Origin of the sequence: Paenibacillus sp. MDMC362 (assembly GCF_003269305.1) — a bacterium.
Taxonomy (GTDB): Bacteria; Bacillota; Bacilli; order Paenibacillales; family Paenibacillaceae; genus Paenibacillus_AQ.
Window position 1 is genome coordinate 1 of the sequence record NZ_QLYT01000045.1, and the last position, 92,308, is coordinate 92,308.

At 51.8% G+C, this 92,308-nt stretch carries 87 protein-coding genes, 1 other RNA gene and 1 riboswitch; of the genes, 29 read left to right on the forward strand and 59 right to left on the reverse strand.

Annotated elements, in window-relative coordinates; all coding sequences use genetic code 11:
* Positions 1-237 precede the first annotated feature (237 nt).
* A complete protein-coding gene (locus tag DP091_RS22165) occupies positions 238-657 on the forward strand; it encodes a YhjD family protein (RefSeq protein ID WP_113060310.1) in 420 nt (139 codons plus the stop codon).
* Between the two features lie 81 nt (positions 658-738).
* On the opposite strand, the gene DP091_RS22170 is transcribed toward DP091_RS22165, so the two are convergent.
* The 4 genes from DP091_RS22170 to DP091_RS22185 form a co-directional block, all read right to left on the reverse strand.
* Positions 739-1,068, reverse strand: a complete 330-nt coding sequence (locus tag DP091_RS22170; protein ID WP_071221734.1) for a carboxymuconolactone decarboxylase family protein — start codon at positions 1,066-1,068, stop codon at positions 739-741.
* Positions 1,069-1,137: 69 nt separating this feature from the next.
* Positions 1,138-1,356: a hypothetical protein gene (locus tag DP091_RS22175; RefSeq protein WP_076325776.1), complete on the reverse strand. Its 219-nt coding sequence runs from the start codon at positions 1,354-1,356 to the stop codon at positions 1,138-1,140.
* Between the two features lie 117 nt (positions 1,357-1,473).
* Positions 1,474-1,803 (reverse strand): hypothetical protein, encoded by a 330-nt coding sequence (locus DP091_RS22180; protein ID WP_071221736.1) that lies wholly within the window; start codon positions 1,801-1,803, stop codon positions 1,474-1,476.
* Positions 1,804-2,021: 218 nt separating this feature from the next.
* Positions 2,022-2,591 (reverse strand): xanthine phosphoribosyltransferase, encoded by a 570-nt coding sequence (locus DP091_RS22185; RefSeq protein WP_071221737.1) that lies wholly within the window; start codon positions 2,589-2,591, stop codon positions 2,022-2,024.
* A gap of 250 nt (positions 2,592-2,841) precedes the next feature.
* Between DP091_RS22185 and DP091_RS22190 the strand changes: the two genes are divergently transcribed.
* A complete protein-coding gene (locus DP091_RS22190) occupies positions 2,842-3,888 on the forward strand; it encodes a YkvI family membrane protein (protein WP_113060311.1) in 1,047 nt (348 codons plus the stop codon).
* Positions 3,889-3,937: 49 nt separating this feature from the next.
* Here the strand turns inward: DP091_RS22190 and DP091_RS22195 are convergent, their stop codons facing one another.
* Genes DP091_RS22195 through DP091_RS22205 form a run of 3 tightly spaced genes read right to left on the reverse strand, consistent with a single transcriptional unit; the run spans position 3,938 to position 9,591 of the window.
* Entirely contained in the window at positions 3,938-7,141 is a 3,204-nt protein-coding gene (locus tag DP091_RS22195) for an AAA family ATPase (RefSeq protein WP_113060312.1), read from the reverse strand.
* The gene (locus DP091_RS22200) at positions 7,138-8,445 is read right to left on the reverse strand and encodes a metallophosphoesterase family protein (RefSeq protein WP_113060313.1); all 1,308 of its coding nucleotides are present in this window, start codon (positions 8,443-8,445) and stop codon (positions 7,138-7,140) included. The genes DP091_RS22195 and DP091_RS22200 overlap by 4 nt, the downstream gene beginning before the upstream one ends.
* Before the next feature lie 9 nt (positions 8,446-8,454).
* Positions 8,455-9,591 (reverse strand): glycosyltransferase family 4 protein, encoded by a 1,137-nt coding sequence (locus DP091_RS22205; protein ID WP_113060314.1) that lies wholly within the window; start codon positions 9,589-9,591, stop codon positions 8,455-8,457.
* 110 nt (positions 9,592-9,701) lie between these two features.
* Here DP091_RS22205 and DP091_RS22210 point away from each other — a divergent pair, with 110 nt between their 5' ends.
* Both DP091_RS22210 and DP091_RS22215 read left to right on the forward strand, forming a co-directional pair.
* The gene (locus tag DP091_RS22210) at positions 9,702-10,853 is read left to right on the forward strand and encodes a GGDEF domain-containing protein (RefSeq protein ID WP_113060315.1); all 1,152 of its coding nucleotides are present in this window, start codon (positions 9,702-9,704) and stop codon (positions 10,851-10,853) included.
* Positions 10,854-11,044: 191 nt separating this feature from the next.
* Positions 11,045-12,433, forward strand: coding sequence for an RsmB/NOP family class I SAM-dependent RNA methyltransferase (locus DP091_RS22215; RefSeq protein WP_113060316.1), 1,389 nt, complete (start codon positions 11,045-11,047; stop codon positions 12,431-12,433).
* Between the two features lie 401 nt (positions 12,434-12,834).
* On the opposite strand, the gene DP091_RS22220 is transcribed toward DP091_RS22215, so the two are convergent.
* The 12 genes from DP091_RS22220 to DP091_RS22275 form a co-directional block, all read right to left on the reverse strand.
* Positions 12,835-13,065 carry an MbtH family protein gene (locus tag DP091_RS22220; RefSeq protein WP_113060317.1) on the reverse strand — a complete coding sequence of 77 codons (231 nt, stop codon included), beginning with the start codon at positions 13,063-13,065 and terminating at the stop codon, positions 12,835-12,837.
* Positions 13,049-20,281 carry an amino acid adenylation domain-containing protein gene (locus tag DP091_RS22225; RefSeq protein WP_113060318.1) on the reverse strand — a complete coding sequence of 2,411 codons (7,233 nt, stop codon included), beginning with the start codon at positions 20,279-20,281 and terminating at the stop codon, positions 13,049-13,051. Before DP091_RS22225 ends, DP091_RS22220 begins: the two co-directional genes overlap by 17 nt.
* A 12-nt stretch (positions 20,282-20,293) precedes the next feature.
* Entirely contained in the window at positions 20,294-21,271 is a 978-nt protein-coding gene (locus DP091_RS22230; protein ID WP_113060319.1) for an isochorismatase, read from the reverse strand.
* A gap of 20 nt (positions 21,272-21,291) precedes the next feature.
* Positions 21,292-22,944 (reverse strand): (2,3-dihydroxybenzoyl)adenylate synthase, encoded by a 1,653-nt coding sequence (locus DP091_RS22235; protein WP_113060320.1) that lies wholly within the window; start codon positions 22,942-22,944, stop codon positions 21,292-21,294.
* Between the two features lie 3 nt (positions 22,945-22,947).
* Positions 22,948-24,192 carry an isochorismate synthase DhbC gene (gene dhbC / locus DP091_RS22240; protein WP_113060321.1) on the reverse strand — a complete coding sequence of 415 codons (1,245 nt, stop codon included), beginning with the start codon at positions 24,190-24,192 and terminating at the stop codon, positions 22,948-22,950.
* A 69-nt stretch (positions 24,193-24,261) separates the two neighbouring features.
* The gene (locus DP091_RS22245; RefSeq protein ID WP_113060322.1) at positions 24,262-25,047 is read right to left on the reverse strand and encodes a 2,3-dihydro-2,3-dihydroxybenzoate dehydrogenase; all 786 of its coding nucleotides are present in this window, start codon (positions 25,045-25,047) and stop codon (positions 24,262-24,264) included.
* On the reverse strand, positions 25,028-25,903 hold the full coding sequence (locus tag DP091_RS22250; RefSeq protein ID WP_113060323.1) for an alpha/beta hydrolase: 876 nt from the start codon (positions 25,901-25,903) through the stop codon (positions 25,028-25,030). The genes DP091_RS22245 and DP091_RS22250 overlap by 20 nt, the downstream gene beginning before the upstream one ends.
* Before the next feature lie 13 nt (positions 25,904-25,916).
* Positions 25,917-26,987: an ABC transporter substrate-binding protein gene (locus DP091_RS22255; RefSeq protein WP_113060324.1), complete on the reverse strand. Its 1,071-nt coding sequence runs from the start codon at positions 26,985-26,987 to the stop codon at positions 25,917-25,919.
* A gap of 48 nt (positions 26,988-27,035) precedes the next feature.
* A complete protein-coding gene (locus DP091_RS22260; RefSeq protein WP_113060325.1) occupies positions 27,036-28,250 on the reverse strand; it encodes a helix-turn-helix domain-containing protein in 1,215 nt (404 codons plus the stop codon).
* Positions 28,251-28,508: 258 nt separating this feature from the next.
* The gene (locus DP091_RS22265; protein WP_113060326.1) at positions 28,509-29,309 is read right to left on the reverse strand and encodes a Cof-type HAD-IIB family hydrolase; all 801 of its coding nucleotides are present in this window, start codon (positions 29,307-29,309) and stop codon (positions 28,509-28,511) included.
* Between the two features lie 38 nt (positions 29,310-29,347).
* A complete protein-coding gene (locus tag DP091_RS22270; RefSeq protein WP_113060327.1) occupies positions 29,348-30,097 on the reverse strand; it encodes a pseudouridine synthase in 750 nt (249 codons plus the stop codon).
* Positions 30,094-31,698 carry an RsmB/NOP family class I SAM-dependent RNA methyltransferase gene (locus DP091_RS22275; protein WP_113060328.1) on the reverse strand — a complete coding sequence of 535 codons (1,605 nt, stop codon included), beginning with the start codon at positions 31,696-31,698 and terminating at the stop codon, positions 30,094-30,096. The genes DP091_RS22270 and DP091_RS22275 overlap by 4 nt, the downstream gene beginning before the upstream one ends.
* 159 nt (positions 31,699-31,857) lie before the next feature.
* Between DP091_RS22275 and DP091_RS22280 the strand changes: the two genes are divergently transcribed.
* Complete coding sequence (locus DP091_RS22280; protein WP_071223091.1) at positions 31,858-32,385, forward strand: thioredoxin family protein; 528 nt, start codon at positions 31,858-31,860, stop codon at positions 32,383-32,385.
* Positions 32,382-32,837 carry a PCYCGC motif-containing (lipo)protein gene (locus DP091_RS22285; RefSeq protein ID WP_071223092.1) on the forward strand — a complete coding sequence of 152 codons (456 nt, stop codon included), beginning with the start codon at positions 32,382-32,384 and terminating at the stop codon, positions 32,835-32,837. The genes DP091_RS22280 and DP091_RS22285 overlap by 4 nt, the downstream gene beginning before the upstream one ends.
* A gap of 140 nt (positions 32,838-32,977) precedes the next feature.
* Here the strand turns inward: DP091_RS22285 and DP091_RS22290 are convergent, their stop codons facing one another.
* Genes DP091_RS22290 through DP091_RS22300 form a run of 3 tightly spaced genes read right to left on the reverse strand, consistent with a single transcriptional unit; the run spans position 32,978 to position 35,343 of the window.
* On the reverse strand, positions 32,978-33,421 hold the full coding sequence (locus DP091_RS22290) for a DUF309 domain-containing protein (protein ID WP_113060329.1): 444 nt from the start codon (positions 33,419-33,421) through the stop codon (positions 32,978-32,980).
* The gene (gene yjbM / locus DP091_RS22295) at positions 33,411-34,223 is read right to left on the reverse strand and encodes a GTP diphosphokinase (RefSeq protein WP_113060330.1); all 813 of its coding nucleotides are present in this window, start codon (positions 34,221-34,223) and stop codon (positions 33,411-33,413) included. The genes DP091_RS22290 and yjbM overlap by 11 nt, the downstream gene beginning before the upstream one ends.
* 25 nt (positions 34,224-34,248) lie before the next feature.
* A complete protein-coding gene (locus tag DP091_RS22300) occupies positions 34,249-35,343 on the reverse strand; it encodes a quinone-dependent dihydroorotate dehydrogenase (protein ID WP_181469898.1) in 1,095 nt (364 codons plus the stop codon).
* A 196-nt stretch (positions 35,344-35,539) separates the two neighbouring features.
* Here DP091_RS22300 and DP091_RS31455 point away from each other — a divergent pair, with 196 nt between their 5' ends.
* Positions 35,540-35,677, forward strand: a complete 138-nt coding sequence (locus DP091_RS31455; protein ID WP_015736685.1) for a hypothetical protein — start codon at positions 35,540-35,542, stop codon at positions 35,675-35,677.
* Here DP091_RS31455 and DP091_RS22305 read toward each other — a convergent pair.
* The 3 genes from DP091_RS22305 to DP091_RS22315 all read right to left on the reverse strand — a co-directional run bounded on the left by DP091_RS22305 (position 35,674) and on the right by DP091_RS22315 (position 39,042).
* Positions 35,674-37,086, reverse strand: coding sequence for a L,D-transpeptidase (locus DP091_RS22305; protein WP_113060332.1), 1,413 nt, complete (start codon positions 37,084-37,086; stop codon positions 35,674-35,676). The two genes, DP091_RS31455 and DP091_RS22305, sit on opposite strands and share 4 nt — an antisense overlap.
* 164 nt (positions 37,087-37,250) lie before the next feature.
* The gene (locus DP091_RS22310; protein WP_009594795.1) at positions 37,251-37,490 is read right to left on the reverse strand and encodes a ferredoxin; all 240 of its coding nucleotides are present in this window, start codon (positions 37,488-37,490) and stop codon (positions 37,251-37,253) included.
* Positions 37,491-37,677: 187 nt separating this feature from the next.
* Entirely contained in the window at positions 37,678-39,042 is a 1,365-nt protein-coding gene (locus tag DP091_RS22315) for a DNA polymerase IV (protein ID WP_113060333.1), read from the reverse strand.
* A 293-nt stretch (positions 39,043-39,335) separates the two neighbouring features.
* Between DP091_RS22315 and cimA the strand changes: the two genes are divergently transcribed.
* Positions 39,336-40,952 carry a citramalate synthase gene (cimA, locus tag DP091_RS22320; RefSeq protein WP_113060334.1) on the forward strand — a complete coding sequence of 539 codons (1,617 nt, stop codon included), beginning with the start codon at positions 39,336-39,338 and terminating at the stop codon, positions 40,950-40,952.
* 91 nt (positions 40,953-41,043) lie between these two features.
* On the opposite strand, the gene DP091_RS22325 is transcribed toward cimA, so the two are convergent.
* Positions 41,044-41,595, reverse strand: coding sequence for a TlpA family protein disulfide reductase (locus DP091_RS22325; RefSeq protein WP_113060335.1), 552 nt, complete (start codon positions 41,593-41,595; stop codon positions 41,044-41,046).
* 291 nt (positions 41,596-41,886) lie between these two features.
* On the opposite strand from DP091_RS22325, the gene DP091_RS22330 reads away from it, so the two are divergent.
* A complete protein-coding gene (locus DP091_RS22330; RefSeq protein WP_113060336.1) occupies positions 41,887-42,423 on the forward strand; it encodes a M67 family metallopeptidase in 537 nt (178 codons plus the stop codon).
* A gap of 28 nt (positions 42,424-42,451) precedes the next feature.
* Here DP091_RS22330 and DP091_RS22335 read toward each other — a convergent pair whose 3' ends face one another.
* The 3 genes from DP091_RS22335 to DP091_RS22345 are packed head-to-tail and all read right to left on the reverse strand — an operon-like array spanning position 42,452 to position 45,754.
* Positions 42,452-43,192, reverse strand: coding sequence for a 3'-5' exonuclease (locus DP091_RS22335; RefSeq protein ID WP_113060337.1), 741 nt, complete (start codon positions 43,190-43,192; stop codon positions 42,452-42,454).
* Positions 43,189-44,268 carry a DUF294 nucleotidyltransferase-like domain-containing protein gene (locus tag DP091_RS22340; protein ID WP_113060338.1) on the reverse strand — a complete coding sequence of 360 codons (1,080 nt, stop codon included), beginning with the start codon at positions 44,266-44,268 and terminating at the stop codon, positions 43,189-43,191. The genes DP091_RS22335 and DP091_RS22340 overlap by 4 nt, the downstream gene beginning before the upstream one ends.
* A 46-nt stretch (positions 44,269-44,314) precedes the next feature.
* Positions 44,315-45,754 (reverse strand): ammonium transporter, encoded by a 1,440-nt coding sequence (locus tag DP091_RS22345; RefSeq protein WP_113060339.1) that lies wholly within the window; start codon positions 45,752-45,754, stop codon positions 44,315-44,317.
* Between the two features lie 304 nt (positions 45,755-46,058).
* On the opposite strand from DP091_RS22345, the gene DP091_RS22350 reads away from it, so the two are divergent.
* Together DP091_RS22350 and DP091_RS22355 are read left to right on the forward strand one after the other, a co-directional pair.
* Positions 46,059-46,508 carry a MerR family transcriptional regulator gene (locus tag DP091_RS22350; protein WP_071223103.1) on the forward strand — a complete coding sequence of 150 codons (450 nt, stop codon included), beginning with the start codon at positions 46,059-46,061 and terminating at the stop codon, positions 46,506-46,508.
* A gap of 42 nt (positions 46,509-46,550) precedes the next feature.
* Positions 46,551-47,231: a zinc metallopeptidase gene (locus DP091_RS22355; protein ID WP_113060340.1), complete on the forward strand. Its 681-nt coding sequence runs from the start codon at positions 46,551-46,553 to the stop codon at positions 47,229-47,231.
* Between the two features lie 118 nt (positions 47,232-47,349).
* Here DP091_RS22355 and gltC read toward each other — a convergent pair whose 3' ends face one another.
* Positions 47,350-48,270 (reverse strand): glutamate biosynthesis transcriptional regulator GltC, encoded by a 921-nt coding sequence (gltC, locus tag DP091_RS22360; protein ID WP_071223104.1) that lies wholly within the window; start codon positions 48,268-48,270, stop codon positions 47,350-47,352.
* 90 nt (positions 48,271-48,360) lie between these two features.
* Positions 48,361-48,975, reverse strand: coding sequence for a rhomboid family intramembrane serine protease (locus DP091_RS22365; RefSeq protein WP_113060341.1), 615 nt, complete (start codon positions 48,973-48,975; stop codon positions 48,361-48,363).
* 121 nt (positions 48,976-49,096) lie between these two features.
* Here DP091_RS22365 and tpx point away from each other — a divergent pair, with 121 nt between their 5' ends.
* On the forward strand, positions 49,097-49,615 hold the full coding sequence (gene tpx, locus DP091_RS22370) for a thiol peroxidase (RefSeq protein WP_071223106.1): 519 nt from the start codon (positions 49,097-49,099) through the stop codon (positions 49,613-49,615).
* Positions 49,616-49,687: 72 nt separating this feature from the next.
* Here tpx and DP091_RS22375 read toward each other — a convergent pair whose 3' ends face one another.
* The 3 genes from DP091_RS22375 to DP091_RS22385 all read right to left on the reverse strand — a co-directional run bounded on the left by DP091_RS22375 (position 49,688) and on the right by DP091_RS22385 (position 51,261).
* Positions 49,688-50,080: a DUF1499 domain-containing protein gene (locus DP091_RS22375; RefSeq protein ID WP_006211699.1), complete on the reverse strand. Its 393-nt coding sequence runs from the start codon at positions 50,078-50,080 to the stop codon at positions 49,688-49,690.
* A 141-nt stretch (positions 50,081-50,221) separates the two neighbouring features.
* Positions 50,222-50,413: non-coding RNA, 6S RNA (ssrS, locus tag DP091_RS22380), on the reverse strand.
* Positions 50,414-50,457: 44 nt separating this feature from the next.
* The gene (locus DP091_RS22385) at positions 50,458-51,261 is read right to left on the reverse strand and encodes a YesL family protein (protein WP_113060342.1); all 804 of its coding nucleotides are present in this window, start codon (positions 51,259-51,261) and stop codon (positions 50,458-50,460) included.
* Positions 51,262-51,448: 187 nt separating this feature from the next.
* Here DP091_RS22385 and DP091_RS31635 point away from each other — a divergent pair, with 187 nt between their 5' ends.
* Positions 51,449-51,550 carry a sporulation protein YjcZ gene (locus tag DP091_RS31635; RefSeq protein WP_194543886.1) on the forward strand — a complete coding sequence of 34 codons (102 nt, stop codon included), beginning with the start codon at positions 51,449-51,451 and terminating at the stop codon, positions 51,548-51,550.
* A 194-nt stretch (positions 51,551-51,744) separates the two neighbouring features.
* On the opposite strand, the gene cshA is transcribed toward DP091_RS31635, so the two are convergent.
* Positions 51,745-53,352 (reverse strand): degradosome RNA helicase CshA, encoded by a 1,608-nt coding sequence (cshA, locus tag DP091_RS22390; RefSeq protein ID WP_083397743.1) that lies wholly within the window; start codon positions 53,350-53,352, stop codon positions 51,745-51,747.
* Between the two features lie 286 nt (positions 53,353-53,638).
* Here cshA and DP091_RS22395 point away from each other — a divergent pair, with 286 nt between their 5' ends.
* The 4 genes from DP091_RS22395 to DP091_RS22410 all read left to right on the forward strand — a co-directional run bounded on the left by DP091_RS22395 (position 53,639) and on the right by DP091_RS22410 (position 58,041).
* The gene (locus DP091_RS22395) at positions 53,639-54,460 is read left to right on the forward strand and encodes a YitT family protein (protein WP_113060343.1); all 822 of its coding nucleotides are present in this window, start codon (positions 53,639-53,641) and stop codon (positions 54,458-54,460) included.
* Between the two features lie 172 nt (positions 54,461-54,632).
* Positions 54,633-54,827 (forward strand): hypothetical protein, encoded by a 195-nt coding sequence (locus DP091_RS22400; RefSeq protein WP_071223110.1) that lies wholly within the window; start codon positions 54,633-54,635, stop codon positions 54,825-54,827.
* 388 nt (positions 54,828-55,215) lie between these two features.
* The gene (locus DP091_RS22405) at positions 55,216-56,403 is read left to right on the forward strand and encodes a putative glycoside hydrolase (RefSeq protein ID WP_113060344.1); all 1,188 of its coding nucleotides are present in this window, start codon (positions 55,216-55,218) and stop codon (positions 56,401-56,403) included.
* A gap of 261 nt (positions 56,404-56,664) precedes the next feature.
* Positions 56,665-58,041: an MATE family efflux transporter gene (locus tag DP091_RS22410; RefSeq protein WP_113060345.1), complete on the forward strand. Its 1,377-nt coding sequence runs from the start codon at positions 56,665-56,667 to the stop codon at positions 58,039-58,041.
* A 190-nt stretch (positions 58,042-58,231) separates the two neighbouring features.
* On the opposite strand, the gene pfkA is transcribed toward DP091_RS22410, so the two are convergent.
* Complete coding sequence (pfkA, locus tag DP091_RS22415) at positions 58,232-59,203, reverse strand: 6-phosphofructokinase (protein ID WP_113060346.1); 972 nt, start codon at positions 59,201-59,203, stop codon at positions 58,232-58,234.
* A 21-nt stretch (positions 59,204-59,224) separates the two neighbouring features.
* Positions 59,225-60,307, reverse strand: coding sequence for a tetraprenyl-beta-curcumene synthase family protein (locus DP091_RS22420; protein ID WP_071223113.1), 1,083 nt, complete (start codon positions 60,305-60,307; stop codon positions 59,225-59,227).
* A gap of 242 nt (positions 60,308-60,549) precedes the next feature.
* Between DP091_RS22420 and DP091_RS22425 the strand changes: the two genes are divergently transcribed.
* Positions 60,550-61,740 (forward strand): MFS transporter, encoded by a 1,191-nt coding sequence (locus tag DP091_RS22425; protein WP_113060370.1) that lies wholly within the window; start codon positions 60,550-60,552, stop codon positions 61,738-61,740.
* Between the two features lie 92 nt (positions 61,741-61,832).
* Here the strand turns inward: DP091_RS22425 and DP091_RS22430 are convergent, their stop codons facing one another.
* Entirely contained in the window at positions 61,833-62,030 is a 198-nt protein-coding gene (locus DP091_RS22430; RefSeq protein WP_006211711.1) for a cold shock domain-containing protein, read from the reverse strand.
* Positions 62,031-62,225: 195 nt separating this feature from the next.
* Here DP091_RS22430 and DP091_RS22435 point away from each other — a divergent pair, with 195 nt between their 5' ends.
* The 5 genes from DP091_RS22435 to DP091_RS22455 all read left to right on the forward strand — a co-directional run bounded on the left by DP091_RS22435 (position 62,226) and on the right by DP091_RS22455 (position 66,147).
* Complete coding sequence (locus DP091_RS22435) at positions 62,226-62,459, forward strand: hypothetical protein (protein WP_071223114.1); 234 nt, start codon at positions 62,226-62,228, stop codon at positions 62,457-62,459.
* A 3-nt stretch (positions 62,460-62,462) separates the two neighbouring features.
* A complete protein-coding gene (locus DP091_RS22440; RefSeq protein WP_113060347.1) occupies positions 62,463-62,645 on the forward strand; it encodes a hypothetical protein in 183 nt (60 codons plus the stop codon).
* Positions 62,646-62,847: 202 nt separating this feature from the next.
* Positions 62,848-64,638, forward strand: a complete 1,791-nt coding sequence (pepF, locus tag DP091_RS22445; protein WP_113060348.1) for an oligoendopeptidase F — start codon at positions 62,848-62,850, stop codon at positions 64,636-64,638.
* Positions 64,639-64,746: 108 nt separating this feature from the next.
* On the forward strand, positions 64,747-65,073 hold the full coding sequence (locus tag DP091_RS22450; RefSeq protein ID WP_113060349.1) for a LapA family protein: 327 nt from the start codon (positions 64,747-64,749) through the stop codon (positions 65,071-65,073).
* Between the two features lie 39 nt (positions 65,074-65,112).
* Positions 65,113-66,147, forward strand: coding sequence for a M42 family metallopeptidase (locus DP091_RS22455; protein ID WP_113060350.1), 1,035 nt, complete (start codon positions 65,113-65,115; stop codon positions 66,145-66,147).
* Positions 66,148-66,324: 177 nt separating this feature from the next.
* On the opposite strand, the gene taeA is transcribed toward DP091_RS22455, so the two are convergent.
* The 7 genes from taeA to hemE all read right to left on the reverse strand — a co-directional run bounded on the left by taeA (position 66,325) and on the right by hemE (position 74,105).
* Positions 66,325-68,271 (reverse strand): ABC-F type ribosomal protection protein TaeA, encoded by a 1,947-nt coding sequence (gene taeA, locus DP091_RS22460; protein WP_113060351.1) that lies wholly within the window; start codon positions 68,269-68,271, stop codon positions 66,325-66,327.
* A 66-nt stretch (positions 68,272-68,337) separates the two neighbouring features.
* The gene (locus DP091_RS22465) at positions 68,338-69,144 is read right to left on the reverse strand and encodes a DUF92 domain-containing protein (protein WP_113060352.1); all 807 of its coding nucleotides are present in this window, start codon (positions 69,142-69,144) and stop codon (positions 68,338-68,340) included.
* Between the two features lie 36 nt (positions 69,145-69,180).
* The gene (locus DP091_RS22470; RefSeq protein ID WP_113060353.1) at positions 69,181-69,804 is read right to left on the reverse strand and encodes a fumarylacetoacetate hydrolase family protein; all 624 of its coding nucleotides are present in this window, start codon (positions 69,802-69,804) and stop codon (positions 69,181-69,183) included.
* A gap of 4 nt (positions 69,805-69,808) precedes the next feature.
* The gene (locus DP091_RS22475) at positions 69,809-70,582 is read right to left on the reverse strand and encodes a glycerophosphodiester phosphodiesterase (RefSeq protein WP_113060354.1); all 774 of its coding nucleotides are present in this window, start codon (positions 70,580-70,582) and stop codon (positions 69,809-69,811) included.
* Positions 70,583-70,614: 32 nt separating this feature from the next.
* Positions 70,615-71,931: a CapA family protein gene (locus DP091_RS22480; protein ID WP_113060355.1), complete on the reverse strand. Its 1,317-nt coding sequence runs from the start codon at positions 71,929-71,931 to the stop codon at positions 70,615-70,617.
* A gap of 138 nt (positions 71,932-72,069) precedes the next feature.
* Entirely contained in the window at positions 72,070-73,011 is a 942-nt protein-coding gene (gene hemH, locus DP091_RS22485) for a ferrochelatase (RefSeq protein ID WP_113060356.1), read from the reverse strand.
* A 35-nt stretch (positions 73,012-73,046) separates the two neighbouring features.
* On the reverse strand, positions 73,047-74,105 hold the full coding sequence (gene hemE, locus DP091_RS22490; RefSeq protein ID WP_113060357.1) for a uroporphyrinogen decarboxylase: 1,059 nt from the start codon (positions 74,103-74,105) through the stop codon (positions 73,047-73,049).
* A 238-nt stretch (positions 74,106-74,343) separates the two neighbouring features.
* Between hemE and DP091_RS22495 the strand changes: the two genes are divergently transcribed.
* Positions 74,344-75,555 carry an MFS transporter gene (locus DP091_RS22495; RefSeq protein ID WP_113060358.1) on the forward strand — a complete coding sequence of 404 codons (1,212 nt, stop codon included), beginning with the start codon at positions 74,344-74,346 and terminating at the stop codon, positions 75,553-75,555.
* A 205-nt stretch (positions 75,556-75,760) separates the two neighbouring features.
* Here DP091_RS22495 and DP091_RS22500 read toward each other — a convergent pair whose 3' ends face one another.
* Positions 75,761-76,396 carry an O-methyltransferase gene (locus DP091_RS22500; RefSeq protein WP_113060359.1) on the reverse strand — a complete coding sequence of 212 codons (636 nt, stop codon included), beginning with the start codon at positions 76,394-76,396 and terminating at the stop codon, positions 75,761-75,763.
* Positions 76,397-76,558: 162 nt separating this feature from the next.
* On the opposite strand from DP091_RS22500, the gene DP091_RS22505 reads away from it, so the two are divergent.
* Both DP091_RS22505 and DP091_RS22510 read left to right on the forward strand, forming a co-directional pair.
* On the forward strand, positions 76,559-77,707 hold the full coding sequence (locus tag DP091_RS22505) for a THUMP domain-containing class I SAM-dependent RNA methyltransferase (RefSeq protein ID WP_113060360.1): 1,149 nt from the start codon (positions 76,559-76,561) through the stop codon (positions 77,705-77,707).
* Between the two features lie 122 nt (positions 77,708-77,829).
* Positions 77,830-79,815 carry an LTA synthase family protein gene (locus DP091_RS22510; RefSeq protein ID WP_113060361.1) on the forward strand — a complete coding sequence of 662 codons (1,986 nt, stop codon included), beginning with the start codon at positions 77,830-77,832 and terminating at the stop codon, positions 79,813-79,815.
* Between the two features lie 191 nt (positions 79,816-80,006).
* On the opposite strand, the gene DP091_RS22515 is transcribed toward DP091_RS22510, so the two are convergent.
* The 7 genes from DP091_RS22515 to racE all read right to left on the reverse strand — a co-directional run bounded on the left by DP091_RS22515 (position 80,007) and on the right by racE (position 84,866).
* The gene (locus DP091_RS22515) at positions 80,007-81,020 is read right to left on the reverse strand and encodes a serine hydrolase domain-containing protein (protein WP_181469897.1); all 1,014 of its coding nucleotides are present in this window, start codon (positions 81,018-81,020) and stop codon (positions 80,007-80,009) included.
* An 85-nt stretch (positions 81,021-81,105) separates the two neighbouring features.
* The gene (locus DP091_RS22520; protein WP_113060363.1) at positions 81,106-81,372 is read right to left on the reverse strand and encodes a hypothetical protein; all 267 of its coding nucleotides are present in this window, start codon (positions 81,370-81,372) and stop codon (positions 81,106-81,108) included.
* A 132-nt stretch (positions 81,373-81,504) separates the two neighbouring features.
* Positions 81,505-81,726 (reverse strand): YuzB family protein, encoded by a 222-nt coding sequence (locus tag DP091_RS22525; RefSeq protein ID WP_076325704.1) that lies wholly within the window; start codon positions 81,724-81,726, stop codon positions 81,505-81,507.
* A gap of 30 nt (positions 81,727-81,756) precedes the next feature.
* Complete coding sequence (locus tag DP091_RS22530) at positions 81,757-82,059, reverse strand: heme biosynthesis protein HemY (protein ID WP_071223134.1); 303 nt, start codon at positions 82,057-82,059, stop codon at positions 81,757-81,759.
* Positions 82,060-82,163: 104 nt separating this feature from the next.
* Positions 82,164-82,439, reverse strand: a complete 276-nt coding sequence (locus DP091_RS22535) for a hypothetical protein (RefSeq protein WP_071223135.1) — start codon at positions 82,437-82,439, stop codon at positions 82,164-82,166.
* 187 nt (positions 82,440-82,626) lie between these two features.
* Positions 82,627-83,829: a M14 family metallopeptidase gene (locus DP091_RS22540; protein ID WP_113060371.1), complete on the reverse strand. Its 1,203-nt coding sequence runs from the start codon at positions 83,827-83,829 to the stop codon at positions 82,627-82,629.
* Positions 83,830-84,059: 230 nt separating this feature from the next.
* Entirely contained in the window at positions 84,060-84,866 is an 807-nt protein-coding gene (gene racE, locus DP091_RS22545) for a glutamate racemase (protein WP_113060364.1), read from the reverse strand.
* A gap of 260 nt (positions 84,867-85,126) precedes the next feature.
* Between racE and DP091_RS22550 the strand changes: the two genes are divergently transcribed.
* A complete protein-coding gene (locus DP091_RS22550) occupies positions 85,127-86,194 on the forward strand; it encodes a nitric oxide synthase oxygenase (RefSeq protein WP_113060372.1) in 1,068 nt (355 codons plus the stop codon).
* 128 nt (positions 86,195-86,322) lie between these two features.
* Here DP091_RS22550 and DP091_RS22555 read toward each other — a convergent pair whose 3' ends face one another.
* From DP091_RS22555 to DP091_RS22575, 5 genes are all read right to left on the reverse strand, one after another.
* A complete protein-coding gene (locus DP091_RS22555; RefSeq protein WP_113060365.1) occupies positions 86,323-86,685 on the reverse strand; it encodes a YtxH domain-containing protein in 363 nt (120 codons plus the stop codon).
* Between the two features lie 15 nt (positions 86,686-86,700).
* A complete protein-coding gene (locus DP091_RS22560; protein WP_113060366.1) occupies positions 86,701-87,153 on the reverse strand; it encodes a DUF948 domain-containing protein in 453 nt (150 codons plus the stop codon).
* A gap of 270 nt (positions 87,154-87,423) precedes the next feature.
* Positions 87,424-87,846, reverse strand: a complete 423-nt coding sequence (locus DP091_RS22565) for a DUF86 domain-containing protein (protein WP_113060367.1) — start codon at positions 87,844-87,846, stop codon at positions 87,424-87,426.
* Positions 87,847-87,889: 43 nt separating this feature from the next.
* Entirely contained in the window at positions 87,890-88,177 is a 288-nt protein-coding gene (locus DP091_RS22570) for a Dabb family protein (RefSeq protein WP_113060373.1), read from the reverse strand.
* Positions 88,178-88,373: 196 nt separating this feature from the next.
* Positions 88,374-89,810, reverse strand: coding sequence for an NAD(P)/FAD-dependent oxidoreductase (locus DP091_RS22575; protein WP_113060374.1), 1,437 nt, complete (start codon positions 89,808-89,810; stop codon positions 88,374-88,376).
* A gap of 78 nt (positions 89,811-89,888) precedes the next feature.
* Positions 89,889-89,988: riboswitch (purine riboswitch) on the reverse strand.
* A gap of 287 nt (positions 89,989-90,275) precedes the next feature.
* Here DP091_RS22575 and DP091_RS22580 point away from each other — a divergent pair.
* Together DP091_RS22580 and DP091_RS22585 are read left to right on the forward strand one after the other, a co-directional pair.
* A complete protein-coding gene (locus DP091_RS22580) occupies positions 90,276-90,872 on the forward strand; it encodes a helix-turn-helix domain-containing protein (protein ID WP_113060368.1) in 597 nt (198 codons plus the stop codon).
* 168 nt (positions 90,873-91,040) lie between these two features.
* Complete coding sequence (locus DP091_RS22585) at positions 91,041-91,232, forward strand: hypothetical protein (RefSeq protein WP_113060369.1); 192 nt, start codon at positions 91,041-91,043, stop codon at positions 91,230-91,232.
* A 96-nt stretch (positions 91,233-91,328) separates the two neighbouring features.
* Here the strand turns inward: DP091_RS22585 and DP091_RS22590 are convergent, their stop codons facing one another.
* Positions 91,329-92,054, reverse strand: a complete 726-nt coding sequence (locus DP091_RS22590; protein WP_258394655.1) for a WD40/YVTN/BNR-like repeat-containing protein — start codon at positions 92,052-92,054, stop codon at positions 91,329-91,331.
* Between the last annotated feature and the right edge of the window lie 254 nt (positions 92,055-92,308).

Sequence of the window (92,308 nt, forward strand, 5' to 3'; positions counted from 1 at the left end):
GGGGTTAGCCCACACGGACCTGAACCGTGCGCGTCTGCCAATTCCGCCACGACCGCGTATCATGTTCATCGCTATTAGGAGACAAGTCCTTATCAGCGGCGACAAGATATATAATATCACGCTACGCGAATTGAGTCAACACTTTTTTTAAACTTGATTAAAAACCTGTTTATCGGTTAAAATAGGAACACAGGTTCCCATTAAATGACCATTTTCTATATAAAGGCGGTGATGTTGATGGCCATACCGGCTGTTACGACGGAAGAACGTGCATTGATCAAGAGTTACCTGCTGCTGATGTTCATTCATAAGGTGTTTGAAAGGGATTGCCGAATCATTCAGGAGAGCGGTGTCTTCAAGAGCCCTCAATTGTATGTAGAGGTTGTGGGGAACGGCGCCAAGCGTGCTGCTGTGCTTCTTCGTGAGGTGAAGCAGGAATTCACCAAGCGGGCGATCAAGGTGTATGATATTGGACAAAACCAGGATGGAATCCATGCACGATATGCATGTCGGGGTTACATTGGTTCGGTGAACATTCTATGGCCATCCTTCCGAGAGGAGATGCTGGACCGCATGCGAGCCTATCTTGGGCTGGTTTCGCTCGAGACCGATTCCTCTGAGCAAGCCCATCCTCCTGCCGCTGTTTCCGCACGCTAATCGCTGCCCTTAAACAGAGAATAACCGTCCCCCCACTGAGCATGAATGCTCCGGTTGAGACGGTTATCGGTGACACGTGAATCAATGAAGATTATGCTGCACGCGGGTCAATCCCTGCGAGAGGGCATGTCCCGCACTGGCGGCAGACGCCACGGCTACAGCCTCCATAATCTGAGCATCCGAGGCTCCCTTTGCGCGGGCTTCTTCCATATGATAGAACGTACACAGCTCATTATTGGCAAACAGTCCGATTCCAAGCGCAATCAGCTGCTTCGTTCGCTCATCCAGTTCGCCATCCTGAAAGCAGACGCCGGTGAACTGATGATACGCTTCTGCCATTTCCGGCATGCTCTGCTTCAAATTCAGAATTTCATTCTTATAAGCCGAGACCTTGTCATTGGACATTTCCATAACCTAAAGCACCTCTTCCACAAAAATTTGATGCGAGGTTAAGTTGTCCGACGAGTGCAAGATCTATGCCTACTCTTCGATCGGGCTTACTCTTGGATCCTTTTTAAGCTGGTAGCTGTAACGGCGATCCAGTTTAACGACCCGCCGGTTTCTCCGGCGGATAATGACCTGCTCCGGGTCCCAGGCTACGACAAAGCCTATAATATCATTGGTCTCCAATCCATCCCGGACAACCCGGACCAATTCGCCGGAGAGCCGCAGTTCATCGAGTCTTTCATCGCTAATCATCACCATACCCCCTTCATAAACTTTGTGCAAAAAAAGACCTAAATGAGATCATTTAGGTCTTTTGAATGCGTTGCGATATCGACAAACATCCCGACTAAGAGATGTTCTATATACCCATTAACGCTGTGCCGGCTCGATACTGTCATTCTTCTCGTACCAAAAATCCAGAACGGTTGAAGACATGACGCGCTTCTCGATATATTCTACCTGCTGAGGCGTAAACTGTTCCTTCCATTCGAAGGAAACCTCCTCACACAATCCGGCAATCGTCAGCAGTTCTGACCAGGCAACATAACGTTTGTACCAGAAAAACTGAGGATGTTCAATCATATAGGGATATAGATCATCAAACTCCGTATGTTTACAATCCAAAGCACGTTCAAAATGTACCTTTGCTTCATTCAGCTTTTCAATCAAAAACGGCTCGGTTACAGGTTGTTTCCCCATGGTGCTGCCTCCTCTCTCTTGCCTACCTCTTTATTATAAGCGAAAATCATGGAGGCGAAAAGATTTTGTTGTGATTTTAGGCTGAAATCCACTTAAAATTGACTACGAATTTACACTATTACGCACTGTAGAGGCTAGGGTACAAACGTTCATGACGGAAGTCCTGCCTTTCGGCTCTACTCCTGACATGCCATTAGGCGTTTGGTATATTCCTAACCCTAGCTGAACGTAATCTTGCCGTCCTCTAGCGATGATATGGTGACTAACGATTCCACATGAACATTCTGTTCACGCAGCGTTCTCGCTCCGGCTTGGAAGCTCTTTTCAATCACAACGCCAAGCCCGATTAATTCCGCCCCTGCCCGTTCAATAATCTTGATCAGGCCTCTTGCAGCGTCACCGTTCGCGATGATGTCATCAATGAAGAGCAATTTATCCTCTTCACCGATAAACTGGCGCGATACCATAATGTCCGTGACAATGCCCTTGGTGAAAGACGGAACTCGCTCACACAAGGCGTCTGGATCGGCGAGCAGCGTTTTTTTGCGCCGGGCGAATACCATGGGAACTCCCAATTCAAGCGCCGCGGCAAATGCAACAGAAATGCCGGAGGATTCCAGCGTAACGACCTTGGTCACGCCGCTCTCTTTAAATCTAGCCGCAAATTCCCGGCCCATATCCATAATTAATGCCGGGTCTACTTGATGCGTCAGCAGAGCATCAAGCTTCAGCACTTGATCCGACAACACGACACCTTCTTTAATGATCCGCTCTTTCAACCAATCCATCCAAAAGACCTCCCACGATTCCTTTGTCGTAAAAGTAACATATTCCTCCCTGTACGGCAAGTACAAACGGTGACTCCGTCATTTAACTGTACGGTTCCCGTCAGAATTCCTAACATTGATCTCCTTGCCTGGCAATCATCATGTACATGCCCCCGGTAATGGACCTGGACAGGTAGGAGTCATGTCCCAGCTGAGCCAAGCATACCTTGTACTATGCAGAACGTATTAACTTTCAAGGGGGATGCGGGGCTTGCGTAATTCTATTCGTGTTTTACAGATCGCCTTTACATATATCGGAACCATCGTCGGCGCTGGCTTTGCAACCGGACGTGAAATCCTTCAGTTTTTCACCCAATATGGACACTGGGCTACGCTTACCATTCTGCTTTCGACAGGAATATTCATTTGGCTCGGCACAAAAATCATGACGATATCCAGGCGGATCGGGGCCAAATCCTTTGAGGACCTGAACAAATTTCTGTTTGGAGAAAAAGCCGGCGTCTGGATCAGCCTCTTTATGTTTGTCATTCTGCTCGGGGTGAACAGCATCATGCTTGCCGGCGCAGGCTCTGTTTTTGTGGAGCATCTGAATTTGAGCTATCAAACCGGATTGTTTGTCACGATGATCGGAACTTATTTCATTCTCAGAAAAGGCATCCAGTCCATCATGACGATGAACAGTCTTGTTGTGCCCATGATGCTGACCTTATCGCTTGCAATTATTTCTCAGACGATTCAAACACCGGGTGCCACCCGATTCTTAACCTTGACTACGGACCATACCCTGCCTTCGGTTTGGCTGGCGCCCCTTCTCTACACTTCCTTTAACCTGGTAATGGCAATGCCGGTGCTGGTCCCGCTCGGCAGCCAGACCAAAAGCGCGCGTACCGTAACCTGGGGAGGCATCATTGGAGGTACGGGCGTAGGATTTATGCTGATGGCGGCGCACTTTGCGATGTCCGCGCATATGCCCGGCATTAGCCAATACGAGATCCCGATGGGCAGCATCGCCAACCAGTTGGGCTGGCTCGTGCAGATCATCTATCTCATTCTGATCTTCCTTGAAATTTTCAGCACCTTCGTGGCCAATATCTACGGGATTACCCTGCAGGTGCAGCAGCGAACCTCCCTCTCGCCCAGAGTGATTACCCTTGGCATCATGGTATTCTGTTATTTCTTCAGCCAGTTCGGCTTCAGTTCTTTGCTCTCTCTCCTCTACCCGATGTTCGGGGGATTGTGTCTGCTTTGGGTGCTCCGATTGACTTTGTTCGGAACCCCCGAAATCAAGGGGAAATAAAGGGGCTATCCCAAAGGTAGAGTAAACCTGCCTTTGGGAAACCCCCTTTTTACGGCTGCATCGTGATGAATCGCGCACCCGGTATGAGTTTCATGGTTTGCTCCGCTACATGCCGATGACACGTCATCATCACGATTTGCCGGTCCTGCGATAATTCCGAGAGCAGTTCGAGCGCATGTCCGAGCCGTTCGCCGTCAAAATTAACAAACAGATCATCAAGCAATAACGGCAACCCCGATGCATGCGGCATCGATTGAATCAAACCGAGCCGCATCGCCAGATATAACTGCTCCGCCGTACCCCGGCTTAACCGGCTGCTCTCCACCAATTCACCACTCGGGCGCTCTGCCAGCAGGCTCTGATCTCCCATCCGCATGACAATCCGGCTGTACATGCCGCCGGTCAGCATGGAGAAATAGCGGGAAGCCAGCTGCAGCACCTGCGGCTGTTTCTCTTCCTCGTACATGCGGCGCGTACGTTTGATAAATTCGGAAGCCATCGAACGTACCGCATATTGCGAGACGAATTCCCGCAGGGCGGTGCGCTGCTCCTCCAGCTGCTGCAGGGCGGAATCCCGGTTCCCCGCTGCTTCCAGCGACTCTCTCTCCTGAAGCAGCCGCCCCCGCCGTTCCTGGAGCTCGTCCCGCAGCTGGAGCGCAGCGGATACGGCTTCCTCCTTCATCATGCATTGAGCATCAAGTTCCGCTGCATCCGTCTGCTCCAGCAGCTGTTCAAGCTGCCGGCGACCCGCCGCATCCCATCCGCTGAACATCGTAATTTCGTGATGGCGAATCGTGCGAATAAGCTCCTCACGACGCTTCGCAGCTGCTCCCATACGAAGAAAGGTTTCTTCGTCTGCCGATTGGGATGATGCAATCAGAGCCGCTTTGCGCAGCTGCAGCCCTTCCCGCTCCTCTGCAATCGCAGCCCCCTCCTTGCGCAGCTCTGAAATACGCTCGGCAAGGACCTTCCTCTGTCTCGATTCCTCTTGATAGGACTTCCATCTGGAATAAACGTTACCCAGCTCGGCAACGGCTGGAATTCGGCTGCCGTTAAGGTCACCTTGGGGATCCGCCGCAAAAATTTCGTGGCATTGGATGATATAATCCTCCGCCTCTTTTAACAGCACGTCCATTTTCAGTCCAAGCGATTTCTGCTGCCGGATCAGCTCCTGCCCCTGCTCCACTTTGACGAACACGTCCAGCATGACGTCAGGCGACAGACGCTGCGGGAGTGATCGGGACATAAGCCAATCCTCCCAATGCCGCTCCAGTTCCAAATATCGCTTCTCTTCCTGATCAATAGCGCCCTGAACCGTTTGTAATTCAGCCGCTTGCAGCGCGGCTTTCTCCTCGGCCGCCGCACAATCGGACGTCAATCGATCCAGCCGCTGCCGCCATGCTTGCCAGCCTTCCATCACGGATCGAAGCTCGCGCATTTGGGCCTCCACCATGAAGGGGTCTCGGGCCAAGGCAGCGTTTTTGTCCCTTCGACTGCCCGGAACCGTACTCGCTGCTGCCGCCGCATAAGGATCAGAGACGAGCCTGGAATAGAGATGATCTATATGCTCCGTTCCCTGCACGTCTTGAACATGGGTCACATTCGAAGCCGCACCATGAACCTCCCGACCTCGTTGACCACTCCAGAATACATAACCCATACCGAGCAGCATCACGATCCCTGAGACCACGGCAGCTTCCGTGGTTGACGTCCATAACAATACGGCCACCAACAGGAATGTCATAACAGCCATTCCCGCCAGCAGACCCGCGTGCATCCCAGGAAATCTGCCTGGGCGCGTGGAAGCAGGCTCAGGCTGAGTCCGGGTCAACCTCCGTTCGCGCCAGCGCTCGATCTCCAGCTGCAGCTGATTCCACAGCACAGCGGTCTCCTGAGGCGCAGCCGGCTTTAACATGGCAAATGCCTCTTGTCCCCGCCCCATCTCCTCGCGCAGCTGCCGCCTGGCTTCCCGCAGCGCCGATTCGGCTGCCGCCGCAGAACGCTGGGCCCCGCGCTGTTCAATGAACAGCGCCTCCATCCGGCGATCATACCCGGCAAAGGCCGCACTGATTCGCCGTACCTCCTCGCGCTCCGAGGCGGATAAAGACAGAGCCAGCAGCTCCTGCCGGGTCCATGCCGGGTCGATCTCCCGAAGCAGCTGTCCCAGCCGGACCTCCTGAGATTTGTATTCGGTCGTAAGCTCGGCAAGCTCCCGGTTTGCGGCTTCGTGCAGGCTTCGTTTCGCCCAGAGCTCCTCAATCTGTTCGCCATACTGTTCCATGAACTTGTTCAGGGGGAGAGCTCTCAGCTTATCCTCCGCATCCTCGATCGCCCGCTCGGCCCGAATCGACTGGGTGATGAGATGGCGTTCTTCCTCCTGCATCTTTTCGTATCGGGGGAGTCCATCCGGAGGAAAGTTGTCACTGTCCATCAGATCCTTTAATTCCAAACTGGCCTCACGCCATTCCAGCCAGGCCGGACGAATGTCCTGCGCTTTTCGAAGCAGCGACAGATCCTCGGCGTCCCTGATGCGATCCTGTTCCAGAAGATTCAACCGTTCCTGTATTTCCAGAATGGATGTAACGGTTTCGTTATAGCGGGAAACGTACATCTTGCTCTCCGAAACCCGGGTTCTTAAATGCTCGATGGCTTGCAGAAGCTTGGCGGTATGCTGAACCTTTCCGCGCGGCTTATACAGCTTGTCCATCTCCTGGGATAACTTGCGCTCGGCTTCCAGTATATTGGCCCCGCCGCCGATTCCGGCATGGAACAGGTAACCGCTCATCTCGGCAGACTGCAAACTGCGGATTTCCTGCAGCTCGCTTAACGAGATGGCAAACAGCTGACGAAACATATCCTTGGACACACCGCCCAAAGCATATTGCTCCAGCTCCTGTTGTCCAAGCTCAATTACAATTCCATTATCCGCTAGTTTATGAATATGTACGCGCTCGCCCCTGCCGGTGGCAGAATTTCCTTCTCTGGACCGGTTGTAGCGCCGAACCACCCAAGGCACTCCCTCCCTATCCAGAAACCGCAGCTCGCCGCCGTGAATGCCTTCCTCCGAAGGCTCTCCGCGTTCTGCAGGCGAGCTCTTGCCAGGGAATCCGTACAGCATGGCTCGGATAAAATACAGGACGCTGCTCTTTCCCGCTTCATTCGGCCCATACAGCACGGTCACAGGCGCGTCTATGTCAAGACTCTTGTCCCGGACAGCTCCAAAGCCTTGAACGTTTATCCGCTTTAGTCTCATGTTCCGACACCTTCCCCTTGCGACCGTTCGCGCAGCAACAACCCTAAGGTCAGTTCCTCCGCTCTGCGAACCCATTCCAGCAGCTCCTCCGGACTGATCTCGTCCAGCAGGGAGCGGATTTCCGCATGCTCAAGCAGAGGCTCCAAACTTTTGGCAACAACCCCGTCAGGATCTTGAACCCGTTCCTGTTCCCCTCGAACCAGACGAAGCAAGTCCCCTGCAAAGCTGTCTTCCGCCAGCAGCCTCTGCCTATCGATCGTATCTCCGGAATGAAGCGAGAAACTCTCGATCCAGACGCATCCCCGATAGCCGCATGTCTGTCCCCTCGCGGCTTCTCTTCTCCGCAGATCGGTCAGCAGCTCATCGAGCACATATCCGCCTTCAAGCTGACGATGAACCGGACCCCGTCCCGTAATCCGAACGCGGATCATGCTCAGCCCATCCGCGTTCTCTCTGCTTATCTCGGTGAGAATAGATTCCAGTGAGCGTCTCCATTCATCGACGTCCTGACAAGAATCCAGAGGCGCCTCAACGATGTGCCAGCGCATGGAATCGAGCTCATGGAAGCACAGCTTCGTGTTGGAGCTCTCATCCACATCAACGATATAACATCCCTTGGGTCCCGTCTCCCGGACATGACGTCCCTGGATATTGCCCGGATACACAATATAAGGAGATTCCTGCAAGGTTCGACGTGAGTGAATATGCCCGAGCGCCCAGTAATGGAATCCGGACTGGATTAAATCCCTTTTTGTACAAGGTGCATAGGTTTCGTGTTGGGGATCCCCGTCCACGTTTGCGTGCAGAAGTCCGATATGGTAGAGCCTGGATGACGGTGCAGGATAACGTATTGCAATATTATCGGTTACCTTCGAGGTCGGATACGACATCCCGGTAATGACCGCCACTTCTTGATGGTCCGAGCGGCGAACGGCCGTTACGCTTGCAGGCTCCCCCCCAAACACATGGACATGGGGAGGGAGCGCCATGCTAAGCTTGGTGCTGTCGAGCGGATCATGATTGCCATGGATCACATATACCGCTATCCCTTCCATTCCCAGACGGTTAAGGGAATCCAAGAAGCGAAGCTGCGCGCGCAGCGAGATATTGGAACTGTCGTATATATCCCCGCTGATGACAATAAAATCAACCCGCTCGTCGATGGCGAGCTGCACGAGCCGCTCCAGCGCACGGAAGGTCGATTCCTGAACGTACGACCGCAGAGTGTCATCGAGTCCGCTTATCCCGATAAACGGACTGTCCAGATGTAAATCCGCAGCATGCATAAATCGAAAAGAAGCCATAACCGACCCCTAACTCTCTATCTTAGGTTGAAATTTCAAATACATTTTTTTCAGTTCATTCACGGACCTGGACAGGGAATATTGATTCTTCGCCTTATCCGAAGCGGTCCGGGCAAGCTCGTAACGATAGAGCGGATCACTGATGACCTTCTCGAGCGCAACGCTGAGCGCCATCGGATCCTCCGGCGGTACAAGCAAGCCGTTTACCCCGTTCTCGATCTGCTCCGCGATGCCGCCGACATCGGTGCCCACCAGCGCAAGACTGCTAAGCGCCGCTTCCGCGAACACCGAGCCGAACGCCTCCGCTCTCGATGGCAGGACAAAGATATCAAAGAACGGCATGAACTCCTCGGGATGCAGCGTGTATCCGTAAAAAATCGTCTCCTGGTAGATGCCGAGTGTTTTGGCCATCTCCTCAAGCTCCTGACGGGAAGGTCCGTCGCCGATAATATGAAGGACGTAATCATATCCTTTGCGCTTCAGTTCCGCGCAGGCTTGGAGCAGAATGTCCAACCCTTTTGCAGGGACCAGACGGCATACCGTAATCAACTGCGGCACTGCATTTTCATGGGGCACCGGCTTAAATCGTTTATCGTCAAATCCGTTATGGATAACGCCGATCGATTCGGGTGTATTCACGTACGGAGCCATGTAAGCCTTGAAGGAGTTCGACACCGTCAACAGACGGTCGCTGATATGCTCAAGCTCCTTATATAAAGAGACCAGGAATCTGTGCTCCAGCCCACCTTCTTTGATTCTTCCGTTCAGGATGAGCTCGCGCTCGTAACTGGAATGCACGGTTTGGATGAGCGGAACCTCAGGGAATGCGGCTTTCATCGACATGCCTGCAATCGGATGATGGCTATGGATAAGATCATAAGGCTTTTGAAGTCGCAGACGTGTCCACCACAGGTAATCCCGGTAGGTTTGAAGGTATTTGGCCACGATGGCACTCCCTTCGAACTCTTTCCAATCAAAGGTGTGGAATATCGGATCCTCCTGGCCTTTGTTGCGGATCCGCTTGGGCAGCCAGAACATCTCCATCTCCCAACGGGATGAATGAAAACGCTCCTGCAAATAAGGAATCATGGACGAGACGCCGCCTGGCTGTTCAGGAGGGAAGAATAATGCTTGAAGAAGTTTCATGGGGATCCCCCTTTCTCTAAATCTCTTTTCAGATTCTTTTTCGATATGATATATTAGAACATATGTTTCATGCAACGAAAAAACCTATCCCTACTCAGGAGTGAATCAATTTGTCCTATGAATTGAGCTACTGGTCCACTTCTTCACTACCCACCTTATTTGCTGTGTGCGGAGCTTATATCGCGCTCATGATGCTGATCATGTGTCTCTTTATGTACAGCAAGCAGCGCAAGAATGCTTACATATATATGGCGGCAGCCTTCTTCTTCATTATGACATACGAGGGTTTGAACATCCATTCGACTTGGACGGGAAAATCTGTTTTTACGCCGGAATCGGACATCCTCCGTTTCATTCAGCTTTTTTCGTTTGTCCTGCTGAACATCTCGGTTGTCATGCTGTACCGTAAGATCAAGACCATGCATTATTGGCTTCCCTTGTTGTCCGCCGCACTTCTCATTCTTCCCTCATTGCTTCCTTACACCCTGGACCCGATATGGCAAAGCATATATTTTGATGGTTTTCAGCTCGCTGCCCTCTACCTGGCATATACCCAAGTCACTCCTCGGATCGGACAACCGATCAAATATGCGATTGGACTTGCCGTCTACGCCTTCTCGGCTGTTCTGCAATCCATACATACCTATTCCGGCGGCCTTTCACCTGCGTTTCAGGGACTCGCTCTCGCCCTGCCGGTACTCTTCTACAGCATCGTGTTCTTCATCCTGTTCAGACGCATTGTGGAGCTGATGCAGTCCATCTACCAGTCTGCCATTACGGACGGATTAACAGGACTATACAACCGCAGGCATTTTATGAAGTATCTGGACCATTACGCTTCTCAAGAATTAAAAATATCCGCTATCTTCTGCGACATCGACAATTTCAAGAAGCTGAATGATACCCAAGGCCATGCCAGAGCCGATGAAGTGCTCAAACAGGTCGCCGCCATTATGGAGGAGGAACTTGACGGTATCGGGATTACCGGCCGGTATGGCGGCGAGGAATTGGTGGCCCTGGTGGTTGACCGCAAAATCAAACCCGAACAGGTCGCCGAGAACATCCGGGCCAGGGTGGCAAGCGAGAGCATCGTCACCATCAGTATCGGCTACAGCGTACTGCGCAAAGGCGTTCGCGGCGATGAACTCATGAAACAGGCCGACAAAGCGATGTACCATTCCAAAACGACCGGCAAAAACAAGGTATCTGATTACCGGTCTTTAAAAGCCTCATCAACCGAACCAACGGAATCCGCCGGATAACTCTGGCGCAGGCTGCCCACTATATGAAGTGGGCGGTCTTTTTTTGCTTGACATTTCTTTACTACGCCTGCGGCAACGTGATAAACTAATGACCGATTCCTTAAACCAGAGAAGAAATGACGCTGAATCAGGATTTTTTTGCCTTTACACTTCAGCATGTACCTTATTCTAAAGAAGGAGCAATACAACGAATGCGAAAGGAACTATTGCCTGTTGGCTTTGTCGCCAGCATGAATGATATTCTCGGGGATGCCTCGTGCGATTTTTGGGACAGCTACGATCTGCCCCGCACTCACGGGCTGCGTCTTAACCGGCTGAAAGCGGTTCATGCCGCAGACAGCGTAAAAAAACTCATCCGGCAATTCGAGCTAACGCCAGTGCCCTGGTGTGATTCCGGATACTATTATGATGAAAGCCTGCGTCCAGGCAAACACCCCTATCATGCCGCTGGACTATATTATATTCAGGAGCCCTCGGCTATGTCCGCAGTCGAGCTGTTGAATCCTCAACCCGGAGAAACCATCCTGGATCTTGCGGCTGCCCCCGGCGGCAAGACAAGCCATATTGCCTCCAAGATGGCGGGACGGGGACTGCTAGTCTCCAATGAGATCCATCCCGAACGGGCACGGATTCTGGCAGAGAACGTGGAACGTATGGGAATAATGAATACCGTCGTTACGAGTGCGGCACCGGATCAGCTATCCCGCCGTTTCGTTGCCTGCTTTGACCGGATCATGCTTGATGCGCCATGCTCCGGTGAAGGCATGTTTCGAAAGGATGCCGCAGCGATTGAGGAATGGTCCCCTGAACATGTGGATCTGTGCGTTGCCCGGCAGTGGGACATTGTTCAAGAGGCGTACCGGATGCTTAAACCGGGAGGAACCTTGGCTTACTCCACCTGTACGTTCAACACGGCTGAGAACGAAGAGATGATTAGGCGTATTCTTTCGCAGTATCCCGATATGGAGCTTCGTGAGATGAAGCGCTTGTGGCCGCACTTGGAACGGGGCGAGGGGCATTTTGTTGCCATCTTGGTCAAATCGGCGGCTGCCGAAGTTTGTAATGAAGACCTCGGTTACTCTTCGGTTAGCAGCAAATCCCCGGCCAAATCCAGCCGGGGCGGCAAACAAGGGCCTGCGCTCTCGGCCCTGGCCGACTTTCAAGACTGGGCGAGGCAGGAACTCCCCGGCTTTGAGCCTGACTGCGGTACTCCGTTATTGTTCGGTGAGGAACTGTACTGGCTTCCGGTCAGCGAGAGCATGGCATGGAATGACAAGCAGCTGAAAGGCTTGAAGATGCCGCGCGCAGGTCTGCATCTGGCTCATCTGAAGAAGAATCGAATCGAACCGGCCCATGCTCTTGCCATGTCCTTGCATCCTGGCCAAGCTGCCCGCAGCTGGGATCTGCCTTCAGATTCAGCCGAGACGGCTGCTTATTTGCGGGGAGAGGTGCTCTCCATTCCTTCCGAATACCGGGGCTGGACGTTGGTAACCACGGATGGATTACCTCTGGGATGGGGCAAGGCCAGCGGCGGACAGCTCAAGAATCACCTGCCCAAAGGCTTGCGTAACCCAAAGTAACGCTTCTCTTCGCAGTTTTATAATGAATGATAAGCCGTAGTGTTTACGGATTGTGGTGCGTATTAGACTTTACGTCGCAGGTGAGTACATCCGACCGATTACTGTATAACATACGTTTAAAAAGCGTCATAAAAATGGGCGTCTCTCTGCAATTACAAACAGAGAGACGCCCATTTCTTTATCCAACTAAAACCGGATGTCGTCTGTCCTCATCTTAGGCTGCATCCTTATCTATAAAACGGCGGCAGTTATTTCCTACAGTTCCGAAGCCGCAGGAGGCACTCCAAGTTCGAAGCCGATGGTCTGAAGCGCAGCATTCAGCAGGGTGGCGTCCATAGCAACAACAAACATCGCTGCCACATACACGATGCACAATACCTTATTCGGGCTCAGCTAGGTGCTCATGGTCTATGCTCTGCTGACGACGGCCCGGTGTTGGCATACAAACTTCGCGGCCGCAGATCAACCCAGTTCTCGTTGATAAAGGCTGTGCATTCCTCCCGCGTGCTAAGTCCAAAAGCCTGTGTCCAGCCGTTCGGAACAGCAGCGAAACCCGGCCAAAGCGAATATTGCTCCTCATGGTTCACCAGTACAAGAAACTTGCCGTCGACTTGCTCAAAAGGATTGGTCATGGATTAGTTCCCTCCTCTCCGATGTGGTCAGCCCACCGGTTATAGCTGCCCCTAGCTTGCTTAGAATGCACTTTCCGATATAATCCAGTGGACCCGGCTGGCATAAATCCTTATGCCGGCATTCGATATCATGCCGCTCGATCTTGCCTCCCACGTAAGGCTCCCACATCTCCGGTTCAATGGGATCGAACCAATCGGGGATGATCGTCGAATGGAAGAATAACATATCTCCCTCAAACCGTTTCGGAACGTAAGCCTTCAACAGCTGAACCGAATTCTCATAGGTCGTCTTCAGATTCATGATCGTTTCAACCTCAAGGGACGAGAGCGCACTGCTCTCATTCCGCAGCAATTCAAGGGCTGCCGCTATGGTTAACGGCGCGTCTCCAAGACCCGCTTCAATGCTCTCTCTGTCGAAGCCTCCCAGCGCTAACAGCGCGGTTAAAGCCTCGTCTTCATCGGGGGTTTCCTTGATCGGCAAATAATGACTTGGGTAAGCATCCAGTATGGCTAGCAATTCAATGTCTTCACCCGCCTCCTGCAGCTGCACCGCAATGGACTGCGCGACATTGCCGCCCAGAGACCATCCGAGCAGCCGGTATGGCCCTTGCGGTTGAAGAGAACGAATATGGTCGATATAGTCTTTTGTCATCTCTTCCAGTGATTTCGGCAGCTCCTCTGCTTGCGCAATTCCTCTCGCCTGTAACCCATAAATCGGATAATCCATGCCGAGATGCTTCATTAAACCGGCGTAACACCAGCTTAATCCTCCTGCCGGATGCACGCAGAACAGCGGTATTTGATCTCCATGCGCCCGAAGCGGCAGCACGACCTGGAGCGCACTTTGTCCGCCGCCCATCTCAAGCTTGTCGATAAGCCCCGCCACCGTAGGCGCTTCGAATAAAGCTGCTATGCTTAATTCTTTGCCGAGCGCTTCGCGAACCCGGCTGATAAGCCGGACAGCCAGTAGCGAATGGCCGCCGAGCTCGAAGAAGCTGTCATCGATACCCACCCGTTTGACTCCCAATATCTCCGCAAATAACTCGCATAACACTTCTTCCTGCGGAGTTCGTGGATGGCGTCCATCGGCATCGGGCCCCATATCTGGAGCCGGCAGCGCTTTGCGATCGAGCTTCCCGTTAGGCGTAAGCGGCAGCTTGTCCATAAATACGAACGACCCGGGAACCATGTAATCAGGAAGCATGGAGGCGGCATATCGACGCAGCTCAGCGACTGAAGACAACTCGCCGCCGGGCTTGCTCACGACATAAGCGGCAAGCCGGCGGTCTCCGGGCTGATCCTCGCGCACGATGACTGCCGCCTGACTGATATTGGCATGATGTGTGAGGACCGATTCGATCTCGCCGAGTTCGATCCGGAAGCCGCGTATTTTCACCTGATGGTCGGACCGCCCCAAATAATCCAGTGTACCATCGGCCAGCCGCTTCGCCAGATCTCCGGTTCGGTACATTCTCGTCCCCGGCGGACCATACGGATCGGCCACAAACCGATCGGCGGTCAGATCTGGACGACTCCAATACCCCAGCGCAAGTCCTGCACCGGCGACATACATCTCTCCGATTACGCCATACGGAACCGGCCGAAGCTTGGAGTCCAGGACATATACCCTAAGATCCGGAATGGCTTCTCCGATCGGACTGCCGGCTCCCGGCAGCGCAAGGTTGCGGTTCAATTCCATATAACTGACATGCACGGTCGTCTCCGTAATGCCATACATATTAATCAGACGCGGGGCATCGTCGGCATGACGCTCATACCAATCCGTTAACCGTCCGAGTTCCAAGGCTTCACCGCCGAACACAACGTATCTCAGCGATAGTTTCTGCCCCAGTTCCGCCTGCTCTCGATCCGCCTGAATCAGCGGGTAGAACGCCGAGGGAGTCTGATTCAGCACGGTCACGCCTTCCCGGACCAGCAAGCTCAACATGTCGCCCGGCGATCTGCTGGTCGTATGCGGAACAATAACGAGGCGGCCGCCGTACAAGAGAGGCCCCCATAATTCCCACACCGAGAAATCAAAGGCATACGAGTGGAATAATGTCCACACATCAGTCTCATCAAATTGAAACCAATGCGCGGTAGATTCAAACAACCGGATGACATTCTGATGCGGTACAAGCACGCCCTTCGGTTTGCCGGTAGACCCGGAAGTATAGATGATATACGCGGCACTCAGCGGCGTAAGGGGCCTGTGACGTTCATGGTCGCTTGGATTCTCATTAGAATAGCGCTGCACCCGTAAAGCTTGTTCAGGTTCATCCATGACAACATGCTTAATGCGTGCAAAGCTCGTCAGCTGATCCATCACCTGAACGCTCGTAATGACGCATACCGGACAAGCATTCTCCATCATGTAAGCCAGCCGATCCTCCGGATATTCCGGATCCAGGGGCAGGTAAGCAGCCCCTGCCTTCAGTACAGCCAATATGCCGATGACCATGTCCAACGAACGCGGCAAGGCGAGCGCTACGATCTGATCCGTCCCGATGCCGGAGGCAATTAACAAGTGAGCAAGCCGATTGGCACGCTCGTTCAGCTCCCCATAAGTAAGCGATAAACCATTATGGACAATCGCGTTCCTATGAGGCGTGCGGATGACCTGCTCCTCAAACCGTTGAGGCAAGGTTGCCTGCTTGGTAAGAGGCAGCGGAGCGCTCCACTGTCGACGGGTTTCCTCACACTCCTGAACGGTTAATATATCGAGTTGACTGATGGCTTTACTTGGTTCATTGGCAGCACTCTCCAATACGCGCACATATCGTTCCGCCATCGCCTCCGCCGTTCTGCGCTCGAACAAATCCGTACTAAATTCGATCATTCCGTCGACTCCGTCAGGTTCGCCGTGATTATCCCGCCGCTCCGTCAGCTCGAAGGTTAAGTCAAACTTCGCCGTACCTACGCTTTGCAGCTGCAGTTTCGAGCTGACACCCGGCAGTTCAAGCGAAGTTTCCGGCGTATTTTGCAGCACGAGCATCACTTGGAAGAGCGGATGTCTAGACCGGGAACGCGGCGGGTTCAATGTCTCGACAAGCCGCTCGAACGGCACATCCTGATGCTCGAAGGCCGCCAGGCTACTCTCCCGCACCCGCTGCAACAGCTCGTCGAACGACGGGTCATCCGACGTGTCGACACGAAACACAAGCGTATTGATGAAGAAGCCAATCAATTGATCCAGACTGTCGTCGTTCCTGCCCGAGACCGGGCTGCCGATCGGAATGTCCGTACCTGCACCCAGCTTCGTAAACAGCGCAGCCATCGCAGACTGAAACACCATGAATAAAGTCGCCCGATTGCTCTGCGCGAGTGTATTCAGCCGCCGATGCAGGTCACGCGAAATCGGAAACGGCACGCTTCCGCCCTGATAGCTGGCAACAGCCGGCCTCGGATAATCGGTGGGCAGCTCCAATTGCTCCGGTAAATCGCAAAGTGCCTCGGTCCAATAGTCCAGCTGGCGGGCGATCAGACTGCCCTTATCGCCTGTGCTGCCTAGAAGCTTCTCCTGCCAAACGGCATAGTCTGCATATTGGACCGGCAACGGAGACCATTCCGGCTCACTCCCCAGGCGCCGAGCCATATAGGCATCCGATAGGTCGCGTGTCAGGGGGGTAAGCGACCAGCCGTCTCCAGCTATATGATGCAGCAGCAGCAGCAGGACAAACTCTCCATTACCCAGTTTGAACAACTCTGCCCGCAGCGAGGTTTCCGCGGCAAGCTCGAATGGGTGCCTGACGGCTTCCGCCAATCGATCGGGCAGCGCCGAGCCGCTGATTTCGGTCACGATCAGTTCCGGTCGTGCCTCCTCGGCATCCAGGATGCGCTGATAGGAAATCCCGTCATGATCCGGGTAAACCGTGCGCAGCGATTCATGACGGGCGGCCACATCACCCAGCGCCATCCGCAGTGCTGCCAGATCAAGCTCACCTGACAAGCGAGCCACGAGCGGAATGTTATAGGTCGGGCTCGGACCCTCCAGGCGATATAAAAACCATAACCGCTGCTGGGCAAAAGATAACGGTGGATACTCCGTCCTTATGACGGGACGTACAGCCACTCTGGCCCCTTGCGCATGATCAAGCCGTTTGGCAAGACCCGCGGCCGTCGTTGTTTCAAATAGACTTCCTATGCTAAGCTCCACGCCGAAGGCCTCCCTGACTCTTACCATCACCCTGCCGGCAAGCAGGGAATGGCCGCCGAGGGCAAAGAAATCATCATCAATGGTAACCCGCGATAAACCAAGCACCTCGGCAAAAATCGTACACAGCATTTCCTCCTGCGGTGTCCGCGGCATGCGGCCGCCCGTTAACGGATGATCCGGTGCAGGCAGCGCCTTGCGATCCACCTTCTTGTTCGGCGTTAACGGCAGCGCGTCGAGTGCCACGATGACAGACGGGACCATGTACTCGGCCAGCTTCTCTGCGGCATAATCCCGTATTCCTGCTGCATTGATGATATTTGAAGCAGATCGCGATGCTACGATATAAGCAACAAGACGGCGATCACCGGCCCGATCCTCGCGGATGATGACGCAGGCCTGCTCCACCTCCGGATGATCCACAAGCACGGACTCAATCTCTCCCGTCTCGATCCGGAAGCCGCGCAGCTTGATCTGATGATCGGCACGCCCCAAATAATCAATCCAGCCGTTCTCCAGCCAGCGGGCAAGATCGCCTGTACGATACATCCGGGATCCGGGAGGACCGAAGGGATCCGCTACAAACCGTTCCGCTGTCAAATCGGGGCTTCCCAGATACCCCCGGCCAAGACCCGAGCCTGTAATGTACAGCTCGCCCGTTACGCCTGGCGGAACCGGGGACAGTGACGAATCAAGCACATATAACCTCGTATTCCAGACGGGCCCCCCAATGGACGGCTTGTCCCGTTCATAATCGAGCTTGGCCGCTGTCGAATAAATCGTTGTCTCCGTCGGTCCATATTGGTTATTCACTTCGCAGTTCAGATCTTGAAGCGCAAGCTTAAGTCCCACCGGGAGCGCCTCACCCCCGGTTATGACTTTGAGACGCTCAAACTTTCCTGGACGGCAAGCGACAATGGACTGCCACAACGTCGGGGTCGCCTGCATGATGGTCGCCCCCGTTTCCCGAATTCGGCCTATGAGAGCCGCTGCGTCGAGAATGGTATCCCGCATCACGATGTCGAGCGTCGAGCCGCAGACCAACGGCAGCAGCACTTCCATGACCGAGATGTCGAATGACATCGTGGTAACCGACAGCCAGCAATCCCGCTCCCCTATCTCCAATCGCTCACGCATATCCGACAGCAGATTGGCAAGTCCTTCGAACGTAAGCAGGACGCCCTTGGGCCGGCCCGTTGATCCGGAGGTATAGATAACGTAGGACGGGTGAAGCGGAAGCAGCGGACTTATGCGATCAGCATCGACAGGGTTATGAAGCGCCTGCTGCTCCAAGCGCTGGAGGGTAGCCGGAGCATCCAGCATAACCACATCCTTGTCTTTCATGACAGCTGCGAAGCTTCCAGCCAGATCCTGTGTCGTTATCAAACAGGCCGGCTTCGCATCTTCAAGCATATAGGCGATCCGTTCGTCCGGATAATCCGGATCTAACGGCAAGTAAGCCGCCCCAGTCTTATGAACGGCCAGGATTGCGACGATCATGTCCGCCGAACGGGGCAGGGAAAGGGCAACGATTCGTTCAGGACCTATATTGGAGGCAATAAGCAGGTGGGCCAGGCGGTTCGCTCGCTTGTTCAGCTCTTCGTAACGTAAGGTTAATCCCTCGCATACCACCGCCTCCGCCTGCGGGGTACGTGCCACCTGCTCCTCGAATAATTCCGGTATGCTTAACTGCGGTAAGGGCCGTGCCGTATCATTCCACTGAATAAGCACCTTGTCGCGTTCTTCCGGCAAGATGATAGCCACGCTTCCAACAGGATGGCCCGGCTCCGCTTCGGCCAGGTTGTCCAGCAAATACAAATAGCGATGTAAATGGGAAGTTAACTCCTCCTGGTTATACATCAACGGATTGGCATCCATATCGACTCTCAGCCCGTTTCCATCCAAACTTCCATATACGTTCAAGGTCAGGTCATCCACCGGACCGGAAGCCAGGTTACGGACGATGCCGCCACAGCCTCCAAAGTCCAATTCCGAAGCAAAGGGCATCACATTAACGAGCGGTCCAAATAACCTGCGGTTATCAGCAAGCAGCTTGAGATCGCGCCGGATATCCTGATGCCTGTAGCGCTGATGCCGCTTGATCTCGCGAATCTCCCGTGTGACCTGCTGCAGCAGGTGGATTAGACTCATATCCGGCCTAATGCGCACCCGAAGCGGCAGCACATTCATGACCATCCCTGGAATACGGATGGAGGCCGAACCTAAGCGGCACATCACCGGCAATCCAAGCACAACATCCTCTGCGCCGGTTATTCGATGTATATATAGAGCCGTTGCAGCCGCCATCACGTCCGGCCAGCTAGTCCCTGATGCTTGCGCGGCCGCCCGTATGCGATGGATCGAAGATGCAGGAAGCTGCACCGAACGGCGCAGGAAGCTTCGCGCTGAACGCTGTGCCTGCCCCCCTAAGCTGACGACCTCCGGCTCATCGGCAAAGCGCTGCAGCCAGAATTCGCGATCCGAGTCGAGCTGCTGCGACATGCGGTATGACGTATCTTCTTCCATGATCGTGCGAAACCTGCCGAACGAGCCTGTGCCGGAAGATACGCCGCCCGCCAATTCCGTGTAGACTTGAGAGACTTTTTGCAGCAGAAGCGATACGCCGAACCCATCGATTACGATATGATGGATGCGTTGATACCAATAGTAGCGATCGGCGGAAATCTTGAACAGCGCCTCCGTAAACAACGGCCCTTGGCTTAGATCCACGGCTTGATCAAGGTCATGCATCATCCAGCTTTGGGCTGCATGAAACGGATCCTCCTTTCCGCTGACATCCACCACATGAAGCTGCCAATCCGGAGATGGATCAATCGACTGCCAAGGACCGTCCATATCTTCCCCGAAGCGAACATGCAATGCTTCAGCCTCCCCGACCACCTGACGTAAAGCCCTCTCGAACAGAATCGGATCTACAGGTCCTTGTATTTCAATGCATTCCGCCGTGTTGAATATCGGGTTGACCGGGTCAAGCTGCTGTGCGTACCATATCCCCAGCTGCGCTCCGGACAGAGACCAGCGCTCCTTCTCCCGCTCAAGCATATCCATCCCTCCTTACACCGTATCATAATCATAATTAGGCCGCGACAAGCTTAGCCTATTTGACAGCAATCCCCACCAGCCCGCCAATGTAGGCAGCTCTGCCATTTCCACAAAGCTGATGTCGATGCCCTCGCGCCGTAACCGCTCGGCCAAACTCATGATCCGAATGGAATCCAGCCCCCAGTACTCAATCAGATGGTCGTCTTCACCAATATTTGACGGCTGCTCCTGCAACAAATCCGCTACGTTCTCTCGCAGCGTTTGCAGCGTCAGCAGCGGTTGGACCTTCGCAGAACTCCCCGTATTCCCCTCTCCGCCCGGAGCTTTAGAATGCTCCGAGACAGAACGCTGCTCTTGAGTTAACGTAGCAACCAAACGTTCCGTGGTCAGCGCAACAGCGCAGCGTTCGGCAGCATAAGTCAGTGCCAGGCGATGCTTCTCTTCCGAGAAATCGGCAAGGGCATCTGCAATGAAGAAAGGCTGAATGTCTTTCATAAAAGCTTCGGTTGCGGTCAGCAAACAGCCAATATGAGCGTATATCCCGCAGATCATCAGTTGGTCGCGGCCTAACTCGCGCATCATCTCATGCAAATTGGTTTTCTGGAAGGCGCTGTATCTCCATTTGGTTAACAGCAGATCCCGTTCGTCCGGCGCCACCGCATCCACGAACCTTTTCTGATAAGGACCGTCATTGATGCCGGGTCCCCAGAAATCCTGCAGCAGACCGCGCTGCTCCGGTGCTTGTCCGCCAGGCTGTGCCGAATAGATAACGGGAATGCCAAGCTCGGCGCAGCAGGACCGAAGCTTCTGAATATGGGCAATCAGCTCCACGACAGGCGATTGATCTGGAGTGAACGCATCGATGAAATATTGCTGCATATCGTGGATGAGCAGCACGGCCCGGTTCGGATCTGCCGTCCATTGCACCTTATTCTTGGGCAGATCCGCCTCCCCTGGCATGGGATAAGGTAAAATTTTTGGAAGTGCCATCATATCTCCTCATTTCTGGGTTAATTGGACATATTCGCCCGAGCGTCATGATTCTTTAACGTTAGTTCACGCAGACTCTTTTTGCTTACCTTACCCACACCCGTGTGCGGGAAGCAATCCATAAACTCCACCCGATCCGGGATTTTGTACGCAGCGAGCCCTCTATTTCTGAGAAAAGCCTTCAGCTCATTGCCGCTAACCGCAGCATCATGGACGATAACGAAGGCACAGGTCCGCTCGCCCAGATACTCGTCCGGCATGGCGACCACGGCTGCATCGTGCACGCTCGGATGGGCAAGCAGATGATTCTCGACCTCCTCGGCCGCAATCTTGTCGCCCCCGCGGTTTATCTGATCCTTCGAACGGCCTTCGATCACCAAATATCCTGAAGGCGTCATGCTCGCCAGATCCCCCGTTCGATAGAAACCGTCTGTGGTAAAAGCTTTTTCGTTATGCTTGTCCGCTTTATAGTAGCCGCGAATCGTATAGGGTCCCCGCGTCAGCAATTCACCGACTTCACCGGGAGCCACCTCCACGTCATCCTCATCGACCAGCCGCACTTCGTCATACGGAGACATCGGACGCCCTTGCGTATGCACCGTTATATCTTCCGGATCATCCAGCCGGGTATAGTTGACCAAGCCTTCCGCCATCCCGTAAACTTGCTGCAGCGAACATCCCAGCACCGTTTTTACCCGCTTGGCTGCCTCTGCGCTGAATTTGGCCCCGCCTACCTGCAGCACCTGCAGATTTGACAGGTCATCCGAGCGTGATTGTGCAGCCTCGAGCCAGATTAAGGCCAAGGGCGGAACGACCGCCGTCATGGTTACGCCCTCGGAGGCGATCAGCGGAAACGCCACCTCCGGACTCGCGGACCGGGCAAGGACGACTTTCCCTCCCGCATACAGCGTCCCCAGCACGCCCGGCGAGCTAAGCGGAAAGTTATGGGCAGCGGGCAATACCGCCAAATAAACGCTATCCATATCCAGCGAGCAGATTTCGGCGCTCAAACGCAAGCTGTAAATATAGTCGTCATGCGTGCGCGGAATGAGCTTCGGCAGTCCGGTCGTCCCGCCGGACAGCTGCAGGAACGCGACATCGCCGGGATCGGGGCCTTCCTCGTCCAAACTTCGGAAAAGACTGCCGGAATCATCGAGATACAGGTCATCCAGGGACAGAAATGCCCCCGAGGCCGGGCCGCCCGCAACGATGACATGGCGCAGCGAAGGAACCGATGCCTGGACTTGAGCTGCTAAGTTCCGATAATCATATCCCGAATCCTGATCCGGAATAATATAAGCGGCCGCCTCGCTGAAGCCGCATAGATATACGATTTCGCTCCGGCGGTGAACAGGCAGGGCGAAGACGGGAATGGCCCCGATGCGGAACAGCGCAAATATCGTATCGAAAAATGGCGCGATATTCGGAAGCTGAACGATAACCCGTTCCCGCGCCTTGATTCCGAGCTTAAGAAATCCCGCTGCCAAGCGGTCCACCCGGTTGTCCAGCTCGGCATAGCTTGTATGCTGATCGCCGCTCACGATCGCAACCCGATTCCCATGTTCCGCCGCACGCTTCCGCAGAAGCGCTCCAAACGTTTCGCCCTGCCAGCATCCTTCCTCCCGATAACGGGTTGCAAACTCCTCCGGCCAAGCCTTACAACCTGCCAACATTCCTTATTCCTCCCCTAAAATCGTTGTCTGTTGTTCGTTCAAGCCCATGGCTGCCAGAATCGTACGGAATTTGGCCGACGTCTCGGCCAGTTCGGCTTCCGCATTGGAGCCTGGTACGATTCCGGCTCCCGCAAACACCCGCAATAAGGTTCCTTCTGTTTCCGCGCAGCGAATCGTTACGGCCCACTCGCCGTCTCCGTTAGCATCCGACCAACCGACGGCCCCCGAATAGAAGCCGCGATCAAACGGCTCGATCGCTTGTATGGCATCCCTGGCCGCATCGGTCGGCGTGCCGCAGATCGCCGGTGTCGGATGCATCGCCAGGGCAAGATCCAACGACGTTACCGAATCATCCTTCAGAATGCCGTTGATTTCGGTAGACAGATGCCACATGGCATTCGTCTGAATGAGGGAAGGTTCGGCAGGAACCTCCAGCTTGCTGCAATATGGCTGCAAAGCCAACGCCACTGCATCAATCACGATGGCATGCTCATTTCGGTCTTTGGCGGATGACAGCAGCGCTGCAGCCCGCCGCTGGTCTTCAACGGGATCGGCGCTTCGCGCCGCAGAGCCTGCCAACGGATTTCCTTTGATTCGCTGCCCCTTCTTCATAATTAGCAGCTCGGGGCTAGCGCCAAACAGCGTCCTTGTGGATGCAACGGCGTCCGGACTTGAAGTGTGGGACAATTCGGGTGCCAATGGAACGGCAAATGTATATCCATGGGAGTGATGGTAAGCTAAGTGATTCAATATATGAGGAATGGACAAGGCATGAGGAAGCGTGATATCCAGGGTTCGGGAAAGCACCGCTTTATGGAGTTTCTTTTGAGAAATGAGCTCCAGCAGCCGGTTCACGCCTTCCTGGAACGCCGCCGGTTCGGGAACGGACAGTACGTGATAGCTGGAAATGCGAGGCCTTTCCGGGGCTTGTCCTGTAGAGAATAGAAGGGAATCATGCCACTGAACCGAGAGCGGAATAAACAGGCTCGCCGGTTTCAATATGTCAAAAGGGATGGCGCCTACAACAACGGCGTTCGGCCGTCCCGATTGCTTGGCGCGATCCAGCAGTTCCGTAACGCGTTCCGACAATGATCTATGGTCGTTCCCTGAAGGAACCGAAAGTCTCGAATACTCTCCATGCGTTAACAACGTCTTGCGCGGGGATGAGAAGAAGAAGGACGAACCGACCCGGTATTGTTCCATAAGTTGCGCAGCCTCGGCTGCGGTTGGAGTTTCATAGTGCAACATTTCAGTCTCCTCTCTGCTTATGAGCCTACCATTTATCGAATTAGTAAAAAGAATAAAACGCGCGAAGCCTCAGCAGCCCAACGTCGCACCGCCATCCACGCATACATCCTGCATGGTCATGTGCCGGGCACGATCGGATACGAGAAATACGACGGCATCCGCAATATCGGAAGGAAGCGCGATTCGACCCAGCGGTATGCCGACACGGTAATCATCCAGCGACCCTGCGATGATGGACTCTGCGCCCTGATCATCCTTCCATAGCAAGCGCTGCATCCCGGTGTCCGTAGAACCCGGGGAAACCACATTGCAGCGGATGTGATGACGGGCATATTCCAGCCCCAAACACTTCGTGAACATCGTAGACGCTGCCTTGGATGCCGCATAAGCCGACATCTGGGCCCGCGGAACTTTGGAGGCATTCGAGCTCACGGTCACGATAGCTCCGGAATTACGGCTCGCCATCCGCCTTACGACGGAGCGTGACGTATAGAATACGCCGTTGGTGTTAACGTTGAAATGTTCCTGCCAATCCTCGTCGCGAAGCGACTCGACTCCACCGATTCGCAGCACACCGGCAACGTTAACGAGAATCTCGATCGGACCGAGCTCCTCCTCAATCCGCCCGATCATCTCTTCAACCTCGGCACTGCAGCTGACATTCGCACCGTAAGCCGCAGCCTGTGTGCCTGAGCTGCATAGATCGGCCGTAAGGCGGATCAACTCGGCTTCCTTCTGATCGCATGCCGCAACGACAGCTCCTTGCCGGGCGAGGGCTCGTGCCACCGCTTCGCCTATCCCTTGGGCGGCACCGGTCACGAGGGCTACTTTCCCGCTAATACCTGTAATCTCCAAGGCGATCACCTCCTTCATCTTGAGGACAAAGTGCATACCGTAACCCTCGGCTAATGAGGACAGGCAGCACGGAAAGATGCCCCTCATCCTCAAACTGTTTGAATTCGGCTCGGATGCCATACGCAGACACAGCAGCCAGACGCTGGGCGAGCTCGGATGCGCTGATACAATTGCCGGTGACATGGGACCTCTCGTGCTCACCTGCGCCAAGCAGCAGTCGAACATGGCAAGGCTCTTCCTTGATGCGTTCGACAAAGCGCTGCTCCAGCTCTTGTAAATATTCCTGATTCCAATGAATAGAAGGGCTGCCCGCGATATAACACGAGAATGCCTGCGGTTTGCAGAACATGGCATAGAGCGTGAACAGCCCGCCAAGGGAATGGCCGAATATCGTCTGACGACGGCAATCGATGTTAAAGTCGCTCTCGATCTGCGGTTTCAGTTCCTCCTCGATGAATTGCAGGAATTCAGCCGCTCCGCCCTGTTCCGGGACGGAGGCGCTATCCAACTTGTTCTTGAAGTTCGTGTTAGGGTAGGGCGTGTAATCATAGAACCGGTCCGGAGCATACTGCCCCTCCGTCTCGTAACCGATGCCGACTACGACCGCCGGCAGTATCCCTGTTTTGTCCGGTCTGTGGCACTGCAGGCGCAGCGTTTCGACCATCGTGTGAAATACGCTGTTGCCGTCTAACAGATAGATGACCGGATATCCTGACGGCGGAGCCTGCCCCGTCGGCTGTGCGGCAATGATTCGATAGCGGCGCTTCCCTGTCCTCGAGTGCATCACCCAATGCTCCGCATGGGGCAGCTCCACGCTGCGCCGCATCATATCAACGGAAGGCGTATGATTGCTCATGTCGTGCCTCCTATTATGGACCCGTAATGGAGCGAACGACATCATCCACGATTTTCTCGTAGGCGATCAGGCCGCTTCCCAGCCAGTATTCGTTATTCGCTTCATAGACCTGCCCGTTCTTGACGGCCGGCATCCCCTTCCAAATCGGACTTTCCGTCATTTCTTTTAAACGCTCGGTTCCCTGATCATAGGCGTTGATGACAAAAATATAGTCCGCATCCAGCTGCGGCAGTATCTCCAGCGAGATGTTAGCTGCATTCTCGTTCTCGACCAGCTTGGATTTGCCCAGTCCCAGGTCCTGATGAATCACAAAACCGCAGAGATAGTTTCCGCCCATTAAACTGACGCCTCTAGGTGCAAAACGAATGATGGCAACGTTCTTGTCCCCCACCACGGAACTTAGCTTAGCCTTCGCTTCACTTGCTTTTTGCTGGTAATCCTTTAGGGCGGTCTCCGCCTCGGGCGCTTTCCCAAGCAGATCCCCCAAGGTGGTCAGCGATTTCTCGACATTCCCGGAAGCATTTTTGAACACGTACGTTGGGGCGATTTTGGCGTATTTCTCGTATGTACCGTCCGCGGCATAGGTTTCGGTATGGAGCACGATAAGATCCGGCTCGTAGGACATCAGAGCTTCCGGTGAAGGTAAGCCTCCCGAAAAATCAATCAGGGGGACGCCATCCAGTTCCTGCTGCAAATAGGTGTGTCCCATCTTGCCGTTCGCCCATTGTGCAACAGGCTTCACGCCGAGCTTCAGCAAAGAATCCTCCATGTTCGGTGCGAACACGTTTTTCACCTCAGCCGGTATCTTCACTTCATGCCCAAGCTCATCCGTTACCGTTCGCTCCTTCATCGCGGGCGTCTCCTCCCGGTTCGTCCCTGGATCCTCCGTCGACGCTTGACTGCTCCCTGCCTTACCGGACGTCTCCACCGCCGCGGTCTTCGCTGCCGGCTGATCGCCGCCGGCCGCTTCGGAATCCACCATCTTTCCACAGCCTGACAACAAGCCTATGACGATGACACAGCACGCAAGTGCTGATATTTTGATCCTCCAACTTCTTTTTCCGCGGTTAAAACGTTCTGCCACAATGCATCTCCTCCTGTGATAATGATTCTCAATTAAGTCGAGTATATATTACGTGGCAAACGATTCACCATGGCTTTTATCCAGAACTCCGTATGGACTATCTCCTGTAAACAACAGCAATGCCTCATCCAGCATTCTCGTCACGGCAAGCGCGGAGTATTCGAACCACGGATCGGACGAGATCATGTAGACGCTGCCTCGCGTGACAGCTCGGAGTGTCTGCCATTTCGCAGAATGCTGAAGTGCAAGCCAATAGCGGCGTGATGTGGCTTCAGGGCATACCGCGATCAGGATGCGGTCCGGATTAAGCTGTTGCAAATCTTCCAGCGTGATCTGTTGATTACGCGTGGTATCCAGACCGCCGGCTTCCTTGAGCTGGAGATCCTGATACAGCACCTCCTCGAGTCCCCGGTTACCATATGCATACAGGCTTTGTCCATATATTCGCAGCGCTACAACACGCTCGCCTCCCACGACTTGCCGCATTCGGGAGCGTGCGAACTGCACCCTTCGTTCATACTGTTCTATCCAGGATTGTGCCTGTTCTTCTTTATTCAGAAACGTTGCGATACGCTCCAGCTGCTTCCTCCACCCTGCCTGAGACGGAACAATCAAGGTAGGGGCAATATGCCCCAGCTTGGTGATTTCCTCCGGACCGATATGGTCCATGCCAATAATAACGTCAGGCTTTGCACGGAACAGCTGCTCGATATTCTCCTCGAAGCGGCTGTCCGGATAAGGAGACGTCAGCTTCAAGCGGGACTTGATCTCCGAATGATACGCATTGTAATAATACGGGGTCCACTTCGCATCAAGAGGCGCAGCCGCAGGAATAACATTCAGTGCTACCAACTGCCCGATGATAGAGGAGGAACAGGCCGCGATTAGCTGCCTCGAATTTCGGGCATATTCGGACGGCGACATGCCCACCTTCTTTTTAAAAATACGGCTGAAATAGAACTCATCTTTGTAACCGACTCGCTGTGCGATGTCACGAAGCCGTTCGTCGGATTCGGCCAAATAACGCTTGGCATGATTCATACGAACATGGGTCAGGTAATCGATTGTGGTTTGGCCGAATGTCTTTTTGAATAAATCCACAAAATACTTGGGACAAATATTAGCCATTCTGGCTAATTGGCCAATGGTTATCGTCTCTTTATAATGGCAATCTATATACTCCTTAATCTCAACCAGGCTGGTTCTTCCGTTACGATCCGAATCCGATAGGCTATCTATTTTCAGCTCTTCTTCCACACTCATGAATTGCCTCCTTTTTACGATAGAACGAGTTGCAGGCTATGCAGGCATGTTGACCAGTCTTAATTAATTGATAATGATTATCATTTTCATTGATAAAAATAGCATGCCATTTGCATCGTGTCAATCCAAATATGGAAGGAAATGCTTAACCCCATGCTCGGCGCGAAACCTGTTAACAGGCTCCAATCCACGCAAAAAACCCGTCATCAGGCACTTTTACCAAGTGTCCTGTGGCGGGTTCTATTGTAAAAAAACGATTTACGACAAGCAGTATTTCACCAATGCCTCGTGAACGCCGTCCTCGTTATTCGAGGTTGTCACCGCATTGGCTGCAGCCTTGACCTCGACCGGAGAGTTATCCATCGCAATCCCCATTCCGGCGTAGGTCAGCATCGTAATATCGTTGAAATAATTGCCGATGGCAAGCACCTCATGCGGCTCATAACCTCTTCTTGCAGCCAGCTGCTGAAGCGCACTCCCCTTGGATGCTTGGCTATGCATGAGATCGATGAAGTATTCTCCGCTTCGCAGCATGTTGAAGGGAAGAGTCCACTGACTCCAATCCGCATAGACACGGTCGATATCGGCGGATTCGCCAAAGACCGTAAATTTGACGACCGGGTCTGACAGCTCCTCCCATGACGGCAGGTTGCTTGGCAGCATCAAATAGTTCTCGTACATCGAACGAACCGGACCGGCAAGCTCCTCCACCTGGTCCACATACATCTCAAAGGCGGTGTTCACATCAAAATGCACCCCGTGCTCACGGCAGTATGTCATGAAAGGCTCAAGCTGAAGCGGGTCCATGCCGAACTGATGCACGATGTTATGGGTCTCCACTTCTACCGTTGCCGCACCATTATGACTGATGACATAACCGCCTAAACCCATGCTTTTCATAAAAGGAATCGAATTCAGCGGTCCTCTGCCTGTGCACAGTACAATTTCCACGCCTTGTTTTGCGGCTTCCATCACGGTGTTCCTCGTTTTCTCCGTGATTTCATGATTATCATTCAGCAGCGTCCCATCCACATCCAGTGCTACCAATTTATATGCCATTCTCCATCCATCCTTTAGTCTCTATTTCTCTATCGTAATCATGCCCTTCCGATCAAAGACAGTTCATGCTCGGTCAGCTCCCGGTACGCTCCGATCTCGAGATTTTCATCCAAACGAAGTTCGCCCATGCTGACTCTTTTGAGATAAACGACTTTTTTGCCAACTGCCTCAAACATCCGCTTGACCTGATGGAATTTCCCTTCATGGATCGTCAGCGAGATGCGGGACAGCTGGACTCCTTCGCCTCGTTCCTCATGGGAATGGATCACCAGCTCTCCGGGTAAGGTCACGTACCCGTCATCTAAGGTAACTCCCTCAGCAAACAATTGCACATCCTCATCGCCCACCCTGCCCTCTACCATCGCTTCATAGGTTTTCGGGATATGCTTCCGCGGCGACAAGAGCTCGTGGGCCAATTTACCGTCGTTCGTAAGCAGCAGCAATCCCTCCGTATCCTTATCCAATCGACCCACCGGAAACGGCTCGAAGATCAGATATTCCTCATCCAGGAGATCCAGCACCGTTCGGTCACGAAGATCCTCTGTCGCCGAAATGACGCCCGGCGGTTTATGCAGCATGAGATATATGAATTCCCGGTATTGCACGCTCTCTCCCTCAAACTCGATGATATCCGTATAAGGATCAACATGTTTACCGGCGTCCTTCACCACCGTTCCGTTGACCACGATGCTCCCTTGTTTGGCCTTTTTCTTCAATTCGGCCCGTGAGCCGAATCCAAGATTGGATAGCACCTTGTCCAATCTTTGTGTTGTTCTTCCTTTACTCATATCGATGTCCACCTCCACCCTGCCGGATACTCATTCTTCAATATTCCTGTCTGCCATTTGCCCCAACCGGCTGAGTATCCATCTATACACACTAACACATAACCCTTCGCTTCAGCACCCGATCGACGAATCACGCGCTCTTCCGGAATCGACAAGGTTTCCCCTTTCAAATACCGGACCGCTTCTCCGTCCTCGGAGGACAGGCTGACATATCGAACAGCCTCATCCGCTTGCAGCGCTGTAGCCAAGGGATGTCCAGGTACAAACCGTTCATTCTTCAACTGTCCCATGTACCACCCGGGTCGAATCACTTTGAGCTGCTTCAGACGCTCTTCCGGCAGAGGTGATACATACACATGGTTCCCGTAGGTTACAGGATATCCGGTCAGCTTCAAATCCAGCTGCTCGCGAATAAAGGCTTGGAACCGATTGATCGAAACCGAACCCGATTGAGAATCTGTTACGCTCCGGCGGGATCCTTGTTGACGCGTTGCACCTTTACCGTATTTCCCCGGTTTACCCGGGCGCTCCTCCCGAAAAGCCGCTTTTCCTTTACGCTCACGGGGATGCTCCGCTCGGGAGGAAATAGCAAGCGACTCGTTGGCCAAGATGCCCGAATTGAATAATGGAGCTTGTTCCCGTTCAACTTCACGTTTATCCAGCTCACCGTCCCGCTGAAGCACGGCCATGAAATGCCCTTCGCCTCTGACCTTATGCGGCCATAATCGAGCAGTACCGGCAAGCTGCTTAAGCACATCGTCCTTCACGTTCCCTTGGCCCGCCATCCAGTCCGTTTCTCCCGGGGAAAAGATTTCCGAATGCTCCGCCGGGACTACGCGAAAATCCGGATGTTCGCTCAGAAACTCGGCAATCATCCCTTCATTCTCCTCCGGCGAGAAGGTACAGGTGGAATACACCAGCCGGCCTCCCGAGCGGAGCATGGCTGCCGCCGATTTCAGTATGTCCCGCTGCATATCCGCAAACTTGAGCGGAGAGGATTCGTCCCAGTACTTCAGCATGGACTCGTCTTTGCGAAACATCCCTTCGCCGGAACAAGGAGCATCAATCAATATTTTCGTGAAAAATTCGGGAAAAGCCCCGGCAATCCGATCCGGGTCCTCATTCAGCACCACCGCATTCCGAACGCCGTACATCTCCAGATTCTTGGCCAGTGCTTTGGTGCGATCCGGATGCAGATCATTGCTGACGAGCACCCCCTGCCCATTCAGCTTCGCCGCAATCTGCGTAGATTTGCCGCCGGGAGCCGCGCACAGGTCCAGCACTAAATCCCCCGGCGTTACGCCAAGCAGTTCGACCGGAGCCATCGCGCTAGGCTCCTGGATGTAATATAACCCCGCATGATAGTAAGGATGCCGTCCCGGACGCTCCCCGGCCTGAGTATAGTAACCGGTGGAGCACCAGGGGATGGGCGCAAGGTAAAAGGGGGACAGCTTCATGAATTCCTCTCTGCTGATCTTCAGCGTATTCACCCGAATGCCGGCATTCGGAGCTTGTTCGTAAGACTTCATAAAATTGTCATAGTTTTCGCCAAGCAGCGATTTCATCTTTGCCAGAAACGGCGAGGGCAGTCGTAATGCCATACAAGGTACCTACCTGTTCTGTATCGTATCGTTTGAAGTATATTTTCACTGTGCTGAAGCAGACATTCGCATGTTCCGCTCCGACTTTTAATATTGTATAATAAACTACATTAAAAAGGACAAGTCCTTATTTATTATTAATCATTAGGGGGTGGATCCATGAACCGCAAAAAAAAGAATAAATACACCGCATTATACGCCTTCGGCGGAGTCTTCGTCTTATTGATTGCTGCACTCGTTTTCTTGAACGGTCAAGGAGAAGCAAGCGAATTGTACGGCGGTAAGAAGGTCTCCAGCCTGAACCCGGCTACGCAGGAGCTCCTTAATGATCCGAACTACCAGCAAATCATTTTGCCGGATCAGCTGAAGAGCAAGGTCGACAACAAAGAGAATTTCTTTGTGTACTTCTTTGCATCCGACTGTCCGCACTGTCGTGCGACGACCCCGGAACTGATGCCTTTGGCGGATGATGCCGGTATTACGATGCACCAGTACAACCTTCGCGAATACCAGGAAGGCTGGAGAGAATACAACATTGAGTTCACCCCGACGCTGGTCTACTTCGAGAACGGCGCAGAGAAAGAACGCATGGTCGGCGGATTGAAACCGGAAGGTTCCAGTGAAGGCTACTCCATCGATGACTTCAAGCAATTCCTGGATAAATATAAGGGGAGCGTGACGAAATGAACCGCACTCGCGCTATCCTCTTTACCTTTGTCATTTCGGGCATGCTGCTGACCGCATGCGGCGGTAAAGAATCCGCTGCTGGGCACCAGCACGGCGCCGATTCCGAACGATACGAGACAACGGCCAGCCTGACGGTGATGCCGGAGTTTCTGTCCAATTATACCGACAATACGCAAGCGACCTATGCTACGGTCGGAGAGCTTGAGGACATTATCAAGGAAATCAAATGTTATTGCGGCTGCATGGACGAGGAGACCGGGTATCATGATTCCCTCCATCGCTGCTTCATCGCCGAGAATAAGGACGGCGAAGTCAAATGGACGGACCATGGCGCGCAGTGCGGCATCTGCCTAACCGAGCTGCAGGATGCCAAACGGCTTCATGACGAAGGAAAATCCGTCGAGGAAATCAAGGAATTCATCGATAACAAATATAAAGGTACCGAATCCTGATCCTGAATGATCCTGCAATAGGCCGAATGTAGAATTACTTACGCTTCGCTCAAAGCTTAATCATTCTATAATCTTAACAAAAAGAGCTGCCCAAACGTAGATTACTCTACAGGCAGCTCTTTTTTCACTTGTTCCCACAACTACTTGGAATGTGCCCGCTCCGGCTTTCGCCGCTGCGGAATGTTCGGCTGGATGCGCTCCGATGCCAACTGAACTGCCTGCTTAAGCTCAGTATCCCCAATTTCGATCGTCAAATCCCTATAGGGAAACGGACGAACATCGTACGAAGATAACTGCTCGGCGTATTCCCGAACTTCGCTCACCAGCTTCCCCATCGAGATTCCCAGTTCATCGCCAGGATAACGCTCGAGGCGCGATACAGCGCTTATGAACATTTTATATGCTCCTCTAACGTTATTGTTCCGGAAATGGAAAAGCCCGACGGCTACTTGCAGAAGCCCCTTATACCTTGGATCGCGATCCCGCGCGAGCCACAGTTCCTCTAACACCTCATGGCATTCGAAGTAGTCTTGATCCCGGTTAAAGTAAACGAGGTAAGCGACATACAGCGGTTCATAACTCATGCTCGTTTACTTTCTTCTTGGCTTCGGCCAGCATCTCCTTCACCTCGTCCAGAAGCACCTTCATCGCATCCATGTCATGATTCTGAAATAGCGCGTTAAACCGGCTCTGAAAAGCAATCGCCTCATTGACCAGATGAAAGAAATACAGCTTGTGAATCGCGTTCAGCACCTGTGTCGTAATATTGGAATCATCCTCGAACTGCCGCTGCGCCTCCAATATATCCTCCCGGATGCTCGACATTTCCGTATCCAGCGTATTCGCCGCTTCTCCGGCTTTCTTCAGCCGCGCCCGAATGTCATCCGGCAGACTTTCCCGGTACTTGTAGCTAAGCGAGTGCTCAATCGTAGCCCAGAAATTCATGGCCAGCGTGCGGATCTGAATTTCGGCAAGCACTTTCTTTTGCCCAAGTGCCGTTTGCACCGGATACTCGATAATCATATGAAAGCTCCGATAGCCGCTCTCTTTGAAATTCGTAATGTAATCTTTCTCATATAATACGGTCAGGTCTTTCCGTGCCCGGATGTATTCGGCTACCCGCCGGATATCCTCCACGAACTGACACATAATCCGAATGCCTGCGATATCCTCAATCCCGGTTTCCAACTCGTCCATCGGCACATCGAGGCGTTTCGCCTTGTCCAGTATGCTCGAGATCCGTTTGACGCGACCCGTTACGAATTCGATCGGTGCGTATTCCTCCCTTTTTTTCAGTTCGGAACGCATCGTCTTGAATTTAACCTTCAATTCCTCAACGGTCTGCTCATACGGAAGCAAAAATGTTCCCCAGTCTCTAACGTCCATCGCCTTGCCTCCTGTCTTTACCCCTTTACCGATGATTAGCGCCGACGGCTTCGGAAATATGGCTGAAGCCATCCCGTGCAAGCAGCTCCCGGAGACCGGAATGAAGCTTGCGGTTCACCTCAGGCCCTTCATAGATAAGTGCTGTATAAATTTCCACCAGGCTTGCGCCTGCGCGTATTTTGTCATAAGCATCACTTGCCGTGAAAATCCCGCCAGACCCGATAATCGGAAGGGCACCGCCGGTCTGCTTGTATATGCGGGATACAATCTCCGTCGAACGGTTATGCAGCGGTTTACCGCTTAGGCCGCCGGTTTCTTTGGCGTTGCTGTGCGTCAATCCATCCCGCGAAAGCGTCGTATTCGTGGCGATAATGCCGGAAACGCCGCTTGCGCTGATCGTATCCACCATGAATTCCAGTTCCTCATCGCTCACATCCGGGGCAATCTTCACCAGAACGGCCTTCTCGCCTCCATGAATCTTGGCTTGGCGGGACATTTCATTCTTCACGGCTTCCAGCAAGGATGACAGTTCGCTCCCATGCTGAAGGCTGCGCAAGTCCGGCGTATTCGGGGAGCTGATGTTGACAACAAAAAAGTCGCCATACGGAAATAAAGCTTGAATGCAAGCTTCGTAATCACCGTTGGCTTTCTCGTTCGGAGTCGCCTTGTTCTTCCCGATGTTGACGGCAACCGGGATGCGGCGTTCCTTGAGTGCGGACAGCCTTTTTGCCATCGCCTCGGCCCCTTCGTTATTGAAGCCCATCCGATTGATGAGTGCCTCGTCAGGAGGAAGCCGGAACAATCGCGGCTGTTCATTGCCCGGTTGCCCCTTCGGGGTCACCGTGCCTACTTCCATAAATCCGAAGCCGATGGAGGAGAATCCTTTGACGGCCTGAGCGTTTTTATCCAATCCGGCGGCAAGTCCGACCGGTGTCGGGAAATGAAGCCCGAACAGGTCTACTGCCAAATCCGGTGTTTCGCTGACACCGTACATCCCTCGCATGACAGCGTCTGCGCCAACCACGCCGGAGGCACGTCCAAGGCCGCCAACCACAAGGTGGTGAGCTTTCTCGGGATCGAGTTTGAAAAATATAGGTTTGCCTATGTTGCGGTACAGCACATCCACTCTTCCTCTCATCCAGTTATTTCTCTATCCTTCAGTTTATCCGTTTCTGCCTCAAAAAGAAAGTTCTTCAGCATAAACCGGGCGATCATCCTGGCGAGAAAGCGATATGGCAATTTCGGGACAAACGCCTTACAATAAAGGAAGATTGTACAAATCATTTTCACGATCATGAGAGAAAGAGGGGAAGCACATGTCAGCCAAGCGTAAACCTCCGACCTTGCAGCAGAAAAAAGAAGAGGTCAATAAGAAGGCCATACTATGGATTAGCTCCGGCATCGCTCTTCTTATTATCCTGATTATTGTTCTGATTGTGATCGCCCAGCCTTAATCCAGCCAATGATACACCTTGCCCGGGTTGGTCTGCCCCGGGGCATGCTTAAGCTTGAAACGATCTTTCGGCGTCCACAGGCCCTCGGGCAGAACCCCTTCCCGAATTTTCACGACGGTTCCCATCGGAACCAGATCAAACAGCTCTTCGACATCCTCCTTAAGCATACGGATACAGCCCTCGGATTCATTCGTTTCGATACTGTCCACGTCTAGCGTACCGTGTATGGCGTACAACGTATCGGACAGCTGCATTCCTCGCGTTCCATAGGGGCCCTTCGTGGTCCCGTTCGGATTCACAACCTTGTCATTGATATGAAAATCACCCAGCGGCGTTTTCGCTCCTCCGAGCCCGACCGCATAATTGCGCAGCATGACGGTGCCGCTGACAACGGCAAGCCGATGATGTTTCCGATCGATGATGACCTGAAGCGGCTGCTCAAAAAAAGGATCCCCGTTCGGCGATGTCCCCCAGTATCCCGTCTCTTCCGGATCGTTCCCCGACGGCTGCAGCCCCGTTTGGTCCTCATGGCCGCCTGCTCCTTGGGACTTATGCTTCATTAAGGCTCCGAACATCTCCTCCATCGCTTTCGATCGGCCGGACAGCCAATTGTTCGGATACGGCTGCGTCAATTCATTCAAGCTTTTAGGCAGGCGTCCATGCCGAGCCTTATATTGATTGGCCGCTTCCTGCAGCACGGCCGTTTCGACTTGCAGATCCGCCCATTGCCCCGCGCTTCGCTTAAGCTGCGAACTATCCGCAGGCTCGCATTCGCACTCCAATGCCGCTCCTTCATATGGCTGGATCGCAATGGCGCCCTTCGCATCCCGATGCAATCCGTATAAACGCTCCATGTCCTTGCTCCATAACTGCCACTTGCCCGAAGGCTTCATCCCCAGTGCAACCGACCAATTCGGCAATTCCTGAGGTTGCCGGAGCAATGAGGACAGTGCGCCGGCAGAATCCTTCCCCTGGCCGGAAGCAACGGCGATGTACAGCGGTTCTTTCCGCGAATCCCGCTTCTCGTTGTTAGCGACCGAGGCGATTGCCGGTTCATTCGGCGGGAACACATCGGATGCATAATCCCCGGGAACGGAGCCCGGTGCCTGGGCCGGAGGAAGAAATACGAGCAGCAACAACACCAGCGCAGCAAGCAAACGCCGGGTTCTTTTTCGCCTGCGGTCCTTGTCCTTCTCCATCTCCAATAAGCGCTGTTCGTAGTTTTTCCATATATCGGACGGAACCTGGCTAAGCTCGAAGGCTTCATAGACCCCCTCCGCCTTGTTATAGCAGTAATTCGCCTTGCCCTGTTCGCCGGCCTGCTCATATTCCTTGCCGAGCAGATACCAGGCCATTTTATTATCAGGATGCGTCTCCACATACCTTTTGAGGTACAGCGAATTGTTCATTCGGGAGCCTCCTTTTATGACATTTTTACCTCTATTATCCTGTATATCGGAATATACGCTCCAATTATGTATAAATCGTGGATACGAAAAAACGCCCCTGCCTTTGTCGGGCAGAGGGCGTCGGTATAAGTTCAAGATGGAATATCAGGCTCGAGCGGTATTGTTTATTCTGCGTTAAACGGCTCGTCTGCAATCCGAATTGAATCTGTCGGGCAGCCGTCGCAGGCATCCAGCATATCGTCATGCATATCTTCCGGAATTTCGGTTACCCCGCGGTTGTTGTCTCCGTCAAAAATGACTTCTGCCAGGCCTTCGTCGTCGTAATCGTAAATGTCGGGTGCCGTTGCGCCGCATGCTCCGCAAGCGATGCAGGTATCTTTATCTACCCAAGTAAACTTCGCCATAGTCTCTCTTCCTCCTGTATATCTATAAACATCTCTATAAACATAGTATAAGCTGACGGTCTCCCGCCACCATCTACATATATTAATACAATTTTTTTAGGAATACAAATAAATTTCCTCACATTATCCGACAATATTCCGGTGTGCTCAAAGGATATGGAGTATCTTCAACCAGTAAATAAAACGATTAATCCCGGTCCGGATCCTGCGAGGTCGGCTGATCGGCATTTTTATTATCGTTCCCCAGATCCCTTACAAAATCCATCTGTAAAGATGTTCCTCTCCGCTTATGATTTCGGATTAATGTTGACGGATCATCGCCAAGCATGCCGGCGGTCAGCACCGCACTCTCCCCGAATTTATTGCGCAGTTCGTCCATGACCCGGGTCAGCGATTCTTTCTTCGGCTGTTTCTCGTAATCGAACAAATCCAGTTGAATGGCCGACTCCTCCTTAGGGGCGAGCTGCTGGAGCGTAACGCCAAGCAGACGGAGCGGCCTGTCCTGCTTCCAGTGCCGGTGATACAGCTCGCACGCTTCCCGGTAGATATCCTCGGTGTTTTCCGTTGGAATGGCAAGATGCCTCGACCTGGTGATGGTCTTCATATCCGGTGTACGCAGCGTGATCTGTATGCCGCCGGTCATTAGACCCTTTCTGCGGAGCCGGCGCGCTACCTGATCGCTCAAATTCAGAAGCACCCTTCTCGCCTCCTCCGCCGATGTAATATCTTGCGGAAGCGTGGTCGTGTGTCCGATCGATTTGCTCTGTTCCCGCTCCGCAACGACAGGAGCATGGTCGATGCCGCTGGCTGCCCGTTTCATCCATGACCCCATCACGCCAAAAGTCGAGGTCAGCAGGCCTTCATCGGCGGCGGCCAGCTGGCCGATCGTCTGGATATTCAGCTTGCGCAGCTTATCGGCTGTCTTGCTCCCGATGCCGAACAGCTCTGCACAAGGTCTGTTCCAGAGCACCTGCGGGACATCCCGTATCCGCAGCACGGACAGCCCGTTGGGCTTCTTCATGTCCGAAGCCATCTTGGCCAGCAACTTATTGGGCGCAATGCCGACGGAGCAAGGCAGCGACAGCTCCTCGCGAATACGCTCCTGAATCTCCCGGGCGATATCCAAGGGGGTGCCGAACTGCTTCGATCCCGTGATATCCAGGTAGCATTCGTCAATCGAAGTCGCCTCCAGCAGCGGCGTATAAGCATAAGCTATATTCATAAATGCATTGGAATACTTGCGGTACAGATGAAAATCCGGCTGGATGATCATCAGGTCGGGGTAGATCCGCAGCGCCTGTCTCACGTTCATTCCTGTGCGTATCCCGAGGGATCGTGCAGCATAGGAGCAAGTAACAATGACGCCTTTTCGCAGCTCGATGCTGCCTGCGACAGCCGTAGGCTTTCCCCGGTAAAGCTCCGGCTCCTCCGCTTCGTGTACCGAACAGTAAAAAGCATTCATATCCACATGTAGTATAACGCGGCCGCTGGCCGGATAATAATTGTCGATATGTCCCACGCAGAATTCCTTCTTTCTTATGATACGGTTCATCTTAATTATGCCCCGGTCTCTTCACCAGTTTATGGTTGTTGTTTTTTCAATTTCTATGCGTTCCATTATATCTTGTATAGAACCTCGTGTTCCTCTAACGTCTCATTCGTAGGATCATGACCGCCTAACTGCCAGCCTAACGCCTCCAGCATACCGCTCCCCTTATCACGGGTCAAGAATAAGCCCCGCGGGGTAAAGTTTGTTTTTTACTCTGTTACTTTCCCGCAAAGAAATGTTATAATACAAAATTATAAACAATGCGGTCCAATCCCGGACACCCAAAGGAGGACATCATGTCTAAGTCCATTTCCATCTTTGATACGACACTTCGCGACGGAACCCAAGGCGAAGGAATCAGCTTGTCGGCGGACGACAAGGTCAAAATCGCCAAGAAACTCGATGCTCTTGGTGTTCATTATATTGAAGGCGGTATCCCGGGAAGCAACAGTAAGGACATCGAATTTTTCAAAAGAGTCCATGATCTCGGCTTAACCTCAAAAGTAACCGCTTTTGGCAGCACTCGCCGCAAAGGCTCCATCGCCGAACAGGATGCCAATCTGCTTCGAATACTGGAATCCGGCGTGTCTGCGGCCACTTTGGTCGGGAAGTCATGGGATTTCCACGTCCATACCGCGCTTCAGACGACACTGGAAGAGAATCTGGCCATGATCTATGATTCCATCGCTTTCCTGAAGCAAAAGGGCCTCGAAGTGATTTTTGATGCCGAGCACTTTTTTGACGGATATAAGAACAATCCCGAATACGCAGTTGCCGTATTGTCCAAGGCTCGGGAGGCAGGTGCTGATTGGCTTGTCATGTGTGATACGAACGGCGGCAGTCTTCCACACGAGATCTCGAGCATCGTGGCATCTTTAGCGGGTCCATTACCTGGCGCTCCGCTCGGCATCCACACCCATAACGATTGCGAGCTTGCCGTTGCCAACACGCTAAGTGCCGTACAGGCCGGTGTCCAGCATGTGCAAGGAACGATGAACGGTTACGGGGAACGCTGCGGGAATGCCAACCTGTGCTCCATCATCCCGAATCTGCAGCTGAAGCTGGGATACGAGTGCATCGGAGACGATAACCTCCGCACGCTGACGAATACCGCACGGTATATCAGTGAAATCGCCAACGTCAATATGCCGGTCAACCAGCCGTATGTTGGTAATGCTGCCTTTGCCCATAAGGGAGGCATCCATGTTTCGGCGATCCTGCGCGATTCCAGAACGTACGAGCATATCGAACCGGAGAAAGTCGGAAACAAGCAGCGCGTGCTGGTATCCGAGCTTGCCGGACAGAGCAACATCGTATCGAAGGCGCAAGACATGGGTCTTACCTTTGATCCGGCTAGCGAACAATCCAAGCATATTATCGGAAAGATCAAGGATCTTGAGCATGAAGGGTATCAATTCGAGGGGGCGGACGCTTCCCTGGAGCTGCTGCTTCGAGAGGCGAACGGAGAGTTTAAGGAACTGTTTACCTTCGAATCCTTCAAAATGCTCGTAGAAAAATCAGCCGGTCAGCCGGTTGTTTCCGAAGCTTTTGTCAAAGTCAACGTTGCCGGTGAGAGCATCTACACCGCAGCGGAAGGCAACGGCCCGGTCAATGCGCTTGACAACGCGCTGCGTAAAGCGCTGGTCCAATACTTCCCGACACTCAAGGAAATGCATCTTGCTGACTATAAGGTACGGGTGCTGGATGACAAGGATGCGACGGCAGCCAAAGTACGGGTGCTCATCGAGTCCAAGAACTTCGAGAACTCCTGGAACACCGTCGGGGTTTCCAGCAATGTCATTGAGGCGAGCTGGGAAGCGCTGGTCGACAGTATGCGGTATGCGCTGCTCGGTCAAATCTCACCGGAGCAGGTGCATGAGTCCGCGGCAAGGCAAGGGTTGGTTAATCACTAAGGCTACCGTCCAATATAAAAAGCGCGTATCCGCCATGTCGTGCACATGGAGGCCGCGCTTTTTTGGTGTTTCGCCGCTCTTCCCTTCACCATTACTTCAACAACTTAGCTACCTTTTTGCGAAGATCCTTGGGATCCGGGGCGCCAAGAATGATTTCCTGGATCACGCCGTTTCGATCAATCAGCACATTCGTCGGGAAAACCTGACCTTTATACAGATCCTCGAACACTTCTCCTTTCGGATCGAGAAGGATTGGATACCGGAGTTCAAAATCCTTAACGAATTGACGCGCTTTCTTCTCATTGTCATACTTGGACACGTTCACGCCGTAGATTTCCAGCTCATCCGCATATTCCTCCGCCAACTTATCAAGCTCCGGGGCTTCTTGCTTGCACGGCTCACACCAGGATGCCCAAAAATTGATGATCATTGCTTTATCGCGCGCTCCGCCGCCGGCATATGTCTTGTCGTCCATCCCCTCCAAGGTAAAGATAGGGGCAAGCAGTCCGGCTTTGGCGCCTGTCTCCGTCGGGAGCGGCTTCTCCTGCGTGAAGACAGCCTGAATATTGTCGCCGGCTTGGTTATAGATTACAGCGCCTGCCGCTACAACAAGCAGGACGAGGATGATGATGTTTCGTTTCATAGGTATAGGTTCCTTTGCTAAACTTAGTTATAGAGGTTGTTCAAAAAGTCCGCTTTTGATCACGAAGCGAATCAGGAAGCAACTCGGCATCGAATCTTGAATTCAGCCGGGCCTTCCGGTGCTCACGTACCCAAACGTACGCTCCGCTCCTGACGTCCCTAGCTTCATCCAACCTTCTCGGTGCTGAAAATCGACCTTTTTGAACACGCACTTATAGTCCCTATTGTACCCTGAAACCCTGATCTTTCAAACACGCGATCAACTCAAACATATAGCCCGGGAGGGAAAAAGATGAACCCGTCTGACATGGCCCTGGAGCAGCTTCTGCTGCACGCAGCCGTACAACAGCATATATCGGACTATACGTATGAATGTCTGCCACAGGAAGCTTGTGGGGTCCTAATGGGGCACTCCAGCGCAGCTAGGCGATCAATAACCGTTACGCAATTTATTCCCATAAAAAATACAGCGGAGTTTCCGCTGCATTCTTTTCATCTGGATCCTGTTCAATGGACCCGCTTGGTGTTAACCGAAAAGGGAATTGTCGGATTGTTTCACAGTCACCCGGATACATTCCCTGAGCCGTCCGGCGAGGATCTTCTGCAGCTTCAATCCTTCGGCGGATTGCTCCAGATGTATGCCATCGGATCTCCCGCAGCTCCAAACGCTCCCGATTCGAAACCATTAGAGCTTCATACTTACAAAATTATTCGGGGACAAGAGAGCTCGGAGTTATTCAGCAAGCTGCCGTCAAATTCCTGGGTGCGGCCGGGATCGGAATTCTATTCCCTCGCCCCGATTCCTTGCAAGATCATAATAGAATCATAAGCTATCGCGGCAACCATCTTATTCGCGGTTATGCCTCGCTTAGATAGACATACAAATCTCCAAGCGTGGTTGCATGGCCGCGCGCCTGAATTTCTTTCATATAATCCGCCCACAGCCGGGCAGTCATTCGCGCGTCGGACAGAGCATGATGCCGGCCCTCCACCGGAATGCCGCTGCTCCGCAGCAGCTCATCCAGACTGTAGTCCTTCTGCTCAGGATATAATCTCTGCGCGAGCATCATCGTATCAAGGAGCCGATGGGTTAATCGAACCTTTGACGTCTTCCACAAGGCTGCGTTCAGGAATCCGCGGTCATGCGCAGCGGCATGGGCAACAAGCACCCTGCCTCCTATAAAAGCCATAAAATCATGCAGCCCCTCCATTAAGGGCGGGGCTGCATCAACCATATGCTGCGTAATTCCTGTCAGCTCAGCAATGAATGGAGGAACAGGAGCACCGCTGTTAACAATCATATGAAAGGTTTCGTTCTCGATCACTTGCTCGCCGATGACCTTGATTGCACCGAATGACAAAATTTCATCACCGTGCTGGTGATTGAACCCCGTCGACTCCAGATCAAATACGACAACCTCCAGCTCGTCCAGCGGGGTACCCAGAACCTCGGGCCTCCGGTTATCCTTCATCTGGGATCGGATGAAGGCCAGCTGCTGCGCCGTCTGCGCCCCGCGCATAGAGGCGATGGCGGAATTAAAGTTACCCGAACGGAGGGATCTCCAGAAGCCCCCGTTCGATTGTCCCGGTTCAGTCATGGGTTCCTCCTCTCCGCAAAACGGTGCTCTCGCTGCAATGACCGGTGTATCCGTCTGACCACACCAAGCGTATCGCGGAGCTCGTACTGCATGGTTTTGTTCTTGAGCTGCTCCTGCGGGATATACCCGCTGCTCGTGATCAGCCCGTTCTCCAGCCGATGGGGCGTGTTATTTCTCAGCCGAAGCGCCGTCAAGAAAGCACGCTGCACGCTTTCGAGCAGCAAGTTGCCGCCCTCAAGCAGCATTACCTTCTCCATACGCTTTTGCGTCGAGGTTTCGATGATGCCTCTTTGGAGCGCCATCGTGCGAATGCTGTTCACTAGTGGAATATAAACGCCATACTTTACGTCAAATTCACCGGCATGCTCACCAAACCGCTCCGTTACAATTCGCCCCATGACATTCAGCGTTGCCTTGTGCTTGACCGTATTTCGCAGCACGGCATTGCCGATGTTCGGGTTCAACTCGACGGAGCTCTGAAAATGGTCGGCCCATGCCTCCGTTAGCTCGCCATCTCCCGCTATATGACGGAGATCCGAAGCGATGATAAAATTGCGAATCGGCTCCCACTGCTGGTCTCCACACCACTCGCTAATCTGATTTTTCCAATCGCCAAGCTTTTTACTCCATAAGGGTTCGGAGCACATCACCTTTCCCGAACATTTGGGGTAGCCTGCGTACTCCAGCAGGTTCGCCAGTCGAAGTCCAAATTCCCGAAAGAAGGGAAGCTGTTCCTCCTCCAGCTCATCGCCAATGATCAAACCGTTGTCCTGATCGCTCCATAGCGTAGCTTCCTGCCTTCCGCTGCTGCCAAAAGCAACAAACGCATAACGCGCAGGAGGCCGGCCCAAGCCAGCCTCCCACATGTCCTGCTCACAGATTGCCGCGGCACGCTGTCCAATCAGATCGTGCATTGTATTGACGGATGCGATCCACTCTCTCAGCTCCATGTCATGACGCATCTCGATCAGATGGTTCTGACAAACGATCCGTTCATCTCGTAATTGCTGGGCTGTTGCTGCTGTCTGAATTTCCGAGAATACCGGAAACAGATTTACGGATTTCAGAGGTTTCATGCCGCGGCCTCCTTATACATACTCAATAACCATTTAGAGTTTCATATTATAACGCCGTATCGCTTCCGGGTACCCCTTTGCCTCCGGAACGAAACTCTGGTAATTTCCCTTCCGATTCCGCCAGAAGTTTCATTTGCTCCGGATATCCGTAAGTTCCATGTTCGCTCATATCTAGACCCACTAATTCTTCTTCCTCCGTTACACGGATACCCATCGTAATTTTCATGAGGTACAGAATAATGAATGAGATCACGAGAACGAATGCAAACGTACCGATCAGGCCCAATAGCTGAACGCCAAGCTGACCGAAGCCCCCGCCGTAGAACAAACCTTCTTTACCTACGCCTGTAATTTCAACAAGTCTCGGTGCTGCGAACAAACCGGTGGATACGGCCCCCCACATACCGGCAATACCATGTACGGAGAATGCATATACAGGATCATCAATACCTTTGCGGTCAAACCATTGAGCCGTAAAGAAGGTAATCGTACCGGCTACTGCACCGATAACAACAGCCGCCCAAGGTTCTACGAAGGCACAGGCCCCCGTGATGGCCACAAATGCAGCAAGAATACCGTTCAGCATGCTGGGAATGTCTGCTTTGCCAAGAACCGCCCAAGAGATCAGCAATGCCGCAAGCGCACCTGCCGCAGCCGCGATATTCGTATTTAAAGCCACAAAACCGAAGAAGCCGTCCGTGAGTGCGGAGATGGTGCTGCCTGGATTAAATCCGAACCAACCGATCCAGATGATGAATACGCCGAGTACCGATAAAACCTGGTTGTGGCCCGGAATGCTGTTAGGCTTCCCGTCCTTATTATATTTGCCAAGTCGTGGCTTCAGAAGAACGGTAGCCACCAGCGCCGCTGTAGCACCTGTCAAGTGAACGACCGTCGATCCGGCAAAGTCCTGCATACCCAGAGCTCCGAGCCAGCCGCCGCCCCATACCCAGTGAGCAACTATCGGATAAATCACGATGGTGAACAGCAATCCAAACACGATATAAACGCTGAGCTTTGCCCGTTCTGCCATACCACCGCAAGCGATGGCCAAGGAAACAGCGGCAAAGGATAGATGGAACAGAAACATAATGGTAGTCGGAACATCGTAAGCGGACAAGGAATCAAAAGAGCCAGACGCATTGTCTCCGCTTAAGAAAAACCCTTCAAATCCGAAAAAACTGTTCCCGTTGCCGAATGCCAAGCCAAACCCTAGTGCCCAGAAGGCGACGATCGAAATGCCGAAGGTCAGGAATGTTTTGCCTGCAACGTGGCCTGCATTCTTCATACGGACAGATCCGGCTTCCAGCAGCGCGAACCCTGCTTGCATGAAGAATACGAGCAATGCTGCCAAAAATACGAACACGGAGTTCAAACCAGCCGTTAATTCAACGTTCGTGGCTCCCCCATCAGCGGCGAACGCGCTCGCCGGGAATGCAAGCAATGCGATTACTCCCGCCATTAAACCTAGCCATCTTTTTCCCATGTTTTACACTCCCCTTAATGTGAACTAATGTAACATCACCTTGAATTCATATTGTCATTATAGGGGGATTAACCAAAATCCGCAACGGTTATTTTCATGAAAAATCGAGTTTGTGTAATATAATCTAACATTAAGTGCATACAGTGCAAATACTCAAACATCATAAAAGAATAGGCTTCAAGAGTTTTGTCACAACTATGACGTTTGACTGTATGGTTCATGATCATGTATCATATTTCTATTAAAATGAAAATATAAATGCATTCATTAATTTCCAATTCAATGAAAGCTTGTGAGGTGATGAATGATGGGGATCACGAGCGGAAACCTTTTCCGGATCGGTGAGCTGGCCAAAGTTGCCGGAATCAGCGAAAGAACCATTGATTATTATACGAAGCTGGGTTTGATCTCCCCTGAAAAACGGACATTAAAAAACTACCGGTTGTACAGTTCTGAAACCTTAAGCACTCTCGAACGTATTAATCAGTTAAAGCAAGAGAAATATACTCTCGATGAGATTAAGGAGAGACTGGATCGCTGGAAGTCGGTTCCCGATGATTCCGAAATGACGGAGAAGCTAACCAAGCTCGAAATACAGATGAAACAGCTGGAACGGGATGTGAAGGAGCTCAACCCGCTTCTGAGTGAATTAAAGCCAAGTCAAGCCCGGGAGGTACTTGCTAACATTCTTCCTAAAGGGGCTGCTTGCATCGAGTCGCTACAAATCTTGCTGAACCAGTTCACTTCGATGTAATGGTGAAGAACCAAATAACAACTTTGTATGGGGGTATGATACATGTATTCTGACTGGATGTTTATTCTCATTATTTTCGCTTTTATATTCTCGCTGTGGGCCCAGTTCCGGGTCAAAGGCACGTTTAACAAATGGGCCAAGGTCGAGAACAGCACCGGCATGACAGGATACGATGCGGCCCGGCATATGCTGGATGCCAATGGACTCCACGATGTGCCGATTGAACCGGTGCCAGGCACACTCTCTGACCACTATGATCCGACCAAACGCGTTGTACGTTTGTCGGAGCCCGTTTATTATGAACGCACGATCTCAGCTGTCTCTGTCGCTTGTCACGAGGTAGGCCATGCGATCCAGCATGCCGAGCACTATCCGATGCTTGTAGCCCGTCACAAGATGTTCCCGGTCGTAAACTTCGCATCGGGTATCGCTCCGTTTCTCTTGATTGCCGGATTCCTGTTCCAAGCCATGAACCTGGTCGGTCTCGGCATCATCTTCTTCTCTTGCGCCGTTGCCTTCCAGCTCGTCACCCTGCCGGTCGAGTTTAACGCAAGTAACCGTGCCCGTCAGCTGATGGTTCAAGAAGGCTATATCGCCAATGACGAAGAACGCGGAGTTGCTAAAGTATTGAACGCCGCGGCCTTGACTTATGTCGCTGCAGCTTTGATCTCACTGCTCGAGTTGATCCGTTATATCATGATCTTTACGAGCAACCGGGAATAACCGAATAAAAAACAACAACAAAGGGCTTTCCTCTCCACCTGGATCGGTGGAGAAGGAAAGCCCTCTTTTTTATATATGTTATTTTGATTTATGAAGCCAGGTTAGGGAGTTGATGCGATCAGTCCGCTTTCCCTTCCTTTTTCGGCGACGGATCAATACCAAAATATTGCAGCAGAAACGCACGGAATGCCTGAGCAACCGGTGGCAGCTTCTCGTCCGCGCGGTGGATCAGACCGATGGAACGCGTTACCTTCGGCTCCGAGATCCGGACGCGTGCCGGCTGCAGAGGATTCGTCTGGAATAGCGCCATTTCGGGAAGCAGGCTGACCCCCATACCGGCCGCAACCAGTCCGCGGATGGTATCCGTTTCCTCGCCTTCAAAAGCAATCTTCGGCGTGAACCCTGCTTCAAGGCAGGCATGCCACACAATTGGACGCAAGGAGTAGCCTTTGCTGAACAGCACAAAGCGCTCCTCTTTCAGCTGCTCCAGCTTGATGGATTGCTCCCCCGCAAGCGGGTGATTCGGCGGCAGGATCGCAAACAGCTCCTCTGTCAGAACGATATCCCCATCCACTTGATCATGACGATCCGGAAACGGCGACACAAATGCCAAATCCACCTCAGCCCCTACCACGTCCCGAATCAGTGTCGGGAACATCCCCTGCTTGAACCGGAATTTCACGTTCGGATATTTCTTGCGGAATTCAGCCACAATGGACGGAATCAAATGGATACCCAGGCTGTGTGGGAATCCGATGCGGATCTCCCCCTGTTCCGGGTCCAGAAATTCATGTATCTCGACGACCGCACGGTCCAAGTCCTTCATAATGCTCTCCACCCGTTTGCAAAAAAGCTGACCTACCGGGGTTAACTGCAGATTCCGGCCTTTTTGCATGAACAAATTAACACCAAGCTCTTCTTCCAACTGATGTATTTGACGGCTGACGGCTGACTGAGCCACATGAAGCTCTTCTGCCGCTTGGGTAACGTGTTCCTTTTGCGCAACCTTTACAAAGTATTGCAACTGTCGTAATTCCACGCCTTTTATCGCTCCATTCTTATTCCCTAGAAGACTTGAAGACTTTATCAAATCATCCAATACTATTATAACAGACCCTCTAAGGTCCGATTATGTTCGACGTTTAAATAATCGAATCATGAGACCGTAGAGGAAAAATCCGCCTACCAATCCGCCGACATGTGCTACAAGGCTGACCCCTGGGGTAAACGAGAACAGTATCCCCAAAATAAGCAGGGTGAACAGCGTCTTGCGGGACGACTCATCAATGACATGCCGCTGGAACAGGGCGATGTACAGATAAGCGCCATAAGCTCCGTAAATGGCTCCTGAAGCGCCTACAAGGAAGGTATAGTCCTCCATGCGCTCATAATAAGCCAATCCGATTACATTACCGAGAACACCGCTTAGCAGATACAAAACGGCAAACTTCCAGCTCCCCATGATTCTTTCCAGCGGGGGAACAAATACCAGCAGTGCGAAGCTGTTGAACAATACATGATCAAATCCATTATGCAGAAACATCGCCGTAAAGTATCTCCATCCCTGATCAACGAATTGCGGCAAATCCGATAAAGCTCCATATTTCAGCAGCGTAACCGGATTTCTGGAACCGCCGTCAAAGGATGTGATCACGAACATCACCAGGTTAATGACAAGCAGCAGCGATGTAACGGGATAATAACGCAAATAACTTTTCCAATTTTCATAACGTACGAATATCATAGCATCCTCCTCATACTAAACCAGGCCAGGGATGCTCCTAGTGGACATACCCTTTTTAAAAAGATTATAATGTACCATGAACCTGATCACCAAACTTTGATATCCAAGGAGGAGATTTCTCATGGCTCAAGAACGTTCAGGAGCTGCCACTTTCAAGGGCAATCCTATTACACTCATCGGACCACAACTCAAGGCTGGTGATGCCGCGCCGGATTTTACAGTGAGCAAAAACCTGCTCGAAGACGTATCTCTTAAGGATTATGCCGGTAAAATCAAGCTGATCAGCGTCGTTCCTTCCCTCGACACCGGGGTATGCGATGCACAGACGCGCCGTTTCAATGAAGAAGCTGCCGGTCTGGGCGATGATGTGGTGATCCTTACGATCAGTGCCGACCTTCCGTTCGCCCAAGCCCGTTGGTGCGGAGCTGCAGGCGTTGACCGGGTCATTACGCTCTCCGACTATAAATCGCGTTCGTTCGGTGAAGCGTATGGCGTGCTCATCAAGGAGTTCCAACTCGACATGCGTTCGATCTTCGTCGTGGATACTAACGATACCATCACCTATGTAGAATACCTTGGTGAGATGACGGAGCACCCGAATTACGAAGCCGCGATCGATGCAGTAAAATCTTTGCGGTAACACGCCAAAAGCTACATATACTGCACACTTTTAAAAAGCGGGAGAGCAGCTCTCCCGCTTTTTCTTATTCTCCTAAGCATCCACTTTATACTTGCTCAGTTTTTTATCCAGAACAGCGTACAGGTTCAAGATAACCCGGTAGTTCGCTCCGAGATCCCCTAAGGAACCGCGGGACGCCGAATACATATCCACTGCGCTACGAACCGGACTGATGCCGAGCACGGATACGGTAATGTCCAGTGTACGTCCAAACGAGGTTCTTTTCTCGAGCGTGATTTCTCCCACGGATTTAACCTCATGCAGAACTTTGTAACCCGGAATTTTTTTCAGTGTCGAGGAAACCTCTTCAAAACACTTTTCTTTTGAAAGATTGTAATAACGCGTCTTCAGCTTGGGATCTTTAGCACGGTCGCTTGTGCCGTCATAGCTGCGCACGATACCAATTAGAACTCGTTTTAATGACAAAGACCGTTCCTCCTTTATAAATGACCGTTCCTTTACTCTAGTTTAACATTGTTTATGCTTTCAGCAAACCTTTATATATAGCAAAAAGGCACCTCTTTCACTTCGAATTACAAATGAAAGAGGTGCCCATTCATTGACTTAACGAAACCCGCCTATGCCGTCCGGTAAACATTGTCTTCGAACCTGCATTAGCAGGTGGGTGACCGCAGAACCGCTTATGAATTCCCCTTGTCATATAGACAGGGCATTTCAGCCACGATTACGTATAGATCTCCCTAGACATCGTCATTGGTTCAAAACAACGGAAAACCGAAACGAACATCGCAGGATGTAGTCTTATTATAGGGGGTTTTGCCGGAAAAGTAAACCTCGCGTTATTAAGGTTTCGATCCGTTCTCTCCCTTTTTGGCAGATTCCATGCTTTCCAGAAGAGCTTGTTCGGTTTCGGACTCCTCTTCCTCCGCTTTCTTCATCTTCTCCTGCTGTTCCTGCATTTTGGTGAAGGTGGCATAGAAATTAAAGAATGCGAACAATGCCATCAGGCAGAACAGGAAGAACACGAACAGCACCGGCATCTGCGTGCCGATATACGCCAAGACAGCGCTTCCGATCAACGTCGAAAATACGCGGAACGGACGAATCAATGTCAGCAGCACCGCATTTTTCAACAGCTGCGTCGTCTTCATCTCATAATGAACGGTCATCGAGAAGAAATTAAACAGGGAGACAAACAGCACGATAAGCAGCACGAGCATCACAATGCCGACAAGCTGGAAACCGTCTAGCTGCGTCATATAAACCGTGTAATCCACGTACATAATCACGAACAGCAGCGTATAAAAAATGCCGCCGATCATGCTCTGCTTGTAATTTTCCTTATAACCCTTAAAGAACGTTTTAAATACGGACACGTCCGGATTGCCCATTACCCATTTGCGTACAACGGTAAATAAAGCCGCCGTAGCCGGAAACAAAACAAACGGTGATAATATTCCCAGAACCCAGTTCGACAGCAGCTGCTCATTATGCGCATCCGGTGTCTGAACGGCCATCAGGAATTTGGTTAGAACGATAAACAGGAAAGGCGATGTACAAATAACCCACAAGATGTTCGAAAAAGCAATACGGGTAATCCACTCGGTGAGCTTGTATAAGCCACCCATGGCTCCTTTCATTTCCAAATCCGTTTCCTCCTCACTCAAATCATGCATGTATCTATTAATATACCTTATTTTGTACATGCATTGCCAGAGCCTAATTTAGACGACCTGGGCGTTTATCCAATCCAGTGACCCTGTTTCTCCATACGATATCACGTAATCCGTTCAACAAGCTTGAATTTCCAAATTTAAAGAGGAGGGATTATGTATGTCTTGTGAAGGCGGCGGTTACGGTTACGGAAGTAATGTTGGTATTGTTCTGGTTCTGTTCATTCTCCTTGTCATTATTCTCAGCACATTCTACATCTAATGTCTCTTTGAATCATGATGAAGTCAAACAGACCAGCTAGGTATTGCTCTAAAACTGCGAGTTTAAAGGGGATGCACCCTGGGTGCATCTTCTTTAAACATGAATAAAAGACGAAGCGCGGCTCCACCTGGCGTGGGCAGTTGCTTCGTCTTTTATGTTTGGTTTCTTCAGTCAGAAGAAATTACTTGTATATATTATTCGTCTCCGCTCCGGTTAGGACGACGCTCGCCGCCGCTGTAGGAACGAGGTTTACGGTCACCGCTATTGTTGCGGTCACGGTTGTAGCCACCGCCCTCGCGGTTGCCATAACTGCTGCCGCCTCCATCACGGTTGTATCCGCCTTTGGAGTAGCCGCCACGGTTACCACCACCACCGCTGCCGCTGCCGCCATCACGGCGATATCCGCCGCCGCTGCTGCGGCCGCCATAGCCACCGCTTGGCTTGCGACCATTACGGATGTCCGGCTTCCGGCGTTTTGCACGGATCGGATCTTCAGGCGTCAGATGAATATCGGATGCTTCCTTCTTGTCGCCTGTCAGGATTTTCATTGCAGCTGCCAGCAGCTGTACGGAATCGTACTGCTCCAGCAATTGAATCGCAAGGCCTTTGTATTCGGTCAATTCACCCTGCTCAATGATTTCAAGCACTCGCTCAGCGATGATACGTTGTTTGCCTTCAATCGCTTCGGCAATCGTTGGCAACGGCTTGCGTGGAATACGGTGACGAGTCACACGCTCGATGAAATACAAATGATCCATCTCACGCGGTGTCACGAAGGACCAAGCCGTACCTTCCTTACCCGCACGGCCTGTACGTCCGATACGGTGTACATAACTTTCCGGATCTTGCGGCAAGTCAAAGTTTACAACATGGGTAACGCCGGATACGTCGAGACCGCGTGCTGCCACATCGGTTGCCACGAGGACATCGATGCTTCCGTCACGGAATTTACGCATAACGGTATCGCGCTGGTGCTGGGACAGGTCGCCATGAAGACCATCTGCCGAGTATCCGCGTTTTTGCAATGCTTCTGCCAATTCGTCAACACGGCGCTTGGTACGTCCAAAGACGATCGCAAGCTCAGGTGACTCCATATCCAGAAGGCGGCTCAATGCTTCGAATTTTTGACGTTCAGGAACTTCGATATATGCTTGATCGATCAGAGGTGCACTAACGTGCTTAGGAATAACGGATACATGCTCAGGTTCCTTAAGGAACTGGGATGCCAGCTTCTGAATGTTAGCCGGCATAGTTGCGGAGAACAGCAAGGTTTGACGTTCTTCAGGAACAAGCTTCAGGATCGACTGGATGTCTTCCATGAAGCCCATGTCCAGCATTTCATCCGCTTCATCCAATACAACGGTTTGGACATCGTCAAGTCGGATGGTTTTTCTGTTGATGTGGTCAAGTAGTCGACCTGGTGTGCCGATAATAATTTGAGGCTTCTTTTTCAAAGCGCGGATCTGACGCCCGATATCCTGTCCGCCATAAATAGCCAAGGAACGGATTCCTTTAAAACGGGACAGTTTACCGATTTCTTCAGCAACCTGGATGGCAAGTTCACGGGTCGGTGTCATAATCAGAGCGACGATACGCTCCTCTTCCTTGGCGATTTTGTGGATAAGAGGAAGGCCGAATGCTGCTGTCTTACCAGTACCTGTCTGTGCTTGTCCAATCATATCCTTGCCGGTAAGAGCAATCGGGATGGACTGGGATTGGATCGGTGTGGCTTCCTCAAAGCCAAGTTCAGTAATTGCTTGCAGCACGCGCGGCTCCAAGCCAAAATCTGCGAAATTTTTCAATAGGTTCATACTCCTTCTATCTGTGGACTTCCACTTTCTTCTCTGTATTCTTAAGTAGTGGTAACGTTTATAGGCTTTCCCGGCCAGCAGGATTTTCTGCACGAGGTGAACCGGTATATTTCTCTTATCACCAGTATGATGACTGGTTAATGTATAATCATCCTGATAAGCTTGCAAAGTTATCAATGTAACGGACTACTCAAGAATATCCAATACATTATATCACAAAACATTTCTGGAATACCAGCAAGCTTAAAGAAGTCATAATAACCGGGAGGTGATTCCTATGTTGAAGCGTCTATGGACCTATTTCTCGATCGTGTTCGGCGGCATCATTATCGCCGGCGGATTTAATTTGTTTCTGATTCCCCATCATCTGCTCAGCGGAGGCGTTTCCGGCGTGGCCCTAATTATCGGCTACTTCACGCCGCTTAATATCAGCGTCATGTATTTTGTGCTCAATATCCCGATTCTTATCACCGGTTGGTTCAAGCTCGGCAAAAGGTTCGTCGGTCTCAGCGTCCTCTCGGTTATTGTGACTACCCTGTTCCTTGAGCTCATTCCGGTTACACCGGTTGCGACTGACATGCTGCTGTCCTCGGTGTTCGGCGGGGTGCTTGTCGGATTCGGCACCGGCCTCTCCTTTCGGGTTGGCGGTTCCACCGGGGGCTTTGATATTATCGGCTCCCTCGTCACGAAATATCGGGACTTCCCCGTTGGAAGTGTACTCGTGACGCTGAACGCCATCGTCATTATGGCGGTTGCTTATTTGGAGGACGACTGGAATCTGGCCCTTGCCTCCATGGCCTCCATCTATATTGCCGGAAAAATGGTCGATATGCTCCACGTCAGTCATATCAAGGTTACCGTCTTTATTGTAACGAACCAGACGGAAGCCCTGCTGGAGAAGCTGCTTAAGCGCCCCCGCGGCATAACCAAGATCAAAACCGAGGGAGCCTTCAGTCATAAAGAAAAGGATATGCTTATGACCGTCACGACGCGATATGAGCTGGCTGAGCTAAAACAAATTATTACAGAGACAGATCCCCAGGCCTTTGTTAATATCGTGGAAACCACGGCTGTCATGGGGCAATTCCGCAAGAACTAAATATTTACCACCTGTCAGGGTGAGGTAAATATGTGGTATAATATTTGTGCGCGGTTCCTACAATATTCATGAGATCTGTTTCCCGGGCATCGCTTTGGCCCAATTTTAATTGTTTTTCCGTTTTACAAAAGAACGTCCTGCCTAACCAATTTGGAAGGAAAGGGTGATTTTTATGGAAATGGAAACGGTAAAATTGTCACAAATCGTCATGAAGTGGTTCCCGGAAATGTTATCGTTCTTTAGGCAGAACGAACTGAATTCCATGATCGTTCTTAGGGACGGGCTGAGTATCTTGGAGCAGGAGGACGCTCTTGAAATCATTCAGTTCAGCATTTGCGAGCATCAGAACCAAACGCCGCTTCATTAATTTTTATGCAACACGTGAATATCGCACGACAAGTGCCGTTATTCTCCGGTAAATTTCACCGGTGAGTAACGGCATTTTTTTATGGATAAATGTAAATTCTATAAGCACGTCAATTCCCGCCAGCAGTAAGAGCTGCATGTAAACGCTATCCGCCTTCTTACAGGTATTATATTCCGATGCTAGTCACTCCCCTTGTTCACACGTTATTCACGGCCACCTGCCGCATTTGTCGATATTTAGCGTTTAAAACGCCCTTGACCCGTTTAATGAACTAAGTACGCTCACCCGCCGTTTCCAATTTATTGTCGATTGTAACAATCCTGTTCTTTTTAAAGGTATTCGTTCCTTTATAATCATGATGTGAATGTACACAAGGGAGAGAGTAATTATGAATATCATCTTGGCTTTATTCATCTTGGCGTCCGCGGGCTTCGGCGGTTCCAGTCCGCAAGATAACAATCTTACCGCCAAACTTCAGGCATCGTTAAATACCGCCGTGATTCAGGGCATGCACCAAAAGAACAATCAAGGTCAGGGCCAATCCGGCATCAAGCCAAACACGACGGAAATCGATCCGCAGATTGACGCTCCTAAAGTCAAAGGCATTTATGTAACGGCTTATAGCGCAGGCGGCTCCAGAATGAATCAGCTCGTGGATCTTATGGACAAGACCGATCTCAATGCCATGGTCATTGACATCAAGGACGATGAAGGATACATAACGTACAAAACCGATAATCCGAAGCTGAAGGAACTCGGTAAATCCCAGCCTTTTATCAAAGACATCAAACAGCTGATGAAGCGGCTGGAGAAACACGATATTTATCCGATCGCCCGAGTGGTCGTGTTCAAGGATACTATACTTGCCAAGAAAAACCCGGAGCTTTCCTTCCGTAAAGGAGACGGCAGCGTGTGGACCAATGGCGGGGGCGACAGCTTCGTTAACCCGTACAGCAAAGAGGTATGGGATTACAACATCGAGATCGCCAAGGAAGCAGCCAAGCTCGGGTTCAAGGAAATCCAGTTTGATTACGTCCGTTTTCCGGAGGGCTTTGAAAAACGCGCCGATTCCCTGAAGTATACCAAAACGGATCAATCGCGCGTGGACGTGGTATCCGATTTCGTGCAGTATGCCCGTGAAGAACTCTCGCCGCTTGGGATACGGGTATCCGTTGACATCTTCGGGTATGCCGCTTCGGTACCCGCGGCAGAAGGGATCGGCCAAGACTTCGTCAAAATTTCCAAAAACGTCGATATCATCAGTCCGATGGTATATCCAAGCCATTACACGGCAGGCTGGTTCGGCTCCCCCGTTCCCGACAAGGCTCCTTACCAGACCATCAAGGGATCCATGGAAGATACCCACAAGAAACTCGAAGAGCTGGGAGAACAGAAGCCGATCATCCGGCCATGGATTCAGGACTTTACCGCAAGCTGGCTCGGAAGCGGCAATTATGCCAAGTACGGCAAAAAGGAAATCGAAGAACAGATTCGCGCCCTCAAAGATACAAACGTCGATGAATATTTACTCTGGAATGCTTCCAATCGGTATACCGAAGGCGTCACTCATAAATAATTCAATTATCCTTTCGCAAAGGGTCGGCCATCGCCGGCCCTTTCTGCATTCAAGTAGTTCGGTGAACTCTCTTGACAGCAGATGCTATGATGATGGGTAGGCTGGTTTGTCCCTCAATCCTCGAAATTGATGCACCCCATTCAACGGTTGGTTGAGTTTTGGGTCGACGCTCAATAAGCCAGTTATTGTCCCCAATCATAGCAGAACCCTACAATATGGGGGCAGGGTCCGAAAAACTTCAATAAGAAAGGCACATCACACATGCAACCGACCACGACAACACGGGGAAAGCTGAAGCAATTTGCAATCATTCTTATCCCTATCTTAATTACGCAGCTTGCCTTATCGGCCATTACTTTTTTCGACACCAACATGTCCGGAAAATTCAGCTCGGTCGACCTGGCAGGCGTAGCGATCGCGACAAGCATCTGGATCCCGGTCCAAACCGGCCTTAGCGGAATTCTGATGGGGATCACCCCCATCGTTTCCCAGCTCGTTGGCGGGCGACAGGAACAGAAAGTCGCTTACCAAGTGAACCAGGCGCTCTGGCTGTCCATCTTACTTGCCATCATCGTCCTTGCGATCGGGTATGCCGTTGTACCGAGCATTCTCGGAGCCATGAGCCTGGAGCCGGAAGTTCGGCGGATTGCCTCCCAATTCCTGGCCGCCATCTCGGTCGGCATCATTCCGCTGTTCGCTTATACCGTACTCCGCAGCTTTATTGATGCGCTGGGACAAACTAAAATTTCCATGGTGATCACGCTGATTACCCTGCCGGTGAACGTAGGCCTGAATGCGCTGTTCATTTATGGATTCTGGAGCTTTCCGAGAATGGGGGGCGTGGGTGCCGGTATCGCTTCCGCGATTACGTACTGGACCGTGCTCATCATTGCCATCGTGGTCATCCATAACCATCACCCTTTCTCTTCATTCGGCATCTTCAGGCAGCTTCAGGGAGTTTCATTGAGCGCATGGAAAAGCTTATTAAAAATCGGCGTGCCGATCGGGTTCTCCATCTTTCTTGAGACCGCCGTCTTCGCTGCGGTGACGCTGCTTATGAGCAGCTTTGATACGGCAACGATTGCCGCTCACCAAGCCGCCCTGAATTTCGCTACGACACTGTACATGCTGCCATTAAGCATATGCATGAGTCTGACCATCCTTGTAGGCTTCGAGGCCGGCTCGGGACGAATGAAGGATGCCTGGAAGTACGCGAAACTCGGCATCAGCACAGCTGTTATCCTCTCGCTGATCACGGCTGTCATCCTGTTTATGGCAGGCCGGCAGGTTGCCGGACTATATTCCAACGAGCCTGCCGTCGTGGCGCTGATCCAGCAGTTTCTGCTGTTCGCGATCTTCTTCCAGATCTCGGACGCGATCGCCACGCCTACCCAAGGAGCGCTGCGGGGATATAAAGACGTTAATGTCGCCTTCATGCTCGCTTTTCTGTCGTTTTGGGTGATTGGTCTGCCCGTAGGTTATGTGCTCGCCAACTACACCGATTGGCAAGCCTTCGGCTACTGGATCGGGTTAATCACGGGCCTTGCCGTCGGCGCTGCCCTGATGCTCATGCGTCTGGTCAAAGTTCAACGCAAGTTCGCACGCCAGGTACATGCTCCATCCCGATCCGCATCCTAACGTCAGTCGACGTACCTCTCAGAGAAGGCAGACCGTATTCTGCGGGAGCTTTACTTGCGAAATATGGCTGGCAAGCCTCTGAAGTTTCTGATTTCTTACCGCTACAAAAAGACCGTCTCCATGCAGAATGCGTTCTGCAATGAGAGACGGTCTTTTTGCTTCTCGTCAGAAATTAGGACGTGTCTTAATTTTATTGGGACAACCGCAATGCCAAATCGTAAAGCTCACGGTTAAATTCTTTCTTCGTGTTAACGACCTTGTCAATATCCGTGAGGACCAGCTCGCCCTTGATGATGCCGCATCCTTTATCGGATTGGCCGTCAATCAGACTGCGAACCGCAAAATCGCCAAGACGGCTTGCCAGGTTGCGGTCAAACGGAGTCGGAGCTCCACCGCGCTGGATATGTCCGAGCACCGTTACCCGTGCGTCGATCGAGGCATGGCACTCTTTAAGATCACATACGATGTCCTCACCGCGTCCGACACCTTCCGCTACGATGATGATGCTGTGACGCTTGCCTTTTGCGAAATTCTCGCGCAAACGGGTTGCCACTTCATCAAGGTTGTACTCCACTTCCGGCACCAGAATAGTCTCCGCGCCTGAAGCAAGGCCCGCATGGAGAGCAATGTCGCCGCAGTGGCGTCCCATAACCTCTACAACGGACGAGCGCGCATGGGAAGACATCGTGTCGCGCAATTTATTAACGGCGTCTACAACAACGCTCACGGCTGTATCAAAGCCGATTGTATAGTCCGTATAGGAAATATCGTTATCAATCGTGCCCGGAAGGCCCATGGTTTTGATTCCGAGTTTGCTGAGCTTGTTCGCCCCGTGGTAAGAGCCGTCCCCTCCGATAACGACCAAACCGTCGATGCCGTGCTGATTCAGAATGTCGGCACCCTTCTGCTGTCCTTCCGCCGTCTTGAACTCTTCACAGCGGGCGGAACGAAGGATCGTGCCTCCGCGCTGGATAATGTCCCCTACACTGCGAAGATCCATTTTGACGATGTCGTTCTCCAGAAGTCCTTGGTAACCACGCTGAATTCCATATACTTCAAGACCATAATACAGACCGCTGCGCACAACGGCGCGAAGCGCCGCGTTCATCCCTTGCGAATCGCCACCACTTGTAAGAACTGCAATTTTTTTAACCTCTGCCATGTTTCTTTTCCTCCTTCAATGTCACTCATGCTTATGCTTGCGAATCCATCGGCTGTTGACGTAGAAAAAGATCCGGGTCATCGGACTCTTCTTCATCAAACGCTTGGATACAGAGCGAACCAGTTGCTGCTCGCTGACTTTTGGATCGGATAAATATAACGCCAGTAACCCCTCAATGATCATACGATGAAAAGGGGTCGAGGGAATTGTTCTGACATCCTTCCGGGCCCACTCAACAATGGAAGCTATCCGGTTCAGCATCGTATCGGCATCTTCGTAATAATTACAAAAGTTCAGATCGCCGCCCAGCCTGTCTTCGTCTTGATCAATAAGATAATCCAGCATAATGTGGAGACTGCATACATTCGGAAAATAAGACGCATGGATGGACGATGCATCCTCGTCATCCAGAAACGGATCGGTTGCAGCCAAGAATAGCATGAACACGCCCAAGGTCGATCCCGTTGCTGCCGCGAACTCGTTCCACCGCAGATGCGGTGTCCGGTGGGCATGCTGGGACCACCATTCCAGCAATGCCGCTTCCCTCTTATCCGGATGGATGTGCTTGTATACCTGCAAATCGGTATACAGCCCAGCCAAATCCCTTATGTAGGGCTTTGCCGCTTCATATCCTGATAATTGACCGATGCAATCCCGGCATTTCTGCACAAGACGGAGAAGGTAGCCTCCATCCTCCCTTTCGGTCCGGAGGGCGTAATAATCGGCCGGCTCGGTCTCAGGCGAAACGGCATCCAGCATCGACTGATGGAGCTGTCTGAAATCCGCTGGGTCCAGCGAAGTACTACGGTCACATAAATTATCGAGATAATCGCTAATTGTCTGGTAAGCTACAATCAATGGAATGAGAATATGCTTCTCCGGCAGATTGGCTGCGGCATACACCGCGCCGCCCTGGCAGTGAAATCTTTTGGTATCTATACTGGCCAGTGCCTGCTTTCGTAGCTCCTCATCCGGAATTTGCTCAGCCTCCCGGCGCCACTTCTCCAATTCGATCCGCACTTCCGGGAGTATGAATTTGTACACCCGGCTCATCAGCCCGACCGGACTGCGCGGAACCTTACGGCTTAGCTCTTGATTATTCAATGAACTCTGCCTCCACATGGTTGTCTTTTTATACCTATCCAAATCAAACTTATTATAATATGATCGTTGATTTTGCACAAATAACACAAATCATTGACGCCTATGTCAGTAAACGCGTCTTATAATCCATCTATCTCCATTCTGCGATTTGTTATATACTAGTCGGAGCTGAATAACAGACCATGAACCTCACGAATAACGTTATCTACGCCGGGTTCGTGAAAAGAACGGAGATCCCCAGCATGAAACTTCCCGCTACGCCCAGACCGGATCAGAACTGGCTGCGCGCCTTTATGTTTACGATATTTGGCACGACAGCCCTTGTCATATCCTATTTTCCGCTATATTTCAAAGAAATCGGCTTCAGCAGCGCGCAGATCGGTTATTTGTACGCCATCGGCCCGCTTATATCCATGTTTTCCAACATGATTTGGAGTTACACCAGTGACAAATACCGGACCATCAAACGCATCATGAATATTCTCATTATCGGTCAGCTTGTCACGATGCTTGTTTTATGGCAGGTTGCAAGCTTCGGCGTAGTATTGATTACGATCAGTTTATTTTATTTTTTCTACTATCCGGTCTATCCCCTGGCGGATACGATGGCCATCCAAACGGCACAGAGGTACGGACGCAGCTTTACCGTTATTCGCGTATTCGGCTCACTCGGCTACGCGTTCTTCGCGCTTGCCATTGGATATGCCATCAGTGCCGCGGGTGCGTCGGCCACATTGGCTATCGGCATCGGCATCGGCGTATTCACGCTGCTCTGCTCGTTTCTTCTCCGCGACGGAGTTGCTGCCAAGTCGGAGCCTGTCGAGCTGGGAGCCCTTCTCAAAATATTGCGCTCAAAAGAAATATTGTGGTTCTTCGGCTGCACTTTCTGTCTTGCCATCGCCCACCGTATGAATGAAGCCTTTCTTACGCTTACCTTATCCGATCTTGGAGCGGGCGAAGGACTCATCGGCTGGTCCTTGATGGTCTCGGCTGCCAGCGAGATCCCGATTTTCTTCCTGCTGAGCAAGTATGGCGACAAGATGAAGGAGCTGCCGCTGCTGACTTTTGCAAGCCTGATGTTCGCGCTCCGTTTCCTGCTCATGGCCCTTGCGGCTGATCCGTTGTCCGTGCTTGCGGTTCAATCGCTTCACAGCATTACCTTCGGCGTGTTCTATGTAACCGCCGTGCGCTATATTACAAGGATCATTCCTTGGCAGTACCGCGCGACCGGCATGGCTCTATTCATTATCTTCTGGTCAAGCGTTTCAGGACTTCTCAGCGGAGCCTTCGGCGGCCAGCTGTTCGAAGCGGCGGGAAGACCGGCCTTCTACCAGCTCGCAGCCCTCCTGGCCTTTGTCGCCGGCCTCGGTTTTCTTTACCGGCACCTTTTTGCCAAGCCGGAGGATGTGGATGTCGGCGGAATCAGCGCTTGACCCATCGGAATACAAAAAAGCACAGTTCTCTAAACCGAGAACTGTGCTTCATGCCTTGGTAATTCTATAAGATCTCCGTATTGGGAGCTAACTTACAGTTTTGTTACGTTGGCTGCTTGAGGACCACGGTTACCTTCAGTGATGTCGAACTCAACCGCTTGACCTTCTTCCAAACTCTTGAAGCCTTCTTCTTGAATTGCGGAGAAGTGTACGAATACATCCTCGCCACCTTCAACGGAAATGAAGCCGTAACCTTTTTCTGCGTTAAACCATTTAACTGTACCTTTCAAATGAACAACCTCCTAAAAATACCGCCATCTATGGCGAATATCCATATTATATCCCATGTTTTCTGACAATGCAATCCGTCAATTCGCCCTAAGGGGCTTTTTTTGAGCCACTATTTAACAGAAGAATATTTGCTTTTACGCCCGCCTGTGCGTTATCATTTACCCAAAAGCCTAAGTAGCAAACGGAGAATGCATATGATCAAAAAACATGAAATATACAAAAAAGACAAGTGGAACATGATGACGGTTGAAGTTCAGGGCCGGTACATCGTTCTCCGCGAAATTTCTGACCAGTGGGGTGAAGAGACTCATACCTTTCTGAGTCGTCCAGCCTTGATGCACTGGGCTCAAAACCGTTTTCCCAAAGCAGATTTTGAAGGCCGGGAAGATGAGTGGAGAGAAATGATGGCTGCTTTTAAGCAGGTGTAACGAATGGATTATACGAATATTGTCATCTTCATTATTCTCGCGTTCAGTCTCGGTGCCGTCATGATCATGTACCGGGATAAGATACCGCCGGGACTGAGGAAGGGGATGGCCCTGATTGCCGTCGCCTTCATCTTGTTTGCCTTTTACCTTATTGTATACAGTTTCTTGAATCTGGGTTCCTCGTAAATTTATAGGATTAAAGTGGCGGGTAGGCGGCATACTATCGCTCGGATGCTTCAATTCGAGGAGGTATGATGCCATGAGAGGCGCCAAGGTGCTCTGCATTACGATTGCAATCAGCCTGATCGCTCTATCGACTGCCCGCAACGAGGTCTTATCTGAAGGAACCCGGACTCCAACTAATCCATATCATTCAAGGAGGATTTCCATGGAACAATTGTTAAAACGCGCTGATGTCCCTAAAGAGCATCAATGGAAGCTTGAAGATTTATTCGCTGACCAGAAGGCATGGGATGCGAGCTATGCGGAGCTGAAGAATCTTCTGAAACGCACAGCCGATTATCAAGGCAAGTTAACCAACGCGGCTTCCATTAAGGAATGCTTCGAGCTTGAGGACGAAATCTCATATCATGCCGAACGTTTATACGTTTATGCTCACATGCATCATGATGAGGATACAGCAAACCCTACATATCAGGCATTATCTGCCAAAGCCAAAAAATTGAACGTCGAAGCCGGAGAAGCCCTCTCCTTCATCACACCGGAAATTCTGTCCTTGTCCGAAACGGAGCTTGACAAACTGATTGAGGACCCTACCCTCAAGGAATTCAAGTTTACGCTGTCCGAAATGAAACGGGAGAAGGCCCATGTTCTGTCCAAGACCGAAGAAGCGCTGCTGGCCCAAGTCGGCAACCTCTCCTCTGCGCCGCAGACCATTTTCGGCATGCTGAACAATGCGGATATGAAATTCCCGAAAATCAAAAACGAGGACGGCAAGGAAGTCGAGCTTACGCACGGCAACTATATCCAATTCCTGGAAAGTTCGAACCGCGAGGTTCGCGAGCGTGCTTTCAAAGCCGTGTACGAAACCTATGGCAAGCAGAAGAACACGATTGCGGCTACGCTGAATGCCAATGTAAACAAAAATATTTTCTATTCCCGCGTGCGCAAGTACGCTTCCGTTCTGGAAATGGCGCTCTACGGCGATAACATACCGAAGGAAGTCTACACCAACCTGATCGACACCATTCACGAAAGCCTGCCGCTCCTCCACCGCTACATGGAGCTCCGCAAAAAGCTGCTGGGCGTGGATGAGCTTCACATGTACGATTTGTTCGCACCGCTCGTAGAAGAGTATAAGTGGGATATCACTTACGAAGAAGCGAAGCAAATGACCAAGGAAGGCCTGACGCCGCTTGGCGAAGATTATCTGAGCAGCCTGCAGGCGGGATATGACAACGGCTGGATCGATGTATATGAGAACGAGAACAAACGGACTGGCGCATACAGCTGGGGCGCTTATGGCACCCACCCATATGTGCTTCTGAACCATAAAGATAACCTGAACAGCATGTTTACCCTTGCACATGAGATGGGTCATGCGCTTCACTCTTACTATTCCGACAACGCTCTGAAATACCGTGACGCCCAGTACACCATCTTCCTGGCTGAAGTGGCATCTACCACGAACGAAGCGTTGCTGATGGATTACCTGCTGAAAAACGCCAAGGATCCGAAGCAGAAAATGTACCTGCTCACCTACTATGCCGATCAATTCCGGACCACGGTATTCCGTCAAACGATGTTTGCCGAGTTCGAGAAGATTGTGCATGAACGCGCGGAGAGCGGCGAATCCCTGACTCCTCAGGATCTATCCGACATCTATTATGAGCTGAACGTGAAATATCACGGTAAAGGCATGCAGGTAGACAAGGAGATCGGGATGGAATGGGCCCGAATTCCTCATTTCTACAACAGCTTCTATGTATACAAATATGCGACCGGCTTCTCGGCTGCGACCAGCTTCTCCAAGCAAATCCTGGAGGAAGGCCAGCCTGCCGTTGACCGTTACCTCGGCTTCTTGAAGAGCGGCGGCAGCGATTACTCCATTAACATTCTCAAGAAGGCTGGCGTGGATATGTCCTCACCGGAGCCGATTCGTGAAGCGATGAGCGTGTTTGAAGACATCATCAGCCAAATGGAGCAATTGACCAAATAAGCAGCCGCTATGGCAGTATGAGCGTATCTCAATTGACCAGTGGAATAAAATCCCTTGCCCTTTACGGGCAAGGGATTTTATACTGTTTGGAGGAAGGAGGTGTTCCCCATGAAAATACAATGGTCGCTAATCGCAGCCTTATTGTTTGCCCTGATTACGGCTGCATTCGCCGTCATCAATGTCAATCCGGTCGCAGTGAATCTATTATTCGGCACAGTCAATGTACCGCTGATTCTGCTCATTATCGGGTGCTCGCTGATCGGGGGACTTATTGTCGGCACGTTCGGCATTTACCGTCAATATCAAATGCAGAAGGAGATCCGTTCGTTAGCCGAGCAACTTATACATATCCGTGAAGTTACGGGATACACCCCTGAAGTGCAAGCTGCTGAAGAGGAAAGCAAGAAAGAACAGAAGGACGCCCCCGCTGAATAGGGAAGGCTGTTCGATTGAACCAAGGAGGCTGAACAATTAGTGACGATACAACCGAATGAAACTTACGTGCTGAACCTGCTAAAAGAACTACTCGATACACCGAGCCCTACCGGATATACCCATGACATCATGAAGCGGATCGAACAGGAAGCCGCAGCGCTTGATGTCTCGCTCGAATGGAATGAAAAAGGCGGCGCCGTTCTGTCCGTTCCAGGACAAGACGGCAGCCGTACGGTCGGTCTGAGCGCCCATGTCGACACGCTTGGCGCAATGGTTCGTGCCGTGAAATCTGAGGGCACGCTCCGTCTTACCTCCGTTGGCGGATACATGATGAACAGCATTGAGAATGAATACTGCATCATCCATACCCGCAGCGGCAAGAAATATACGGGCACGATCCTGTCCACGCATCCTTCGGTTCACGTATATAGCGATGCACGCGATTTCAAGCGCCAGGAATCCCATATGGAGGTCCGGATCGATGAAATGGTGGAGTCGGCCGATGAGGTGAAGAAACTCGGCATCGGGGTGGGAGACTTTGTTTCCTTTGATGCCCGTGCGGTCATTACGCCAAGCGGTTACATCAAATCGCGCCATCTGGATGACAAAGCCAGCGTTGCTGCCCTCTTCGGCTTGCTCGAAAGCATGAAGCAAGGTAACTGGAAACCTAAACACAATGTAAAAATTCTCATCTCGAACTATGAAGAAGTGGGACATGGCGCAGCTTACATTCCTGCCGACATCAATGAGATGATTGCGGTCGATATGGGCTGCATCGGCGATGACCTGAGCTGCAAGGAAACCGATGTTTCCATCTGCGCGAAGGATTCATCCGGTCCCTATGACTATGACATGACCAGCCGTTTGATCCAGCTGGCCGAACGCGAAGGCATTGCGTATGCGGTGGATGTTTACCCTCATTACGGCTCTGACGCTTCTGCAGCGCTTTCCGCGGGCAGCAACATTAAGGCCGCGCTGATCGGTCCCGGCGTCCATGCATCCCATGCGATGGAAAGAACGCATAAACAAGCCGTTCTTAACACCGTAAAGCTGCTGGCGGCCTACGTTAGATGAATCCTTCATAAACTACGTCTGTCGATGTATTTTCACAGAAGATCATCAACGATCAGAGTATGTTGTTCTTACGATGATCTAAACGCTCTGCTTCGATGAAACCTTATAATAACAAAGGGGCGTCCCGCCAAGGCATTATGCCTGGGGACGCCCCTTTGTTATGGATCGCGTGAATCCTTACGATTTCTTGCTCTGTTCAATCTTCTCCGCGAGCTCGTTCAGATAGGTCCAGCGTTCCATCAGATGCTCCAGCTCACGCTCCGTTTCCTCCTGAGCCTTCATCAGCTCCTGAAGCCGAGCGGCGTCGCTGCCGGCGGTCTCCATCTCGGATTGAATCGAAGCCAGCTTGCTCTCAGTATCCTCGATAAGCCCGTCAATCTGCTCAAACTCCCGCTGTTCTTTGTAACTGAATTTCAAGCGCTCACGCGGCGCTTCTTTAGCTGGATTGCTGTCCGTGCCATCATTGCTTCCCGAAGCAGATTTGGCAATGGATGCTTCCGCCTTGCTCCCGGCAGCTTCACCGCCGTGACGCTGCATCCATTCCGCATACTCGCTGTAAGAGCCGACATGGACACGAATTCGACCGGCGCCTTCAAAGGCCATAATCTTATCCACCGTTCGATCCAGGAAAAAGCGATCATGGGATACCGCGATACAGACGCCTGGGAACTCATCCAAATACTGCTCCAGGACAGACAATGTCTGAATGTCCAAATCATTGGTCGGTTCATCGAGCAGCAGCACATTCGGTGCGCTCATCAACACCCGTAACAGATACAAGCGGCGCTTTTCGCCTCCGGACAGCTTCGAAATCGGCGTCCACTGCAGCGAGGGCGGGAACAGGAAGCGTTCCAGCATCTGAGCTGCGGTAATCGTCGAACCGTCCGCCGTGCGGACAACCTCGGCCTCATCCTTGATATATTCAATCACGCGCTGACTGCCGTCCATCTCCTGATGCTCCTGCGTGAAATAACCGAGCTTGACCGTCGGTCCGAGCACCACTTCTCCGCCATCGGGCTGAAGTCGCCCGGCTATCAGATTAAGCAGCGTGGATTTGCCGCTGCCGTTCGGGCCTACGATACCTATCCGATCCTCTGGAACGGCGATATAGGAAAATTCCTGTATTAGTATTTTGTCATCGGCTTTCTTCCGCAGACCTTCGATTTCCAGAATTTTGCGTCCCAGGCGAGTTGAAGCGACCGAGACATCCAGTTCACCGGAGCTGTGTACCGTTTCCTGATCCCTTAGATTCTCGAAGCGCTCAATTCTCGCCTTCTGCTTGGTCGTTCGGGCTTTGGCACCTCTGCGAATCCAAGCAAGCTCGCTCCGCAGCAAATTTTGGCGCTTTTGCTCGGAAGCGGCTTCACGCTCCTCGCGTTCTGCCTTCAGCTCCAGAAAACGGCTGTAGTTCGCCTCATATCGGAACAGCCGTCCGTGATCCAGCTCCAGCATAACATTGGCCACCCGGTCCAGAAAGTACCGGTCATGCGTAATCATGAGCAGCGCGCCGCGGCGCTTCTGCAAATACTGCTCCAGCCAGGCAACGGATTCATTGTCAATGTGGTTGGTCGGCTCGTCCAAAATGAGCAAGTCGGAAGGCTGAATCAAGGCGGCGGCTAATGCCACCCGCTTACGCTGGCCGCCCGACAGCGTCCCCATCTTCGCTTCATAATTCCGAATCCCCAGCTTGGACAGGATGGTTTTCGCATCGCTTTCAAGCTGCCATGCCTGCAGCGTATCCAGCGTCTGATTGAGCTTCAGCAGTTTCTGCTGGAGCTCCTCATGACTTGGATGCAGCTCCAGCAGCTCCATCGTTTCGGTGTATTCCCGCACTGCCTTCATCTCCGGAAGATCGCCCTCAAACACCTGCTGCAGGACGGTTTTGTCCGGATCAAATTCCGGATTCTGCGCCAGATAACGAACCCGGATGCGATTGCCCATCGATATTTTACCGGAGTCGGGTGGCTCCAGCCCCGCAATGACCCGCAGAAATGTGGATTTCCCCGTGCCATTCACGCCGATAATGCCGATTTTATCCTGATCCTCCATTCCGAAGGATGCATCTTGAAACAGAATTTTGTCTCCATAGCTTTTTGTTACCTGTTCGACGGTCAAAATATTCATTGTTATGATCCCTACTTACATCTATAGATTTCGTTGATCGTTTGTTTCATCGGTAAGATGGATACATTATAACGCAATCAGCACGGCAATCCCATAAGCTGCCGCTCCGCCGAGAAGCGAACTGACCAGATTGACTGCATCGTTGGACATCCACGCAGCGCCGCGCGTACGCACGGTATCTTCACCACAATGATGCGACACCTCCACCGATTTGCCGCACACACGGCAGCGGTACATCACTTGTAATGTCGCTCCAAGGTACGAATCGGCAAAGGCTCCAACCAATCCGCCGGCGAGGGCTGCCAGGGCATACGGCAATAGCTCTGCATCCATGCCGCTCCATCGGGCAAGCAGCCATCCGCCTGCCCCAATCAATATGCTCCCTGCCGCTGCTGCCGTGGAGCCGACCCAGGACACGCCGCCCGATTCCCCGGCGGTCAGCACCTTGCCGTTCAACACGGAACGCGGGGGCTTCCGGCTAAGGCTGCCTAACTCAGTGGCCCAGGTATCCGCCGTTACCGTAGCCATAACGCCTATAAACAGGAATACCCACAGCTCGGACGGAATCCATACGTTTAACAGACACAGCACCATGCCGATGCCGCCATTGGCGAAGACCTGACCCGCATCCCGCCGGCCCGTCTTGGCATAGGATTTCTCCAGGTCTGCCTTCCGCTGTTTCCCGTACCGGGATAGCAGTGTGGATGTAATGAAAAAAAGAAGCAGGGTCCCGAACCAAAACACGTTCCCTGCTCCATAATAAATGGTACCCATCAGAATAGCGGCTGCGGCTCCGGATTCCGATAGTGATCGTTTCCTGTACGCGGCTCCTGCCACGATAAAGGCGCCTGCCGCTCCGATCAGCCAATCCATCTGTGACCCCTCCCATGTGTTAAAGCATATATCCGTTTACCCGATTTCGCAGCGGCCCAGACGGACCTCTCCCCAGAACAATTCGAACACGTCGCCGGATTCCGTCGGTCCTACGCCAGCCGGCGTACCCGTGAAGATTAAATCACCTTGGCCAAGTCCATAATGCTCGCCGATGTAATCGATGATGCGCTGAAGGGAGAAGATCATATCCTTCGCATTCCCGCGCTGCACCTCTTCGCCGTTCTTCCTTACGGTAAAATCGATATCCGCCAGCTTCGCGATCCCGGGAAATGCAATGGATGGCGTAAGCGGCGCGGAAGATTTAAACGCTTTTGCCGCCGTCCAAGGATGTCCCTTTTCTTTAATGACCGACTGTACGTCACGCAGCGTGAAGTCGATGCCAAGGGCCATCGTTTTTACAAGCTCGTCAACACTTTTGCCTGGGGTATAATCCTCTGCGAGCTGGATAACTAACTCCCCTTCAAAATGAAGACTGCCGCGGTCCAACGGCAGCTTCAGCACGCTGCCATCCAATGGAACGACGGCATGCGAGGGTTTCAGGAATATCATCGGCTCTTCCGGAACGGCATTGCCAAGCTCCGCCGCATGCAATTGATAATTACGACCTACACAATAAACGTTATTCACTAGGGCACACATAATATTAAAACCTCCATTTTCTTCGCCAGAATGGAACTTTGGGTGCAATTTTATGGACAAAAATCTGCCCCCATGTATCGGGACGGTTCGTACAGATCATGATGGCGGGATTCATTCGTGCGAGCGATCTCATGCTCTTCGCATCATCCACCGTCCAGGCCATGGGCGTAATGCCGTTCTTCACCAGATCCGACGCAAAGGCCGCATCCAGATGGGAATAGCCGATCGATAAAAAGGAACATTTCATTTGCTTCAAGCGGGCCAGCAAATTGCGGGGATGCGCATCGATAATAAGTCCGGTTTTTACGTCAGGTTCCAATTCCTTGGCCTTCATCAAGGCTCTCGGTTCAAAAGAAGTAAGCACCACGTCCGACAGCATCCGGTGGGCATGAATCCGCTCCAGAACGGCTTTCTCCAGGCCTGGATACATGTCGCCGCTCGTTTTAAGTTCGATATTAAGTTTCAATCGTCCTTTGACCAGCTGCAAGACTTCATCCAGCGAAGGAACCTGCTCTCCCCTGAATTGGCGTCCCTTCCATTCTCCGGCGTCCATCCTGCGGATTTGCTGCCAGGTCAGATCCTTCACCTTGCCTTTCCCGGTCGTGGTCCGGTCCACGCTATAGTCATGTATCACGACAGGGACCCCGTCCTGAGTCAATTGCACATCAATTTCCATCCAATGCACGAAGGGCTCATCCATCGCCATCTGAATGGCTGCGCGCGTATTTTCAGGTGCTTTACCGGAAAACCCCCGGTGAGCCACACATAAATTGTTCATGGTGGGACCTCCTTGATGTAAGGTTTAAAGAATTACTCCGCAGCCTTGCCTGCGACAACTTTACCATCGAGCGCTATTTTGACGCCGCCGACGGATCGCTTCTCCACCTCTTTCAGCAAGGCTTCAGCTTCTTTGCCTTCGAGCGGGATGACCTGTCCGATCTCCGTACGGTAAGGCGTCAGCTTCAAGTCACAGTCTCCTTGCTTACTGCATGATGCCTGGAATACGGCTGTTTTCCACGTATCTTCATTCGACGATTTCGTAAATATGAAATTACCGGTACTATAAGCAATCCACTTGCCTTTGTACTGCTCCAATCCCTGCAGCACATGGGGATGCCCGCCGATAATCAGGTCGGCTCCACCGTCAATAAATGCACGTGACAGATTAATCTGATGAACATTTGGCGTTTTATGAAGCTCCTCTCCCCAATGGGCAACCACGACCACCAGATCGGCCTTGGAACGCGCCGCGTTGATCGCTTCAACCGCCTTGGGCAGTACATGGTCATAAGCCCCGGCCACCCCGGGCCTGTTCTCCAGTGCGTACCAGGTCGTCTCCGGAAGCACACGGCTGAATCCAAGCAACGCAACCGTCATGCCCTGAAGCTCGAAATACTGGGCCGCGAAAGCCTCTTCCTCATTCCGTCCTGCGCCCACATAACGGATATCATGGTCCTTTAAATGCTTCAAGGTATCCAGAAGTCCTTCTTGTCCTTGATCTAGGATATGATTGTTAGCCAGATTAACGGCCTCTACCCCGGCATCTCGGAGAGCCGGCAATACGTCCGGTGAGGACTTGAATACGAATTTCTTATTGGCGGCGCCAACGCCTCCGGTCGTAACCGGCGTTTCCAGGTTAAGCACGGTCAGATCATCCTCTTGGAATGCAGTACCCAGATGCTTGTATGGATAATCGTACCCGTGGTTCTTCAGCGCATCCTCCACTTTGCCCGAAAACAGGGTATCCCCGGCAAAATGCATGACCGCCCGCTTGGCGAGATCGGAATCGGCGGGATCATCTGCTGCGCTGCCTTCTAGCTCGGTCATATCGGAATCTGAGGGGTTGCCGATCTCCGTCGTCTTCGGAGGCAGCGAATCCGTCCCCTCGCCGTCAGTTGGTTGTCCGGAACCCGGGTTACCCGCCTGCTCCCCTTCCATGCCAAACTCCGGCATACCGGGCGGATAAGCCGTTTGCTGAACAGGATCTTCCTTAAATTTAAAATGATAGACAAGCAAAGCAGCGATCATAAAAATCAGACATAAGTTAAGTATGATCCAAACCTGTCCGGTGCGCTGCTTACGGGCCTTTTTCTCGGCCTTGCTTTTCTCAGATCGTGACAGATGCATAGGTCACTCCTTTATTCCTTATAAGCTCGCATAATAAGTCGCTCCCCCCATTATACCAGCTTCCCTATAAAGAATAGAACCCCCCGTCACCGGGGAGTTCCATCATCTAAGTATTCTATTTTTCCCGTAATAGCGGATTTACAGACCGATCAAGGTGATCACGGAATCGCTGAGCGCTTCCATGTATAGCGGATCGCTGTTCAAGGAGTCGATGCGCTCAAGCCGCATATCCATTTCCTTGGCAATGCTTTTGGCTTCAATATCCAGATCGTACAGGACCTCAAGATGATCCGAGACGAAACCGACCGGCGCAACCAGCACATCCTCGACCTGCTCTTCTTTATTCAGCGTTTGCAGCGTATCCAGAATGTCCGGACCGAGCCATGGCTCCGCCGTCCGGCCAGCACTTTGCCATGTGAACTGCCACTGCTTGACGCCTGCCTGTTCGGCTACGGCTTTGGATGTCTCAAGCAGCTGATCCTGATAAGGATCTCCGATGGACAAGATGCGTTCCGGGAGGCTGTGAGCACTAAACAGCACTCGCACGCTGTCACGGTCAGCCCCGGCTTCCTCGAACTGGTTCAGCTTGGCGGACACCCGGTCCGCAAAGGCCTCGATCAGTTTCGGATGTTTGTGATAGCTCTCCACAAACGAGATCTGAAGTCCCAACTCATCCGCTTTCGCTTGAGCGCGCTTCACGTAGGATCCGATGCTCATCGTGGAGTAATGAGGAGCCAGCACAATGCCGACCGCTTCCTTAATGCCGTCCCGCACCATTTGCTCAACACCATCTTCGATGTAAGGAGCAGCGTGCTTCAGTCCCTGATAGCATACAAACTCAAGATCGATCGCGCGAGGATCCGCATTTAATGTATCCTGCAGCGTGCGTACCTGTCGGTCGGTATTCTCCCGGAGTGGGAACACGCCCCCCACAATCGCCTCATAGCGGTCAGTAAGCTCCTTAAGCTGCTCCTCCAACGGCTTATTCCCGCGACGGATATGGGTATAATAACTCTCGATTCCTTCCATGCTCTCCGGAGTGCCGTAGGACATAACTAACACGCCAATCTTGTTCTTCATACCATCTCACCTCTGACTAATAAAATATTCAACATTTAAGAGCGTTGTGCACCTGCCTGCAGTGCCTGAGCGGAGTATTCGTGAATATATGATGTCAACTCACGAAGTTTCTCCAGCGAAGCCTCCGGGAATAAACCGTGCCCTAGATTAAACACAAAGCCGGGCTCCTGAATCCCCTGATCGATAATCGCCTTCGCATACTGCTGGATGACCGGCATCGGTCCGGTCAGAACGGTCGGGTCCAGATTGCCTTGAACAGCATACTTATGCTCCAAACGGCGGCGTCCTTCTGCAATGGACACTCTCCAATCGAGACCGATGACATCCGTTCTCAGATCCGTAAGCGTAGGCAGCAGTTCACCTGAGCTCACGCCTGGGAAATAAATTTTCGGAACACTCAGGTCCTGAAGCTCTGCAAAAATCCGCTTAATGGTTGGAAGGACATACGTTTGGAAATCCTGCGGAGACAGTGCCCCCACCCAGCTGTCAAACAATTGAAACGCTTTCCCGCCATTAGCGACGTGGGCGCGCAGATAAGCGATCACCATATCCCCGAGCTTGTCCATCAGCGAGAACCACACCTTCGGCTCACTGTACATGAGCTCTTTCGTGCGAAGATAATTTTTGGATGGTCTGCCCTCGATGAGATAACTGGCAATCGTGAACGGAGCGCCCGCAAACGTGATTAGAGGCACTTCCAGCTCCTTATCCAGGATCCGGATGGTCTCCAGGACATGTCCAAGATCCCCCTCGACATCGATCGGGCGCAGTTTCTCTACATCCGCCGCAGATCGGATCGGATTATCAATTACCGGGCCGATATTTTTCACAATATCGAAGTCTACCCCGATCGAGGCAACGGGATTCATAATATCGGAATATAAAATAGCCGCGTCCACACCAAGCTTCCGTACGGGCATCAGGGTTACCTCTGCCGCCAGCTCCGGTTGACTGCATATTTCCAGTAAGGAGTACTTCTCTTTAATCTTTCGATACTCCGGGTCGTAGCGTCCCGCTTGACGCATGTACCATACAGGAACGTGGTTCACTTCCTGCTTGCGGCAAGCGCGAATGAATTGATCGTTATAGGTCATGATTAGGCCCCCATCAATGTGTATAAAGTTTCCTAAATTTCATTATGCCCTTTTTAAAAGTAAGTAACAACCGTCTTACATGGACATCCTATGAAAATCGCATGACAATCTTATGACATTGTTAGCATTTGGCACTTTTTTAAATATGTTATACTGGAAGAACGGCATTTTTAGGGTAGTTCCACAATTCGCCCGGGTTATTCGGGCTCGACAGCTTAGAAAGGAAGTGAAGGGCACATTGACCAATTGGAAAATCAATCTCATTGTGCTTTGGTTCGGACAGTTTTTGGTCAACTCGGGGATGACCATGATCACCCCGTTCCTAACGTTATATCTGGCGCAAGACCTGAATGTCGTGGGAGATCGGGAAATAGGACTATGGGCAGGATTAATATTCGCTGCCAACTTCCTGACATCATTCATTTTTCAACCGATATGGGGAAAGGTCGCAGATAAATACGGACGCAAAATCATGCTGCTGCGCTCCGGCTTCGGCATGGCGCTGGTCATTGCGTGCATGGGCTTTGCTACCCATCCGTGGCATCTGCTGGTTCTGCGTATGCTGAACGGTACCATATCAGGATTTAACCCTGCGGCGATATCGCTCGTATCGGGTACAACGCCAAAGAATCGAATGGGATTTGCGATGGGCATCATGCAGTCCGGACAAGTTGCAGGCACGATTCTCGGTCCGCTGATCGGCGGACTCATGGCAAGCTGGGTCGGATTCCGGCCAATCTTCTATATCACGGGCGGATTGATTTTTGCCGCTTCGATGCTTGCCTTGTTCCTCGTCAAGGAAAATTTCAACCGCGAGCAGGCGGCCAAAGCGCCGCAGCCTTCGGTTATCGCCGGGCTCAAGGATCTGAGCCACATTCCGCAGCTGCCGGCCTTATTCGCCGTCACGTTCCTGCTGCAATTCGCCATGATCAGTCCCATGGCGCTGCTTCCGCTGTACGTTCAGAAGCTTCATGGAACCGCGGTGGATATTGCGATATGGGCCGGGTTCGTTGTGGCGGTAACGGGGCTGTCGAACATGATCGCTTCCCCGATTCTCGGCAAGCTCAGCGACAAGGTCGGCGCGCACCGTATCTTGACCTACGCCTTGATCGGTACGGGACTTACGCTGATTCCGCAAGCTTTTGTTCAATCGGTATGGCAGTTGATTATCGTACGGTTCATGATGGGCGTCTTCATGGGAGGGCTGCTGCCAAGCGTCAACGCGCTGATTCGCTCTTACACGCCGGACGGCATGGAAAGCCGCTCCTTCGGCTTCAATACAAGCTCGCTAGCGCTTGGCAACATGCTGGGGGCAGTGATCGGCGGATTCTTATCCGGCTTCATCGGCATCGAAGGATTGTTTATTACTTCCGGCTGTCTGTTGATCATCAATATGATGTGGGTGAGAAGAAAGCTGTTCTCGCAAAAGCCTTCGCCCAAATATCGTTGATCTCCCGGAGTTTGTCATCTATAGCTGGGGCTTGTCTCCCCGATCCAAACAACAAAGGGCTGTCCCGTGGTCTTCATCGACCCGAGGACTGCCCTTGTTATGTTATTCATACACCGGCCTAAATCTGACTTCCAGTCGACAGTCCAATGGCTGCACTCCTTCCAATGGTTATCTTATCGTCCAGCACAGCTCGCTATTGGTTGATTCATCCTTTAACGCGTGCAAGGATCAGCCCGTCATAAGCAGGCAGCAGCGTGCTGACCAGCCTCTTGTCCGTCGCAATGACTTCATTAAACCGGCGTACCGCTTGAACCGAAGGACCGTTCTTGTCCGAGTTCAGCGTTCTGCCGCGCAAGAAACAGTTATCCCCGGCAATAAGAGCGCCCGGATTCGCTAGCTCCAAAGCATAATCCAAGTATAGGGGATAGTTCTCCTTATCCGCATCAATAAAGAAAAAATCGAATGTTCGTCCTTCCTGCTTCAACGCGGCCAAACTGTCCGCAGCCGGACCGATCCGGTACTCCACCCGATCCTTGAATCCGGCCTTCTCCAGATGCCTGCCTGCTAGTTGCGCGTATTCTTCCTTAAGCTCAAGGGAGGTGAGCTTGCCGTCCGCAGGAAGCCCACGGCAAAGACAGATCCCGCTATAGCCGCCAAGGGCGCCGATTTCGAGAATATTCCTTGCGCCGGCTGTCTGTACCAGCATGGTCAGCAATCGGCCATATGCCGGTGCCACCGACACCTCCGGCATCCCATGCTCACGAATGGCCTCTATCACGAACTGAAGCTCTTCATCTTCAGGGTATAATTGGTTAACATAATCATCAGGGGTCGTAAGCAATGAAGCCGCCTCCTTTATCTTAATAAGACACGTATTCTCCCGCTAAACCTAACGAGAACTATCATATGATAATTGTCTTAGTCAATGCAATCGCCTATACTATATAGATTGAACCGGCGGCGACTATCGCCGTACACATGTTAAATGGAGTTGACATCGTTAATGCCTCGATTACAATTGATCGCGACAGCCCCGATGGGGCTGGAAGCCGTCGTTGCCCGCGAGTTGAAAGAGCTCGGGTACACCGACATGGAAGTAGAGAATGGTAGAGTGACCTTTACAGGTGACCTGATCGATATTTGCCGCTGCAATCTGTGGCTCCGGACTTCGGACCGTATTCTGGTCAAGATGGGGGAATTTAATGCCTTTACCTTCGACGAGCTCTTTGAAGGAACCAAAGCTCTTCCATGGGAAGATTGGATCCCGGCGGATGGCGAATTCCCTGTGGAAGGGCGCTCCCATAAATCGCAGCTTAGCAGCGTTCCCGCCTGTCAGGGCATCGTGAAAAAAGCAATCGTGGAGAAGCTGAAGCTCTCGCACCGTACGGAATGGTTCCCCGAGGACGGCCCCCGATATGTAATCGAGGTTTCGCTCTTGAAGGATCGAGCCATACTGACCCTTGATACCACAGGACCTGCCCTTCATAAACGCGGCTACCGCAAGCTGGTTACGGAAGCTCCATTGAAGGAAACCATGGCTTCCGCTTTGCTGCAATTAAGCCGCTGGGGCCCGCATCGTCCGCTGTATGACCCGTGCTGCGGTTCGGGGACCATTCTGATCGAAGCCGCGATGATGGCCTGGAATATTGCGCCCGGCCTGCGCCGCTCGTTCCCGTCCGAGCATTGGGATATTATCGGGGACAACCTCTGGGAAGATGCGCGCGAGGAGGCTTTTGACGCAGTGAAGGACGATATTCCGCTGCATATCGCCGGGAGCGATATCGACCCGAAAGCGATTGAAGTAGCCAAGGCCGCCGCCAAAAGTGCGGGACTTGCCGGCGAAATCGATTTTAGGGTTCTCCCTGCAGCCAAAGCCATCCCTGAGGGCGAGTTCGGCTGTATCATCACCAATCCGCCTTATGGCGAGCGGTTAAGCGAGAAAGAGGAGGTTGAGCGTCTCATTCGCCAGCTCGGATCGATAACGCATTCACTCCCGACCTGGTCCTTCTTCGCGCTCAGCCCGACCAAGCAATTCGAGCATTACTTCGGCCGCAAGGCGGACAAGCGCCGCAAGCTGTTCAATGGCCGGATCGAATGCCAGTATTATCAATACCTGGGCCCCTTGCCGCCGCGTAACAAATCGGCGGAATAACGAAATGACGCTTTGCAAACGCCGCCCTTGGGCGGCTTTTTTTGCTCGGTCATCCGGGTCAAGCTATAATAAGAAGACTGCGATAAAAGGATGTTTTGTCAAATAAAAAGGAGGTTACCCACGTGCTCTCATCCCCATCATGGAGCGATTTCCGAAGCCGGGTCTCCAAAGGGCTGCATTACCGGTACACCGCATATTTATTATTCCTTATCCTCATGATGTACAAGCTGATCATGCTTGATCATCATCTCCATATTACCAACATGAAGCTGGATCAGGCAGACTATGTGATTGCTGTCGGCTCGATCCTGCTAATCTCCTTCTGGACCTTGTGGCTTCCGGCAAGGGGCCGGCTTGCAGCTTTAACTTTATTAAATCTCTTATGGACGGGGATCCTGTACGCCGATTTGATCTATTACCGCTACTTCGATGATTTCATAACCGTGCCGGTGCTTATGCAGGCTGGACAGGTCGGTTCCCTCGGGGATAGCATACGTTCCCTGATTCATGCGTACGATCTGTTCTTTTTTATCGATTGGCTTATTATTGTCCCGTTTACCGCCGTGATGGTATTCCGCAAACGGAGAACCACCTTGGAAACCTATGCACTCCCGGGTGAATATCGTCAGCATCGGCGGAACCGGATCATTCGCCGGTTGGTTACAGGCACGCTCGTGTTCATCCTGGGCATGATCATGACTTTCGTTCCGATCAAGAAAGCGTCCAATACATGGGCTGTTGGCCTCTTTGAAGGCAATTGGTGGAATATTACGCTGTATAATGTGACGGGACTGATCGGCTTTCACGGATATGATATCTACCGTTATGGACGAGATCATCTCGTGGGTCAGCCCAAGCTGGCAGAGGAAGAGGTCAACCAGGTCAAGGCATGGTTTGATGCCAAGCGTATGGAGCCGTCCGGTACGGGCGTCTTGTTCGGCAAGTATAAAGGCAGCAATGTCATCATGATTCAGACGGAGGCCTTCATGAATTTTGTCATCGGCCGGTCGATCGAAGGTCAGGAAATTACCCCTAACTTCAACCGATTGATGAAGGACAGTATGTATTTCAGCAATTTCTATCATCAAACCGGTCAAGGGCGAACGTCCGATGCGGACTTCGTCACGCACAGCTCCTTGCTTCCGCTCCCCACAGGTTCCGTATTCACGCGATATGCTGACCGCGAGTACGATACCCTTCCGGAGATTCTGAAAGAACAGGGTTATGGCGCAAACGTGTTCCATGCCTATGACAGCAGCTTCTGGAACCGTACCACGATGTACCGGGAAATGAATTACGACCATTTTTACAGCAAGAAGGATTTCGTAATGAACGATGTGCAGGGATGGTCATTGAGCGATAAAGCGTTCTTCGCGCAATCACTGGATGAGATGGAAGACATCAAGCAGCCCTTCTATTCCTTCCTGATTACGCTAACGAGCCATCATCCGTATTATGTCCCCAAGGATGCTGCGAAGCTGGATACGGGGGCTTTCGAAGGCTCCATATTCGGGAATTATCTGCAGTCGATCCACTATGTCGACGAAGCATTCGGCCAGTTCGTCGAACAGATGAAACAGCAAGGGTTGTGGGATAACACCATATTGCTTATCTATGGGGATCACGACAATTCGATCAAGGAAAAAGCGGACTATGAGAAGTTCCTGGGACGAGACCTGAATGCACTCGACATGGAGCAAATCATGAACCAGGTTCCCCTCCTTATCCGCCTGCCTGATGGAGTGCATGCCGGAGTTTACCCGGAGGCCGCCGGCATGATGAACGTGACGCCGAGCATCCTTCATCTTCTCGGCGTATCGGATGAGCCGTATTACTGGATCGGCGGCCATCTGTTTGATGATGAACCGCGTCTGATTCCGCTGCGCAGCGGCGCTTTTTCCGATGGGAAGATGTTCTATCTGCCCACCGAGACGGCCGGGCTTGAAGGTGGAACCTGTTACGATCTGACGACGCGTCAGCCAACTGACATCCAGGCATGCCGTGACGGATATGATGAGACACAGAAGCAGCTGCGGATATCCGATCAAGTGATCACGTATGACCTGTTGAAGTTATTTAAAGCAGAAGGTGAAGCGAATACTCGATAATCGGTCATAACGTTAGTAAATTTCAAAACATATTTTAGCCTCTCATTGTTGTTGACTGAGGCTGCTAAACGAAACAAACCAGGCTGATCTCCCCCATCGGCCTGGTTTGTTTTTTGGGGGCTAGGCAATGTCCGAACACACACCAAGCTGTATTTATGGGGGGATCATCTTTTTACTGATTGCATTTCATGTCAAGCGCGCCGGGTAATCGACTCAAGATGTTTCCTACGGCTGACAAGCGTTCCGTACATTAGCAAAAGCCCCATCAGTGCCAGGCTAGCTACAATCCCCAGCGTCATATAGGCAATGTCAGGCACAAAGAGTCGTATGGATTTCCAAGGGGAGCTTGTCAGACGCGTGAAGAGCGGAATGATGCCAGCTGAAATCGCAAAGAGAAGCAAACTCAGCGGAAGTGTGAGATATAACTTCAAGCTGCGTTTCTGCATTCTTAGCAGCATCCATATCACGATAGCGAGCAGAATGATCAAAGTTACCGTCAATCCCCAAATCACCGGATGGATACCAGCGGAAGGCGGTTTCGGGTCTTGTCCGGCTAATATTCCTCTCAGATCCTTGGAGACCTGAATCAATCTGGCTTCCTCCAGAATGTGGTCCTTGTTGGTTAAAATAACGGCCCCTACGCCCCGTTCAGGGATGAAGAAGATTTCCGCCCGTGCTTCCGGTGTTGATCCGGAGTGCCATACCAGCCTCTCGCCTTGTTCCGTCTCGCTTATTCTCCAGCCAAAACCATAGGCACGATTCGGTCGATGCTGAACTAAAGGCGACAGGAGCAGCTCCTTGTATTCCCGACTCAGCACCCTGTCATTATCTTGGAGCAAAAATTGGAGATACCGCGCCATATCGTCGATACTCGCCGAGATACAACCATAAGAAGCACCGCTGTTGTCATAGGGGACGCTGCTCACTCGCGGATAGCCGAACCACGATTGATACCCATGTTCAAATCCGGTTTGAACCGCCCGCTCCTCATCGGCTGCAGCCGTACTCATGCCCAGCGGGCCAAACACATGCTGCTCCATATAATCGGCATAGGATTGACCCGACACCTCCTCCAGAACAGCTCCCAGAATCATATAATTGGCGTTACTGTATTGATGTTGTTCCCCTGGTGGTCTGCTAAGCTTCGTGTTGGAGAAATGGCGCACATTCTCTTTCAGGGCAAAAGCATTATATATCGGAATCAAGTATATAATTCAAAAGCGTATATAAATTAAAAAAAGCCCGTTCATTAGCTCGAAAGCTATTGAACGGACTGCACAGGATCCTAACCTACTGTTTAGCTGAACGAAGCTTGGACAGACGTTCCTTCTCTTCGCCTAACAACTCTTCCGCCAATTCCACTGCGTTTGGGTCCCCCTGCTCAATCACTTGGGCCACCGCTTGCTCCGTATGGGATAACGAATTCTCCGCTTGCTGAATCAGCTGTTCCGTCGGGTGGGACATTGCCGAGGATACGGCACGGTGCAGCTTCTCCACGGAATCTAGCGCACTGTTGCTGGGACTGTTGGAATGAAGACTGGAATCGTGACTGTTCATGACGGTTGCTCCCTTCTAAAGTTGTTGTTCCTGCTGCCCTCTTAGCATGGATGGCTGTGCCAGGAACTATACCCGAAGAATGGGGATTTTCCGCGAACTTCGATTCTAATGTAACAAACAACCAATTGTTTGTTATTTCACAAACGGCAGCGCCTTTGCCAGCACTTCATCCTCTGTAGGCGCGCTGACATAACGGCCATTGATATACATGAAGGCGCGTTTGCCGCAAGGACCGCAATAGGATTTGCAGCCGATCTTAATGTCGGCATCCGGTACCATTTTCTTAATTTTCGGGATCATTGTCTTTAACTTCGTATGTCTGCACTTCTCGCAGACGCGAATATCATTAGCCATTGTACAATACCTTCTTTATTCTGAAGTAACCTAGTGGTCGCCGTGATTGCCCTGGGACGGATTCGTAATCACAAAGCCTTCCTGAGGAAAATAAAGATAGTCGATTTTGACGCCGTCCAGGAAAGGTTGTCCCGCTTCCAAAATGACGTCGATCTCTTTATCTGTGGATACGACGACATCATTTTCCTTCGGCGTATCCAGATCCAGACCGTAGTGGGCATGATCGCCATGCGCATGGGTTACCAGTACGCGAATTTTCTTGTCCTTGTTCTCTTCCTTGTCCAGCTCTCTCTTTAACACCTTAGCGGCATTACGGGTTATTTTACATTTCACGTATATTCATCTCCTCACGGATGTTTCATTCAATATGTTATTGTAGACCCCTGCCGGTTTTTTCGCAAGGGTCCTGTCCGTATATTTACGTCCGAAAAGCTCGTTTACCGTACGCGCTTGGCGGGGCCTTGATCTTCACCGAGGACACCTGGATATTTCCGCTCGACGCGGGATACGAACCAATTCATCAGCAGCATCGTGACTCCGATATCGTCGATCGGCAGCAATGGCATAAAGTCCGGCAGCACCCAATACAGCACAACCGGAACCAAAAATAACAGCTTGTCCCCGAGTGAAACCCGGGAAGAGGTCAAATAACCGAATATCCGCTGGAATACGTGCGACCAGCGCCGAAGCGACCATAATCTTCTCCACTTCATATTGTTCCCTCCATTCCAGGCAGCATGTCTATATATTACCCAATTAACAAATCTCTAAGAAATCCCGGGAAGCTGCAGCAATTAAAGCACGAAAATAGGCCACTGCCTTGTAATCCTTAAAAGCAGCGGCCGTATCCTTCTATATTATATACGTTATAATAGATCTTATCGTTTCAAAATATATATCCTATTTCAAAGACATAAAAGCAGCTAGAATGGATCCCACTTCGACGCACAGATCCTCGAAATCCTCTAGCGGCAGCGGATTCATCCCATAACCAATCTCTACGGTAAAGCCCGGCCTCCGGTAATGCTGAATAAACCAATCTTTATATCCCGCATCACTGCCCTGCAGCTTCACCGGCCTGTAACCGCCGGACTGACCTAATCTTCTGGCCATGTCCTCACTTTCCGGAGGTTCGTAGTCCCGGTAGTTCCAATAGATTTCCCGCCCTTGGCTGTGAAGGGAAATGGCCCGTTCCGGAGATATCGATAGTGTATGCTGATAGACAGCTTCGGCTTCCGGCTCGCTTAGCGGCTTAGTCCCCGCATAATCCTGCGGGGATGGTCGGATTTTCCCCCTTCGCGCGACTTCCTCTTGCCAATGCGCAGGGAACTGGTCACCCAAATCCACGCCGTTTATATTAGCCTTCCAGCGCCGAAAATCCTCGCGCCCTCCATTCCACTCGATCAGGCGCTCATAATAGGGATGAGAAGGAGTGACTCCTTCCTGTACCAGCTCTACCCCGTCCGGGTTTGCCATCGGCACAACCCATAACGTATAGTTCCGGTACCAGGCATCCGGCTCCTGAAAATAAACCGGTGACTCTTGCGATAATGCCCTGCCGTACTCCTCCATGAAACGCATCAGGCACGGGGTTGTGATCCATTCATTGGCATGAAGTGATGCATTGATATGCAGGTTCTTAGGGCCTTTACCGATTTTGGCCGCATATAGCGGTTTGCCGAGCACGCTTCGGCCGATGACACTCCACTCGATAACAGGGTAACGCAGCTTCATCTCTTGTATATCGCGTTCCAGATCCCCCGGTCCGTATTCGCCGGTTAATCGTATCATGCGCCTAGGCGTGGTACCCGGCAGAACGATCGTTTTCCCCTGCGGCAGATGATGAGCCGATAACCCGGGATTCAATTCTTCCAAGGCTTCCTTCCGAAACCGGAACGTATTGGCAATACTATCAAAGGTATCATGTTCCTGGATGACGTACCTTCGGCGCAGCGATGCAGGAAGGTAGAGCATTTGTCCCTGCTGGAGATACGGCTGCTGCGCCGCCCATGGATTCGCCGTAATCAGCTGTTCATACGCCAGACTAAATCTGGCAGCCACGCGTCTTAGCGTATCGCCTTTCTGTACGACATATTGCTGCATAATGGATTCCTTTCCGCGGCAAAGCCGCTTCAATTAGCGTCCATTCCATGTATATGAGCGGCCGGTTGTCCAACATGTATGATGCAAAAGAACGAAAAGGCGCTATTATCTCGCTCCTTTCCTAAACTTGGCACAGATAATGATAAAGGCAGGACAAGGTCTCATCCCTTGTCCTGCCTGCGTTTTCTGCTCTTATTCATTCTGGATTAGCTCTTAGTATGAATGGTGAATTATAGCCTTGTAATTTGCCAGACAACGGGTGTCCGCTTGATATGATCTCCGAGCCATTCGGTCGCGATGCTCTGAAAAATAACTGGATCTCCTGTACAGAAGAATTGATGCACCGGGCTCTCCATGCTGCTTGCAAGCTGGCCTTTATCATACAGAATCGTGCTGACCTCGCGAGCTGTTTCATCGGCGGAGCTGATCAGTTTCACCGACGCCCCCATGACCGTTTGGATCGTATTCATCAGGAACGGATAGTGAGTACACCCGAGGATCAGACAATCAATGGAGGTATCCTTGATGCCTCTCAAGGATTCTTGCACCACCTGCAAAGCATCCTTGGATCGGAACAATCCGTGTTCGACGAGCGGCACCAGTTCGGGACAGGCTTGGCTTTCCACCTCAACGTAAGGCGAGAGCTGTTTCAGAGCCGCTGTATATGCTCCGCTGCCAATGGTTCCGACTGTACCGATCACGCCGACGTTACCGGTCTTCGTTGCGCTTATCGCGGCACGCGCCCCTGGGTGAATGACACCGATGACGGGTACGGGCACTTTGGACGAAATATAATCAAGCGCCGCCGCCGTAGCCGTATTACAGGCGATCACAATCATTTTGGGATCATACTGAATTAAATAATCTACAATTTGCTCCGTAAATAAACGGACTTCTTCCGGCGTACGGGGTCCGTAGGGTGCGCGGGCTGTATCTCCGAAGTAAATAATTTTCTCTCTCGGGAGCTGTCTCATCACTTCTTTAGCGACAGTCAGCCCGCCGACACCCGAGTCTAGTATTGCGATTGCTTGCTGCACGAACCCACCGCTTCCTTCTTGTCAAATTCATGGTTTACAGTGATACCATATGTCATTTCGGATCGAAATGTACCTTAAATCTTACCCCAATTCCCCCCTATCTTCAACAAGGTCGCTGCTGAAAAGACGGCTGGCATTTTGTTCAAGCAATTGTAGGACTCTTGCGTTAGTCGCTGACCGTAGGTAGTTTATACTATAGTAAGCGCGCGTATAGTAAAGGAGAGTTTTATGTGAAGGACAACATACATCATACCGACCTTATGAAAGCTGCGAAGCCGTTTATCGAGCTTTGTTACGCAGAATTAAACCGTACCCCGGAAGAAGCCGAGGCCCGGCTCTTGGACATCCGCTCACAGATCAAGCTGACAGGTACATATGAGCATACGCTTGAGGAACTTACGCATGGGGCCAAAATGGCTTGGAGAAACAGCAACCGCTGTATCGGCAGACTGTTTTGGGATCGCCTAAAGGTAGTCGATGCCAGGCACTTAACCGAGACCTCTGACATTTTCGCAGCACTCCTTCATCATATCGAGAGTGCCACCAATGGCGGAAAAATCATGCCTACGATTACGATTTTCAGGGCTGCACGTCCAGGTGAGGCCCCATTGACGATCAAAAACCACCAATTGATTCGGTATGCGGGTTACGAAACGCCGGACGGGACGGTTGGCGACCCGGCTTCCCTATCCTTCACGAAGGATTGCATGGAGCTGGGATGGCGGGGAGACATGACCGACTATGATGTGCTGCCGCTGGTTGTGCAGCAGGGGAATGAGCCGCCGGAGTGGCTTCCGATACCGACATCCCACGTGCTGGAGGTCCCCTTGGAGCATCCCGAACTTCCTTCTCTGAAAGCGGAGGGAATAAAATGGTATGGGGTGCCTCTCATCTCTGACATGCTGCTTGAAATCGGCGGCATTATGTATACGGCCGCACCGTTCAACGGCTGGTATATGGGAACCGAGATCGGAGCCCGTAACCTGGCAGACGAAGGGCGCTACAACAAACTTCCGCTTATTGCCAAGCTGATGGGGCAGGATACTTCCAGCGAAACGACCTTATGGAGAGATCGCGCATTGGTCGAGCTCAATGCCGCCGTACTCTATTCCTATAAAAAAGCTGGCGTCAGCATCGTGGACCATCATTCGGCAGCATCCCAGTTCGGTTTGTTTGAACAGCGGGAACAACAAGCCGGGCGGGAGCTCACAGGGGATTGGAGTTGGCTGATCCCTCCGGTCTCGCCAGCTACAACACATATTTTCCACAACTCTTATCATAACGACATCCGTTCGCCTAATTTTCATTACAGGAACAAGGAAATGTAGTCTGGTCTTTATCTTTCAAGTAGTTTATACACAGCAAAGCCGGGGCTGATTGCCGCCCCGGCTTTCATGTATTTTGGCGTATTCCTTATCCTCGTAAATGAGTGCTGAAGCGATCATCTGATCCTGAATTAATCGTTGACCTTCACTTCCGCAGCAGAGGGAACATAGGCATCTTCTTCAAAATCCTTGTCAAACGAGGAAACCTGCGCAATTTCCTCTTCCGCCAGCCAGCTTTCTTGTCGATTGCGCCAGGACTGAATGTCGGAGATCACGTTCTCTGCCCGATCCGTCATGATGCCGATCAGGTTGACGCCCTGCTCTCCTACCTTCTCCGCTGCCTCCTGCACCTTGGTGCCGATGCCGCGGGCGCCGTCGGCAATGTCATTCCGAAGCTCTTTGCCGGATTTTGGAGCCAGAAGAAGTGCGGTAACAGAACCTGCAACACTGCCGATCAATACTCCCCAGAGGAGTCCTTTGCTCTTCTCTTTCATATTCCATCTCTCCTTCTATTTGGCTTGCCCTTCGCCGGACTTGGAGGTGTACTTGTTCCATGATTGCCATAGCGTCATTCCGGCATCAACCCACCGGAACATCTCCCCAATCTGCCGTTCATTATCGAGGCGAGCACGTTCCAGATGCTCAATGGCGGTTATGGAAGCTTTTTTCCCTACAGCATGAACCGCATCGGCCGTCTTGGCTACCGCTGACGCCGCTTCGGACATGGAAGCGGCAAAAGCTTCGCCTGCCGCAAGCTGACGCTGAATCATCTCTAGCGAGACGGATGCCTGCACCAGCACTTGCGAGGCTTCCTGTGTCAATCGGGCACTGTCTTCCTCAAGCCGACCCAGCATGGTCTCGGCCCGCCCGATCAGCCTTTTAACCGACACCATCATGATCACCGCCGCAACCGCGATCAGAACGATACCGATGGCAGCGGCCAGCGCACTCCATTCTGTCATGGGGAACTCCTCCTTTCGTCCGACCGGGCGAATGCCTAGTCGCTTGATGCATTATAAGCAGCATGGGCTTGTCTTGACACAACACCGGCGACTTTTTTTATTCCAGCTAGCAGAACCACGAGTTTCCCCGCATCTTCGGAGCATGCAAGCGCTTTGACATAAACCAACAAAAAACAGGCCGTTCAGGGATTCCCTGAAGGCCTGCAAGGATCGTGTGTATGGAAGAGCCCATGGCATCATGGGGTATTTCTTAGTGAAACTATACAACCATTAGTACATCTCGTTCTTTAAATACTCACGGACACTTCCCGCAAATTGCTCCAGCACACCAGGCAGAATCGGGGTTAAAGAATGAAGCGTATGCCTGTCCCAATCATAGTAGTCCTGCACGAGCGGTTTGCGCAATCGGACCAGCTCCAGCAGCACCTTATGAACCTCTTCGGGGAACACTTTTTCCTCATGATTAATATCCATGATATCTTCATAACTGCTGGCATCCCGCATAATAAATCCGTCAATTAAGTAGCTGCCGACATCCGTCACGACTTCGATCGCCAGATGAAGCGCGCGCTCCTGAACCAACCCCAGCACAAGCCCTCCGTCCCATGATTGTGCCGCAGCACGTAGCCCTTCCGCAATTTCGGGAATCGCGCTCAGACGTCGTTCAATTTGTTCTTGATTTACATAATACACCGCAAATCTCCTCCAACCCGTTGTTGTAAGTCTATATCAGTGCCTACACTTCAAAATCAACGCTAAGCGTATGATCTTTCACCGTATTGATGTATTGGATCACTTCCTGGTGAACAGGATGAACGGCATATGCTTGCAAATCTTCAAGATTGTCCACTTCAACGATCAAAGCCAAGTCATATGAGCGATCCGAGCGAATTACATCTGCGCCTGCCTCAAGGGATCTAAGCATCGGAATCTTGCCATCCATATCGCGCAGCACCTGCACCGTCTTCTCAATATTCTCTGCGGATGAGTCCTTCAATTTGAAAAAAACAATATGTTTAATCATCGTCCGTTCCTCCATCTCTAACATGTATGTAAATCTTTCGTATCTATCATACCCCGTTCGTCCGGAAAAAGAAATCGCTCCCACCAACATATCGGACAGATCGGCTGCGCCAGATCTAACCAAATAGGAGCACCGCCTGGCATATACCAGAGCGTGCTCCTGAAATCAACACTCTATTTAAGGGAATAAAGCTGAATCACGAACTTAATTGATTCAGCATGTTCTGGGCAATCCAGACGCCGGCGGCTCCTGCCTGAGCAAGCCCCCTGGTAATGCCCGCACCATCACCGCCACAATAAAGTCCCTTGATTTCCGTCTCGAAGGACTCCGTCAGCTTCGGTCTTGCGGAGTAGAACTTGGCCTCCACCCCGTAGAATAATGTGTGCTCCGACGCGATTCCCGGCGTGACTTTATCAAGCGCTTCGACCATCTCGATCAGGCTTTTCATGGTGTTGTACGGCAGCACCAAGCCAAGATCACCTGGAACGGCTTCCTTCAGCGTCGGCTCCAGAAACCCTTCGCGAATTCGGCCCTCGGTGGATCTCCGGCCGCGGAGCACGTCGCCGTATTTCTGTACAATAACCCCGCCGCTGGATAGGTCGTTAGCCCGCTTGCATATTTCACGCGCATATTCGTTAGGCTTGTCAAACGGCTCCGTAAACTTATGGGATACGAGCAGCGCAAAGTTCGTATTAGCTGATCCCAATGCCGGATCTTTATAAGAATGGCCATTGGCTGCCATCACCCCGCTATGGTTCTCAACCACGACATGACCGGAAGGATTGCTGCAGAACGTACGCACCCGGGTTCCGACCGAGGTGTTAAAGATGAATTTGCCTTCATACAAATGCTCATTGATCTCGCGCATGACCACATCCGAGGTTTCAACCCGAACGCCCACGTCCACTTGGTTATTATGCATTTTCAATCTGCGTTTTTTCAATACACTGGTCAACCAGGCTGAGCCGTCACGGCCAGGGGCGACCATCACCAAATTCGCCTCATGGACCTCCCCGCCTTTCATTGCGATGCCGGTAACGCGGTGGGCTCCGTCTTCTTTGACGGTGACAATGTCCTCGACCTCCGCCCGGAAAGCCATATCAATTCTTGTCTTTAAATATTCGTATATCGACTTCAGTATCTCCAAATTCTGCTCGGTTCCAAGATGTCTTACCTGCGCGCGAAGCAGCTTCAGGCCCGCTGCGTATCCACGCTGTTCAATATCCCGGATCGCATTTGTTGTCGGATCCGTGATGGCAGGTGTTGCTCCGTGCTCCAGATTGATGGCGTCCACATATTCGATGAGCTCCATGACTTTGGAGCCTGGCAAATAATCGGTCATCCAGCCGCCAAACTCCGTGGTTATGTTGAATTTGCCGTCGCTGTATGCTCCTGCCCCGCCAAATCCGGCCGTAATCGAGCAAGCCGGCAAACAACCGGCAAATTCCTTGCGTCCTACTGCCGGTGGACAGAGCTTAATCTTCTCCTCCAGGATCGGGCAGCTTCTCCGGTAAATATCATGTCCCTTGTCAACTAATAGCACCTTTCTGCCCGGTGACTTTAACGTCAGTTCATAACAAGCGAAAATACCGGCCGGACCGGCACCAACAACGATCACATCATATTTGCTCATCATATCCCCCTGTGTGTTTTGACTGTCGCTCTGCGCACACCGCTTTTCGGGCACAAAAAAATCCTGCTCCGAATAGGTATGCTTGCGCATCCTATTCGTAGTCAGGAATTTAAGGTCCCTTGTAGAAACCCCTGAACCTTATTTTCAGGGATATACGAATAAGCATCTTTTTTCTTCATCAACCATAGTTAATATAAAACGAATTCACGAATGAGTCAAGCCATACTTCATCAATCGTTCGTATTTAACTTCATTTATTCTCGTTATAAACGCCAACCATAGCGTCATCATCACCAAAAAGCGAACATTTCTTGATAGTAATCGAATATATTAGTAGGTCTATCGGACCATTACATCCGACTTATAAATCAGGTAACAACGAAATGGAAACAATTGTTTTATGATTGGCTATTGAAAAGTGAGTGTCGAATATTGTAGTATTGTGTTAAAAAAATCGGAGGAATTATGCCTACACAACTGCAGCAAGAAAAACACTCCATTGAGGCGTGGTCCCTGATCAATCGTAAATATTTGGGGAAAGGTGTGCGAGTCAAGCGCTTTCGCCGGCCGACCCGCTGCCAAATTCGCAACCGCGTCCTACTAGCCGTACTTATGGCCAACGATATCAAATTGTCGCAATTGGCCGAGGAATTGGGAGTATCCTCCCGTAGTGTCAGCGCCTGGGTATATGAGGGACGCGTTCCCGGAAAACACAACCTGGAGAAGGCCTGCGACTACTTGGGTTATCCCCGGCACATTCTCTTCAGGGAGGAACTGCTGGACAAGTCACCTTTAATCTGTCAGCCGGCACCTTCCCGCTTCATGAAACGCACACTGACACGCTCACCCGTTAGCAATCGGATTCTGACAGGCCTGTGCATGGTTCATGACTTGTCGGTAAGCGATGTTAGCCGCTGGATCGGCGTACATCCCGGCACATTCCGCAAATGGCTGCACCAGGGCACCGTACCGTCCGCAGCGTTCCAGGAAAAAGCGGAACAGTTCTTCCGAATCCCTAAATCTGTGCTATTCGCAGATTGCGCATTAAAGCAAAGTTTATAATCAAAGCCGCTGTTATAACGCAACCATACTTATGATTCCAACCAATGCTCAGCTTGCCGGGTCGATCCGGCCAAGCCGGGCTTATTTTCTGTTATGGCATATTTCATGACGATCAGGGAATACAAGTAACATTCCGTTCGCATCCTCCAACAATTGAGGTGAGTAAGTATGACGTTACATCATAAGCAGCTTGGCGCCGCACTGGGATTGCTCACCGGAACAACCATGGGAAGCGGCATTGGATTCCTGCTTGGTTGGCATTCCTTTAATCTGATTGTCCTGGTGGCCCTCTTCGGCTTAATCGGAGTTGCCGCTGGTCTTTGGCTGGGCTCGCGAATGATATTCAAAGAGCTGCCTTAATGAACGATATGATGTTCATCGTTCTGCCTCTTCCTTGCTGAGATTGGACGTAACCACAAAAAGAAGACCGAGAGCTCCGGTCTTCTTTGTTATGAATCAGTTATGGGATTTCGCGTTAACAACATACAACGATCCTGACGCAGCGTCTTCATTCTTGGGAGCTTCGGCAGCTTCATCGGTGATGGCTCCCGTGACAGGGCTGCTGGCGGTCGTATCCGGTATATCCAGGTTGCTCCAGGTTTGGCCCCCGTCCTCGGTTTTGGCTTGCCCGCTGAATCCTGTTTCAGGCGAGATGAAATGGAGAAATCCGGCATTCGGCGTGCTTCCAATCTGAATCCAAGTCTCACCGCCATCCGTTGTGCGGTACAGATCGTTATTCTCCATCACAGTCCAGGCCTGCTTGCCATTCAGCGCGAAAATTTGGCGTACGGTGCCTTTTGGCTGAGCCTGAACCTCCCATTCCGTGCCACCGTTATCACTAAAAGCTATCCAGCCTTCTCCGCCGATCCAGCCCGAGCTATGATTAATGAGCCGGACCGCCGTCACATCCGCTAAATCCACATCGGGTTCTGCGGCCAGATTGCCTGGAGCAACGTCCGTATCATCCTGTTCTGCGACGGCACCGCTTCCTGAGACGTGATCCTCTCCATCTAAAGATTCTTCTGTGCCGGGAGAGGGCCCTGCCTTCTGGGCATCCTTCTTCGAAGATTCCACCGATGGCTCAGCCACATTCCCCTCATCCGATGGTTGACATCCAACAGATAAACTCACAGCAACGAGCATCAACAAAATAAAGCCCAGCCTTTTTCGAGGTTTTATCACAGGATCACACCCCTTGTATTCAAAATAACCCGCCAGTAACTTCTGCTAACAGGCCAAATATTATAAATCCACTCCATTGAATTCACCCTAAAGCTGAACGGTTCCTCCAATTTAGTATAACGCGATTTCCACAAGAAGAGGAACGAAAAAAGCTGTTCTCCAAGTTAAATTTCACTTGAAAAACAGCTTTTCTTCATAGATGCGGTCGAGAGGACTCGAACCTCCACGGGGGTTAGCCCACACGGACCTGAACC

Excerpts from the sequence above, each read along its gene's own strand:
- DP091_RS22335 (WP_113060337.1), bottom strand. The coding sequence starts at position 43,192 with ATGACTGAACCGGGACAATCGAACGGGGGCTTCTGGAGATCCCTCCGT.
- DP091_RS22185 (WP_071221737.1), bottom strand. The coding sequence starts at position 2,591 with ATGGATTGGTTGAAAGAGCGGATCATTAAAGAAGGTGTCGTGTTGTCG.
- DP091_RS22440 (WP_113060347.1), top strand. The coding sequence starts at position 62,463 with ATGGATTATACGAATATTGTCATCTTCATTATTCTCGCGTTCAGTCTC.
- DP091_RS22365 (WP_113060341.1), bottom strand. The coding sequence starts at position 48,975 with ATGATATTCGTACGTTATGAAAATTGGAAAAGTTATTTGCGTTATTAT.
- DP091_RS22175 (WP_076325776.1), bottom strand. The coding sequence starts at position 1,356 with ATGATTAGCGATGAAAGACTCGATGAACTGCGGCTCTCCGGCGAATTG.
- tpx (WP_071223106.1), top strand. The coding sequence starts at position 49,097 with ATGGCTCAAGAACGTTCAGGAGCTGCCACTTTCAAGGGCAATCCTATT.
- cimA (WP_113060334.1), top strand. The coding sequence starts at position 39,336 with ATGTCTAAGTCCATTTCCATCTTTGATACGACACTTCGCGACGGAACC.
- DP091_RS22285 (WP_071223092.1), top strand. The coding sequence starts at position 32,382 with ATGAACCGCACTCGCGCTATCCTCTTTACCTTTGTCATTTCGGGCATG.
- DP091_RS22195 (WP_113060312.1), bottom strand. The coding sequence starts at position 7,141 with ATGAGACTAAAGCGGATAAACGTTCAAGGCTTTGGAGCTGTCCGGGAC.
- DP091_RS22535 (WP_071223135.1), bottom strand. The coding sequence starts at position 82,439 with ATGAAGTGGAGAAGATTATGGTCGCTTCGGCGCTGGTCGCACGTATTC.
- pfkA (WP_113060346.1), bottom strand. The coding sequence starts at position 59,203 with ATGGCAGAGGTTAAAAAAATTGCAGTTCTTACAAGTGGTGGCGATTCG.
- DP091_RS22200 (WP_113060313.1), bottom strand. The coding sequence starts at position 8,445 with ATGGCTTCTTTTCGATTTATGCATGCTGCGGATTTACATCTGGACAGT.
- DP091_RS22215 (WP_113060316.1), top strand. The coding sequence starts at position 11,045 with ATGCGAAAGGAACTATTGCCTGTTGGCTTTGTCGCCAGCATGAATGAT.
- DP091_RS22270 (WP_113060327.1), bottom strand. The coding sequence starts at position 30,097 with ATGAGTAAAGGAAGAACAACACAAAGATTGGACAAGGTGCTATCCAAT.
- DP091_RS22400 (WP_071223110.1), top strand. The coding sequence starts at position 54,633 with ATGGAAATGGAAACGGTAAAATTGTCACAAATCGTCATGAAGTGGTTC.
- DP091_RS22425 (WP_113060370.1), top strand. The coding sequence starts at position 60,550 with ATGAAACTTCCCGCTACGCCCAGACCGGATCAGAACTGGCTGCGCGCC.
- DP091_RS22560 (WP_113060366.1), bottom strand. The coding sequence starts at position 87,153 with ATGACAGAATGGAGTGCGCTGGCCGCTGCCATCGGTATCGTTCTGATC.
- DP091_RS22480 (WP_113060355.1), bottom strand. The coding sequence starts at position 71,931 with ATGCATCTGTCACGATCTGAGAAAAGCAAGGCCGAGAAAAAGGCCCGT.
- DP091_RS22225 (WP_113060318.1), bottom strand. The coding sequence starts at position 20,281 with ATGCTTGAGCGGGAGAAGGAGCGCTGGTCTCTGTCCGGAGCGCAGCTG.
- DP091_RS22230 (WP_113060319.1), bottom strand. The coding sequence starts at position 21,271 with ATGGCACTTCCAAAAATTTTACCTTATCCCATGCCAGGGGAGGCGGAT.
- DP091_RS22405 (WP_113060344.1), top strand. The coding sequence starts at position 55,216 with ATGAATATCATCTTGGCTTTATTCATCTTGGCGTCCGCGGGCTTCGGC.
- DP091_RS22575 (WP_113060374.1), bottom strand. The coding sequence starts at position 89,810 with ATGAGCAAATATGATGTGATCGTTGTTGGTGCCGGTCCGGCCGGTATT.
- DP091_RS22165 (WP_113060310.1), top strand. The coding sequence starts at position 238 with ATGGCCATACCGGCTGTTACGACGGAAGAACGTGCATTGATCAAGAGT.
- DP091_RS22310 (WP_009594795.1), bottom strand. The coding sequence starts at position 37,490 with ATGGCGAAGTTTACTTGGGTAGATAAAGATACCTGCATCGCTTGCGGA.
- DP091_RS22410 (WP_113060345.1), top strand. The coding sequence starts at position 56,665 with ATGCAACCGACCACGACAACACGGGGAAAGCTGAAGCAATTTGCAATC.
- DP091_RS31635 (WP_194543886.1), top strand. The coding sequence starts at position 51,449 with ATGTCTTGTGAAGGCGGCGGTTACGGTTACGGAAGTAATGTTGGTATT.
- DP091_RS22475 (WP_113060354.1), bottom strand. The coding sequence starts at position 70,582 with ATGAACAATTTATGTGTGGCTCACCGGGGGTTTTCCGGTAAAGCACCT.
- yjbM (WP_113060330.1), bottom strand. The coding sequence starts at position 34,223 with ATGGACGTTAGAGACTGGGGAACATTTTTGCTTCCGTATGAGCAGACC.
- DP091_RS22550 (WP_113060372.1), top strand. The coding sequence starts at position 85,127 with ATGAAAGCTGCGAAGCCGTTTATCGAGCTTTGTTACGCAGAATTAAAC.
- DP091_RS22290 (WP_113060329.1), bottom strand. The coding sequence starts at position 33,421 with ATGAGTTATGAACCGCTGTATGTCGCTTACCTCGTTTACTTTAACCGG.
- DP091_RS22170 (WP_071221734.1), bottom strand. The coding sequence starts at position 1,068 with ATGGAAATGTCCAATGACAAGGTCTCGGCTTATAAGAATGAAATTCTG.
- DP091_RS22555 (WP_113060365.1), bottom strand. The coding sequence starts at position 86,685 with ATGAAAGAGAAGAGCAAAGGACTCCTCTGGGGAGTATTGATCGGCAGT.
- DP091_RS22325 (WP_113060335.1), bottom strand. The coding sequence starts at position 41,595 with ATGAAACGAAACATCATCATCCTCGTCCTGCTTGTTGTAGCGGCAGGC.
- DP091_RS22280 (WP_071223091.1), top strand. The coding sequence starts at position 31,858 with ATGAACCGCAAAAAAAAGAATAAATACACCGCATTATACGCCTTCGGC.
- DP091_RS22250 (WP_113060323.1), bottom strand. The coding sequence starts at position 25,903 with ATGAGCAATCATACGCCTTCCGTTGATATGATGCGGCGCAGCGTGGAG.
- DP091_RS22525 (WP_076325704.1), bottom strand. The coding sequence starts at position 81,726 with ATGGCTAATGATATTCGCGTCTGCGAGAAGTGCAGACATACGAAGTTA.
- DP091_RS22435 (WP_071223114.1), top strand. The coding sequence starts at position 62,226 with ATGATCAAAAAACATGAAATATACAAAAAAGACAAGTGGAACATGATG.
- hemE (WP_113060357.1), bottom strand. The coding sequence starts at position 74,105 with ATGACCTATAACGATCAATTCATTCGCGCTTGCCGCAAGCAGGAAGTG.
- DP091_RS22450 (WP_113060349.1), top strand. The coding sequence starts at position 64,747 with ATGAAAATACAATGGTCGCTAATCGCAGCCTTATTGTTTGCCCTGATT.
- DP091_RS22540 (WP_113060371.1), bottom strand. The coding sequence starts at position 83,829 with ATGCAGCAATATGTCGTACAGAAAGGCGATACGCTAAGACGCGTGGCT.
- DP091_RS22265 (WP_113060326.1), bottom strand. The coding sequence starts at position 29,309 with ATGGCATATAAATTGGTAGCACTGGATGTGGATGGGACGCTGCTGAAT.
- DP091_RS22260 (WP_113060325.1), bottom strand. The coding sequence starts at position 28,250 with ATGAGTGTGGAAGAAGAGCTGAAAATAGATAGCCTATCGGATTCGGAT.
- hemH (WP_113060356.1), bottom strand. The coding sequence starts at position 73,011 with ATGAAGAACAAGATTGGCGTGTTAGTTATGTCCTACGGCACTCCGGAG.
- DP091_RS22505 (WP_113060360.1), top strand. The coding sequence starts at position 76,559 with ATGCCTCGATTACAATTGATCGCGACAGCCCCGATGGGGCTGGAAGCC.
- DP091_RS22205 (WP_113060314.1), bottom strand. The coding sequence starts at position 9,591 with ATGAAACTTCTTCAAGCATTATTCTTCCCTCCTGAACAGCCAGGCGGC.
- DP091_RS31455 (WP_015736685.1), top strand. The coding sequence starts at position 35,540 with ATGTCAGCCAAGCGTAAACCTCCGACCTTGCAGCAGAAAAAAGAAGAG.
- DP091_RS22350 (WP_071223103.1), top strand. The coding sequence starts at position 46,059 with ATGATGGGGATCACGAGCGGAAACCTTTTCCGGATCGGTGAGCTGGCC.
- DP091_RS22345 (WP_113060339.1), bottom strand. The coding sequence starts at position 45,754 with ATGGGAAAAAGATGGCTAGGTTTAATGGCGGGAGTAATCGCATTGCTT.
- taeA (WP_113060351.1), bottom strand. The coding sequence starts at position 68,271 with ATGAATATTTTGACCGTCGAACAGGTAACAAAAAGCTATGGAGACAAA.
- DP091_RS22235 (WP_113060320.1), bottom strand. The coding sequence starts at position 22,944 with ATGTTGGCAGGTTGTAAGGCTTGGCCGGAGGAGTTTGCAACCCGTTAT.
- dhbC (WP_113060321.1), bottom strand. The coding sequence starts at position 24,192 with ATGTTGCACTATGAAACTCCAACCGCAGCCGAGGCTGCGCAACTTATG.
- DP091_RS22570 (WP_113060373.1), bottom strand. The coding sequence starts at position 88,177 with ATGATTAAACATATTGTTTTTTTCAAATTGAAGGACTCATCCGCAGAG.
- DP091_RS22355 (WP_113060340.1), top strand. The coding sequence starts at position 46,551 with ATGTATTCTGACTGGATGTTTATTCTCATTATTTTCGCTTTTATATTC.
- pepF (WP_113060348.1), top strand. The coding sequence starts at position 62,848 with ATGGAACAATTGTTAAAACGCGCTGATGTCCCTAAAGAGCATCAATGG.
- DP091_RS22180 (WP_071221736.1), bottom strand. The coding sequence starts at position 1,803 with ATGGGGAAACAACCTGTAACCGAGCCGTTTTTGATTGAAAAGCTGAAT.
- DP091_RS22315 (WP_113060333.1), bottom strand. The coding sequence starts at position 39,042 with ATGAACCGTATCATAAGAAAGAAGGAATTCTGCGTGGGACATATCGAC.
- DP091_RS22330 (WP_113060336.1), top strand. The coding sequence starts at position 41,887 with ATGAACCCGTCTGACATGGCCCTGGAGCAGCTTCTGCTGCACGCAGCC.
- DP091_RS22520 (WP_113060363.1), bottom strand. The coding sequence starts at position 81,372 with ATGAACAGTCACGATTCCAGTCTTCATTCCAACAGTCCCAGCAACAGT.
- DP091_RS22585 (WP_113060369.1), top strand. The coding sequence starts at position 91,041 with ATGACGTTACATCATAAGCAGCTTGGCGCCGCACTGGGATTGCTCACC.
- DP091_RS22220 (WP_113060317.1), bottom strand. The coding sequence starts at position 13,065 with ATGACCAATCCTTTTGAGCAAGTCGACGGCAAGTTTCTTGTACTGGTG.
- DP091_RS22340 (WP_113060338.1), bottom strand. The coding sequence starts at position 44,268 with ATGAAACCTCTGAAATCCGTAAATCTGTTTCCGGTATTCTCGGAAATT.
- DP091_RS22305 (WP_113060332.1), bottom strand. The coding sequence starts at position 37,086 with ATGAACAATTCGCTGTACCTCAAAAGGTATGTGGAGACGCATCCTGAT.
- DP091_RS22395 (WP_113060343.1), top strand. The coding sequence starts at position 53,639 with ATGTTGAAGCGTCTATGGACCTATTTCTCGATCGTGTTCGGCGGCATC.
- DP091_RS22465 (WP_113060352.1), bottom strand. The coding sequence starts at position 69,144 with ATGGATTGGCTGATCGGAGCGGCAGGCGCCTTTATCGTGGCAGGAGCC.
- DP091_RS22275 (WP_113060328.1), bottom strand. The coding sequence starts at position 31,698 with ATGGCATTACGACTGCCCTCGCCGTTTCTGGCAAAGATGAAATCGCTG.
- DP091_RS22580 (WP_113060368.1), top strand. The coding sequence starts at position 90,276 with ATGCCTACACAACTGCAGCAAGAAAAACACTCCATTGAGGCGTGGTCC.
- DP091_RS22470 (WP_113060353.1), bottom strand. The coding sequence starts at position 69,804 with ATGTGTGCCCTAGTGAATAACGTTTATTGTGTAGGTCGTAATTATCAA.